We start from the raw sequence: 114,759 nt of genomic DNA, 5'->3' as shown, positions 1-114,759 counted from the left end.
CCTCCAACAAACACAAAGCCCCGTTTGGCATTTTCGATATGGTGCGCAACGGCCAGTACGATATGGGGCACACCGCCTCGTATTACTACAAGGGCACCATCCCGAACGCCATGTATTTCACCACCACACCGTTCGGCATGATCGCACCGGAAATGTACGCCTGGTTTTACCATGATGACGGTATGGAACTGATGCAGAAGGTGTACGAACCGTTTGGTTTGTTGTCGTTCCCGGGTGGCAACACCAGCAACCAGATGGGCGGCTGGTTCCGTAAAGAGATTAACTCACTGGAAGACCTGAAAGGTCTGAAAATCCGCACGCCCGGGTTTGCCGGCGAGGTTATGTCCGAGCTGGGTGTGGCCGTGACTAATTTGCCGCCGGGCGAACTGTATACCTCCCTTGAACGCGGCACCATCGATGCGGTGGAATGGGTTGGTCCGGCGCTCGACCTGAAAATGGGCTTCCACCAGATTGCCGACTACTATTATTCCGGCTGGCAGGAGCCAAATGCCGAAGTACAGTTCCTGATCAACAAGAAAACCTGGAACAAACTGCCGGAAGACCTGCAAGAAGTGCTGCGTGTGGCGATGCGCACAGCGGCCTACGACATGTACATTCAAAGCACCCATGAAAGCGGAGCTGCGTGGGCTAGCATGAAGGAAGAATACCCGAATGTGACCCACAAAGTGTTCCCGCCGGAGGTGATTGAGGCGCTTCGCGAGACCACCAACCGGTTGTTGAACGAGTTTGCCGAAAACGACGAACTGGCGAACGAAATTATTACGTCTCAGCGCGAATACCTGAAGCAGGTTCGCCCCTGGACAAACATTTCGGACAAGGCGTATTTGAACAGCGTAGCTGACCAGTAAAACCGTCCTGAAAGGCGCAAGGGGCGCGGGGTTGTGGAATACCCTGACGCCCCTTTTTGTTGGCCGGGGTTTCTGGAAAAATACGCCGCTAACTTTTTAGGCGGCGGCCGATGAAACAGACACTGCTTTCTTTGAGTAAGCTCTCCAAGCAATTCGATGACCGCAAGGTATTGGATTCGCTGGATCTTGAGATCTTTGATGGTGAGTTCATTACCTTGTTGGGCCCTTCTGGCTGCGGCAAAACCACGCTTCTGCGCATGATGGCCGGGTTTGAACACCCGGATGAAGGGTCAATTACCCTTGGTAGCCAAGACCTGACTCATACCCCGCCAGAAGCCCGTCCTCTGAATACCGTGTTTCAGAATTACGCGTTGTTTCCGCATATGTCGGTTTTCGACAATGTGGCCTATGGCCTGAAGATGGAAAATCGCCCGAAGCCGGAAATTCAGCAACGGGTAGAAGAAGCGCTGGCCATGGTGCAGCTGGAAGACTTTGCCAAGCGCAAACCGCACCAGCTGTCCGGTGGCCAGCAACAGCGGGTCGCGATTGCCCGGGCGGTGGTCAAACGCCCGAAAATGCTGTTACTGGACGAGCCTCTGTCCGCGCTGGATTACAAACTGCGCCGCACCATGCAGGTGGAGCTGAAACGTTTGCAGCGAGAGCTGGGCATTACCTTTGTGTTCGTGACCCACGATCAGGAAGAAGCCTTGTCTATGTCAGATCGCATTGTGGTGCTCAAAGATGGCCTGATTCAGCAGTTGGGCACCCCCCGGGAAGTCTATGAGCGCCCTGCTAACCTGTTTACGGCCCGGTTTGTGGGTGAAACTAATTTCTTCCCGGGCCGCGTGGATGCCCTGAACGATGACGGCACCATTATTGTGGATGTCTTTGGCCTGAAGCGCCGGTTCCGTAAACCAGACTTTTCCGTGGTGGAAGGGCAGCCTTTGCACGTATTGCTGCGGCCGGAAGACATCCGGGTACTGGCACCGGGTGACGATGACGGCGTAGCCGGTAAAGTCGTAGAGCGGAACTACAAAGGCAGTACCTTGGATTCGGTCATTCATTTAACCGACGGCACCGAAGTGCTGGCCTCGGAATTCTTCGATGAAGATGACCCAACATTCGACTACCGCTTGGGCGAGCCGGTCCGGGTCAGCTGGGTTGATGGCTGGGAATGGTTGCTGCCGGAAGAGCCGGCGGTGGTGGCCGAGGAAGAAACTGTTGATGGGTAATACATTGCAGCAACCGTTCAGAACCGCCGTGCTGGTGTTGGTATGGGGTTGGTTGCTGCTTTTGGTGTTTACCCCCAACTTGTTGGTGGTTGGGGCCAGTGTGATGACGCGGGACCCGAGCACATTCATCTCGCTCCCGATGAACCTGGATGCCTACCGCCAGCTGCTGAACCCGCTTTATCTGGATGTGTTTTTGCACTCCCTGTATATGGCGGCCATGACCACCTTGATTTGTTTGGTGATTGGCTACCCGTTCGCGTGGTCTTTGTCGAAAGTGGCCAGAAAGAACCGGTTATTGCTGATCTTCCTGTTGATCGTGCCTTTTTGGACCAACTCTTTGGTGCGTACCTACGCCCTGAAGTTGATTCTGGCGACCAATGGGTTGCTGAACAATGCATTGATGGCGATGGGCATCATCGATGAACCCATGCAGATGTTGTACACCGAGGGCGCCGTGATCATTGGCTTGGTGTACCTGTTGTTGCCGTTCATGATTTTGCCGTTATACACGGTGTTTGAGGACTTGCGTGAAGACTTCCTTCGGGCCTCCCACGATCTGGGCGCGGGCCGCTGGTCCACGTTCATTCACGTTATCGTGCCGTTGACCCTGCCTGGCGTGCTGGCCGGCGTGATGCTGGTGTTGCTGCCGGCTATGGGCTTGTTCTTCGTGCCCGATGTCCTCGGTGGTTCGCGCAACTTGTTGGTGGGTAACGTGATCAAAAACCAGTTTTTGGATGCCCGAAACTGGCCCTTCGGTGCCGCGGCCAGCATCATGCTGACCTTGGCCATGGCATTTTTGATGTTTGCCCACCGGTTAAGTAAACGGCGCATCGGGGAGGATGGTGTATGAGCCGCTGGTTGCCCCGGACCTACCTGACCCTCGTGTATCTGCTGCTGTACGTGCCCATTGCCGTGCTGGTGGTGTTTTCGTTCAACGATTCCCGTACCGGCTACGAATGGGGCGGGCTCAGTCTGCGTTGGTATGAAGCGCTGTTCAACAACCGGGCCATGGTTCAGGCCATGTGGAACTCGCTCTGGCTGGCGCTTTCAGCGGCGACAGTATCAACACTTATTGGCGCGCTGACAGCACTGGCTTTGCACCGATACCGTTTTCGCGGCAAACAAGTGCTGAACGGCATGCTGTTCATCGTGATGATGTCGCCGGAAATTGTACTGGCGATCTCGCTGCTGGGGTTGTTCCTGATGGTCGGGCTGCAGCTGGGTTACGTGTCCTTGCTGCTGGCGCACGTGACCTTCTGCCTGCCCTTTGTGGTCATTACCGTGATGGCTCGCCTGAGTGGGTTCGACGAGCGCCTGCCCGAGGCGGCGCGGGACCTAGGCGCCAGTGACTTCACCATGACCCGCACCGTGTTGATTCCGGTGATCATGCCGGCGCTGCTGGCGGGGTGGCTGCTTGGTTTTACGCTCTCGCTGGACGATGTGGTGGTCAGCACCTTTGTCAGTGGCCCCAGTTATGAAATTTTGCCGTTGCGCATCTACTCTATGGTGCGAGTGGGTCTGAAACCGGAAGTAAATGCCCTAGGTACCCTGTTGCTGGTGTTTTCACTGGTGATGCTGATGTTATCCCAATGGATCCTGTTAAGGAGTAAACGATGAAGAAACTGGCACTGGCCACGATGCTGGCGGTTGGTTTGACCGGCTGCAGCAGCTCTGAAGAAACTCAAGTGTTGAACCTGTACAACTGGTCGGAGTACATGCCGCAGGAGGTGCTGGATCGTTTCACCGACGAAACCGGCATCCAGGTGGTTTACACCACCTACGACAGCAACGAAGCCATGTATGCGCGGTTGAAACTGCTCGACGACAGCGCTGCCTATGACCTGGCTGTGCCTTCGACTTACTACGTCAGCAAAATGCGCCAGGAAGACCTTCTGATGCCCATCGATCGCAGCAAGATCGAGGGTTTTGATAATCTCTCCCCTGAATTGGTCAATCTGGATATCGATCCGGACAACGAATACAGCGTGCCGTTCCTGTGGGGCACCACCGGCCTTGGCGTAGATACCGCAGACGTTGAAGGCGAAGTGACCGCCTGGGCTGACCTGTGGGACGAGCGCTTCGAAGGTCGCATCGTGCTGACCAACGATATGCGTGAAGTTTTCCACGTTGCTTTGCGCGTGCTGGGCTATCCCGGCAATAGCACGGATCCTGAGCAAATTGAAGAAGCGTATGAAAAGCTGGCCGAGCTGATGCCGTCGGTTCGTACGTTTAATTCGGATGCCCCGCGCATGCCGTTCCTGGAAGGCGAAACCGACATTGGCATGATCTGGAACGGCGAAGCCGTCATGGGCCGTGACGCTCTGCCGACGCTGGAGTACGTGTACCCGCAAGAGGGCATTATCGCCTGGTTGGACAGTTTTGTGATTCCCAAGAACGCCAAGAACCCGGAAGCCGCGCACAAATTCATCAGCTTTGTGCTGACGCCGGAAATCTCCGCTCTGATCAGCGAAGACATTGGTTATGCTACGCCCAACCTTGCCGCCCGTGAGTTGCTGGATGAATCGGTCGCCAATGATCGCGCGAGCTATCCGACCGCTGAAGACATGATCAACGCTGAATTCCAGACCGATATCGGCGACGAAGCGTTGCAGGTTTATGCAAAGTACTGGGAAAAGCTGAAGTCTGGCCTTTAAGGCGTTTTAGCGCATTGAATTGAAGAAGGGAGGCTGCGGCCTCCCTTTTTCGTGGGCGGTTTTCACATAACGGCAATATATGGTCTATAACTTCCTGATAACAAGAAGTTAGCGACGTGCTTCGCTACCTAACTCAGAGGAAGGGATGATCATGAACGCAAGCAACACACGGAACGCGGCACTGCTGTGTACCTCTCTGTTGGCCGCATCGGCATCCAGCCCATTGTTGGCGGAAGAGCTCCGGCTCATCACGTGGGGTGGCTACGCGCCGGACGAGGTGGTGGCGCAGTTTGAAGAAGAAACCGGCATCGATGTAAAGATTACCTTGTCGAATAACGAAGACATGATTTCCAAACTTCGAGCCACCGGCGGGGCCGGTTTTGATCTGGCTCAGCCTAGCCAGGACCGGATTGTTGGTGTCCAGCGTCAGTTCAATGTATACAAACCCATCGATTACAGCCGGATCAACACCGATCAGCTGCAGCCGTCTATGGTCAAGGCCACTCAGGAAGCCACTGCGTTAAATGGCAAATCTTACGGCGTACCTTCTGTCTGGGGGACCAGTGGCTTGATCGTACACCGCTCTGTGGCCGGCACCGTCAAGGATTACACCGACCTGTGTGATCCGGCGGTTGCCGGCAAAGTGAGTTACCGCCTGAAGCGCCCAACCCTGATGGGCTTTGCCTTTGCCATGGGAATGGACCCGTTTTCGGCGTACAACGACCGTGACGAATACGCGTCGATTATGGCAAAGGTTGAAGACAAGCTGATCGATTGCAAAGCCAACGTGAAGACTTACTGGACCGGCGGTGATCAGTTGTTGTCGTTGCTGCGCACGGAAGAAGTTATTGCTGCTATGGCCTGGGATGCCGGGGGCTGGAAACTGAATGCCGAGAACCCGGAGATTCAGTTTATTGCGCCGGAGTCGGGTGCTTTGGGCTGGATTGATACCTTTGCGATCCCGCGCCGCAGCGAAAATGAAGACGCCGCCTATAAGTGGATCAATTTCGTGATGCAGCCAGAAATCGCGGCGAAAATTACCAATGCGTCCGGCAACTTCACCGCATCTAAAGGCGCAGACGAGTTCGTGAAAGCGGATCTGCGTGATGCCTATCGTGCGAGTTTTGACGAAAAAGCCATCACCAACATCAAGTGGTACCCGCCTGTGCCGCCAGGGCTGGAAGCTACCGAAGGGCAGGTACTGGATCGTGTGCAAGCGGCGAACTGATGTCCATGGCGACACAATCTGACCTTTCCTGTAACGGGCTGGTGCGGCGCTTTGGCGACCATGCTGCCGTCAATGATATTTCACTGGACGTGCCTGCGGGCACGTTCTTCTCCATTCTTGGCCCTTCTGGTTGCGGCAAGACCACGTTGCTGCGCCTGCTGGCTGGCTTTGATAAGCCCAACAAGGGAGATATCTATATCCGTGGCGAACGGATGAACGATGTGCCGCCCAATCACCGGCCGGTTAACATGGTGTTTCAGCATCTGGCTTTGTTCCCCACTATGTCGGTGGGCGACAACATCGGTTATGGCCTGAAACGCCGGAAAGTACCTGCGGCGGAGCGTCGGAAGCTGACCACAGAGGTGCTGGAACAGGTCGGGCTGCCCGGGCTTGAAAACCGAAATCCGATGGAATTATCCGGTGGCCAGCGCCAACGGGTGGCTCTTGCCCGTTGCTTGGTGCTGAAGCCTACCCTGTTGTTGCTGGACGAACCGCTCGGTGCGCTTGACCTTAAGCTGCGAGAGCAGATGAAGGTAGAGCTTAAGCACCTGCAGAAACAGTTCGGCACAACTTTTGTGTACATCACTCACGATCAGTCAGAAGCCATGGTGATGTCTGACCAGGTGGCGGTGATGAAAGACGGCCGTTTTGATCAGGTCGCGCCACCGGAGGAGTTGTACCGGGAACCGGCGACCCCGTTTGTTGCCGGTTTTGTGGGGGACAACAACCGTTTGGGCGGAGAAATCGTCTCTCTGACAGACCATTTGGCACAAATTCGACTGGATAGCGGCGAGTTAGTGCGTGGCCGAATGGCTTCGACTGAATTGCGACCGGGTGCACGAGCGGAGTTGTATATTCGTCCTGAATCTCTGGTGTTTGCTGATTCCGGGTCCCATAACGATTATTCGGTGATGCAGGCCAGCGTAAAAACAACGCTGTTCGACGGTGCGAACAGTCGGGTTGAGGTCGAAAGCAACGGTAGCCCGATATACGCCCGTTTGCCTCAAGACGGCACCGCGCCAGAGTTGGCCGCAGACAGCACAATCAAGCTTGCGTGGGATCCTGAGCTCGCTCGGGTGTTCGAGGCTGATCGGTCATGAAATCGTCAGCGAGTCGGCTCTCCCTTTGGTTGCTGCTCACCCCGTTCCTGTTGTGGATTGTGCTGTTGGTATTGGTGCCGCACATACAGATGCTTCGCGTGTCGTTTCAGGTGCGCGAAAGCTGGGATACGCTGGCGTGGGGGTTGGAGCAGTACCAGAATTTTTTCACGGAATCCTATTACTGGCGTACCTTCGTTCGCACTGGCGTGATGTCACTGTTTACCACGTTTCTAACGCTGCTGGTGGCATTTCCCATCGCTTGGTACATCGCCAAAATGGCCCGCGGGCGCAGCAAGGGCGTTCTGTTTCTGGCTTGCCTGATCCCGTTTTGGGCCAGTGAGTTAGTACGTACTTACGGCTGGATGATTCTGCTGCGTGAAAGCGGGTTGTTCAGCTCTTGGCTGCAGGCATTGGGTTGGGCTGATGGCCCGGTAGAAATGCTCTATAACGATGTCGCGGTCATTATCGGGCTCGTCTACAACGGCTTGCTGTTCATGGTGGTACCTCTGGTGACCACCTTGGATGGTATGGACGAGAATCTGGTGGAAGCTGGCTATGATCTAGGCGGTGGCCACGCCACGGTGCTTCGGGAAGTTGTGGTGCCCTGGGCTATGCCCGGAATAGTTTCCGGATGCATTGTGGTATTCATGTTAACTCTCGGCAGCTACCTGACCCCGGTTTTGATGGGTGGTAAAGACAGTGCCTGGTTCACCGAACAGATTTTTACCCAGTTCATTACCCGTTTCAATTGGGAGCAAGGAGCCGCGTTGGGCGTTCTGCTGCTGGTGTTGTCATCGGTGATGGTGTGGCTGGGGCTGAGACTGTCAGGCCAATCTCTGCGCAAGGTTATGGGGTAACGGTATGATTCGATCAGTACCCCGTTCCCGACTGTTTGATGGCCTGTATCTGGCCTATCTGGTGGCTTTTTTCGTGTATTTGGCGTTGCCTTTGCTCGTCACGGCTGCTTTTGCGTTCAACGATTCCTCGTTTCCTTCATTGCCTTGGCAAGGGTTTACACTGGATTGGTATTTGGCTGATGGCAGCGAAAGGCGAACGGGCCTGTTCCACGATGATGGCCTGCTGGGCGCGCTTTGGGTCAGTACAAAAATCGCTTTCTGGGTCACAGTGGGCAGTGTGGCATTAGGTTGTGTGAATGCTGTGTTGTTTGAGCGACTGCAGTTTCGAGGCAAGGAAATCCTGTATTTGTTGATGCTGTTGCCACTGGTGATTCCCGGCGTGATATTGGGGGTTTCGATTCTGGTGTTCTACAGCGGCACCGCAAACGAAGTGTCCCGGCTATGGGGAATCGAACTGGATATCTTTCGGCCGGGCATGACGCTGGTGGTGATGGGGCAAGTAACCTTTATCACGACCTTGGCCACACTGGTGATCGGTGCAAGGCTGAGAAAATTTGATCCGCAACTGGAAGAAGCCGCGTTGAACTTGGGTGCAACACCTTTGGTTGCCTGGTTCACCGTCACCTTACCTTGGTTGTTGCCCTCGATATTCGGAGCGGCTGCCATGGCGTTTCTGATGTCGTTCGAGAATTTCAATACCACGGTCATGCTGACAGGCAGTGATACACCGTTGACGGTAGCCTTGTTCAATCGGTTACGAGAGGGGTCTACGCCGGTGCTGAATGCGGTGGCGTTGTTTCTTATGGTTGTATCTGGCTTGTTAGCAATGCTGACTTTGCGGCAAAACCGGGAGAAGCAATAGTTCGAGGAATGAAAAGAATTGCCCCGCAGCCATCACCGGATAGCTGCAGGGCTTTCCACATTAACGCCAGATGCTGCTGTCGATCTTCTCGTCCAGCTCCGGGTAATCTGCGGATTTGAACTGCGGTACTACACCTTCCTTGCGCTGCGCCAGATAGTCTTTGGTCAGCTTAATCACAGTACCCGACAAGAGCACAATGGCAATCAGGTTGATCACTGCCATCAGCCCCATGGACGCATCCGCGGCATTGAATACCGTGACGACGGCCTCGTAGCCGCCCCAAATCACCATGCCCAAGGCAGCCAGACGCAGAATAGTCAGGCCCAGGGTGTTGCCGCCTTTCAGGTACACCAGCGCGTTTTCTGCGTAGGTGTAGTTGGCAACGATGGAAGTAAAGGCAAAGAACAGAATGGCCACGGCAATGAAGTAGCTGCCGAACTCGCCAAGGTGAACTTCCATAGCCTGCTGGGTTAGCTGGGTGCCGGTTACGCCGGAACCTGGCTCCAGAACGCCCGCTAACAAAATCATGATTGCCGTGGCGGTACACACAACGATGGTGTCAACGAATACGCCGAAAGCCTGTACCAAACCCTGAGAAGACGGGTGGTGCGGCGCAGGCGTTGCCGTTGCAGCAATGTTCGGCGCCGAGCCCATGCCCGCTTCGTTGGAGAACAGGCCGCGCTTGATGCCGTTCAGCATGGCCGCGGTGACGGAGCCAACCGCACCACCGGCTGCTTCTTCCAGGCCAAACGCACTTTTTACGATCAGCGCCAGAATGCCCGGCACCTCCGTGATGTTCATCACCATGACCCCCAGTGCCAACAGCACATAGGCACCGGCCATAAACGGCACCACGAATTCAGCGAAACGTACGATTTTGCGAAGGCCACCAAAAATCACCACACCCGCACAGGCGGCAATCACTACGCCCACGCCGAGTTTGGGCGCGCCGAAGGCACCTTGCATGGCATCTGCAATGGAGTTTGCTTGTACGGCGTTGAAGACCAAGCCGAAGGAAATGATCAGGCAAACGGCGAAAATGGCCGCCGCCCAAGGCGCTTTCAGGCCCTTCGCAATGTAGACCGCCGGGCCGCCGCGATATTGCCCCTTGCCGTCACGAACTTTGTAAAGCTGGGCCAATGTGCTTTCGGCATAGCCGGTGGCCATGCCCACCAAAGCCACCATCCACATCCAGAAGATGGCGCCTGCGCCGCCCAGATAAAGAGCGACCGCCACACCAGCCAGGTTACCGGTACCTACGCGGGAAGCAAGGCTGGTGCATAAAGCCTGAAAGGGGGAGATCCCGTGAACGTCGCTCTCACGGGAGCCGCGGATAGCGCGTATCATTTCTCCGAAATGGCGGAACTGAAGAAAGCCGAGGCGAATGGTGAAGAAAATGCCTACGGCTAGCAAACCGTAAACGAGGACGTAGCCCCAAATAATAGAGTTGAGAAAATCGACAATTGCGGTCATCGACAAGCGCCTTGTGATTTGTGAATGAAAGTTAACCTAGAGGCGCGGCAGTTTAGCACGGTGAAATTTCACGCAGCTTGCGGATATCCGTGATATCCCGGCAGCGAAAAATCTGCTGCCGGGGGTGTTCAGAGCGGCGAGAAAACCGTCACACAACCAGCACAGGGCATTTGGCCTGGGAAGCCACCCGATGAGAAACACTGCCCAAGAACATGCCGTCTTTGTCGCTGTTCGTGCCTTTGGTGCCGACTACAATGAGATCGGCCTCTTTTTCCTTGGCGAACTTCACGATCACCTTGGAAGGTCTGCCCGCTTTCACGAAACCGCGCACTTTCGTGGCGCCGTGCTCTTTCGCAAACTCCTTCGCATGGTTAACCACTTCTTTCGCGTACTCCGACAATACCTTATCCGGGATGTCCATATCGTCGGGCCGCCCGATGGATAAGGAAGCCTCAAACAAGCTGTGGTGCTTGTAAACACAGATGATGAAAATCTCAACCTCTGGCAACAGCCGTTGCAGCTCGATCGCCTTGTCCAATGCCCGAAGCGATGTCTTGGAACCATCCACGGCCGCCAGAATTCGATTAAACATAGCAGTCTCCTGTCATTGGCCGGGTATCCGGCTTACTGCGGGTAAGCCAGATCCCTCAGGAACAACGCAATTTGCGGGAAGGCGATGATCAGGCCGGCGGCTGCCACCAGCATGAAAATAAACGGTGGCGTGCCACGGATAACTTCCAGATACGGCCGTTTGAAGATCGCAATGGCGGTGAATATGTCGCAACCGAATGGCGGAGTGGCAGAGCCAATAGCCACCTGCAAGGTGATCAGAACACCCACCAATACCGGGTCAAGGCCGGTAGACTGGATTGCGGGCGCAAAAATCGGGGTAAGCACAAGGATCACCACGATGGGGTCCACAAACATACAGGCGATGAAGAACGCGATACAGATAGCGATCAGAACCCCAACCGGGCCAGCCTCATTAACACCAACGGATTCGAGAATGGCTTGTGGAATCTGGGCAAAGGAGATGATCCAGGAGAAACCGTTACCCACAGCCACCAGAATGAAGACCACGGCAGTGATCAGTCCGGTAGACTTGGCAATTCGGTAGACATCGGTCAGCTTGAGTGAGCGGAAAATCACGAATTCCAGCAGGAACGCATAAAGCACGCACACGGCCGCCGCTTCGGTGGGGCTGAAAATACCGCCGTAAATACCGCCGACAATGATGACCGGGAACATCAGCGGCCAAGACGCATCCCGAACGGACACAGCACGCTGTTTCCAGCTGGCCTTTTCTTCCGTGGGTACGTTGTTTTTATAGGCGTAAATCAGGCAGTACAGCGAAAACATCAACAGGATCAGCAAGCCCGGGCCAATACCGGCAATGAACAATTCGGCAATCGAGGTTTCTGAGATAACCCCGTAGATAATCATCCCGATGCTGGGCGGAATCAGAAACGCGATGTCACTGGCGTTAACAATCAGAGCCAGAGTGAAGGAGTCGGAGTAGCCGGCCTTCAGCATCTTGGGGCGAAGGGGCGAGCCCACCGCTACCACGGTTGCCTGAGTGGAACCGGAAACCGCGCCGAACAGGGTGCAGGAGGTGGCGGTACTGATCGCCAAGCCGCCTTTTACGTGGCCGATAAACGCCATGACCATGTTGATCAGCCTATCGGCGGACTGGCCGCGAGTCATGATGTCGGCGGCCAGAATAAACATAGGTACTGCAATCAACGACGCCGGCCGGATGCCGCCCATCATCTGCTGGATGAAGGTGCCCATCTGGCCGAAGCCGTCAAACATCATTACAAAACCAACCACCGCAGCGGTGATCAGTGGAATCATCATCGGGAAGCCCAGAAGCAGCAGCCCGATCATGATGAGCATCATAATAGTTGCCATAGTATGCGTATCCTCAACCTTCCAGGTTTATGCTGCTTTTAAACTTCCGATTCTGTGTCGGCATAACCGTCAACCACCCCTGTTGAAAGGTAAACATCCTTGCTGGTGAAGTTTTTAATGGCAGTGAGGAGATACTGGATGCCGGTAATTGCGAAACCGATCGGTGCCCAGATATAGATCCACCAAATCGGTAAACCCAGAGCAGGCAGAATGCGCCCCCGGCTATACAGGGTTTCGATGTATCCGTAGGAGTAGTAGCACAGGAAAAACATCACCACGGAGGTGAACAGCGCGATGATGATCATCAGTACTTTCCGGCCGCTGGCGGGAAACGCGTCGTAAACCGCAGACATGCGAATGTGGCGACCGTGCCGGGCGGCATAACCGATGCCGGCAAAAGTGATCAGAATAATGAGGATTCGGTTGATCTCGCCGGAGAAAAACAAGCCTTCTCCGAACACAAAACGGCCAATCACGTTAATGCAGGTGTTAATGGCCATCAGGATAACGCCAGCAGCCAGCATGACTGCTTCGGTTTTGGCAATCCATTCGTCGATGGTGCCAAGAATGCCGGGTAAACCGGATTCGTAGGTGCCGGTATCGTCTTCAACAGCCTCTTGAGGATGCTCAGACATGGGTGGTGCTCCACAACTGATTGCTCCCGGCGGGCAAAGACTCCGGCGGGGCGGGTTTAAACCTTAGCCGGACAGCAAAGGGTGGCCAGAGCCACCCTTTGAATCCTGCCGTTTATTCGCCTTGTACGGCTTCGAGATCGGCTTTGAATTGTTCCAGAAGTTGCTTGCCACGCTCACCGGTCATTTCGATAAACTTCTCTTCCACCTGCGGCGCACGGGCACGGAAGGCGTCGATCTGTTCGTCATTCAGACGGGTAACGGTGACTTCGTCACTCTTCGAGGTAATCTTTTCCAGAGCTTCGTCGGCCAGCCCATCGATGTGTTCGATGATTTCTTCGAAGGCATAATCGGCAGCATCCTGAACCAGTTTCTTATCGGCATCAGACAGGCCATTGTAGAAGTTCTGGTTCGCCATCATGGCTGTGGTGAACCAGCCGTGGCCAGTGAATACCAGGTTGGGGGACACTTCATACAAACCGCCAGACTCGATCCAGAAAATCGGGTTTTCCTGACCCTGGATCATGTTGGTTTGCAGTGCGCCGTATACTTCACCCCAAGGCAGCGGGGTCGGCGTGGCGCCGAACGCAGAGTAGGTTTCTGACAACAGCGGGTTGGTCATGACCCGAATTTTTTTGTTGTTTAGCTCTTCCGGAGAGGTGACAGGCTCGTCAACGGTAACGACCATTTCACCTTCAGGATACATTTGCAGCAGTTCCAGGCCCTGCTCGGAATACAGCTCGGGGAAATCTTCGTTGATTGCCTTGGACTCACGGAAGAATTCGATCACCGTGTCCATGTCGGTTGGCATCAGGTAGGGGATGAAGAAAATCTGGGCTTCGGGAATCAGCGAACCGGTAAAACCCGGAGACTGGTTCACAAAGTTCAGGATGCCCGCCTGAGTCTGTTCCATGATGTCATCAGACTCACCCAACTCGCCAAAGCGGAAGATTTGCAATGTGTGGTCTGAGTTCTCTTCGATGTATTCTTTGAATTTGTAGGCGTAGACGTCTTGAACATCACCCTCGTATTCTTCGTGGGCGTAACGCCAATTGGCCGCATTTACCGCGTTTGCAGCAGTCAGCCCGGCAAAGGCCAATGCTGAAATACCGACCAATTTCCGGAAATTGTTTGTGCTGTTCATTGCGTGATCTCCGCTCGCTTTTTTTAGTTAGTTCCTTGTTAACTTTATAAAGACTGGCAAAACAAAGCGGTTTTCGCAAGGAAATGGCCGAAATTAGAAAACATGCGAAAGCGAACGAGCGGGATCTGCAAGGTTATGATTTTAGTCTGGATTCTGCTCGGCTAAGCAGGTTTCCATGAAATGGCGGAACTCGCGGGAGACCCGTTCCACGCTGTTCTCAAGTCGATGGCCATCGGGCAGAACCAGCGTTTCCAGTTGCTGCTGGCGAGCCAGTTCGAGAACGGGGACAACCGGCACCACATCGTCGTTCCAGCCATGAATGATTTGTACGTGCTTTGCCTGAATTGTCGGTCTGGATTGTGGGTATTTTTCCAAAGCGAGAGCCGGAGCCAACAGGAAGCAGCCTAAAACAGGGGTGTTGGCGCTGGTTTGTGCACACACCCAACCGCCCATACTGGAACCGGCCAGAATGGTGCGTTCGGGGGTGGCTCCGGCAGCGGCCATCGCATCGCGCATCTGCTGCAAACGAGTTTCCGGATCTTTGCTACTGGTGTGGTCAATCGCCTCTGCGACAACGCCGGGAAACTCTTCAGCAACGGCTTTCATGGCCTGAACTTTGGTGCCCTTCGGGCCACTTTCCAGCCCGTGTGACAGGAAGACGAAAAGACGGTTATCAGTCATTGGCTAAACTCTCGGTCAAAATGTTCAAGGCATGGCGCCGCTTTTCGGGCTCGTAAATATCGACGGTAAACATCAGTTCCTCAACCTGAATATCCGACAGCAATTCATCGAGCTGTAGTTTGATGTCGGTGGCGTTTCCGAGCACTTGCAAGCCCAGGAAATCTTTCACACCGGCTTCCTCGGCGGCGTTCCACAGGCCATCCATTGAATCCACCGGCGGTTTCATCCACAAGGGTTGCCCGCGGAACAGTGCCAGAATGCGTTGGTAACTGGTGGTGGTCAGATGTTTGGCTTCGATCATGGAATCCGCCGGTACCGCCGGAATCGCCAGCATGGCGTAGGGCTGTTGCAGCTGCTCTGAAGGCTGGAAGTTGTCCCGGTACACCCGCAGCGCTTCCCGGTACAAACGCGGGGCAAAATGCCCAGCGAAGGCATAAGGCAGCCCTCGCATGGCCGCAAGCTGAGCGCTGTAGAGGCTGGAGCCCAATAACCAGATCGGCACGTTGGTGCCAGCGCCCGGGATGGCTTTGACTTGTTGCCCCGGTTGTAAGGGGCCAAGTAAGTGTTGCAGTTGCGCAACGTCTTCCGGGAACTGCTCGGCGCCAATGCTGTCCCGGCGCAAGGCGCGGGCGGTTATCTGGTCTGTGCCCGGTGCCCGGCCAAGCCCCAGGTCAATACGGCCCGGGTACAGGCATTCCAGCGTGCCAAACTGTTCGGCAATGACCAATGGCGGGTGATTTGGCAGCATAACACCGCCAGAGCCGACCCGAATGCTGTTGGTCTGGCCGGCAATGTGACCCACCAGCACCGACGTGGCAGAACTGGTGATGCCTTCCATATTGTGATGTTCGGCCAACCAAAAGCGTTTAAAACCGAGCTTCTCCGCGTGCTGGGCGTAAGCAACGCTGTTCGCCAATGTGGCGGAAATGGAATCACCTTCGCGCACGGAGGCCAGCTCAAGCAGCGAATAGTCGAGTTTTTTAGACATGTAGCTCCCGGATCATGAAAAAGGTGTGGCGTTGCTGGTTATACATGGCGTCGGTGGGGGAGCTCTTCAAGGGCAACACGGGAAATGGCTGGGCGAGAATCCGCTACTATATATGTATTGCGCAAGCACTTGCCCCAACGATAGTTTGAAGGTCTCTCGCGCTCATTGGTTAGAGGAAAGAATGGATGGTCGAATTCACGGCAGTCGTGGTTGAGCAGTTAAAGAAAAACCTTGGCGATACGCTGAGCGCTTTTGGCGGCCACGGGTATGAATGGCGAGAGGTGGGCGCGTACGTTCTCAGTCAGATGCTGATTTCGATTCTGTATTTGGCTTTGTTTGTCGGGGCTTACCTGCTGTTGATTGGGCTTATTCGGTTAGTGATCGGTAAGCGCAACGTTGAGCGTTCCGCCTTCAGGCATGGACGAAGCGCGCTGCGGTATTTAACCGGGCTGGGTGCGTTGCTGGTTATCCTGGCACAATTCGGAGCGGGCGTTGAGTTTTTAAAAGGGGTCGCGAGGGCGGGTTTGCTGGCGCTGGGCTTCTACGTGGCCTGGCTGGTTATCCGCCGTCTGACGGCCGAAACGCTGCGCCGTAACCGGTTGGATGCCTCGATTCAGCAGTTGGCCGGCAATGTGTTGTCGGTGGTGATGGCGACCTTTGCGGTGGTCACGATCCTCGCGCAGTTCGGATTTGACCTGCTGTCGATTGTGGCGGGTCTGGGGATTGTCGGTATTGCCGTAGGGTTTGCAGCCCAGTCGACACTTTCGAATTTCATCGCCGGTATCACCTTGCTGATTGAGCGGCCATTTCGCATTGGCGACTGGGTTACCATTAACGGTCAGGATGGCAAGGTGATGAAGATTGCGCTGCGCACCACGTGGCTGCGGACTCGGGACAACATTTTTACCATGATCCCCAATGACAGCGTCGCCTCTTCAGAGATCGTTAATTACAGCGCAGAAGGTGCTACAAGATTGAATATCTCCGTGGGTATTGCCTACAAAGAGTCCGCCAAGGCCGCCCGGGATGTCATTATGCCGGTACTATTGGCGCACCCGGAAGTGCTGCAGGGACCGGGCATGGAACCACGGGTGGTGCTTAAAAATCTGGGCGACTCGTCGGTGGATCTGGAAGTCAAAATCTGGATTACACCAGATAACCTGGATGTGCAGCCCACTATCATGGCGGACGTGTTGGAGCAGATTAAAGAGACACTGGATGAAGCCGGTATCGAAATACCCTTCCCGCATCTTCAGCTCTTTGTTGATGAGGCTAAAGGCCTGAAGCCGATCCTTGAGCCACTTTACCCAAAAAACCGGGTAGATCGTGCCGCAGAGACTGGGGGCGATAGCGCGTGAGTGAACTTTTCTACGATGCCGCACCCAATGCCACGCGGGTCGCTCCAGCACGGCCTGCACCAAGAGCATATCCAGCGAAGCCCACCGAGGTGACGCTGTTTGGAACCTGCGTGCTGGACCTGTTTTTTCCGGAAGCCGGGTTGGATGCCATTCGTTTGTTGGAGCGCGAAGGTATTCGGGTGCATTTTCCGCAGCAACAATCCTGTTGTGGTCAGCCGGCTTGGACATCCGGTTATGCAGATGAGGCGAGGGACGTAGCCCGCTCTCAATTGAACGTGCTGGATAACGGCCTGCCGGTGGTGGTGCCGTCCGGGTCCTGCGCCGGTATGTTTCGCCAGCATTACCGGGAAGTCTTCGCCGAGGAGCCGGCAACGCTGAAACGGGTCGAGAATTTAGCTAGCCGAACGTTTGAGTTGACTGAATTTTTGCTTCATGTGTGCAAGGTTGAGTGGCAGGACTTGGGCCAGCCCACTCAGGTTGCGCTGCACACGTCTTGCTCGGCCCGCCGGGAAATGAACACCCATCTGCACGCCCGGGAGCTGCTGGGCAAGCTGGATAAGGTGGAACGGTTGGACCACGACCACGAAAGCGAATGCTGTGGTTTTGGTGGCACCTTCTCTGTGCGCATGCCGGAAGTGTCCGGCGCCATGGTGCTCGATAAAACACGAGCCTTGCGGAACAGCGGAGCGGTCGAAATGGTGACCGCCGATGGCGGATGTTTGCTGAATATCAATGGCGCGCTGGATAAGCAAAAGCAGGCCTTCCGGGGCCGGCATCTGGCCAGCTTTCTGTGGGAGCGAATCAGTGGCGAGGGCGCGTCATGAGCCAGCGTATTCCGGTGACAGAACTCACCAGCAGCTTCCGTGGCCGCGCCACAGACGCTTTGGCGGACAGCCAACTGCGGACAAACTTCCGGGTGGCCATGGATTCGCTGATGCAAAAGCGCGCCGATGCCTTTCCCGATGAGGATGAGCGTGAAGGGCTAAGAGAGTTAGGGAATCAGATCAAAGCCCGGGCCCTGTCCCGGTTGCCGGATTTGCTGGAACAGCTGGAAGCGAAACTGACCGAAAACGGCGTTCACGTCCATTGGGCTGAAACCACGGAAGAGGCCAATCGCATTGTGCACACCATCATCGAGTCGAAACAGGGCTCGCAGGTGGTGAAGGGCAAGTCCATGGTCAGCGAAGAAATGGAGATGAATGATTACCTGGCCGAACGGGATATCGAGTGCCTGGAGTCCGACATGGGCGAGTACATCGTCCAGCTGGATGGCGAAAAACCGTCCCACATCATCATGCCGGCGATTCACAAAAACCGCCGGCAGGTTTCGAAACTTTTCCACAACAAGCTGGGTGTGGACGAAACCGACGATGTGAACGAGTTGATTCAGATTGGCCGGCGCACCCTGCGCAAGAAGTTTCTGGAAGCGGACGTCGGGGTGTCGGGTGTGAACTTTGCGATCGCGGAAACCGGCACCCTGCTGCTGGTGGAAAACGAAGGCAACGGCCGCATGAGTACCACGGTTCCACCGGTGCATGTGGCGGTTACCGGTATCGAAAAAGTAGTGGCAAACCTTCGGGATGTGGTGCCTTTGTTGTCGCTCTTAACGCGCTCGGCACTGGGTCAGCCCATTACCACTTACGTGAATATGATCTCCGGCCCTCGCAAAGCGGATGAACTTGACGGCCCGGAAGAAGTGCATTTGGTGCTGCTGGATAACGGCCGAAGCGGAGCTTTCGCGGACGCACAACTGCGCCAAACCCTGAACTGCATTCGCTGCGGTGCGTGTATGAATCACTGCCCGGTGTATACCCGAGTGGGTGGCCACACCTACGGCGAAGTGTATCCCGGACCAATTGGCAAGATTGTCACCCCGCACATGGTGGGCTTGGATCACGTGCCCGATCACCCCAGCGCTTCGTCATTGTGCGGTGCTTGTGGTGAGGTATGCCCGGTGAAAATTCCCATTCCGGAATTGCTGCAACGGCTGCGGCAGGAGAACGTGAAAAGCCCGGAGGAACCACCGGTTGTCAAAGGAAGCGGTGCGAAATACTCCCGCAAAGAGCGCGCCCTTTGGCGCATATGGGCAACGTTGAATAGCCGGCCAGCGTTGTATAAAGGTTTGCTATGGGCCGCAACCCGCTTTGGCAAGCTGACGCCCGGAAAACTTGGCCCATGGACCGATAATCACACTGCGCCGATACCGGCTCGCCGTTCTCTGCACGATTTGGCGAAAGCCCATCTGAACGCCCAGACAAAATCGGGAGGCCAGCCATGAGCGCCCGCGACAATATTCTGAACAAACTCCGGGCCGGCTTAGCGGGAACAACGCCAAGGCCCGATCAGTTTGACGAAGCGCTGGTAACCGAGCCTTGGCAGTACGCGCCAGAAGACCGAGTCCAGCGCCTTCGCAGCCTGATGGAAGCCGTTCATACCGAGGTGTATACACTGGCTGCAGCCAACTGGCCTGCGAAAGTGCAGGAGTTATTGGATAGCCGCAAACTCAGCAACCTGCTGTACGCACCGGGTACAGAGTATGGGCAGCAACTGACGGTGCATTGGGCGGAAGCCGGCGCCAAGCAGGACTTGCTGGCTTATGACCGCCCGATCGAAGACTGGAAAGAAGAGCTGTTCTGGCAAGTGGATGCCAGTATCACCAGCACCGCCGGTGCCATTGCTGCAACCGGGTCGCTGGTGTTGTGGCCAGACCGGCATGAACCGCGTTTGATGAGTCTGTTACCACCGTTGCATATCGCCTTGCTGAAGGCCAGCGAGATCGAAGACAACCTGTATGGCATGATGCAAAAGCAGAACTGGTCGGCCGGTTTGCCCACCAATCTCTTGCTGGTATCCGGGCCCTCGAAAACGGCTGATATCGAGCAGGTGCTCGCGTACGGCGCTCATGGCCCGAAAGAACTGGTTGTCCTCATCCTTGAGGATGCCTGATCTTCAAACGCGCACAGTTAGTGCTTACTTAATGCCGAAACCGCGTTTATTCAGGAATTCTTTCATATGAGCGCGCAGCTTGCTGGTGAACAAGGGCTTCAACTGCTCGGACCAGTTGGTGTTTTTATTGCCGCCCGTGCGCTCCCGGTAATAGCGGGCCATGGTGTCGTCAAACTCGGCAACCAGCGTTTCATCATCAGAATCGTCGTAGACGTCTTGTTTCAAAATGCTGGCCAGTGGCAGGCGGGGCTTCACCTCCGGATCTTGATCCGGGTAGCCTAGGCACAGGCCGAACACGGGGTAAACATGCTCAGGCAGCTTCAGAATCTCGCTGACTTCCTGCGGGTTATTGCGAATGCCGCCAATGTAACAAATGCCCAGACCTTCCGACTCCGCTGCAACCACCACATTCTGGGCCATTAAAGCCACATCGACACTGGCAACCAGCAGTTGCTCGGTCATCCCGCGGGTGACTTCCGCACCCGATCGTTCGGCGGCTTCTGTTGAGCGTTTCATATCGGCGCAGAACACCAGAAAATCGGAGGCGCTTTCGACATAGGGCTGGCCGCCCGCCAATTCCGCCAAGCGCGCGCGGCTTTCCGGGTTCACCACATGAATCACGGTGTAAGCCTGCACGTGGCTGGAAGTGGCCGCGCTTTGACCTGCCCGAATCAGCTCCTCAAAAAGCTCTCTGGGGATCTGCTGATCTTTGAACTTGCGGATGGAGCGGTGTGACTTCAGAAGTTCGATTGTTGGATTCATAGCCCCTCATTGGTTGTGAATAAAATCCTAAGCAAGGCTCCTATCCTCGGTTAATTGCGTGTACTATGCTACTGTATAAATATACATGCATTTAACGACTGCGAGGACGCCTCATGGCAGTGCAATCATTATACTTTTCGGATCGGGACGGACTGGAAATGGCGCTAAGCAACCCGGACACCATGCTCTTTCAAAGCAAGGCCGAAGCCGATGCACGGGATAAGGTGCTTGAGCTGGCGGAGAACGTAGCGCTCTGGTTGGAGAAAAACGTAGAAGGGCTTTCGGAAGAGTTGGCAGAGCAGTGTGCGATGAGCATTGCCGAAAACAAAGACCTGTTCGCGAAAGCCATGAAGAAGCCGGAATTGCTGGCCGAGGCGGTTGAACCCGCGCCCGCAGAAAGCTGAGAGGCTGGTTTGGCTCCAGCCGGGTCAAACTAATCGCGGTTCAGTTCGTAAGCCGCCATATTCACGGCTGAGGCCAGATTCAGGGATTCAATCGCCGCCGCGCCAGGGATGGTGTAGCGATGGGCGTTGAGCTTGGTTAAAGCCGCGGCAGGAACGCCCCGGGCTTCGTTGCCGAACAGATAACAATCGTGGTCTTGAAAGCCCGGCTGAGTGAGGCTGTCGCCGCCGATGTCCAGGCAGGCAATGCTCGGGTAACGTTGGGCCAAGGTCTCCAAATCGATGTCGGTTTCAAGGGGCACATGAAAAATGGCCCCCATGCTGGAACGGACGACCTTCGGGTTGAAAGGGTCCACACTGCCGGGGCTGAGCAGGCAGCGCATGCCCCCAAACCATGCCAGGGTGCGCAAAATGGTGCCAAGGTTACCGGGGTCTTGCACTTCGTGCAGGTAAACGGCTTTGCCCTCGTTGGCTGAATCGGTGCTGGCGGGGGTAGGCAAAGGAACCACCGCGAGAATGCCCTGCGGCGTTTTGGTGTCTGCCAGCTGAGCCATTTGCCGATCAGTGATCACTTGCTTGGGCCACGGGCTGCGCCAGTCTTCGTAAGTGCTGGTGACAAACAGCTGCGCCTGCTTCCAATGTGGATTGCTGGCCGCGGCCTTCTCCAGTTCGAGCACCAGGTGCTCGCCTTCCACTAAGAAATGCCCCAAGGATTGGCGATACTTCTTTTGATGCAGTTTCTTGATGTCGTCCAGCTTCACGGTAGGTTTCCAGTGTTAAGCAGTGCGTGGCGGTGTTGCGCCATTGTACTGGTGCGCCTGTTGGTTGTCAGGCGCTTGGCGGCTTTTGCGGTCGTGTAGGCAGCGGCGTACAATGGCGTTTTCCCGCAGTAAACAGAAGACTATTCCGATGGCCCGTTCAAAAAGCAGTAACCGCTGGCTCGAAGAGCACGTCAACGACCCCTTTGTGAAACAGGCTCAGTTGGACGGCTATCGCTCCCGCGCCAGTTATAAGTTGCTGGAAATCAACGACAAAGATCGCCTGATTCAGCCAAATGGGCTGGTGGTAGATCTGGGTTCTGCACCGGGCGGATGGTCGCAGGTGGCGGCGAAGCTGGTGGGTCATAAAGGCCGAGTGCTGGCATCGGACATTCTGCCGATGGATAACATCGCCGGCGTTGAGTTTATTCAGGGCGATTTCACCGAAGAGTCGGTGTTTGACGAACTGATGGCGGCGTTAGACGGTGCCAAAGCCGATGTGGTGATCTCTGACATGGCACCCAACATCAGCGGTGTGAATGCGGCAGACCAGGCGGCGTCTATGTACTTGGTGGAGCTGGCTTTGGATATGGCGTGTCAGGTGCTGAAACCGAAAGGCAGTTTTGTCGCCAAAGTGTTCCACGGCGAGGGTTACGATGAGTACGTCAAAGCGGTGCGCGCTGCCTTTGACAAGGTGTCCGTGCGCAAGCCGGATTCCTCAAGAGCCCGGTCCCGGGAAGTTTACTTGGTGGCCAAGGGATTCAAGGGCGCCTGATTCATTAAGGGGCCCTCCGTCCCCTTGAAACCTATTGTTTTATAGGGTTCTCCTTCCTGAAAGTGCTCCTCCTTGGGGCGACTTCTTGTCTTGTGCCGTCCCTGAGTAGCGCCTTTTTCCTTCTATTATAAACAAATTCCGTGGATTTGCTTCTGATTTTGCCAATCGAGGATCGGCTAAATCCCTCTAACTGAATGATTTAAAAGATAATCTGATCCGTGGTTTTGTTCCTCTCTTGAGTTTCCAAATAAACTCACTCGAAAAACCAAGTAAAAACCATTGATTGTATGGGTGTTAATGCCTAGTATTCTGTTGGGGAGTAAATCCTAAGCAGTAGCATTTCCAAATTCCGATGGATGGAGAACAATAACAATGTCCGTGCAGAAGAGACCAACAGGTGGCGAGCAGCCATCAGCGTTAGGGGCGTTAAAATTGCGCGTGCCCTTCGTGCACTACAAACTAGAAATTCCGGATATTTTGCAGGGTGCGATACTTTGTGTTGTTCCATTGAGTATCACGGCTCTTATGACTTCAGTGTTGGGTATTCCGTTTGAAATCGCGGTTGCCTTTGTACTCTTCAACAACATTCTTTATTTGCTGCATACGCATTTTGGTGACCCAACCGTTGCTGGCTGGATCACCGCGGGAATCCCTCTGTACGTGGCATTTTTGATGGGCTATCCAGAGGGGGAGGCGAGGATACTGGCGCTCATTGCACTGCAGTTAACGGTCGCCTTGGTTTTCTTGGGGCTAGGGGTTTTTAAAGGGGCTGACTCGCTAGTACGAAAAATGCCCATGTCTCTAAAGGCAGGCATCCTTATCGGTGCCGGGGTTTCTGCGGTGATGGGTGAATTTGCGGCTGATGGTCGTGTTTGGACGATGCCAATCACCATTTTGACGGGCGCCGTGCTTGGCTTCTTCATGCTCTTTTCCGAAACCGCAGGACCACTCCGCGCTCGTTACGGTTTTTTCCGCTTTGTTGCTCAGTACGGTATCGCGATACCTTTCCTAATCGCTTACGTGTTCGGCTTGATTATCGGAGAGGTCGAAATGCCCGTAATCGAGTGGGGTTTCACGACGATTCCGGTAGGTACAATCCTTCAGGAATACAGCATCATTGGTCTTGGAATTCCGCCGTTTCAGTACTTTATTGATGCTATCCCGCTGGCTTTGGCTGCTTACATCATTGCCTTTGGCGATATCCTGGTGATGGACTCGCTATTCAAAAATGCCGATAGCGCACGCAAGGACGAGAAACTTGTCTTTAGCCCCCGCCGTAACAGCATCATCGTAGGGATTCGGAATACTCTTCATGGCATTTTTGCGCCTTTCATCAGTCTGTCGGGTCCGGCTTGGACCGGTGGGCAGGCGCTGGTTATTAACCGCTATATGAACAATCCACGTTCGGTCATGGACAGTTATTGGGGGGGCGCAACCAGTCTGTACTGGGGGATGACTATCGCTATCGTCTTGGTTCCCGTTGTGACTTTGTTTAAACCCGGCCTCAATATTGGTATGGCACTGACCTTGCTGATTCAGGGTTACTTGTGTGGGTATTTAGCGATCGAAATGCTGGAGCGAGAGAGCAACCTTGAACGAGGCGTTGCAATAATCGTTGGATCAGTCCTGGCAGTCAAAGGTGCTGCATGGGGCTTGGGTATTGGTCTCGTGCTGTGGCTAGCATTGGAGAAAAACTGGTTCGCAAGTGCCCAGGCAGGGACACACCCAAGTAATGATCAGCCTGCTGGCGATGCTGATTTTGCTACGGAACGAAACTAACGACAGCAGTGGCTTTTTGAGAGAACAACAAGAGGTTAAACGGAATGGAAAATATGTATGAGGTAGGGCTTGAGAAAGCAGAGGCGAATTATACCCCTCTGACCCCGATTACCTTTATCCAAAGAACGGCTCTGGCGCATCCGTCACGCACAGCGGTTATTCACGGAAGTATCCGCCGGAATTGGGCAGAAACCTATGAGCGCTGCCTGAAAATGGCCTCCGCTCTGCGCAAACTCGGGGTGCGTAAAGGCGATACGGTCGCTGCTTTGTTACCGAACATTCCTGAAATGCTGGAATTGCATTTCGCGGTGCCGATGATCGGTGCGGTGTTGAATGCCCAAAACACCCGGCTTGATTCAAAGACTATGACCTTCATGCTTAATCATAGCCGTGCCAAAGTATTCTTTACCGATAAAGAATACAGCGGCCGAGCCAGGGAAGCACTTCAGGGTTGTGATGCCAAACCCACAGTCATCGATGTCGACGATCCGAACTTCGACGGCGGCGAGCTAATTGGCACCTTGACCTATGACGCTTTGCTGGCGACCGGTGACGATGATTTCCAATGGGATATGCCTGACGATGAATGGCAGGCCATTGCGCTGAATTACACCTCAGGCACCACCGGCAACCCCAAAGGCGTGGTTTATCACCACCGGGGCGCAAATTTGAATGCCATGAGCAACGTCATTGGGTTCGGGCTTCCTGCAGGTGCAGTTTACTTGTGGACCCTGCCGATGTTCCATTGCAACGGTTGGTGCTACCCCTGGGCAGTGACCGCGGTAGCGGGCACACATGTTTGCCTTCGGTCACCGCAACCTAAGGCCATTTATGAGGCGCTTTCAACACACGGTGTGACGCACTTTTGTGCGGCCCCGGTTGTCTTGAACATGCTCATTAATGCCCCTGAGGAAGATAAGCAGCCGTTTAGTCAGCACGTCACAGCCGCAACGGGCGGCGCGGCGCCTCCTGCTGCAACTATTGAAGCAATGGAAGCCATGGGCATCCAGGTGGTGCATTTGTATGGGTTGACGGAGACCTACGGTCCCAGCCTGATTTGCGAATTCCAGGATGAATGGAATTCCATGGATGCCAAGAACAAAGCCAGTAAGATGGCGCGCCAAGGGATTATTTCTCTGTCTATGACAGACATGATGGTGGCAGACCCTGCCACACTTGAACCCGTTGCAAAAGACGGGATGAGTATTGGTGAGTTGTTTGTCCGAGGCAACTCCGTGATGAAGGGGTACCTGAATAACCCGGAGGAAACTGCCAAGGCGTTTCATAATGGTTGGTTCCACACGGGGGATCTGGGCGTATGGCACAGCGATGGATATGTGGAAATTAAAGATCGCTCCAAAGACATAATTATCTCCGGCGGTGAGAATATTTCGACGTTAGAAGTCGAAAGCACTCTTTATGAGCACCCGGCGGTACTGGAAGCGGCGGTGGTCGCAGCCCCGGATGACCATTGGGGTGAAATTCCTTGTGCCTTTATAACTCTGAAATCCGGGAATGAAGGATTGACAGAAGAGGACGTAGTCACTTTTTGTCGAAACAAACTGGCCGGTTTTAAAGTGCCTAAGAAAATCGTATTCGCAGATAACCTGCCGAAAACATCAACCGGTAAACTGCAGAAGCATGTGTTGAGGAGTCAGCTGACAGCATAGTGGTAGACTTGTTGAAATGCTGTAGCTATGTTCCCCCGGCCTCGGCCGGGGGCTTTTTTTGGCCCCAAAAAACCCGGCTAAAAGCCGGGAATAAACGATGAGGTGCCAAGTTAAAGGGCGAAGCCCCCCAGTTTGGTTTCCAGATATTCTTCAATGCCTTCCTGCGCACCTTCCCGTCCGAGACCGCTGTTCTTCATGCCGCCAAACGGCGCTGCAGCGCTGGTGGGGTTGATGTCGTTGATGCCAATAATGCCGAACTCCAGAGCTTCGAACACCCGCATGGCGGTGGTCATATTGTTGCTGTAGATATAGGCAGCTAGGCCATACTCGGTGTCGTTGGCCATAGTGATGACATCATCTTCTGAACGATAGGTGATGACCGGAGCAACCGGGCCAAAGGTTTCCTCCCGATAGATTTTCATCTCAGGGGTTACACCGGAGAGCACGGTTGGGGCGTAGAAGTAACCGTCTGACAGGCCGTTATCCACCAAACGCAGGCCACCGGTCTCTACCTTTGCGCCTTTGGCAACGGCGTCTTTAACCTGGCTATCAACCTTTTGGATGGCCTGGTCGTTGATCAACGGGCCAATACCCACTCCTTCGGTCATACCGTTACCGGCCACCAGACGGTTGGCGCGGCTGGTGAGCTCCTTAATGAACGGCTCCAGCTGATCTTCGTGCACGAAAATACGGTTAGGGCTGATGCAAGCCTGGCCAGTGTTCAAGAATTTGACCAGCGACAGGCCTTTGGCCGCATGCACCGGATCGGCATCTGGGAAGACAATGGCCGGTGCATGGCCACCGAGCTCCATAGAGACACGCTTCATGTTAGCGGCGGCCAAACCATTTAGTTTTTTGCCGACAGGCGTCGAGCCGGTGAAGGTCAGTTTGCGCACGCGCGAGTCGGTACAGAACGCATCGCCCACCCGGGAGGGATCCTGTACGGTCAACATGTTAACCACGCCAGCTGGGAAGCCTGCTTCGGCGAAAATTTCCATCATGGCCTTTGCACACAAGGGTGTGCTTTCAGCCGGTTTCAGGATGACGGTACAGCCAGCGGCCAGTGCGGGAGCAAGCTTGCGGGTAATCATGGAGATCGGGTAGTTCCAGGGCGTAATCGCGCCGACCACGCCAACCGGTGATTTCTGCACCATAAAACGCTGGTTTTCACGGGCAGAAGGAATACTTTGTCCGTATACGCGTTTGGCCTCTTCGGCAAACCACAGTAGAAAATCGGCACCGTACTGAACTTCGTTGAGCGACGCCTTCAGGGGTTTGCCCTGTTCGCGGGTCATCAGCTCAGCCAGTTCGCGCTTTTGCCGGATCATCAGTTCCCAAGCCCGGTAGAGCAATTGGGAGCGGTGGTAAGCAGTGGTCTTTCGCCATTCTTTAAAAGCACAATCGGCGGCCGTAATGGCCGCCTCAATATCCTGATCTGTGCAATCGGGCACCTGCCCGATGACTTCACCCGTTGCGGGGTTGGTGACCGGGAGCTCAGAGCGCCCGGTTAACCATTCTCCGTTAATGTACATGAGGCGATACCTCTCGGTTGTTATTAAAAGTCTGTTTCCGATAGTGCCATGATGGCCTCGTCCCCGGATCGAATCGAGCTCAGGTGCGCAGAGCAACGTGGCAGAATGTGATCGATGAAAAAGTTCGTGGTGGCCAGTTTGTTTGCTGCGAAAGCACTCTGGTAAGCCTGATCATTTGCGGCTGCAGTAGCGGCTTTTAGCATCAGCCAGCCTGCGGTCACGATTGAACTCAGCATCAGGTAGTCGAACGCAACGGCACCAGTGAACTGGTCGTCATCGCCGCGTTCCAGAACTATTCTGGTGGCATCTTCGAGGAACGCCACTGCTTGGTCAAATGTAGCCTGGCGCTCAGCGGTGAGCACTGAGCTACTTTGCAGCGGGCCGGTGAGTGGGCGAATATCATCAATCAGCTCGGCCATGGCCTGGCCTTTGTCACGAATCGTTTTGCGGCCGATCAGGTCAAGGGCCTGAATGCCGTTGGTGCCTTCGTATATGGGTAGAATGCGGGCGTCCCGATAGTGCTGTGCAGCGCCGGTCTCTTCGATAAAACCCATGCCGCCGTAACATTGAATGCCCAGAGACGTAACTTCCTGCGCGATTTCTGTGCACCAACCTTTAACCAGTGGCGTCAGCAGGTTAGCCCGTCGCGTATAGCGACTTTTGATGTCGTCAGGCAGACTCTCTGCGTTGGCATAATCCACGGCCACACAGCCTGTGTAGGCGAGCCCCCGAGCGGCTTCAGTCAGGGTTTTCATGGTCATCAGCATCCGGCGGACGTCCGGGTGTTTGATGATCGGTGAAACACCTTTTTCGCCGGGCGCGGTGCCTTGCGTTCGCTCGAAGGTATAGTCCCGCGCCTGTTGGTAAGCGCGTTCGGAAATGGAAACGCCCTGCAGGCCAACGGTTAGCCGTGCGTTGTTCATCATGGTGAACATACAGGCTAGGCCACGATTCTCTTCGCCCACCAGATAACCGATGGCGCCTTCGTTGTCGCCATAACTCATGACGCAGGTGGGGCTGGCGTGGATGCCAAGCTTGTGCTCCAGTGAGACCGCGTGACAGTCGTTTCTTTCCCCGGGTTCCCCGGACGCATCCGGCAGATACTTGGGTACGGCGAATAATGATATACCTTTGACGCCGGGAGGGGCGTCAGGCAGCCGAGCAAGTACAAGGTGGATGATGTTCTCCGCCATGTCGTGCTCACCCCAGGTGATGAAAATCTTTTGACCTTTGATTCGGTAGACGTCACCGTCTGGACGGGCTTGGGTACGAATGGTTGATAAATCCGAGCCGGACTGTGGTTCGGTCAGGTTCATCGTCCCGGTCCATTGCCCGGAAATCATTTTGGGCAGTAACTGCTCTTTCAGTGCGTTGCTGGCATTCTCGGAAAGCGCCTCTACGGCGCCTTGAGATAACAAAGGACAGAGCCCCCACGCCATGTTGGCAGCATGCCACATTTCCTGAACAGGAATGGCCAAAGAAAAAGGCAAGCCTTGACCACCGAACTCCGGGTCAAACTGCAGGCTGGCCCAGCCGCTCTCTGCGTATTGCTGGTAAGCCTCTTTAAAGCCTGCCGGGGTAGCCACTTTGTAGTCGCCATCCAGGCGTACACCGGTTTGATCACCGGTGACGTTGGTTGGAGCGATGACGGAACCGGCAAAGCGAGCGGCTTCTTCAAGAATGGCTGCAACGACATCTTCGGAAGCATCTTCGTAGCCGCAGGCTTTTGCCATTTCTGAAAACCCGGCGACTTGCTGCAGGGTAAACGCCATCTCACGGGTGGGTGCTCTGAACTCTGTCATGGTGTACTCCCTTAGGCCATGTATTGGCCGCCGTTAACCGACATGTTGGTGCCGGTCACGAAGCTGGCTTCATCAGCTGTCAGGTAGGCTACGGCTCTGGCGATGTCTTCGGGCTTGCCAAGGTGGCCAACCGGGATGCCTGCAACAATGTTGTTCAGGACTTTTTCGGGTACCTGGCGAACCATCGGGGTATCGATATAGCCCGGAGAAACCGAGTTGGCGGTTACGCCTTTGCGAGCGCCTTCTTGAGCAATGGATTTGGTGAAGCCATAGATGCCGGCTTTTGTTGCGGCATAGTTAGACTGGCCGAACTGGCCCTTCTCGCCATTCAACGACGAAATGTTCACGATTCGGCCAAACCCGCGTTCACACATGCTTTCAAATACCTGTTGGCACATATTGAACATGGACGTCAGGTTTACGTTGATGACCTGGTTCCACTGTTCAGGTTGCATCCGTTTCAGTGGAGCATCATTGGTGATGCCTGCGTTGTTCACAAGAATGTCGATGGGGCCAAGATCTTGTTCAACGGCAGCAACAAACGCTTTGCAGCCGTCAAAGTCGGTAACGTCGAGTGCGTAAATAGCTACATCGATGCCTTCCTCGCGGAGGTTTGCCTGCCAGTCATTGGCTTGTGCCTCTTCGCCGGGCAAATGAGTGCCTACTACTTTGCGACCCTGGGCGGCCAGCGCTTTAGTCATGGCGGTACCCAGACCACCGTTTGCTCCGGTAATAACTGCAATGCGATTCGTCATGGTGTTCTCCTTTCGTTTTACGGATTGTCTATTTCAAGAGTTTCTTGATGTGTGATGATTGGGAAATGATTCCCTCGGAGGTGTACCGATTGCTGCGGTCAACGATCTTCGGAAGTTCGTACAGGTAATTCACCATTAGGCCGGCGGATTGCTTCAGGCCTTTATCTGAGGTGTCAGCCATCCAATTCAGTCTCGCAACCTGAGCGCCGTTGCTTAAATGGAAGTGGGCTACCGGGTCGTTGGCACGTGGCTTACCGGGTTTCAGGGAGCATAGGTAGGACGCCGCCAATTTCATGATGGCTTCTTGCTGGGCGCCGGTGGCATCAGCTTGGCTTGCTCGCACTGGATCTCGGGGTGGAGGAGTGCTTAGCCATTCTTCTCCGCCCGGTAGTTGGATTAGCTGATCCGCCGGTGTGCTCTCCAGCCAGCGCCGGAACCCCGGAATCGGTGAGAGCGTGGCAAACTGTTTTAGCTGAGGGAACTCCACCTGAAGTCTGCTGACCACTTGCTTTATAAGGAAGTTGCCGAAGCTGATGCCTGCCAATCCCTGTTGAGCGTTGGAGATTGAATAGAAAATCGCGGTATCGGCTTTATCGATATCTTGAGTGGGGGCGTGTTCGTCCAGAAGCTTTTGAACGTTATCAGCGAGGCCATTCACCAAAGCCACTTCAACGAAAATCAGTGGTTCATCCGGCATATTTGGATGGATAAAGGCAAAGCAGCGGCGGTCGAAATCAAGGCGGTTCTTGAGGTCGCTCCAGCTCTTGATGGCGTGGACGGCCTCATAGGCGATCAGTTTTTCCAGAATGGCCCCGCTAGAGTTCCAGCTGATCTCTTCCAGTTGCAACAAGCCGATGTCGAACCAGGTCGCCAGCAGGTCACGGAGGTCGGTTTCCAGCGGTTTCAGTTCCGGATAGTCCTTGCAAAGCTGTAACAGTTCTTCGCGCATATCCACCAGAAACTTGACTCCGGACGGTACGCCGTTGAACTGTTTTAGCAGCGCCGTACGGCTAGGAATCAATGCCTTGCGCAAGGCCTGTGCGGCTTTTGTTTTTTCATTAGCTTTGGCGTTATGCCATTGATCGATAGCGCCCTCTACGCTGGTTTCGTTCACGCCATAGTGTTCTGCAAGCAGGCCCAAAAAACGGGTTCTTCCTGTTAGAGACAGTTTTAGGTAGGCCCGGCCGAGCAAGGCTGCTCGCTTGCGAGCTTCTACCTGGCCACCGTTTTCGGCAAGGCAGTCATCAATCCATTCCTTAACAGTGGCAAGATCCGACTCCGGCAAGTCTTCGGCGATGTTCATGATGTCTGAGCCGCGACGGCCCATTGATTCCAATCCGCTCGGAACCAGCTTTTTAAAGGCTCTTTCAAAAATGCTAACGGGTTGCCTCTGCATAACCGCGACTCCCTATGTACAAAGCGGTGTTGTCTTTGTGGATAACAGAAGGCTACCAGAGCATTTTTTAAAAACCAAGTAAAAATACTTGGTTTGGCGGATATAAACCAGTAATGTAGTAGGTGTATGTATTAACGAGAGGGCAAATCAATGCAAGAATTACATGGCTATTACCTAGAAGACCTTGAAGTTGGGATGGAGGCGTTCTACGCCAAAACGATTACCGAAGCGGATGTAGTGTTGTTCGCCGGTATCAGTGGTGATGATAACCCGGTGCATATTAATGCCGAGTATGCGAAGACCACGCCGTTCAAAGAACGCATTGTGCACGGGATGTTCAGCGCTGCGCTGATTTCTGCCGTGTTGGGAACACGTATGCCGGGCCCTGGCGCCATTTATATCGACCAGCAGATTAAGTTCAAGGCGCCGGTTCATATTGGGGACACCGTTATCGCCTCCGCCAAGATTATTGAGATCAATGAGGAGCGACGTCGGGTAAAGCTGGAGACCGTCTGTAAAGTGGGCGACACCGTAGTCGCTGAGGGCGTTGCTACAAACATGGTTGATCGCCGCCCGGCGTAAGTCTGGAGAGTATTATGTTAATGGATCAAGAGAAGTGCATCGTTGCCGTGATTGATGTGCAGGCCCGTCTGTTGGGTGGGGTGCATGAAAACGAGAAGTTGGTGAACAACTGCAGTTGGTTGGTGCGTCTTGCCAGATTGATGAACGTACCGGTAATTGGGTCTGAGCAGTACCCAGATGGCCTCGGCCATACAGAAGAAGGTTTGCGCGAGTTGGTTGGGCCTGAGAACATTTACGGTAAAACTCTCTTTGCATGTATTGACGACGCGGGTTTCGAAAAAGCGTTCCAAGCATATGATCGCAAACAAGTCGTTCTGTGTGGCATGGAGTCTCAAGCTTGTGTGATGCAATCGGCGATAAGGCTTTTGGAGAAGGGGATGGATGTGTTTGTGGTGGCGGATGCGATTTCCGCACGCAACGCCTACGACACGGAAGTAGCGCTACGTCGAATGGAACAGGCCGGAGCCAGAATCGTTACCAAAGAAATGGTCGGGTTCGAATGGCTTCGACGCTCGGATGCAGGCCAATTCAAAGCCTTCAGCAAGGAGTTTTTGCGCTAGTCAATCGCGGGGCCCTGGGCTCATATTAGCCAAGGGTCCCGGAGACCTTCAGAATAGGATTGATAGACGTAATCCGAGTTTCAGAGAATTACATAGAGATGAAAAATCGCACCCCGGAAGAAGGTCGAACTGCTCTGACCGACGATGCCGAACGAAACCGCCTGCTGGCGGAAATGGCGGAACAATCGACTGATATGATCTCACGGCATACACCGGAAGATTGGCGGTTCATCTATGCCTCTCCGGCTGTAACGCATCTACTGGGGTATTCGGTCGAAGAAATCGTTGGCACCTCAGCGTATGATCTGTACCACCCCGATGATGTGGAGGATTTCCGGTTACGGGCGCCTACCGTTAATTATGATCGAGGGTTGTATACCCACACATATCGTTTTCGATGTAAAGATGGCCATTACACTTGGCTGGAAAGTACGAGCCGAACCATCCGGGATCCTGAAACTAATGAAATCCGGGAAATTCTGGTGGTGTCACGGGATGCGAGCCACCGGGTCAAGGCGGATAAAGCAAGTCGTCGATTAGCGCGAGTTCTGGAGAGTACTCAGGATCTGGTTATTTTTGCGAATCTAGATTTCACGGTTTCACACTTGAACGAAACTGCTCGAAATGCGTTGGCGTTGGAACATACCGACTATAGTGCGTTCCCCCTATCCTGCTTTGTAACCGAAAAGGGACTCGCCACCTTAATGGACGAGGGTTTCCCTACAGCAGAGAAAACGGGTAACTGGCGTGGTGAACTGACCATGCAGAGCCTGAAATCCGCCCGCATACCGGTCATGCTGGAATTGCTTGCCCACCGTTCGTTGCATGGGGATATCGAATATTTTTCGCTGGTGGCCCACGACCTGACAGAGAAGAAAGCGGCGGAAGAGCAGCTCAAACAGTACCAGGCTGATATCAATCACGCGAGCCGACTGGTAACCATGGGCGAACTGGCGTCGAGCTTGGCCCACGAGTTGAATCAGCCGCTCTCGGCAATGGTGAACTATCTTCGTGGTATTGAAAGGCGGTTTGCGGATAAGCCCACTCTGTCTTGGAAAGATGTAGAAGTACCCATTACCAGAAGTATCAAGACAGCGTTGAGAGCGGGAGAAATCATCCATCGAATGATGGACTTTACCCGCAAACAGGAGCCGGTTGTTACGCGCCTTAATTTGCCGGAGTTGATCGGTGAAATGATCGATTTTTGCGAGAACATGGCGGAACGGCATAACGTGCGGATCGTGTTTGAGCAACCTCCAGAATTGCCGTTTGTTAAAGGTGATAAGATTCAGCTGGAACAGGTGTTATTGAACCTGGTCGTGAACGCGATAGAAGCAAGCATCTCATCAGACGATGAAGAGGCGACCACCGTGACAATTAGTGTTAAACCCCACGAGAATGACCAGTTGCGGGTTGAAGTGGATGATCAGGGGCGGGGAATTTCAGAATCGGACAGGTCCCGGCTTTTTGATCGTTTTTATTCAACTAAGGAATCCGGTCTTGGAATGGGGCTGGCTATCAGCCGTTCATTGGTAGAGAATCTCGAGGGTGAACTCTGGGCAGAAAACAATCCTGCCGGAGGTGCTCGCTTTTCATTTACTCTTAATATTGCTGACTGATCACTCATGAACCCGAATACAGATGCACAAACAGTTTTCGTTATTGATGACGATACGGACGTAAGAGACTCTTTAAAGTGGCTGCTTGAGTCTGTCGGCCTCAACGTGCAGTCCTACGAAAATGCGTTGGCGTTTTTCGAGGGGTTCGATGCGAGTGCGAGCGGTTGTATTGTGATGGATGTGCGAATGCCCGGCCTCAGTGGTATCAACGCTCAAAAGAAGTTGCCTGAATACAATATCGAACTGCCTGTGATCATGATTTCCGCCCACGGAAATGTGGATATGGCGGTGACAGCGTTGACGCAAGGCGCGATTACGTTTATTGAAAAGCCATTTGATGACCAAGTGCTTATCGATCATGTTCATAATGCTCTGGAAAAAGATCGGGCTCGATTTGCTCAGCGCCGCTCCCAGTCGCGTATCCGGGAGCGCTACGACAGCTTGACCCGCCGAGAACGCCAGGTTTTGGAACTGATTGTGAAGGGCCTATCGAACCAGGATGCGGCCGATGAGCTCGGTATCAACAGGAAAACCGTTGAAGGGCACCGGGCGAACATGACAGCAAAAATGAAGGTAGATTCGTTTGCCGAGCTGGTGCAAGTGGCCATAGCCTTAGGGCTTGTGCAGGGTATAGCACAGTAATATCTAGCTTAACCGCTGCCTGCTTCTCCCTCTGTTGGGCACCGTATTTCCTCTCTTTTGCAGCGTGCCTTCTCGGTGCGCTTTTAAATTATTTTCCATGACCGACGGCGTGCACGAAATCTGAGTGTTTGCGCCTGTCTGCTCTTGTCTCTGTAGCATCTATCCCTCTTTATACTTCGCCTTAATTTATCCAAGTAAAAATAACTGGTTTAAATCGGCTGTTTCGAGTACATATACTTGGTTTTGGTCTATGCTGTCATGAGAAAATAACAACAGTAAGAGGGCTTGATCGATGAAACCTGAGCATGAAATCGAAGGAACGCTGACCAGCAGCCATTGGGGAACCTACCGTGTTTGTACCAAGGATGGGAGTGTTGTTGCGCTCAAGGGATTCGAGAGGGACGAAGACCCTTCCCCCATCGGTCAAGGCATAGTCGATGTCTTAGATGGCCCGACACGTATTAAAGCGCCGATGGTTCGACGAGGATGGCTGGAAAACGGACCGGGCCCCGCCAAAGGTGAGCGCGGAGCTGATGACTTTATTGAAGTTTCATGGCCTAGGGCGATCAAGCTGGTCGTGGAAGAATTAAACCGCGTGCGAAGTCGTTATGGTAACCAAGCTATTTATGGTGGCTCTTATGGGTGGTCCAGTGCAGGGCGTTTCCATCACGCGCAAAGTCAGCTCAAGAGGTTCCTCAATTCGATTGGCGGCTATACCTATTCTCTGAATACCTACAGCTATGCGGCAGCGGAAGTCACTTTGCCTCACGTACTTGGCGACTTTTACTCCATGGTGAATGGTGCAACCAGCTGGGAGGTTATCAAGGAACACACTGACCTGTTTGTGGCGTTTGGTGGGGCGCCGACTAAAAATGGCCAGGTCACCAATGGCGGTGTTGGTCGTCATGTGCAGAAGCGCGGCATGCTGGAGGCAACGGCCAACGGAACGAAGGTGGTGAATGTCAGCCCCTTGCGCTCAGACGTTCTGGAGGAAATGAACGCTGACTGGCTAGCGATCTACCCTGGCAGCGATGTCGCATTGCTGTTGGGTATTGCTTACACCCTCCAAGAGGAAGGGTTAGCCGATACAGAGTTTCTATCCACCTACACGGTAGGCTATGAGAAGTTTCTAGAATACCTAGTGGGAAAGGTTGACGGTATAAAGAAAGACAGCGCGTGGGCAGAGGTTAAAACAGGTCTATCTGCAGCATGCGTTCGCGATCTTGCGCGGGATATGGCTCGCCAGCGGACGATGATTTCTGTGAGTTGGTCTCTGACGCGCCAAGACAATGGCGAGCAGCCATACTGGGCTGCTATAGCGGTTGCTTCAATGTTGGGGCAACTTGGGCTTCCAGGCGGTGGCATTGGTTTTGGTTACAGCGCTATGAATGCGATCGGAGCTAATTACCAAGGCATCCCCGGGGCGGCTCTGCCGCAAGGGAACAACCCAGTACAGAGCTTTATCCCCGTTGCACGAATTACAGACCTATTGATGAACCCTGGTGAGAAATTCGAGTACAACGGAAGAACCGGGACCTATCCTGAAATCAAGCTGATCTACTGGGCGGGCGGAAACCCATTTCACCACCATCAGGACCTCGTTCGTATGAGGGCGGCCTGGCAGAAACCGGATACGGTGATTGTCCATGAATGGTGTTGGAACGCTCAGGCGAAACACGCCGATATTGTGTTACCTGCAGCGACGTTTTTGGAACGTAATGATATTGCGTCGTCCAGTCGCGATCCTTTCCTTATCTATATGCAGAAAGCAGCGGAGCCAGCGGGACAAAGTCTGTCGGACTACGAGATCTTTAGTAAGCTGGCCGAAGAGCTTGGTGCCCGAGAAGACTTCACGGAAGGACGTGACGAAGAGCAGTGGTTAAACGTGATCTACAACGAAACCCGGGAAAAGGCGGGTGCCAACGGCATAGAGCTGCCAGATTTCGAGGCGTTCAAGAACAAAGGCTGGTTTGAAAATGCGATGCCACAAGAGCCGCAGGTTCTCCTGAAAGCCTTTCGCGATGATCCGAAGGCAAATGCACTACGAACACCCAGCGGAAAAATAGAGATCTTCTCAGAGACGGTGGCAAGCTTTGGCTATGAAGAATGCCCGGGATACCCGTTCTGGAATGATCCTAAAGAGTGGTTAGGGCAGGCAAACCCTGAATACCCTATGCATCTGATTTCTAACCAACCAAGAACCAAACTGCATTCTCAGCTGGACCATGGTTCCCACAGCCGGAACTCGAAGATCAATGGGCGTGAACCGATTGTCATTCACCCGGTTGACGCAAAGATCCGGAACATTAACGACGGCATCTTGGTACGCATCTTTAATGGCCGGGGCGCTTGTTTGTGCTCAGCGGTGGTGAGTGACGAAGTGCGCCAGGGTGTTTTGCAGTTAAGTACCGGGGCTTGGTTTGACCCACCAGAAGCGGGCAACTCGGATGTGTCATGCCGGCATGGTAACCCGAATGTTCTGACACGAGATGAAGGAACTTCACGTCTGTCGCAGGGCCCAAGTGCTATGACCTGCATGGTGGATATTGAGGTCTACTGTGGTGAGGTGCCGCCAATGAAGGCGCACACTCCACCTGTGATTCGGCGCGAAACGTAAAGGCCCCATAGCCCTCGGTGCCTTGTGTGGCCGAGGGTTTTAGGAGGTTTTCTTAAGCTTCACCATCATCTTGGTATAGCCACGCACAAAGTTTGATTGCACATACTCCGGCTCGCCCAGCACTTCGATATCATCGAAGCGCTTCAGAATCTCTTCCCATAGAATACGCAGCTGCATTTCCGCTAAACGGTTACCCATGCAGCGGTGTACCCCAAAACCGAAGGACAAGTGTTTTCGCACGTTCTTGCGATCAATGATGAATTGGTTCGGGTCTTGCTCGAACGCCTGTTCATCGCGGTTCCCGGAGGCGTACCACATCACCACCTTGTCGCCTTTCTTGATCGTTTGACCATTCAGTTCAACATCCTGCTTTGCAACGCGGCGCATATAAGCCAGCGGCGTTTGCCAGCGAATGATTTCTGACACCATGCTGGGGATTAGGCTAGGGTTCTGTTTGAGCTTGGCGAACTCTTCGGGGAATTGATTCAGCGCCAATACGCCGCCGGTCATGGAGTTGCGGGTGGTGTCGTTGCCGCCCACGATCAGCAGCACCATGTTGCCCAGAAACTCCATGGGGCGGTTGATCATGGTGCGGGTGTTTTCGTTGGCAAGCAGCAAGCTGATCAGATCGAATCCGGGTTCCTCCCCGGCGGCTTTTCGGGCTTCTTTCTCACGCCACAGCAGCGACATCTGCCTTGCCATGTCGGCCGAAGCCGCGAAGGATTCATCGATGTCTGCGGTACCGCCGGTCGATTCAGGTGGTGCAGCCGCCATGTCGGACCAGTAGGCCAGTTTATGGCGTTGTTCATAGGGGAAATCGAACAGGGTGGCCAGCATACGGGAGGTCAGGTCGATGGACACCCTCGGCACCCAGTCGAAGGGTTCATCGATCGGTAAATGATCCAACACGTCTTGTGTGCGACTGCGAATCAGGCTTTCCATTTGCGCCAGATTTTTAGGCGCCACCACGCCTTGAACTGCTTGGCGCTGCACATCGTGCTTGGGTGGGTCCATGGCGATGAAGGTTTCGATTTCAAGACCCGGTGGTGGCGGGCCGAGGGAAATAATGGGCTCGGCTGAAAACAAATCGTGGTGGGTATCCACAAACATGATGTCTTCATAGCGAGTCACCGACCAGAAGGGCCCGAAGGGGCTGTTCTTCTGATAGTGCACCGGACACTCGTCCCTCAGCCGCTTGAAATAGGAGTGCCACAAGCCTTGCCGGTACAGGAACGGGTTGCTGACATCGATGTCTTCCAGTGCCAGCGAATGAACGTCGGGCAGGGGAACCTCTTTGAAAACGGGTGGCTGTTCACGTTTGCCGATTCGTTGCTTCAGGTTCTGAAACGCGTGCATCCCTTTAATCTGCCAAGCAATAGGCACAGTAGCAGCGGCTTTGTTGGCTAAGGGGTTAAAGATGGGGCCGAGTAGGCTCATGCAAACCTCCGGGGTCAGTTTTATTATTGGGTAGTTGTCAACGATCCAAACCGGGTTCTTGAGCGCGTCGAGTCACATCTGAAACTCTGGCAACCGCACCACTAAGCCGTCCAGCGATTCCGTAAGGGTTACCTGGCAGGACAAGCGTGAGGTGTCAGATCGCTCGGGCGTGAGTTGCAGCATTCCCTGTTCATCGGCGTTGATGCTGCCGGTCGCTGCAATCCAGTTGCCGTCCACAATCACATGGCAAGTGCCGCAGGCACAGGCTCCGCCGCAATCCGCGTCGATTCCGGGGATGCCGTTATCCACCGCTGCCTGCATCAGTGACTGGCCTTCTTCGATGTTCACAACATGTTCAGTGCCTGTGTGCTCAACGAACGTAATCTGTCCCATAAAAACCTCATTGGTGTTTTATCAAGGCGTTGTTGTTCTCAGTTCAGAGTACGTTTTGTGGTGTATCTCAGGCAGGTCATTACTTGACAGGTGGGGGTCATTAAAAGACTCTTGATTAAAATGTGTTCGGCAAGCTGAACCTACAGTAAGTTAATAAACGGATAAAACAACAATGATAAGCACCGTGGATGTTGATGAACCCAGCATTCCGTCGAGTTACAGCCGCTTGGCAGCCCGAGAGCTGGGCTTGCTGGCCCGCGATGTATCAGAGGTGTTAACTGGCACACGCCTGTCTGTGGAGCAGTTTTTACAGGACAGCACGCTGCTGACACCAAACCAGCAACTTCAGATTTTGCGCAATTGTTTGCGACTCGCGAAAGACGAGGCCTTTGGTCTGCGATTCGGGCAACGATTAACGTCACCGACTCACGGCGCATTGGGGTTTTTGGTGAACAGTAGCCCGGATCTGCTCACGGCATTGCGGGCGTTTCATGCTTATTTGCCAACGCGCATGAACCTGGCCCGGCTGGATCTGGTGATGAACGAAGATTGGTTGGAACTCAGCTGCAACTTCGCTGTGGCGCTGGAAGAGAACCTATTGCGGCTGCTCAGTGAAACCTTCACCGTGATTTTTTTCGATACCGCCGAGTTCATTGTCGGCCGGCCATTGCGCGAGGCCCATATTGATTTCATGCACCAGCAGCCTTCCTACGCGGTACGTTATGACGACCATATTCCCGCAACTATTGGATTCGGTGCCGACTCCTATGTTCTGAGAGTGCCGCTTGATATCTGCAAGCTCCCGAATGCGTCCGCCAACCACGAAAGTTATGTTATGGCGCTCCGGCATTGCGAGGCCATGCTGGCGCAGCTGAATCCGAATAAAAGCACCTGCAAGTATCAGGTGCAGAAGATGATGCTGTCGCATCCGCCCGGCGTGCTGAGCGAGGAGGATGTTGCCGCGGCGCTGTTCATCTGCAAGCGCACGCTCGCTCGCCGTTTAAAGCAGGAAAACACCAGTTTCCGAAAGGTAAGAGATGAAATACTGTCGCAACAGGCCATCGGGTATATGCTGGATAGCCAGTTACCGGTAGAAACCATCGCAGAGCTGCTGAACTACCATGACAGCGCAAATTTCCGGCGGGCGTTTAAGCGTTGGTTCAACCTGACACCGGATCAGTATCGGCGGGAACATCTGGCCGATTTTGCGAGAGCAGGGCACGCCGATAGTCGGGATATTCAACAGAAAGCCAATCGAGAAATCGGGGGCTGAATCGCCCCCGATAGAAAGTCCAACGGTTATGCGTTGGTTTTCTTGAGTCTGCGGGACAGGCCCAGCCCAAGCATGCCTAGAGCAATCAGGCCGATACTGCTTGGTTCGGGCACCGAGGCACTCGGGTCGCTGGGGTTAGAGGCGGAATCGGGGCCGTCGAGCCAAACACTCCAGTTCGGTCCCATGCCGCGACCGTTTGCGGGTTGATCCCAATCGGCCAGTGCAATGGGTGCTTCGCTGTCAAACGCGAAACCATCGCTGATGTTGTCGCCCAACGCAAAGTTATTGTAGGTGGCTACGGAGAAAATGTAGTCGCCCGCGACCAGGCTGGCCAGCGAGAACCCTGAGTCATAGCTGGTTTGAGTTGCCGGGTTGATGCTGTCGTCGTCATATCTCCAGGTGATCAATAGGCCGTTGCTTCGGTCGTAGTCGAGGCACTTACCGTTCGCCTTGTTACGCAGTTGCAGCAATTCTTCTTATTGGCCCAGCGCTGGTCGGCCCTGTCATCGCGACAAATAGACAACCCGACGCGATTGCCCGTTGGCGTTAAGCACTGCCAAGGAGCCGGGCATCGTCTGGTTGGACGGTACACGTCACCCCGCAGGGAATTTCTCGGGTAATGATGGAAATGAGAGTGGTAACTGGCTAAATTCGGTTGAGTAGTTAGCGTTTTTAATAAGAGCCAAGACATCATTTGAGAGTATCAATGGCCGATAACGTTTTTTGCACCGCCAAGCTGACTGACGACGAGCCCCGTCGTCTTCGTGAACTGAACAAGCTCAGGGTGCTCGACTCCCCACCGGAACGTCATTTTGATGACCTGGTTGAGCTGGCTTCTCAGATCTGTGCAAAGCCAATTGCGCTGGTGTCTTTGGTCGATCGGGAGCGGCAGTGGTTCAAGGCGGCCAAGGGCCTTACGTTTCAGCAGACAGGGCGGGATGAGTCGTTTTGTGCTCATGCCATTCAAGAGACCGGCATCCTGGAAGTGCTCGATACCCTGGTTGATGAGCGTTTCGCCGAGAATCCGTTGGTGATTGGTGAACCGCATATTCGGTACTATGCCGGAGCGCCGCTGGTTGGTCGCGCCGGTTTGGCCTACGGCACCTTGTGTGTGCTCGATACTTCGCCGAATTGCCCTCTTACGGAAGAGCAGCGGGCTGGCCTGGAACGGCTTGCATTACTAACGGTTGACCGCCTGGAGGATTGGAACGAGCAGCAACAGGCGGATGTTAGCTCGAGAATATTATCGACTTTGCTCGATTCAATGCCAGACGCCGTGGTTTCCTGTGACAGCGACGGTAATCTCGCCGAATTTAACCTGGCCGCCAGGCAGTGGCATGGCGTAGATCCGAGGTCGTTGCCGCCAGAGCAATGGGCGGAGCACTTTGACCTGTATGAGGCCCATGGCAAGGCGTTATTGGCCACTGAAAAGATACCGCTTCTGCGAGCTTGGCGGGGCGAACAGGTTCGCAACGCGGAGCTGATGATCCGGGCAAAGGGACAACCTCCACGAGTGGTTCTTTGCAACGGCCAGCGCCTCGAGGATGCGTTTGGCCGGCCACTCGGTGCGGTTGTGACTATGAGCGATATCACCGAACTCCGGCATGCCTATAGCGATCTACAACAAACCCGCGCCTATCTGGAGTCGGTCATCGACGCGTCTGTGAGCGTCGCCACCATTGCGACCGATACCCGTGGTTGTATCTCGCTGTTTAACTCAGGGGCAGAGAAACTGCTGGGCTACAGTGCCGAAGAAGTGGTCGGTGTCCATACGCCGGCGTTATTTCATCTGGAATCGGAAGTGGCGGCACGGGGCGCAGAGCTTTCCAAAAAGTTCGGAGAACGCATCGAGGGCTTTGATGTTTTCGTCGCGTCGGCCCGGGAAGGTATTCCGGAAACCTCAATATGGACGTACGCCCGCAAAGATGGCGAGCACCGTACTGTGCAGTTGTCGGTAAGCGCTTTGAAAGATGATGAGAATGTGACGTCGGGCTATCTGGGCATGGCAGTTGATGTGACCGAGCAACGGCGGGCGGAACAAGAAGCCCGGCTGGCTAACGAAAGTTTCGCTGAAGCGTTCAACTCGGCGGCCCAAGGCATGGCCCTGGTGTCGCTGGAGGGGCGCTGGCTGGACGTAAATGCAGCGTTGATCAAGCTGTTCGGTTATTTGCGCGAGGAGTTATTGGCGACCGACTTTCAGACTCTGACCCACCCGGAGGATCTGGAGTCAGACTTGTCGTTGCTGCACGACTTACTGGCCGGTCGAATTGATCAATATCAGATGAAAAAGCGTTACTACCGGCGCGATGGTTCGGTTATGTACGCCTTGCTCTCGGTAGGATTGATACGCGATGAACATCGGCTACCACTGCATTTCGTGGCTCAGATTCAAGACATCTCTGTTGAGCATCAGGCCCTGCAGGAGCTGGAGGAAAGCGGTGCGTTTCTGTTGCAGTTATTCGACTCCCTGGCCGATGCGGTAATGGTGATTGACAGCGATACCCGCATTGTTGGACACAATCTGGCGGCCGTGAACCTATTCGAGCTGCCGGCCGATGCTACCGGTTCGCCGTTGAGCGCTCGTTTGCCTGAGTTGATAGGACGATTGGACGGTTCTGCCGATCAAGGCTCAGAGGGTTTGCTTGCCCGGTGGAGCACAACGCTGACCATTGTGGGCAAGCAGCCCTTGCCCTTGGAACTCAGCCTTACGCAGGTGCTGCGCCCCAGCGAGCTGGATCAACGGTGGGTATTGGTGGCCCGGGATTTGTCCGAAAGTCAGCGGAATGAACTGCTTAAAAATCAGTTTGTTTCGACCGTTAGTCATGAGTTGCGCACACCGCTGACGTCCATCTCCGGATCATTGGGTCTGATCGCTGGAGGGGCGTTGGGGGCCGTTCCTGAGCGGATTGGTGGCATGCTGCGTATTGCCGAGCAGAATACGCAGCGATTGATCCAGCTGGTTAACGACTTGCTGGATCTGAATAAATTATCGGCCAACGAGATGAAGCTGAATATCCAGCGTATCGAGGTTTCGGACATTCTGGATCAGGCCATGGAGCAGATGGAGGGGTACGCCATACCATACGGCGTGCAGCTCAAAATCACCGGTGATACCTCGGGGCATCTCAAAGCCGACCCAGATCGCCTTCTACAGGTGTTGTTCAATCTTGTCTCCAACGCCTGCAAGTTTTCACCGCGTGGCGCAACCGTGGAGATTCATTGCGAGCCCAACGCGGAGGACGGTGCCTTGATCAGCGTAGTGGATCGAGGGCCGGGGATTCCACAGGCATTCCGGGGTCGCATATTCGAACGCTTTGCACAGGCAGATTCCTCAGAAAATCGAGTCAAAGGCGGAACCGGTCTCGGGCTTGCTGTCACCAGAGAGCTGGTTGAGCGAATGGGCGGCGTGATCGGATTCGAATCTCAGGAAGGCGAGGGCGCGCGCTTTTGGTTCCGGTTCCCTCGGGCTGAAGTGCGTATTCCGGAAGAGCCGGGAGCTGCCCGTGTTCTCCATGTGGAAGACGATGCCGATCTGGCTGCGGTGGTCAGGGGCCAGCTGGCTACAGTTGCCCGGGTCGATCGGGCGGAAACATTGCGCGAAGCCCACGAACGGCTCCGCCAGGTTTCTTATGACCTGATTCTTCTGGACCTGAAGCTGGAAGATGGCGATGGGGTGTCGCTCTGGGAATCGGTGCATCGGTCCCAGCCGGATGTGCCTGTTGTGATTCTGTCAGGGTACGAGGTGCCCCGGGCAATTGCCACGAAAGTGGCGGCGGTGGTTCAGAAAGCGTCGGTGACACCGGGTGAGCTTGAAAGCCGGGTGTTTGCTTTGCTGAAAAATAAAACCGGACCGGAGGCCTGAAAGAGGAAGGCAGGCCATTAAAATGGCGCGCCCGAGAGGATTCGAACCTCTGACCTCTGCCTCCGGAGTGCACTCTTCTATGGTGTTCTAAGGAGGGGGTAATCGACTTAATTCGAGACGGTTCAAACGGTTACGCTTCAAGTTGCACCTTCTGGAAATCCCTTTTAATACCGATATTTACACGATTTACGCCAAATCTGGGCACAGAGTTGTCCGGTTATGATTGTCGCAAAACTACCAAAATGACCGCTGCCCTTTGCCCTTGATTTAATACCCTACTTGCCCAGATAGCCCTATACAACCTGCTGAATTTTGTCCGGTTTAGAGTGGTAGATTTTGGACATTGAATGCGTTCCTTTCGGGTGTGTATGCCTGCGCGAATGTTAGTTTTGGCTCCAACTACATGTTCGGATAATTCGGGCCACCGCCCCCTTCCGGAGTCACCCAGTTGATGTTCTGGGCAGGATCCTTGATGTCGCAGGTCTTGCAGTGAACACAGTTCTGGGCGTTGATCTGGAAGCGCTTGCCGTTGCCATCGTCTTTCTCTACTACCTCATACACACCAGCCGGGCAGTAGCGCTGCGCAGGCTCGTCGTATTTCGGCAGGTTATCGCGGATCGGCAGCTCCGGATCGGTCAGTTTAAGGTGAACCGGCTGATCTTCCTCGTGGTTGGTGTTTGAAATGAACACCGAGGACAGACGATCGAAGGTCAGGGTGTTATCCGGCTTGGGATAGGCCACCTTCTTGCACTCGGCTGCCGGCTTCATGGTGGCATAATCCGGAGTGGTATCGTGGAAGGTAATCGGCAGGCTGCCGCGCAGGATGTTCTGCTCGAAGTAGGCGATGGCGCCACCGACTATATTGCCGAACTTGTGCATCGCCGGGCCGAAGTTACGCTCTGCGTATAGCTCCTTGAACAGCCAGCTGTCTTCAAATTTCTTCTGGAAGCTGCTGATCTCTTCGCCGCTCTTGCCGTCCTTCAGCGCTTCGAAAACTGCCTCGGCGCCCAACATGCCGGACTTCATGGCGGTGTGGGAGCCTTTGATCTTGGAACCGTTCAGCGTGCCCGCGTCACAGCCCAGCAGGAGACCACCCGGGAAGCTCATCTTGGGCAGGGCGTTGTAACCACCCTTGGTGATTGCACGGGCGCCGTAGGAAACGCGCTTGCCGCCTTCCAGGTGCTTCTTGATTTCCGGGTGCAGCTTAAGACGCTGGAATTCCTCGAACGGGCTGAGGTGCGGGTTGCTGTAGGACAGATCGGTGATCAGACCCACGTAGACCTGGCCATTCTCCAGGTGATACAGGAAGAAACCGCCGGTGGAGCCGGTTTCTTTCAGGGGCCAGCCAGTGGTATGAACAACCAGACCTAGCTCGTGTTTGGCCGGATCGATATCCCACAGTTCTTTGATACCGATACCGTAGTGCTGTGGGTCTTTGCCTTCATCAAGCTTGAACTCGTTGATCAGGCGCTTGCCCAGATGACCGCGGCAGCCCTCGGTGAACAGGGTGTATTTCGCGCGCAGTTCCATGCCCGGCATATAGCCGTCTTTCTCAGAACCGTCACGGGCAGCGCCCATGTCGCCGGTAATGATGCCTTTCACCTGACCATCTTCAACAATGGTCTCGGCCGCAGCGAAGCCAGGATACACTTCAACGCCAAGCTGTTCGGCCTGTTCGGCAAGCCAGCGGCACAGGTTGCCCAGACTGATGATGTAGTTGCCATGGTTGTGCATGTTCTTGGGCACAAACGCATTCGGGATCTTGGTGGCGCTTTCCTGGTTTTTCAGCAGGAAAATGTCGTCACGGGTAACTGGCGTGTTGAGCGGGGCGCCTTTCTCTTTCCAGTCCGGGAAGAGCTCGTTGAGGGCAGTGGGCTCGAATACGGTACCGGCCAGAATGTGGGCGCCGATCTCAGAACCTTTCTCTACAACGCATACGGTGAGTTCCTCGCCAGCTTCCTGTGCCAGTTGCATGACACGGCACGCTGCCGACAGGCCCGCCGGGCCGCCGCCGACGATCAGAACATCAAATTCCATCGATTCGCGTTCCACGTTTTTCTCCGCTTGTCCAAGGTCTATAACTTTGATGCTTCGTACATTTTGTTCTGGAGGTGTTCAGCTTTTTCTAGCTGAGATTTTTCGACGTGACCAAAAAGTTTTCGATAAGTCGAATCGTAAATACCTTCGATTTGAACGAGCAGTTTTCGGCCTTTTGGTGTTAAAATAATCGCACTTTTACGACGATCTCCCGGAAAAATTTCCTTTTTAACAATCTCCATTTCCTCTAACCTTGCAATGAGGTTTACAAGGGTAGGTTGCTCAATTTCCATACTCTCGGCAACTTGGCTTTGAGAGGAACCTTCACCAACAAAATTAAGGTGCAGTAAGGCTGCGGCCAAACCATGTGTCATGCCAATATGAGATAGCCTTTTACCAAATTCTTTGGTTGCCAATCTGTGTAGCTTGGCGACTGTGAAGAAAAAATCTCTTTTACTACACATAGTTGTTTCACCTGGCGTGGACGAGAATCGAAGATTGGCAAAAAAAGCCCCAAGACAAGAGGGCGTAAAGGCGTACAACAACGCAGAAATACTGAGATACCTACCCGGTTTTACAGTTTTGGCGCAACAGTTTGGCCCTTCTGGCCCACTTCTATGTCGTTCGGCGCAGAGTCGGGCCAACTAAGTCCGGTTACAATAAGAAGACTTAGGGAGACTCTGAACAAGTCTCAAAATCGGCGATAATACAGTCATCGCCAACTGCATAGGATTCGTCGCCTCCATGGATCAGATCACCTTCTCCGAAGCCGAGTACCAGAACAAGAAGCGTAAGACCCGCCGCGAGATCTTTCTGGAACGGATGGACAAGCTGATTCCCTGGAAGCAGTTGGAAAAGAAGGTAGCCCGTTATTACCCGAAGGGCCAGAATGGCCGGCCTCCCTATCCGCTGCCTGCCATGCTGCGAGTTCACTGCATGCAGTTGTTCTATAACCTCAGCGACCCGGCCATGGAAGACGCTTTGTACGAGATCGAATCCATGCGGCACTTCGCTGGCCTGAAGCTGGACCGCTTGCCGGACGAGACCACCATTCTTAACTTCCGGCATTTCCTGGAGCAACACGGTCTTGGCAAGGCGCTGTTTAAAGAGGTGAACAAACACCTGGAGAAGAACGGCCTGATGCTGCGCGAAGGTAGCATCGTAGATGCCACCATTATCTCTGCTCCCAGCTCGACAAAGAACCAAGCTGGCAAACGTGACCGAATCGTCGGACCGCCTGAAATGCATCAGACTAGATAAGGCAACGAGTGGCACTTCGGCATGAAGATGCACATTGGTGTCGACGACGCTCTGGGCCTGATTCATAGCATTGATACCACCGCTGCCAACGTGCACGACATCGTGCCCACCGACAAGCTGCTGCACGGTGAAGAGCAACGAGTCTTCGGCGATGCCGGTTACCTTGGCATTCAGAAGCGAGATGAGCATAAGCACCGTGAACACGTCTCCTGGTTCATTGCCAAACGACCTGGCACCCGGAAGAAGCTGGATGCCGACAAGCTGAAAGCCGAGAAAATCAAAGCCAGCATCCGCTCAAAAGTGGAACATCCGTTCCGGTACATCAAACAGGTGTTCGGCTACAGCAAGGTCCGCTATCGCAGCCTGTCTAAAAACACCAACCGGCTGCACTTGTTGGCCGCGTTCAGCAACCTGCTGATTGGTGAAAAATACCTGCTGGCGTAGGGTAAGTGCGCCTGTTTTCCGCCAAAATGGCGGGAAACGGGCAAGATACACACAAATAACGGGAAGATAGTGTCTGAATTTTCGTTTTTTTGCCGGCTAAAACCAAGATCAGCAAAAATCAGAGGTTATTCAGACCTTCCTTAGTCACTTTCAGATTGCGATGCTTGTAGAGAGAACGAAAATAGCAGTGGTGGACGGCGCTAACAATTATCTATGTTGTATGTGCTGTATACCGCATAGGAATATCTTGACGAATGGGAGGCTATCATAGGCTAGGAGTGTCTAGTCCACCGGGGGTAAGTCCACGCCAGTTTTATTGGTATTCAAGTATTATTGGTGACGTTATAAGCACCTGCCATGACAGGTTTGATTCTATTAGGACCCACAACCACAGCCACTTCCGGCACTGATCTTCTTCAGACGTTCAAACTCCTCGGCCGGGCTTACTCCGTCCTCGAAGGCTTTACGGTGATACTCAGGATCGGACGAGATCATCCATGGGCAGCCCTCGTTTTCTGCAAGGGATTCGAGCTCGGAGAGCCATTTTTCAAAGGTGTGGATCTGGTGTTGAGTGCGCATGGTTAGGTTGACCTGCTATGACTATGACGCTCAGATGATATTACTATGGAAAACTAAAAAAGCCCCCAGAAGGGGGCGCAAAGGGGTACAACAACGCAAAGACCCCGAGAAAACTCACGACACTATCGTCAGCTCACTTTCTTCAGTTCACTCTCTAATTCAGGTACTGCTTCAAACAGATCCGCGACAAGGCCGTAATCGGCAACCTGGAAGATGGGGGCTTCTTCATCCTTGTTGATCGCCACGATCACCTTGGAATCGGACATACCCGCCAGGTGCTGGATGGCACCGGAGATACCCACGGCGATGTACAGCTGCGGCGCAACGATCTTGCCAGTCTGGCCGACCTGCATGTCGTTCGGCACAAAGCCGGCGTCAACTGCGGCACGAGAGGCGCCAATGCCAGCGCCCAACAGGTCAGCAACCTGCTCCAGCATCTTGAAGTTGTCGCCATTCTGCATGCCGCGACCACCGGAAATAACGATGCCGGCACTGGCCAGGTCCGGGCGGTCAGACTCGGCTTTCTGCTCGCCAACAAAGGACGACACGCCAGCATCTTTCACCAGGTCGAGCGGCTCGATAGATGCAGAACCACCTTCCGCGGCGACCGGGTCAAAGCCTGTCGGGCGCAAGGTGATCACCTTGATGCTGTCGGTGGCTTTCACCGTCGCAATGGCGTTACCGGCGTAAATCGGGCGCACGAAAGTGTCTTCCGACTCAACGCGGATGATGTCAGACACCTGAGCCACGTCCAGCAGCGCCGCAACCCGCGGCATGAAGTCTTTACCGGTGGTACCGGCAGAGGTCAGGATGTGGCTGTAACCCTTGCCCACTTCCGCCACCAGCTCACCCAGGTTCTCACCCAGGAAGTGGCCATAAGCGGCGTTATCGGCCAGCAGTACCTTGGCCACGCCTTCCGCTTGGGCGGCGGCTTCGGCCACGGCGCCACAGTTTTCGCCCGCAACCAGTACATCAATATCGCCGCCAATGGCCTTGGCAGCCGCTACAACGCTCAGGGTCGCCTGCTTCAGGCTGCTGTTGTCGTGTTCAGCAATAACAAGGATGCTCATTTAGATCACCTTCGCTTCGTTCTTCAGTTTATCGACCAGCTCGGCAACGTCAGCCACTTTCACGCCGGCGGAACGGGCAGCCGGTGCTTCCACTTTCAAGGTGGTCAGGCGCGATGCAATCTCAACACCCAGATCCGCGGGGCTCAGGGTGTCGATGGGCTTCTTCTTGGCCTTCATGATGTTTGGCAGGGACGCGTAACGCGGCTCGTTCAAACGCAGGTCGGTGGTGACTACCGCAGGCAGGTTCAGGGAAACGGTCATCAGACCACCGTCCACCTCACGGGTAACGTTCACTTTTTCGCCATCAACAACCACTTCGGAAGCAAAGGTACCCTGAGCCATGCCGGTCAGAGCGGCAAGCATCTGGCCCGTCTGGTTGTTGTCAGAATCGATGGACTGTTTGCCGAGAATCACCAGCTTCGGCTCTTCTTTCTCAACCACCGCCTTCAGCAGCTTGGCCGCTTCCAGAGACTGTACTTCCTCATCGGCTTCAATGTGGATACCACGGTCGGCACCCAGCGCCAACGCAGTACGAATCTGCTCCTGGCAAGCCTTGGGACCAATGGACACCACGACAATTTCGCTGGCAATGCCCTTTTCCTTCAGACGAACCGCTTCTTCAACAGCGATTTCGCAGAATGGGTTCATTGCCATTTTGACGTTGGCGAGATCAACACCCGTGTTATCCGGCTTGACACGTACCTTTACGTTGTAGTCGATGACTCGTTTTACCGCGACCAGTATCCGCATCACTTCTGGCTCCTGAGTTTGATCAGTGAATTCATTTTAGAGCCCTGCCTCCCCGCACACTGGGTAGGTTTTCTCGTGCGAGGAAGCAGGGTTTCCTTAGCTATCCGTTTCGGGTGGTGCCCGGATCAGAAGCTATAGGTTGCTGCAAACAGCAGGCGGCTGGCATCGCCATCATCGCCGTTCTCCAGCTCAGCTTTCAGGTAGGTGTATTGCACACCAAGCTTGACCGCCTTCACAGGGCTCCACTGGTAGTTAACCAGTGCCATGGTGTTGCGTCGGTTTTGGGTAGCTGCGCCACCTACGCCATCTTTTTTTGCATCATCCCAATCCACTTGGGTCAGGGCGTAGGCCGTATTCACTGTGCCCGGGCCCACCTTCAGGCTGGCGCCGATGGTACCACCAAAGCCTGAGAGGGTTTCAAGGCTGCCATCAGCTTTCATGTAGGCATCGGCAGCGCCGTAGTTGGTGCCGGAACGCCAGAGGTACTGGTTGGCACCGTCTGAGTAGTTAACCGCGCCTTGAATGTTGAGCGAATCGGTCACTGCCAGTTTAGCGGTACCGAACACGCCAAAACCAAACGCAGAATCGTCATTGGTGCCATCATCGACCGAGAGTTGGCGAACAATAGTTGCAGCTGCGTAGGTCAGGTTGTCAGCTTTGGAGGAATAGCGTGCGGTCAGAGCTGGCGAGCTATTTTTTTTCGCGGCGGTAGCAGCACCGGTGTTGTCCAGAATGCTGGTTTTAGGGTCTTCAACTGCGAAGGAGAAAGGTCCTGTGGTGTAGCGCACCTGTGATGTGCGACCTACGTAACCGGCAGATCCTGGGATTTGGTCAAACTCAAGCTGCGAGGTTGTGCCAATCAGACTGCTATAGTTCGACCAGGTCTGGCCCATCAAAACGCCATTATACTCGCCATAAGCGTGACGCAGGCGGAGTGTGCTGGTGGTGGTGCGGAAGTCACCCTCAACGTTGATTTTTACGCCTTCAGGTGTGGTGGTTCGCACACCAATGCGCGATTGCACTGCGTCTGCGCCAAAATGCCCTGTGGCCCCTTCACCGCCGCCCTTGGTGATCTTTCTGTAGTCGCCAGCGCGCGTTCCGGAAGCAATGGAAATGTCTTCATTGATATCGTAAGAGGCATTCAGCCGCGCATAGCCATAGATTTGAGCGCTGTAGTCGCCGGCTCGAACTTCAAATGCATTGGCCTGGCAAGCCAGCCCCAGTACCAGCGCTGAGCTGGTTACCTTGATAGCTGTGGATAATTTATTGCGTAGCATAGTTCGCGTTCCCCGTTATTTTGTTGTTTAAACGTCTGCCGCTAGAGATCTTTTGGTCTGGTGGAGGCAAATACTGATAACTGCAAAGTCGCAACAATTGACGACAAAATGAGCCTATCAGCGAGCGGAGGGGTCAACAATTATCTGTATTTTATATTATCTATGCCGGCAGAGAATACCTTGGGCGAGTCGCATGGTGAAAACTGAGCTGGCATCATCCGGGATTGCGGTGTTGGCCAATTCGGCTAGGGGCATTATCAAGTTGCAGCAAGGCATGGCAAATCGGGACAGATTCAGGGGGCGGATTTGGCTCGGCGATGTTCATGGCGCCGATATACAGCGCCGTGATCACCCTTCTATTAATAGTCGCTTCTGCACTGGTCGCGCTGCTGCTTTGACGGCCGCTGGATTCATCAAACGCCGGACATCGGCTTTCTACTCCGGCTTTTCCAGGCCTGGGTCGTTTGCATCGAACAGCAGTCGCCCTTTCCAGAGCCTTTGGTGAACATGCTTCGCGAGCTGGTCCATAATCAGTTCTGCCAGTTTCCTGGTGGCTACAGAGGACGGCAGGTCGACAGGGGTCACCAGCGCGAGCGTCCGGGTCAGCTCGGGCGAGGTGATGGGAGTGGCTGCGACTTCTTTCCTGGCTACCATTTCATGCACCGCCGCTGAGGGGAGAATGGTGTAACCGAGGCCGCGGCGAGCGGTGTCGGTCAACAGTGGCCAGGCGCTCACCTCCAGCGTGAGGTCGAGCGCGACACCGCGCTCGGCGGCCGTACGTTCCATTTTTATACGCAAACCGTGCTTTTCTTCGGGCAGTATCAAGGGCAGTGTCAGCACCTCGTCCACGGTTATGTCGCTGCGCTCAGCAAAAGGGCTGTTGCTGGGGCCGATCAGGCAAAGCGGCTCTTCAAGCAACGGCAGGCAGCGCAGGTTTCTCTGGCTGGAAGGATTGTAAGTGATGGCAACATGCAAACGATGTTGGGCAACCATCTGCTGCAAGGTGCCGCTCATCGCTGACTTAACCGCCAGATCAACCTGAGGATACTGTTGGCAATATTTTTCGACGATGGTGCCGGAAAACAAGTGGGCCACCGTGGGAAGAATCCCCAGTATCACCTGGCCGGTCACTTTCCCCCCGACGGCGGTCACATCCGCCTGGGTTCGTTCAAGATCCTGCATGAGCTTGCGAGCCCGATCGTAAAGCAGCTCTCCTGCCGCTGTAAGCACCACCCCCCGGCCGTGGCGCACAAACACTTCCACGTCCAAGGCACTTTCCAGCATCCGGATTTGTCGGCTTAAAGCCGGCTGGGCAACAAACAGCTTTTCCGAGGCCCGACTGAAGCTGCCGGTATCTGCAACGGTGAGAAAGGTGTTCAGCTGGCGAACATCGACATTAATGTTAGTGGCCATGTATGCGCTCCAGGGTATGCCCAAAAGTAATGGTGTCAGACTACTGCATAACATAATTATTTCAAAGCGCTTGGTTGCGCAAGCGGGAGGTATGCAAAAAAATGATGAGGGATATAAAAACTATATAATTGTTGGGTGTCTGCCATGCTGGTAGTGTGAATTTCATGATGGTCGGAGTGAGGTATTACGCCGGCGCATCGATCCACTAGCCAGGAGATGGACATGAATTCGCCGTTATCGTATCCAGAAATCAGGGAAGCCGTCGTGCGCTTGTGCGCTGAGTTCCCGGGCGAATATTGGAGAGCCCTGGATCAACAGGGTGCCTACCCGACTGAGTTCGTCAATGCCCTGGCCGAGGCCGGGTACCTGTCGGTGATGATTCCGGAAGCCTTTGGAGGCTCTGGCTTGCCCCTGGGCGCAGCCTGTGCGGTGCTGGAAGAGGTTCAGCGGGCCGGTTGTAATGGCGGTGCCTGTCACGCACAGATGTACACCATGGGCACGCTGTTACGCCATGGTAGCGAGGAGCAGAAACAGCAATATTTGCCGCGAATTGCCGCCGGCGAGCTGCGGCTTCAGGCCTTTGGGGTAACCGAGCCGTCCAGTGGTACCGACACCACCCGCATCACCACCCGTGCCGTGCGAGACGGCGACCACTATGTGGTGAACGGGCAAAAGGTGTTTATCTCCCGCACCGAACATTCCGATTTGATGGTCCTCCTGGTTCGCACCACGCCGCGAGATGCCTGTGCCAAACGCACTGACGGTATGTCGGTGCTGTTGGTGGATATGAAGGATGCCTTGGCCGGTGGCCTCAGCATTCGACCCATCAAGACCATGATGAATCATGCCACTACTGAGCTGTTCTTCGACAATGTGCGCGTGCCTGCTGCCAACCTGATTGGCGAGGAAGGTGCCGGGTTCCGCTACATCCTGGATGGCATGAATGCAGAGCGGATTCTGATCGCCGCGGAGTGTATCGGTGATGCCCGTTACTTTATTGAAAAGGCAGCGGCTTACGCCACCAGCCGTGAAGTGTTTGGCCGCCCAATTGGCCAAAACCAGGGTGTGCAGTTCCCCATTGCCAGAGCCTATGCCCAAACGGAAGCCGCCGCCGCGGTTGTTGACCGTGCCATTGCCGCATTTGAAGCCGGGCAACCCTGTGGCTCCTTGGCCAACATGGCCAAGTTGCTGGCCTCGGAAGCTTCGTGGCAGGCGGGTGATACCTGCATTCAGACCCACGGTGGCTATGGCTTTGCCGAAGAATACGACATTGAACGCAAGTTCCGGGAAACCCGTTTGTACCAGGTTGCGCCCATCTCCACCAACCTGATTTTGTCTCACCTGGCCACCCACGATCTTGGCCTGCCGAGGTCTTTTTAATGAACGCGCCGTCGCTTGAAGGGCTGTTGGTGGTGTCGCTGGAGCAGGCGGTGGCCGCGCCCTATTGCACCTCCCGGCTCGCCGATGCGGGCGCACGAGTTATCAAGGTGGAGCGTGGTGAGGGCGACTTTGCCAGGTACTACGATCAGGCCGCCGCCGGCGAAAGCTCCTATTTTGTCTGGCTCAACCGTGGCAAGGAGTCCATCTGCCTGGACATCAAAGACAGCGAAGATCAGCGATTGCTGCTGCAGATGCTGAAAGAGGCGGATGTGTTTGTGCAGAACCTGGCGCCTGGCGCTGCCGAGCGCGCCGGGTTTGGTTCGGCCGCGCTCCGTGCGGCCAACCCTCGGCTGATTACGGTGGATATCACCGGTTACGGTGGCCACGGCCCTTACCAGAATATGAAGGGCTATGACCTGCTGGTTCAGTGCGAGTCCGGTCTGGCTTCGATTACGGGTGCGGCAGACGAGCCCGCCCGGGTTGGGGTTTCCGTGTGTGATATCGCCTGTGGCATGTACGCCCATGCAGAAGTGTTGCGAGCCCTGATTGGCCGTGAACGCACGGGTCAGGGCGAAAGCATCGAGGTGTCCTTGTTCGATTCGATTGCGGACTGGATGACCGTGCCGCTGTTGCAGTGTGAGTCGCAGCAGGTGCCGATGGAGCGCGTCGGGCTTAGGCATCCGGCCATTACGCCCTACGAGGTTTATACCTGCGCGGATCAGCAGCAGGTGGTGTTGGCCATACAGAATCAGCGGGAATGGGAGCGCTTTTGCGACCAGGTGTTGGCGTTCCCGGGGCTGAAAACCGACCCCCGTTACCAAAGCAACATCGCACGTTGCATTCACCGGGACACCCTCAATGAGGTGGTGCGTCCGATTATCGCCACTATGAGCCGGCAGGCGTTGGTTGACCGATTAAGTGAGGCCCGTATTGCCTACGGGGAAGTCAAAACCGTTGAGCAGCTCAGCCAGCATCCGCAATTGCGGCGCACCCAGGTTGAGACGGCGTCCGGTCCGGTCAGTGTGGTTGCACCACCGGCCATTTCCCGTCGGTCATCGCACAGATTGGGCCCGGTGCCTGCGCTGGGAGAGCAGAGTGCGCAACTAAGGCGTGAATTTGGTGCCAGAAAGTCAGACGTTATGGAGACGCAGCCATGAGCTCAAAGCCGACGGCAGAACAATCGAAGTTTGATGAATTGCAGAAGTGGGTGGGCCAAACCCAGCAGGCGTCGGATCTGATTGGTGCCGGTGTAGCCGCCAAGATGGCTGCGGCGCTGGATCACCAGAATCCGCAACTGACAGAGGGCAGCACTTTGCCTCTGCCCTGGCATTGGCTGTTTTTCACGCCAACCCCTCAGGCGTCAGCCACCGGCCAGGACGGGCACCCGAAAACCGGTGGTTTTTTACCACCGGTGCCGCTGCCACGGCGGATGTGGGCGGGTAGCAAGATTGAATGTCATCAACCGATTCATATCGGTGATCAACTTACTTGCAAATCAACTGTCGAATCAGTTGTACCCAAAACCGGGCGACAGGGGGAGTTGGTGTTTGTAAGCGTCGCTCACCGCTTGTTCAAGGGCAATCAGGAGCCTGTGCTCACCGAGATTCAGGACATCGTATACCGCGCAATGCCAACCGGCCCGGCGCCGGTTGCCCCGGAATATACGCCGGAGCTGGCGCCCCAGTGGAGCAAAACCATCACGCCGGACCCGGTCATGCTGTTTCGCTATTCCGCGCTGACCTTTAACGGCCACCGTATTCATTACGACCGCAACTGGGCAGTGGAGGCCGAGGGTTACCCTGGCCTGGTGGTGCACGGGCCGCTGATCGCAACCCTGTTGCTTGATTTGATGTACAGCAATTTGGGGCAGGTCGAAATTGCCCAGTTCAAGTTCCGGGGCATCCAGCCACTGTTTGATCTGGATCCGTTTACGGTGAATGGCGCTCAGGATGGCAACAGCGTGAAGCTGTGGGCTTTGACCCCCGGTAATCAGCTGGCCATGTCTCTGGAAGTGGAGCTAAAAGGCGAAACCAATAGCACTCTGATGGGAGCAAGAGGATGAACGCACCTACTTTGCCAACGTGGCGTTCTTTGTTGTTCGTGCCTGCGAACAACCGCCGGTTCCTGGAGAAAGCCCACACCCGTGGGGCGGATGCCGTCATTGTTGATCTTGAAGACAGTGTGCCCTTCGGCGAGAAAAAAACAGCACGTGATCATTTGCCCGTGGTGGTTCACCAGGTGACCCAATCCGGTGCGGACATGCTGGTGCGCATCAATCATCCGTTGCGGATGGCGGTGCGCGATCTGGAAGCAGCGGTCATCGCCGGTGTGCGTGGCTTGGTTGTCCCCAAGGTCGAAAGTGCCGCTGCCTTGCAGGCCTTGGCAGATGTAGTCACCGAACTGGAGATTGAGCGTAGCCTGGTGCCTGGCAGCGTGGTGATGCTGGTACAGATTGAGTCCCCGGAGGCACTGCCGAAACTGGATGACATTGCCTCTGTGTCACGAGTAGTCGGGCTGACCCTTGGCCCCGAAGACTTTTGTGCCGAGGTGGGGATGGAGCCTAACGCAGACACCTTGCTGGTTCCCAGCCAGGCCATTGTCTTCGCGGCTAATCGCAGTGGGGTAACGCCCTATGGGTTTGTCGACTCGATTGCCGATTACAGCGACCAGGAACGGTTTGCTGAAACCATCAAGCGGGCACGGCAGTTGGGCTTTCGCGGCGCCCTGGCAGTGCACCCATCGCAGGTCACCATTATGAATGAGGGTTTTATGCCCTCCGCAGAAGAAATTCAAAAAGCCCGGGAGATTGTTGAAAACTCACGGGCGCATGAACAGAAGGGTGAAGCGGTATTTTCACTCGATGGAAAAATGATCGATAAGCCGGTTGTAGAGCGGGCGGCCCGATTGCTCAACCAGGTAAAGGAGAGAGTGTAATGTCTATTGAAAACAGAGCTATCTATTCAAGCGAACACGAGCTGTTCCGTACCAATGCCCGACGCTTCTTCCGGGAGGAGCTGGAGCCCAATATCGAACAGTGGGAAAAAGACGAAATCATTCCCCGCTCGTTTTGGGAAAAGGCCGGCGCTAACGGGTTTTTGTGTTGCGGCGTGCCGGAAGAGTACGGCGGTCCAGGTGCCGATTTCCTCTACAACATGGTGCTTTCGGAAGAAACCGGTTACGCCATTGGTGGTGCCAGTGTCGGGTTTTCCGTGCAGGCGGACATCGTCGCTTACTACCTGCTGCACGCAGGGACTGAGGAGCAGAAAAAATACTGGCTGCCCCGCATGGTGACGGCAGAAAGCATCGCCTCGATTGGTTTGACTGAACCTGGCTGCGGCAGTGACCTCAAGGCGATCCGCACAACAGCCGTGCGTGACGGTGATGAATACGTCATCAACGGCCAGAAAACGTTCATTACCAATGGCCAAAACTGTGATTTCTGCCTGGTGGCCTGCTCCACGGATCCCAGGAAAGGGGCCAAAGGTATCAGCCTGATTATTGTTGAGACTGATCGCCCCGGTTTTGAGAAGGGCCGTAACCTGGACAAGATCGGGCAGAAAGCGGCGGACACCTCTGAGCTTTTCTTCCAGGATGTACGGGTTCCGGTGACCAACCTGGTGGGTAAAGAAGGTGAAGGCTTCGCCATCATGATGCGTGAACTGCCCCGTGAGCGGATCACCATCGCCTGCAGAGCGCAAGCTGAAGCCCAGCGTGCTTTTGACCTTACCAATGCCTATGTGAAAGAGCGGAAAGCATTTGGCCAGACACTGGCAGACTTCCAGAACACCCAGTTCACCCTGGCGGATCTGAAAACCGATCTGGCCGTTGGTTGGGCCTTTTTGGATCAGTGCCTGGCGAAAGCCAACGAAGGCACATTGACCCCTGAAGAAGGTGCGATGGCAAAGCTGTGGACCACAGAAAATGAAGGCAAGGTGGTTGATAAATGCCTGCAGTTCTTTGGTGGCTACGGCTACATGAAGGAATACCCCATTTCGCGGGCGTTTGTGGACGCACGGGTTCGTCGGATCTACGGCGGTGCGAGTGAAATCATGAAACTGGTTATTAGTCGTACGCTTTAACCACTGGCCTAGCAACAGAGGAAGACAATCTTATGTTCGGAATTACTGCTTACGGCGCCTACGTTCCTCGCAGCCGCCTTCAAAAAAGTGCCATTGCCGATGCCAACGACTGGTTTGACGCCAGCCTTCGCGGCCTCGCCAAGGGCGAGCGCAGCATGTGCAACTGGGATGAAGACACCATCACCATGGCCGTAGAAGCGGCCCAGGACTGCCTGACGGTTCTCGATCGCGACAGCGTCAAATCCCTATGCCTGGCTTCAACCACCGTGCCGTTTCTCGATCGCCAGAACTCGGTGGTGGTCAGTGAAGCCCTGAACCTGGGCAACCGCCTGCGCACCATGGATGTAACAGCCTCTCAGCGGGCAGCAACCACCGCCTTGATCAGCTTGCTGGAAGCCGGTGGCAAGGACAACAGTTCGGCGCTGCTGGTGGCGTCTGAGCACCGTCGCACTAAATGTGGTTCGCGTCATGAAATGCTCTGGGGAGACGGCGCTGCCGCCGTGGGCGTGGGGAACGAAGGCGTGATCGCTGAGTACCTCGGCAGCGCCAGCTTTGCGGATGATTTCGTTGATCATTATCGCGGTGAAGATGCGACCTTCAATTACGACTGGGAAGAGCGCTGGATTCGAGACGAAGGCTACCTGCACAGCGTACCGGCTGCGGTAAACGAATTGTTCGAAAACACCGGCACCAAAGCGGCCGACATTGCCCACTTTGTGTTGCCCTCCGATCAGGCTCGCACCCCGGGCGCTGTTGCCAAGGCTCTGGGTATTGCTGCTGACGCAGTAATCGACAGCCACATCAACAATCTGGGTGTGACGGGTGCCGCTCACCCGATCCTGTTGCTGACCGCGGTTCTTGATAAAGCCAAAGCCGGCGACCTGGTATTGCTGGCCGGGTTCGGTCAGGGCACCGATGCTGTTCTGTTCCGGGTCACCGATGCGATTGCCGCAAGACGCCCTAAAACTGGCTTTAACGGTGCCTTGGCAAACCGTCGTCCGGAAACCAACTACAACCGGTTCCTCAGCTTTAACAACCTGGTTGAGCGTGACATCGGCAAGCGTGGTGAACTGGACAAGCAGAGTTATCTGGCGGCCATGTACCGCAAGAAAGATCTGCTCAACGGTTTTATTGGTGGCAAGTGCCGCGAGTGCAACACCATCCAGATCCCGAAAGAAAACTACTGCGTTAACTCTGAGTGCGGAGCACTGAACAGCCAGGACGACTATCCCTTGTCGCAGGTACCGGGCCGCATCAAGACCTGGACCGCAGACCGGCTGACGTTTGACTGGAATCCACCGGCCTATTTCGGGCTGGTTGAGTTCGAAGGTGGTGGTCGCCTGATGATGGACTTCACCGAAGTTGAGGAAGGCACGGTTGAATCCGGCGTGACGGTAACGTCGCACTTCCGGATCAAACAGTTCGATAACCAACGCGGTTTCCGGAAGTACTTCTGGAAAGCTATTCCATCGCAGCAGTAATGCACGCGCAAAGACAAGGTGAATGAAAATGGCTAGTGGAATCAAAGATAAAGTTGTCATTCTTGGTATGGGCTGCAGCAAGTTCGGCGAGCGCTGGGATGCCAGCCCGGCAGACCTGATGACAGAAGCATTTGAAGAGTGCATCGCGGACGCGGGCATCGACAAGAGCGAGATTCAGGCCGCCTGGTTTGGTGCCGGTCTTGATGCGCATAACGTAGGCCCGAGCGGTTTGCCGTTGTCCATCGCCTTGCGCCTGCCAAACATTGCGGTGACCAAAGTTGAAAACATGTGCGCGACGGGCACCGAAGCGTTTCGGGGAGCGGTCTACGCAGTAGCCTCCGGTGCCTGCGACATTGCTCTGGCGCTGGGTGTCGAGAAGCTGAAAGACGTAGGTTACGGCGGTTTGCCGCAGCGCACTCGCGGTGTGGAAAACGACATGTTCTGGCCGAACGTGTCGGCTCCGGGCGCCTTTGCCCAGCTGGCGTCGGGCTACCGCGCCAAGTACGGCATCGACCAGCACGACCTGAAGCGCGCCATGGCGCACATTTCGGTTAAGAGCCACGCCAACGGCGCGAAAAACCCGAAGGCGCATTTGCAGCGTGAGATTACCGAAGAGCAGGCAATGAATGCACCCTACATTGCGGAGCCGATCGGGTTGTTCGATTGCTGCGGCGTCAGTGACGGTGCTGCCTGTGCGATTGTCACCACCCCCGAAATCGCCGCACGCCTGAAGAATTCTGATCTGGTGTCTGTCAAGGCACTGCAGCTGGCCGCCTCCAACGGCTACGAGGCTGGATACGGCGACTGGGACGGTTCCTACCTGAAAACCACCCGTGTGGCAGCCCAGCGTGCCTACGACGAAGCCGGCATCAAGAACCCTCGTGAAGAAATCAGCATGACCGAAGTGCACGACTGCTTCTCAATTACTGAGCTGGTGACCATGGAAGACCTGCAGCTGTCGGAAGAAGGGCAGGCGGTTCGCGATGTACTCAACGGCGATTTCGATGCCGACGGCCGTATTCCCTGCCAGATCGATGGTGGCCTGAAATGTTTCGGGCACCCGATAGGCGCTTCCGGGCTGCGGATGATCTACGAGAACTACCTGCAGTTCAGTGGTCGGGCCGGCGATCGTCAGTTGGCGAATCCGCGCCTCGGCCTGAACCACAACCTGGGTGGTTTCCCACACCAGAATATTTGCAGTATTTCCATCATCGGCCGGTACGAGAAGTAAGGCTGCACCGGCCAGGAGCAATAGGTTAAACCATGAACGCCAGTAGCAAACGGGTGAGTGAGGGCACTATGAACGCGATAGATTCGCTAGTGATAGCCGACAGGTATCTGGGGAAAACCCGAGCCATAGTAGACCAGGCTCTAGGGCGGCTGAAAACGCTTTGCAGCGTTGATGGCCGGCTAGATTCCGGGCGCCTCGATGACCATCAATTGTCGTGCTACGAGCTCGCATTCTGCGTTGCAGAACTGAGTGCTGCCGATGCTGTGAATCGCTACGCGGACAAAGCACAGCAGCAGGATTCACTGGCGCTGACGGTTGCGCTGGCGTTCAGTGCCGAAGCCCTGCAGAAAGTCATGCAGCGGTTATTGTCCCTGGCCGAGGATGCCGGCGTTGACCGAAGCACCATATTGGCGCTGTACAGCGATGCTGAACTGAGCGCCTTTGTCAGCAGCCATGCCGGAGCCCAGAATCTGGCCGCGCTCGGAGCGCAGCTGTCATCCCGCGGCAGCCTGTACCTGCCGGCCCTGCTGGACGACGACAAGGAAATGGTGCGGGAAACCTTCGCCCGCTTTGCCTCCGATGTGGTGATGCCGCTGGCGGAGAAAATACATCGTCACGACCTCGATATTCCCGATGAAATCCTGAAACCTGCTGCTGAGCTGGGCAGCTTTGGCATCAGCATTCCCGAGCGCTTTGGCGGCCTGCAGCCGGACGACTATGACGACAGTCTGAGCATGATCGTGGTGACCGAAGAGCTGTCCCGGGCATCGCTGGGTGCAGCAGGCAGTCTGATCACCCGTCCGGAAATTGCCGCCAAGGCGCTGCTCAGCGGTGGCACCGAGGCGCAGCAGCAAAAGTGGCTACCGCGACTGGCATCGGGTGATACCCTGTGCGCGATTGCCATCACCGAACCCAACCATGGCTCCGATGTGGCGTCGCTGGGGCTGCGCGCAACCCCGACCGAAGGTGGCTGGGTGCTCAATGGCAGCAAGACCTGGTGCACCTTCGCCGGTAAAGCCGAGTTGTTGGTGGTGATTGCTCGGACAGAACCGGATCCCAGTCTTGGGCATAAGGGCCTGAGCCTGTTTTTGGTGGAAAAACCGTCGGCTGCCGGCCACGAGTTCAGCCACCAACAGCCGGGCGGCGGCAAGATTTCCGGTAAGGCGATTGCCACTCTGGGTTACCGCGGTATGCACTCTTACGACGTCTTCTTTGAAGACTACTTTGTTGCGGCGGATCACCTCATTGGTGAAGAGAAAGGCCAGGGCAAGGGCTTTTATTTCACCATGTCCGGCTTTGCCGGTGGTCGTATCCAGACCGCAGCCCGGGCCAGCGGTGTGATGCAGGCGGCCTGTGAAAAAGGCCTCCAATACGCCGGGGAGCGCAAGGTGTTTGGCAAGCCCGTTGGCGAGTACCAGTTGACCCAGGTCAAGCTGGGCCGGATGTTTTCAACCCTGATTGCGGCTCGCCAGTTTACCTACGCCGTTGCCAGGCTGATGGATGAAGGCAAGGGGCAGATGGAAGCAAGTCTGGTCAAGCTTTTTGCCTGTCGTGCCGCCGAGTGGGTGAGCCGAGAAGCCATGCAGATTCATGGTGGCATGGGCTACGCAGAGGAAAGCGATGTCAGTCGCTACTTTGTGGATGCCCGAGTGCTGTCGATCTTTGAAGGCGCTGAAGAAACCCTGGCGCTGAAAGTGATCGCCCGCGATCTGATTACCAGAGCGCAGGCGCAGTAAACACGCTGGTGAAGTGTGATTGATAAACGCGGTGCCGAATGCCGCAACAACCTTGAACGAAAACAAGTTGAACTAAGCGGAGCCTATTATGAGCGATTCAAAGTTATTGGAAGGTAAAGTCATCGTTGTGACCGGTGGCGGTCGCGGAATTGGTCGTGCCACCTCGATCATGCTGGCTGAACACGGTGCCAAAGTGGTGGTTAACGACCTCGGTGGTGCCGGAGACGGCACCGGTGGTGATCAGACCCCGGCGGACGAAGTGGTAAGCGAGATCAAGAAGGCCGGCGGCGAAGCTGTCAGCAACTACGACAGCGTTACAGACTGGGATGCTGCCCAGAACATCATCCAGACAGCCATCGACAACTTTGGTCGCATCGACGGTGTTATCAACAACGCCGGTAACCTGCGCGACGGTATCTTCCACAAGATGACCGAAGCCGACTGGGATTCCGTGATCGCGGTTCACCTGAAAGGCAGCTTCAACGTCAGCCGTGCCGCCGCTACGCACTTCCGCGAGCAAGGCAGTGGTACCTTTGTGAACATGACGTCCACATCTGGCTTGATTGGCAACTTTGGTCAGGCTAACTACGCTGCGGCCAAGTCCGGCATTGTTGGTCTTTCCAAGTCGATGGCCCTGGATATGAGCCGTTTCGGGGTAACCTCCAACTGCATCGCGCCGTTTGCCTGGAGCCGGTTGATCGGCACCATCCCAACGGAAACCGAAGAAGAGAAAGCCCGCGTTGCCAAGATTCAGCAGATGACGCCAGACAAGATCGCCACCCTGGCAGTGACTCTGTGCAGCGATGCAGCCAAGCATGTGACTGGCCAGATTTTTGGTGTGCGCAACAATGAAATCTTCCTGTTCAGCCAGCCACGGCCTATCCGTTCAGCCCACACCTTGGAAGGCTGGACTCCGGAAACGGTGCTGAGCCGGGTGCTGCCAGCGTTTGAAGGTGATTTCTACAAGCTGGACCGCTCTGCAGACATCTTCAGCTGGGATCCGTTCTAACACCAGACTCAAGACCCCTTGTTTGAGCAGTGCGCAGTTTTCCGGAGCACGGAAACTGCGCCGGTACCGGCCATTAACAGGAAATGAATCATGGCAATTGACTACGACAAGCTTTTGAACCGCAAGTTTGAAACGCTCACCCACGACTACACTGAAAAAGATACCATGCTGTATGCCTTGGGTGTGGGTCTGGGCAACGACCCCTTGAATGAAGACTGCCTGCAGTTTGTCTATGAGGACGGTCTCAAGGCGCTGCCAAGCATGAGTGTGGTACTGGCCTACCCGGGATTCTGGGTGCGCGAGCCAGACACAGGCATTGACTGGGTTAAGGTGCTGCACGCCGGCCAGGAAGTCATTATCCACAAACCCCTGCCCGCTTCCGGTGTGGTGGAAGCCACCACCAGGATCACTGAGATCATTGATAAAGGCGAAGGCAGGGGAGCGCTGATCGTGTCCGAGCGTGTTGTCCGTGACAAGGCGACCGGTGAAGACCTGTGCACACTGCGTAGCACCACTATGGCACGGGGTGATGGCGGCTTTGGTGGCCCGTCTACGTCGCGTTCTGCTCCGGATCGTATTCCCGAGCGTGAGCCGGATCTGGTGTGTGACCTGCCAACCCTCGACCAGGCTGCCTTGATCTATCGCTTGTCCGGTGACTTCAACCCCCTGCACGCCTCCCCCAGCGTTGCCCGCAAAGCCGGGTTTGAAAAGCCGATACTGCATGGCCTGTGCACCTTCGGTGTGGCGACGCACGCCCTGCTGAAAACCTTGTGCGACTATGATCCGGCGCGCTTCCACCGCATGCGCCTGCGCTTCTCGGCGCCTGTGTACCCGGGTGAAACCATTCGCACGGAAATGTGGCGTGACGGCAACAAGATCGCTTTCCGCTGCCGGTCGGTTGAGCGTGATCTGGTGGTGATTAACAACGGCTACGCCGAAGTTAGCTGAGCATTCGCAACAACCTGATAACACGGAGCATGGCTATGCAGAACATCTTGTCGGGACTCAGAGTGGTGGAGGGCAGTGCCTTTGTGGCCGCGCCTTCCGGGGGCATGACGCTGGCTCAGCTTGGTGCCGACGTGATTCGTTTTGATCCGATCGGTGGTGGCATTGACTACAACCGGTGGCCGGTGACCGCGGATCAGCGCAGCCTGTATTGGCACAGCCTGAATAAGGGCAAGCGCTCGATTGCGGTGGACTTTCGCAAGCCGGAAGGCCAGGAGCTGCTAACGCGCCTGGTGGCCGCTCCGGGTGATCAGGCGGGCATGTTCCTGACCAACTTCCCGGCGAAAGGCTGGATGGCCTATGAACGCCTGCGCCAGCACCGGGAAGACCTGATATATCTCAACCTGACTGGCGATCGCCACGGCGGCAGTGCGCTGGATTATACGGTGAACTGCAAGGTTGGGTTTCCCTCGCTGACCGGCAGCGGCGGGACCGCGGCCGGCCCCTTGAACAACCCTATGCCGGCGTGGGACGTCATTACCGGCCAGCAAATTGCGCTGGGGCTGCTGGCCGCTGAGAGGCACCGCTCGCGCACCGGGGAAGGGCAGCTGGTGAAAATCGCCCTGGCCGATGTCGCTTGGGCCACCCTGGGCAATCTGGGTTATATCGCCGAGGCCATGATCAATAACGCCGATCGCGATGCCATTGGCAATCACATCTACGGCACCTATGGCCACGATTTCCAATGCAAAGATGGCGAGCGGGTGATGATCGTTGGCGTTAGCCCCAACCAATGGCGTGCCATCGTGAGTGTAACCGGGACGGAAGCCCAGATCAGCGAGCTGGAGACCCGGTCCGGCCTCAACTTCAGGCAGGAAGGCGATCGTTACAAAGGCCGCATCCAGATTACCGAAATACTCGAGCCCTGGTTCCGCGCCCGGAACTTTTCCGAGGTACAAAGCGCGCTGGATAACGGCGGTGTCTGCTGGGGCAAATACCAGACCGTGAAAGAAGCGGTGGAAAACGACCGCGACTGCTCGATAGATAACCCACTGTTTGACATGGTGGAGCAGCCGGGCATCGGCACCTACCTGATGCCGGATAACCCGCTGCGATTCACCTCAGTTGAAAAGCAGCCGGTACGAAGGGCGCCTCATCTGGGAGAGCATACCGAAGAAATTCTTGCGGACACGCTTGGGATGAGCAGCACCGAAATCGCCCGTTTGTTTGATCAGAAGATTGTCGCCGGCCATACCCCGAATTAAACAGGCCGGTGCCCAGGATTAATAGGAGAGAGTCAATGGGCCCATTACACGGGTTTCGTATTGTTGAATTGGCGGGCATAGGTCCGGGTCCTTTTTGCGGCATGATGCTCGCGGACATGGGCGCTGAAGTCATCAGTGTCGAGCGGGTTGGGGTTACAGCCGAGCAGCCAGAGCTGGATTGCAGTCGCCGTGGCAAACGCTCGATTGCCCTGAACCTGAAGACCCCAGAAGGCGTTTCGGCCCTGTTGAAACTGGTAGAAACCGCCGACGCCTTGCTGGAGGGTTTCCGCCCCGGGGTGACTGAAAAGCTTGGCGTAGGGCCAGATGATTGCCTGGCAGTCAATCCGAGGCTGGTCTATGGCCGCATGACCGGCTGGGGTCAGTACGGCCCCATGTCGCAGGCGGCCGGTCACGATATTAACTACATCGCCCTGACCGGTGCGCTGCACGCAGTCGGCAGGAAGGGTGAAAAGCCCGTACCACCGTTAAACCTGGTGGGCGATTTTGGTGGCGGTGGCATGATGCTGGCGTTTGGCATTGTATGCGCCTTGCTGGAAACCCAGAAGTCCGGTAAAGGCCAGGTGATTGATGCCGCCATGACCGATGGCTCGGCGGTGCTGATGTCCATGTTCAACTCGGCCCACGAACGCGGAACTCACAGCCTTGAGCGCGGTGTAAACCGGCTCGACTCCGGTGCCCATTTTTACGACACCTATGAAACAGCGGACGGCAAGTACATTTCACTGGGTTCCATTGAGCCCCAGTTCTACGCCCAGTTGATCGAGGTTGCCGGCTTGCCGGCGGACAAGTTCGCCGACCAGATGGACAAGAGCAAGTGGCCTGAACTGTCAGACATAGTGGCCGATACCATCAAGCAGAAAACCCGCGATGAATGGTGTGAGCTGATGGAAGGCAGCGACATCTGCTTTGCACCGGTGCTGGATCTGATCGAGGCGCAATCCCACCCCCATAACCTTGAGCGAAACACCTACGTGGACATAGGTGGCATGAAGCAACCGGCGCCTGCGCCAAGGTTCAGTCGTACCGAGGCTCGAGTTGAGTTTGCAGCTCGCCCCTACGGCCAGGACACGGACGCGCTAATGCGGGAAATCGGTTACAGCAAAGCTCAAATTGATCAGCTGCGGAGTCAAAAAGCCTGCAGCTAAATGACTTCAACCCGTTATCGCGAGGTAATAAAAACAATGAGCGTATTACTGTATCAAGTTGAAAACGGCGTGGCTTACCTGACGATGAACCGTCCTGAGGCCCGCAATGCATTGTCAACGGAAATGCGTGGCCAGTTGCGTGAGCGCCTTGAGCAGGTCAGCAGTGACGATGAGGTTCGCTGCGTCGTTTTACAGGGTGCAGGGGAACACTTTATGGCCGGCGGTGATGTGAAGTCATTCATGGAGTTCACGGAGATGCCGAAGGAAGCGCGCCGTGTCCGATTTACCAACCGTATCCATGACCTTCATCCCATCATGTACCTGATGCGTAATCTGAAAAAGCCCATCCTTGCCAGTGTGCAGGGTGCGGCGGCGGGAGCCGGGGTCAGTATCGCATTGTGCTGTGACCTGGTTATGGCCAGTGAGAAAGCCTTTTTCACGCTGGCGTATACCGGTATTGGTGGCAGTCCGGACGGCTCGGGTACCTACCAGCTCCCAAGGATTGTGGGTGTGAAGAAAGCCATGGAAATTGCACTGCTGGGGGATCGCTTTTCCGCCCAGGAAGCGGCTGACATGGGCATGATCAATTGGGTGGTTCCCGAGGGCACCCTGGAGGAGCGCACCCGCGCCATGGCTGAGCGTCTGGCCAAGGGGCCAACACGGGCTTACGGCAATACCAAACGGCTGATCCTGCAATCGCTGAACACCTCACTGGAAGCCCAGCTGCAAGCGGAAGCCGAATTCTTTGGTGACTGTGCGGCATCGGATGACTGGGTTGAGGGAGTGCGCGCATTTAATGAAAAGCGCAAGCCCCGGTTTACCGGCAAGTAGCCGCACCCTGCTCACATCCAGTTTGCACAGATACAGGAGGTACCCGATTGATGATTACCCAGAAGCAGAATAAGCGCACCCTGACCGGGATCGTTTGTGGTGACCAGCATCTCAGTCACGAGGAGTTCCAGAGCGATATCAAACGCGCCGCAAGCGGCCTGAAACAGGCTGGAATTGAGCCGGGCGATTGCGTTGCCATTTTCATGCGAAACGATATTCCTTTTCTGACGGTGTCCAGAGCCACCGCCTACATTGGTGGTTATGCCGTGCCAGTCAATTGGCATCTGGTGGGCGAGGAACTGACCTATATCCTCGACGACTGCGCGGCAAAAATTCTGGTGATCCATGCGGATCTTTGGCGCAAGGTCAGAAATGAAATTCCCGAGGATGTGAAATGCATTCTGGTGGAGACACCCAAGGCGCTGAGCGACGCCTTTGGCATTGCGCCTGAAAACTGCACGGTACCAAGCGATCAAATTGCCTTCGCCGAGTGGCTGGCGGCATCGGATCCGATTGCCGATCCTCCCCGGGAAGGGCCTTCCTCGATGATTTATACCTCTGGCACCACCGGGCATCCGAAAGGCGTAAGGCGGACGCCACTGGACCCGGAAAATGCCAGAGTGATGCAAGAGTTCCGGTCACGGGTGTACGGGTGTAAAGAAGGGGCGCGCGCTATAGTCCCCGGCCCGCTGTATCACAGCGCCCCCAACAGCTTTGGCATGCAGGCGTCTAAAATTTCTGATGTGTTGGTCATCGTTCCGCGCTTCGATGCGGAGTCGTTCCTTGCCACAGTCGAGGACTACGCCATTACGGCTGCGATTATGGTGCCGATCATGTTTATCCGGCTGCTGAAGTTGCCAGACGACGTGCGTAACAAGTACTACGTATCCAGCATAGAGTTTGTTGTGCATGCTGCAGCGCCTTGCCCGGCCGACGTGAAAACCCGGATGATCAAGTGGTTTGGCCCGGTGATCAATGAGTTTTACGGGTCGACAGAGTCCGGCGCGGTGACCGCGTGTACCTCTGAGCAGGCGCTGTTAAAGCCCGGCACTGTGGGGAAAACCGTGCCCGAAGCGGATGTTCGCATCCTTGATCCCGAGGGGAACATACTGCCCGCGGGGCAGGTGGGTGAAATCTATTCGCGCTTCCCGAATATGGACTTCACCTATAACCGTAAACCCGAAGAGCGTGCTGCCATTGATCGGGATGGCTACATTACCTCTGGTGACATGGGCTATTTTGACGAAGACGGCTTTTTGTTTATTGCCGATCGGGTCAAAGACATGATCATCTCCGGGGGGGTGAACATCTACCCGGCGGAAATTGAAGAAGTGTTGCACAACTGCCCGGGTATTAAAGACTGTGCCGTCTTTGGTATTCCCGATGAGGAGTTCGGTGAATCGGTGATGGCGGTGATTGAAACGGATGACGGTAACAAGATAGACGTCCAGAACGTGGAGGTTTATCTGCGCGAGCATCTGGCGGGATATAAAGTACCTCGCCGCATTGAGGTTGGGCGCGACCTGCCACGGGAGGATTCCGGCAAGATCTTCAAGCGCCGCCTGAGGGATAAATACTGGCAGTCGGCCGGGCGCAGTATCTGATGATCCGAGCAGTCCGGCCTTGGCGATGGCTCAGCGACCGTTGAGCCATCGCCAAGGCCGGCGGAGCCTTGTGCTCCGAACCTGCAGGATTTTGGGTGGCCTATCTTCCCTTGAACTCAGCCGGGCGCCTGTGCTGGAACGCTGTGATCCCTTCTTCAAAATCCTCCGTTTTGAAGGCCTTGCCCTGACAGCGGGCCTCAAATGTGAGCACCTCGTCCAGCGCCGCTGTCTGAGCCATCTCGACTTCGGCTTTAATCAAACCGAGGGCCACCGTGGGACCTTTGGCGAGTTGAAGCGCGAGCGCCAGGGCATCATCCTGCAGCCGGGAATCTTCGCTGACACCGTAAATCAGCCGCATTTCCAGTGCCTCTGCTGCAGATATACTTTTCCCCAGCATTGCCAGCGCTCTGGTACGTGCGGCGCCGATTGTTCTTGACAGAAAATAAGACGCACCCCCATCGAGAACCGCGCCAATTCGCGCAAATGCCAGGCCAAAGGTTGCAGATTCGTTTGCAATGGCAACATCGGCTGCCAGGGCAATACTGAAGCCGGCGCCTGCGGCAGGGCCGTTCACCGCCGCAACAATGGGTACAGGGACGCTACGCATCAAAGCAACAACCTGGTTTATGCCCGCTTCCATTTCCTGCTGAATGGTCTCGCGCCGAGACAGAATCTTGTCGGGTTGAAGGTCTGCGCCAACGCAAAAGCCGCGCCCGGCAGCGCGGATAAGGATCGCACGGGCTCGAGGCTCGTTTTTCTGTTCGGAAAGGGCGTGAATCAACCCTTCGCGCATTTCGTTGGTGAGCGCATTCAGTTTCTCTGCCCGGTTCAGGGTCAAAATGAGCAGGTCATCCTGCCATTCCACTAATAAATCACTCATCGCTATTTCGCCTTTTCTTAAAGTGTGGCCGGTTAATCCTCCAAGATTGGCACGGGGCTCCTCCGGCGACCAATAAATAAATGTTTGCCTGGGTATGCTTTTTTAACATAGTGCGCGGCCATCATCTTTTGGACTGTTTCTGAGAAGAGCTTTTATAGTTATTAGGCATGGTCAGTAGCTATAAGTTGTAGTGGTTGGAGGCGGCTGGCGGTGTTATGGTCAATTTAATCGAGCTCTGTTTTTTGGGGGAGAAATTTATGCTTAAAGGTATGGCCTCAGGGTTGGTCTTGACGCTGGCAATGGCCGGTACGGTATCTGCAGACACGGTGTTGCGCTTTGCAGAGGGGTCGCCCAACCGTGGAAGCCGCGCAGAGGCAGTCGAGCATTTTATGGAAGAAGTGAAGCAACTGTCGGACGGCACACTGACGTTCGATATACACTGGGGTGGGGCCTTGCTCGACTATAAAACCATGACCGATGGTGTGTCCCGGGGCACAGCAGACATGGGCACCATGCTCGCCGCCTATACTCCCCAGAAACTGAAAGCATTGACCATTGGCGATATACCTGTAGGTTCATCAGACCCCTGGGTGGGTACTCGGGCCATGTACGAGTTGATGACCACGAACAAGACATTGCAGGAGCTCCTGGCGCGGCAGGGGCTCGTCTATGTCACCGGCTATTCCAGCACAGGTGTTCAGTTTGAATGCGGTGGTGGCCACTCAATCCGTACCGTAGACGATATCAAGGGAAAACGGGTTCGCGCTATTGCTACCTATGCCAAAGTGCTGGACGAACTGGGCGCAAGCCTGGTCAACATAACGGCAGGCGATTTCTATCAGTCACTGGATACCGGACTTGTCGACTGCAGCGCGAGTTATCTTTACACCATACGTACGTTGAAGACCTATGAGGTAATCGATAACGTCACACTGGTGAACTGGGGGCAGATTAACGGGTTTGCCACATTAATGAACCTCTATGCCTGGGAAGATCTTTCGAAGGAAGAGCAGGCCATCATCCGCGAGGCGGGTTCTAACGCCATCGACTATTCTGCCAGATTACAGATTGAGGAAATGGAACTCGTTGTCGACGGTTTGAAAACGGGGTCTATTGGTAGAAAAGTAACGGTATATGAGATGGCTGAAGAAGAGCGGGCGAAGCTGGAAAAGGTTGCGGAAAGGTACGCCCGCGACTGGATTGATAGCATCACTCGCGACGGAGTGAATGGTCAGAAAATTTGGGATGAGTATCAAGCGCTGCTGATGAAATATGAGCGTGAGCTTGAAGCCAAGGGCTACCCTTGGGAAAGAATGTAAGCCACAGGTTGGTGTGAACGTGACCCGCTCTGGTACACAGGGCGGGGGGATTTAATCCCGCAATATGCCCCACCTTGTTACATCTGGCTGTTTACCTGTATTCCCTGGTCCCCCCGGAAACCCGGTAGAGCCTCGTCCTGAGTGTTTGACTGTTTCATGCCGTTAAGGCATGGAAGACATACAATGTTGGTAATGGCGAGGCCGTCTAATCAACGCTAGTTTCCTTACTAATAACAATATGCCGGGGGGCGCATGACAGATTCGATTCCCATCTTTAAATATGCACTGATTACCCACGATACTCGCGGGGTCTACACGCTACAAATCCAAAACGCGAAAAGCGTCAACATTCTTGGCTCTGCCGAAGTCTGCGAGTTGCTCGGGGTGTTTCGATGGCTGGGCACCCGCCAGGATGCGCGAGTTGTCGTTGTTCGAGGGACTGGTGAGAAAGCATTTGTTGCCGGAGCCAATATCTATGAAATGGCTGGGTTGGAATCTGAGGCAGCGCGCAGCTTCATCACAGGTCTTCGCAGGCTCTGCGACGCAATTATGGATATCCCTGTACCGACGGTTGCCCGAATTCCGGGCTTTTGTCTGGGTGCGGGCATGGAGATCGCGGCCGCTTGCGACATACGTCTTGGCTCAAAGGATGCAGTGTTCGGAATGCCGGAAGTTCGGGTGGGAATACCTTCGGTGATTCATGCAGCTTTGCTGCCAAAGATCATTGGCGCAGGGGCAACCAATTGGTTACTGCTAACCGGAGAGAATGTCAGTGCTACTCAGGCAGAAAAGTGGGGTTTTCTGGAATTTGTTTGCGAATCTGGGGCGGAAAATCTGGACTTGCTGATTGAGCAAACAGTAGAGCCAATTCTCAAGAACGGACCAGGGGCTGTACGTGCTCAAAAGGCCTTATTAAGGTATTGGTCTGAGGCGGACCTGGAGGCATCGCTCGACCGAAGTGTGACTGCTTTTGGCGATGCGTTCAAAACTGCAGAGCCTCGGACCTACATGTCACCATTTACTCAAGGCATGAAGTCCGGATCTTGAAGAAGTCGGATGATTGGTGTGCGTTTGGGATGGGGTAAAACCTGGGGGCATTGATGATGCCCCCAGGCTTTTAGTTTGTGCGCTACGAATCAGCGCTGCCAGGGATAACCTTTGCTGTTTTTTTTTGCTGATACTTGGCTAGCAGGCTCTTGTATTCGTTCCATATGGCCCTGCCATCTACGCCATCCTTGTCAGCTTGTTCAATCCATTCCTGTGCGTACTTCTCGCCGGCAGTATTAAGTATTGCACGCTCGCTTTCCGGCAATAGGTATACGTCTACTTTATTCCCGATTTCACCGGTACGAAGACCATCTATAACCAGATCCATTTCTTCAATCTGCAGCCTGGCGAAATAGTCGATGGCGCGGGAGCCTGCCTGCCGCAAAACCGACTGGTGTTCCCGGGAGAGGTCGTGCCACCTGTCAATATTCATCAGGGTCGCAAAACCCAGGAGCTGTCCCCAGTTGGCGACCGTGTAATTGCTGGCCACCTCAAAGGTCTTGAACGCTCTGGCCGTCTAGAAGTAAGAGGCACCGCAATCGACAAGACCCGTGTCGTAGGCCTGGTAGGCGTCGCCGATATTAAGGTTGACCAGATTGGCACCCAGGTCGTCCAGAATCTTGGCGAAGTTGCCTACAGCCCGCATGCCCACCCAGGGGTCGGAATAGGGCGTGGGTACGTCGCCAATGGTCAGCGACCGGAGTTTTTGCGGGTTGTAGGCGGCAAGCATGGTCCCCATGTCGGCGGTGCCGCCGGCGACGCCCTGCACCATGGATTTGTAGTTCAGCAGCGCGCCGGCCCAGTGAGTGTCAAAGCTCAGGTCGCCACCGGAAAGCTGTGTGACGTCCTCCATGAAGTGGTTAACCGCATCCGCGCGGGCGCCCCGGTTGGGTGATCCTTCGGCGAAGCGCAGCTGGGTTGCAGCTGAAACCGATGTCGTTAATGCCAGTGAAAGAATCGTGCTGGATATCAAGGTTTTTATCATTGTTATCTCCGTGAGCAAAGTTGTGCATAAATTACGCTATCACTCCGTATATTTATCAACCAATAGCAATCGTGTATGTGTTTGATGCTGTTTTTTTTATAGTGCGTGCCTATCATTGGGTGGGGCTTGGTCAGGAATATAAATATTGTAACCAGCGTATGCCGGAAATGTATTTCTGTCTTTTGAGGATTGCTGCGAGACTCATTTGTATATTTGTTAGGTTGATTATTAATTGCTGTTGTTAAGGGTTTAGGTATTTATGGCTTATGTGACAATCTCAAATATTGAGGTTGTAAGTTAGTTTCGATTGGTTTGATAGTTGTATAAAAATAAAATAATAAGGGCTTTGCTATGACTATGACTTTTGCGCGCTCTGAAGATATTGAGCGGCTTGGCCGGGATGTAATCTGTCATGCCCCGAAAGAAAGCTCCCCGCTATTGTTTATCGAGCCAGCCGGAGAGCCTGCAGGCTTTCCTTGTCTGGGCATCGTCGCACAGGAATGTGCTCGACAAACTCATTGTCACCCATGGCGGTGTGGTGCTCCGGGGGTTCCCTGTTCGGGAAACGGACGATTTCGGAGCCTTGGTGGAGCTGTTTCCGTCCTTCGCTGGTGATTATGTAGGTGGGCTTGCTCCGCGAACCCAGATTGCAGGAAAAGTAATGGAGGCAACCCGGCTCGACAAGAATGCAAAGATACGCCTGCATTCAGAAATGGCGTATATGCAGAACTACCCTCCTCGAATTGCCTTCTTCAGCAAATCAACGGCGCACACTGGCGGTGAAACCATTATTGCTGACACGCGGGAGTTGATTGGCTCCCTTTCTCCGGAGTTGCGCGAGAAGCTTGAAACCCTTGGTGTGATGACGGTACGTAACTTTGCGGCGCCTTCGGGGAGATTGGACGAATCGGTTCCGCATGTCGATCTGCGCGGGTGGGATCTTGCCTTTCAGACGGACGAGCGAGACGAGGTTACCGCACGGTGTAAAGAGCGAGGGTTGGAGCCCATCTGGAACAAGGACGGCAGCTTGACGGTGGTGAATCGCACAGCGGCTGTAGTGGTGCACCCTCAAACCGAGCAAAAGCTCTACCGATCCAATCTTCATATCTACCGGGTTGATAGCAACATGCAGGGACTGGATCCGGAAATCATTCGGCACTTACGCGAGAACCAGGAGCGCCCTTCAGGAACCTTCCTGGGTGACGGTCAACCGCTGGCGGAAGAGGAAGCGTTGCAGTTCACCGCGCATCTCGACCAGAAAGAACGGGCCTGGTCCTGGAAGGATGGCGACGTAATGATTCTGGATAACCTGCAGGTATGGCATGGCCGCAACCCGTTTGAGGGAAGTCGCGACGTGCAGGTAGCGATGCTCGGTTAACGAGAATAAGGACTGACAACAGAGGAGGCATTCCGTGCAGGTTCAGATAGAAAAGGTACGTGAAAGGGTGTCACCGGAGGAGTGGACAACCCGTGTGGAGCTGGCCGCCTGTTACCGGCTCGTCCATCACTACGGGATGACCGATTTGATTTATAACCATATATCGGCGCGAGTCCCCGGCACAGATCATTTGTTGATTAACGCTTATGGATACCTGTATTCCGAAATCACCGCATCCAACCTGGTTACCATTGATCTCAATGGCGACGAGGTGCTGGCACCTCAGACCCCCCATGGATATGGCGTTAACCAGGCCGGTGCTCTGATACACACAGCAGTGCACCAGGTACGCCACGATGCTATGTGTGTGATACATACCCACACCCGCGCTGGCATGGCGGTGTCGGCTATCGAGGAGGGGTTGTTGCCACTGACCCAGACCGCGATGCGATTCTACAACGCTGTGGCGTACCACGATTACGAAGGGCCAGCGCTTAATCCGGATGAGAAGGCCCGGTTACAGCGGGATTTGGGCGAGCATGATGTAATGATTCTGCGAAACCATGGCCTTTTGGCCGTTGGCCCCTCGGTGGCAGAGGCTTTCAACCGTATCTATTGGCTGGAGATGGCGTGCAAGGCGCAGGTTGATGCCCTGTCGATGGGGCGAAAGCTCAATATGCCAACGCAGCAAGCGAAAGAAGTGACGGCAGACGTACTTCACCCGAAAAAACGAGGGCTGCTGGGCAAACGGGCCTGGCCAGCGCTCATTCGGATGCTCGACAGTATTGACCCCTCTTATGCACGCTAAAAACAAGGATAAAAGATGCGATTCACTCACGAACATCAGGAGTTGCAACGCACCGCGCAGCAGATTATCGACAAGCACATTAATCCCTACGTAGATGAGTGGGAAGCTGCCGGCATGTACCCGGCCCATGAAGTGTTCAAAAGGTTAGGTGGCGCCAATGCAGTGATGTTGGAGATAATTGCCAAGGAACTGGGCACTCACCCCGCCAACCGGAACAAGTGCTGACCCCGTTTTACCGGGCGAGCCCCGATGAATGGCTCGCCTCCCTCCCGCCTCGGGCGGATTAGTTTTGTATTATCTCCCCATGCTTTTTCTGTATAGATTCTATCCAATATAGATAATGGTTAGGGGTGATTTGTGCTGTTATCGTGATACGTCCTAAAAAAACAATGCACATGTGGAGTCGGGTATGTCAACGCGACCGATGAATGAAAGTCGGCAGTCTGAAGAGGTTGTTGCGCCAGAGCTGGGGCCGATGGGCTACAGGGATCTCCTGGGGTTTGAGGTGATCGAGTGGCGGAAAGATTGGGCGGCGGTCGAGCTTGAACTCAACGACAGCCACCTGAACCGCAATCGCTACGTTCACGGTGGTGTGGTTATGTCACTGCTGGATTCGGCCTGTGGCCTGAGTGGGGTCTATTGCGCAGTGCCGGGCAACGTCAGGCGCTGCATCACTGTCTCCATGAACACCCAGTTTATGAAGCCTGTCAACGAAGGGGTGTTGCGCGCGGAGGCGCAGGTCATCAGCCGGGGGCGCAAGATTTACTTTGTGGAGGCCCGGGTGTTTAACCAGGGAGAGTTGGTTGCAACCGGCTCAGGTACCTGTCGCTATATTGCGGGGGGTGGTGACGAGCAGGGGGTGCCTGAGCAGTAACTTTGTTGTGCTAAGCGATCCAATAAAAGTATGGGCAATATAAAATATATATAATTGTTGTTGGTATTGGCCGGTGATAATGTCGTTTTCAGTGGGTTGGAGAATGGAAAAGGATAGCGCTCCTGGCTGAGACCTATGGTCTGCGACGTTACATCCTTGATTCTGACAATTCAGGTGGCAATAAAAACAGTAAGCAACCTCATGAGGTCACGACAGTGAAACATCCTTTCAAGTTTTTCAGTATCGCAGTAGTTCTTCTCTTTGCCGTGGCGAGCCAGGCGTCGGCCCAGCTGGTCTTGCGTTACGCGGAGGGCAGTCCCAACCGTGGAACCCGAGCCGAGGCGCTGGAGTACTTCGCTGATGAGGTAAAGCGGCTTTCCAATGGTGAGATGGTTGTTGAGATTCATTGGGCCGGAGCCCTGCTGAAGTTCAGTGCCATCATGGACGGCGTTGTGTCCGGCACGGTTGATATGGGAACTGTGCTGTCTGCCTACAACCCGCGCAAGCTCAGCAGTCTCAGTATTGGGGATATTCCCATGGCCACATCTGACCCCTGGGTGGGTATGCGAGCCATGTATGAGCTGGAGACAACAGAAGATCAGTTGAAGGCGTCGTTGGCCAAGGAAGGGATGGTGTATGTGAGCAACTACACGTCCACGGGTGTTCAGTTCGAGTGCACCGAAGGCAATGAAATTCGGACGGTTGACGACATCAAAGGTAAGCGTATGCGTGCCTCCGCTGTCTACGGCAACGTTTTGAACGACCTGGGTGCCAGTATGGTCAACATGACCTACGGCGATGTTTACCAGGCACTGGATACCGGGCTGGTAGATTGCCTGGGCAGTTATTTCTATACCATGCGCGCCTACAAGACCTATGAGGTGATCAGTACAGTTACCCGCGCTGACTGGGGTCAGTTGATGGGGTTTGCGATCACCATGAACCAGTATACCTGGGAGGACATGACGCCAGAACAGCAGGAAGTTATCCGCCAGGCGGGTTCAAGCATGGTTGATCGCTTCGCACAGTTGCAGATTGAGGATATTGAAGTGGTGGCCAATAGCCTGGAGTCCGGAGACTGGGGGCGCACCATCCCGGTTACTGAAATGAGCCAGACAGAGCGCCAGAAAATCCTGGATGCGACCACCAAATATCGCGATATCTGGATCAAGGAAGCCACAGAGCGCGGGCTGGATGGTCAGAGAATCTGGGATCGCTACATGGCACTGGTGGAAAAATACGAGCAAGAGCGCGACCAGAAGGGATATCCCTGGAACCGCTGATTGGGGCAGATGGCTAATCATCATAGACACCAGAGGACAATAATAATGAAACTTGCCAAGGCTATGAAGACAGTTGTTTTTTCGCTAATGCTCGGATTGATCTGCGCAGGGCAGGCGGTGGCAGAGACCACCTTCCGCTACGCCGAGGGCACGCCCAACCGGGGGACTCGGGCAGAGGCCTTGCAGTTCTTTGCAGAAGAGGTCAAACGTGAGTCCGGTGGTGAGATGGCGCTCGACATCCATTGGGGAGGGGCGCTGTTGAAGTACAGCGCCATTATGGATGGCGTATCTGCAGGTGCCGCGGACCTTGGCACGGTTCTGGCGCCTTACCAGCCGCAAAAACTGCAAGCTCTGGCCATTGGTGATTTACCTCTGGCCAACTCCGACCCCTGGGTTGGCCTGCATGCTATGTACGACCTGATGACTGGCAATGAGCAAATGAAACAGGCGCTTGCAGAGCATGACCTAGTATACCTGGGCAACTTTACCACCACCAGCGTCCAGTTCGAGTGTACCGAAGGTAACGAAATCCGCACCATCGAAGATTTGAAAGGCAAACGGATGAGGGCCTCAGTTACCTATGCCAAGGTCCTGGATGACCTCGGTGCCAACATGGTCAATATGACCTATTCGGATATTTATCAGGCGCTGGATACCGGCTTGGCGGACTGTAATGCGGGTTACTTTTACGCCATGCGTGCCTTCAAAACCCCGGAAGTGACCCATTCGGTTACCCGGGTCGACTGGGGGCAGATCATGGGGTTTGCGATTGTGATCAATCGCTACCTCTGGGACGACCTGACACCAGAACAGCAGCAGGTTTTTCGTAGCGCCGGAAAAAGCATGACCGATTACTACGCGCGCCTGTTACTGCAAGAGATTGATGAAGTTGCGACGGCTTTGCCCACAGGCAAAATGGGGAACAAGGTTAAGGTGATCCAGATGGCGGAGGCGGATCGCCAGCAACTCTTCAGTGCCACTGAAAAGTATGTTCGCGAGTGGATCGATCAGGTAAGCCAGTCGGGCCTAGATGGTCAGGGCATTTGGGATCAATACACCGCCTTACTGGAGAAGTATGAGGCAGAGCGAGATGAGAGAGGTTACCCATGGGACCGATAGAAAGTTATCACGGGCGCAGTATGGGCATGTCCTACTCAAAGGGGCTGCAGAACGCCCGAGGGTTTTTAGCGGGCTGCGAAAACATCCTGCTGTATATAGCCGTATTCTGCATTCTTGTGCTAGGCGCCATCATTTTGGCCAGTGTGGTCTTGCGGGAGCTTGGCTACTCAGGCGTATCCGATGAGGTGGTTATCGTCGGGGAGTTGATGATCGGTGCACTAGTACTGCCATTGGCCTATGTGGCGGCCGACCGGGGGTTTATCGCGGTGGAAGTGTTTACCAACCGCTTTGGCCCCCGGGTTCAGGTAGCGCTGAATATTCTGAGTGCCGTGGTTGGTATCTGTGCAGTGGCACCCATTGCCTACGCCGCGTACATATCGATGGTCGACGCCTTGGAAAGTGGTTCCTACTTCTTTGGGTTACTGGAATTGCCGAAGTGGCCAGGACGTATCGCGTTTTTCATTGGCTACGGCATCTTTTTCATCAGACTCATTGATTTGGCAATTTTTGAAACATTGGTGCTGTGTGGGGTGATTCGCCCAGCCAGCGCTGAGCAGGCGGAGGAGTAAGCGCGATGGAACCTTCAGTAATCGGGATGTATGGGTTCAGTGCTGCACTGGTTTTGTTGGCTATGCGAGTGCCCATCGGGTACGTACTGGTCAGTGTTGCCTCTGTGTGCTCACTGGTGGCTTACGCCTGGCGTCCAGGTGGAGATTTCACCTTTATGCGCGGGCTGAGGCCGGCACTGGGATTGATTGAGTCCAACGCTTACGACTTTATCCACTCCTACCCGCTGAGCATGATTCCGCTGTTCATTGCCGCCGGGCACATTGCCTACCATTCGCGAATTACCACGGATATCTACGAGGCCATGCGAGTCTGGCTGGCGAAGCTGCCAGGCGGCCTGGCAATTGCCTCTTTGTTCGGTTGTGGCGGCTTTGCAGCCATCACCGGTTCGAGTCTTGCGTGCGCCTCGTCCATGGGCCGGATCTGCGTCCCGGAGATGCTGCGTTTCGGCTATAGCAAGCAGCTTGCGACCTCCACTGTCGCCATGGGCGGCACCCTCGGCGCACTGATCCCGCCAAGCGTGCTGTTTATTATTTATGGCATGTTTACCGAGCAGTCGGTTAACAAGCTGTTCCTTGCCGGTATCTTGCCGGGTCTGCTCAGCCTGGCTGGCTTCATCCTGGTTGTGGTTGTGTGGTCGGTGATGAGGCCGTCAGCGGCACCCGTGGCGGCAGACCTGAACTTTACCGGTAAAGATCGTATTAACGCCGCCATCAAGGCTTGGCCTGCGCTGATGCTGATGACCATCATCATTGGCGGCATCTATGGTGGACTGTTTACTGCAACGGAAGCGGCTGCGATTAGCCTGGCGTTTGCCCTGGGCTTCGGGGTTCTTTCCCGGCGCCTGACCTGGAGCGACTTCATGTCTTCCATGCGTGAGACGGCTTTTCAGTCGGCGGGTCTGTTCTTTATCGCAGTGGGTGCCAAGATTTTTGTTTCCTTTGTGTCACTGACCGGCGTTACCGGTGTGCTGGTGGAAGCCGTGGCTGCGGCGGGTTTCGAAAATTGGATGGTGTTGCTGTGCATCGTGCTGTTGTATGTCGGCCTGGGCATGTTCCTCGACCCACTAGGCACCATGTTGCTGACTCTGCCGTTCGTGATTCCGCTGGTGGAAAATATGGGCCTCGACCTGATCTGGTTCGGTGTCATTGTTATTAAGTTGCTGGAAGTTGGCTTGGTAACGCCGCCGGTAGGCTTGAACGTGTTTGTTATCAAGAGTGTGATCTCGCGAGAGATCCCGGTGCATACAATTTTCTTCGGTGTCATGAAATTCATGGTTGTTGATCTGATTGTGGTGGGCTTGTTGTTGGCCTTCCCGATTATTTCGCTGCTACTGCCAATGACCATGTCTTAGTGATTGAAAACAATCGCCACTGAATATTGCAAATCTATAAGTAAAAAGCAGGGTTATTTATATGTTGGCCAAGGCAAATACGCGAAACGATGAACCGTCCATGAGTTTTGGTGAGATTCTGGGGGATACGGCCTCCCGTTGGCCGGATTCGCCCTCAATCACCGATGACGGGCGTACCTTTACCTGGGGCGAAACCGCTGACCGATGCCGGCGCTTTGCCAATGCCCTGGCGCAGCGGGGTATTAGGGCAGGTGACCGGGTCGCGTACCTTGGTTTCAACTCACACTGGCTTTTTGAAATGTTCTTCGCGCCGTCCCTGATAGGGGCAATTTTGGTGCCGATCAACTTCCGCCTCTCTCACCGGGAGATGAAAGAGTGCCTGGAAGATTCGGAACCAAGAGTGCTCGTGGCGGATGCTGCGCATCTGCCGCAGGCGCAGGCCTTGGCGGCTGAGTGCCCTTGGATAGAAGTCGTGGTCAATGCCAGTAATCTGCCAACGCCGGCAGGCTTGCTTGGTTACGAAACCCTGGTTACTGAAACCTCTTCGGAGCCTATGGGCGAGCCGAGCAGTGGGGATGACACCCTGGTGCTGTTTTTCACTGGAGGCACCACCGGGCGCTCCAAGGGCGTCATGCTGACCCACGCCAGTTTACTGGCCAATACCCGCGGCACCATCCCGCTGTACGAGCTGGTAGAGCAAGAGTGCTACCTGCTGGTTGCCCCCATGTTCCATACCGCGGCTGGTTCCCGGGTATACACCGCCTCGACACTGGGAACCCATACGGTGCTGCTGCCGAAGTTTGATGTTGAAGAGGTGATGGCGACCATTCATCGATACAAAGTCAACGGCATGCAACTGGTGCCGACAATGTTTCAGATGATTCTGGACCATCCGAAGCTTGAAGAGTTTGACCTGTCTTCTCTGAAAATGGTGGGCTACGGCGCAGCTCCCATGCCGGTGGCTCTGCTGCAGCGTGCCATCGAAAAGCTCCCGGGCGTTCGTTTTTGCCAGGCCTATGGCATGACCGAGGCGTCGCCGGTGATAACCACGCTTGGCCCCGATGATCACGTGCTTTCGGGTGAGCGCGACACCAAGTTGCATACAGTAGGGCGGCCCACCCCCTACGTGGACATAAAAATAGTGGATGCTCTGGGGCGCAGCCTGCCCCAGGGTGAAACCGGTGAAATAGTCGCACGCGGTCCCAATATCATGAAGGGCTATTGGCAGGCACCAGAGCAAACCCGGGCGGTCTTGCGCGATGGTTGGTACCACACAGGTGACAGCGGGTATTTTGATGCTGATGGTTATCTGGTGCTGGCGGGGCGGATAAAAGACATGATTGTCAGTGGTGGCGAAAACGTTTACCCGATCGAGGTCGAGAACGTGTTGTCACATCACCCTGCGGTTGCTGAATGCGCGGTAATTGGGGTGCCGCATAAAACCTGGGGAGAGTCGGTTCATGCTGTGGTTCGCCTTCGTGACGGCAGTGATCTGGTGACCGAGGAAGAGCTCATCCAATATTGCCGCGATCGAATTGCACATTATAAGTGTCCCACGGGTATTACAGTTCGAGAAGAGCCCATGCCCATGTCTGGTGTTAACAAGATATTGAAAACTGAATTAAGAAAGGAGTATGAGAGTAAGTAGGCATAGTTTGGCTTTCATATGTATTTAATGTATCTGTGATATATAGTAAATGTATTTGTCGTGAGATTGTTGTTTGCTATTGTGAACGTTGTTGAATGTTATTTTGGGCTTTCAGGTTTGGGTTTTCTTGAGAAAGGAAACCCTTTTTTATTTCAACAACCGATTTTCCAATGGTTGGATTGAGGGCGGATCGCTATGCAGAACATCAACTTTAATTTTCCTGCGCCGGTTGTCGATTCGAGTGTTGAAGCGCTACGGCTGGAAGTACGCGGTTTTCTCGCAGATGAGCGGCGCAAAGGCACTTTCCAGCCAGGGCCTGATTGCTGGTGCGCGGGCATAGATACAGAGTTTACCCGCAAGCTGGGGCAAAAAGGCTGGATTGGAGTCACCTGGCCCAAAGAATACGGTGGTCGGGAATTGACCGCTTTGCATCGCTATGTCATCACCGAAGAGTTGCTGGTGGCCGGCGCACCGGTGCATGCGCACTGGATTGCCGATCGCCAGAGTGGTCCGCTGATCCTGCAGTCCGGCACCCAGGCGATGAAGGAAGGCATTCTGCCGCGTATCGCCGCCGGCACTTGTTACTTTGCCCTCGGGCTCAGTGAGCCAGGCGCGGGGTCCGATCTGGCGGCGGTCAAAACCCGGGCGGTACCCACCGAAGGTGGCTGGCGCATTACCGGGACCAAGCTGTGGTCCTCGGGGGCCCAGGTCTGTGAGTACATGACGGTACTGGCAAGAACCAGCAAAGTCGATGAGAAGCACCGCCATGCGGGATTGACCCAGTTTCTGGTCAGGCTCGACGCGCCAGGCGTCACAGTTCGTGGCATTCGGGACATGAGCGGTGTCGAACACTTTAATGAAACCAATTTTGACAATGTTTTTGTACCAGAGGATGCCGTTTTGGGTGCCGTTGGTGATGGCTGGAAGCAGATCACCGGCGAGTTGGCGATGGAACGCTCCGGCCCTGAGCGGTTTCTGAGTACCTTTGTGGCGTTGGAGCGGGCCTTCTCCCGAATGGCTGCAGCGCGGGAAAACACCCACCAACAAGCGGTCCTGGGTCGTTTGGCAGCACGCATCCGAGCGTTACGCAGTATGTCTCTGGGGGTTGCAACCCTGCTGCAGAACGGCGAGTCGCCGGATGTGGAAGCGGCAATCGTGAAGGACATTGGTACCCGGTTTGAGCAGGAAATCATCGAAAAGCTACGGGAGTTCTGGCCGATCATGATGGCGCAAGGCCAAGGTGATGAACTGCAGCATCTATTATCGGAGAGTCTGTTGCGGCAACCGTCGTTTACACTTCGTGGCGGTACCAATGAAATCCTGAAAGGCATCATTGCGCGAGGCCTCGGGCTGCGCTGAGGCGGCCCAGGAGAGCAGGAATCAGGCCGTGAATAAGTACCAGCTGATAATGAGAGAGGCATCCGATGGAGCAGTCTGATCAGTTAATTATTGATACCGCACAACGCATTTTTGCAGACCACTGCAGCGCCGATGTGGTGAATAGCGCCGAAAACGGCCACTACCCCGAGACGCTATGGCAGGCTCTCAAGGAAGCCGGGCTGTTGTTGGTCTGGGTGCCCGAAGAGTCTGGCGGTGTCGGCGGTTCTATGGGATTGGGGTTGTCACTGATACGCCAGTCCGCACGCTACGCGTTACCTGTGCCACTGGCTGAAGCTCTGGTGGCAAACTGGTTATTGGCCCAGGCAGGCCTGGCAAATGCTGACCAAACCAGGGGGTTTGCTCTGGCGCTGGAAACGCTGCCCCGTCTCGAAAACGGGCAATTGCACGGCGTGGTAGAGGGTGTTGCCTTTGCCGCCCAGGTATCACAGCTGGTGGTGCCGTGCATGCAGGCAGGGCAACTGACCATGGCGTTGGTCGCCGTCGATGCATGCGAGCTTAGCCTGCAGCAGAGTCTGGCGGGAGAACCCCGTCATATCGTCAATCTGAACGGTGTTCAGCCACTCACTTCTGCAGCTGTAGACAGCGGATTCTCAATTGAATTGGCGCGCGGTGTGGCCGCTCTGGTGCGGGCCCATCAAATCGCTGGTGCGATGGAGCGTATTGTGACACTGACCATCAACTACGTGCAGGAGCGGAATCAGTTTGGCCGAGCATTGTCACGGTTTCAGGCGATACAGCACAGTGTGGCGGACATTGCCGGTGAGAGTGCGCTGGCCAATGCGGCGGTTGAGCAAGCTGCCCGCACTGTGTCCCAGCCTCACTGTGCATTGAACGATGCGTTAATGGCCATAGCTACGGCCAAGTCTGTCGCTGGTGAAGCGGCCGGTAAAGTCACCCAGCTGGCGCATCAGGCCCACGGCGCTATGGGCTTTAGTCATGAATACACGTTGCAGCAATACAGCCGCCGGGTTTGGTGCTGGCGTGAGGAGTTTGGCTCAGAATTCTATTGGAATCAGTGGTTGGGGCAGCAGATTGCGGAACAGGTTGGAGCCTCCGACGGTGGTAGCGCCTGGGCGAGTATTGCGCGTGCGTTTTGATGAACTGCAGCCGTGCAACCCGACAGGGTGTTCAGGGCTTGTGAGCAGACAGTGATTTAATGGAGATCAATAATGACAACCTATAAAGACATTGGTGTCGAGTGGCATGGCCATGTTGCGGTGGTTGAGATACAGCGGCCTCCCCTTAACTTTTTTGACAATGCACTGATCCAGCAGATCGCTGATTGTTTTGAGGCCCTTGAACAGGATGACCGCTGCCGTGCCATAGTGCTGGCCGCGCAAGGCAAGGCCTTTTGTGCCGGAGCAGATTTTTCATCCTCAGGTAAGGCGCTGTTTGACCCAGACTCGCCGGAGAGCGCCATCAGGCTATACCAGAATGCCATACGCCTGTTCGACTGCAAAAAACCCATTGTTGGTGCTATTCACGGGGCTGCGGTAGGCGGTGGCCTTGGTCTTGCCCTGGTTCCGGATTTTCGTGTTGTCGCACCAGAAGCGCGTTTTGCGGCTAATTTTGTCCGGCTGGGAATTCACCCGGGGTTTGGCATCAGCTCTGTGCTGCCGCGAATTATCGGAGCACAGAAAGCCAATCTGATGCTATTGACCGGTCGGCGAATTAATGGAGAGCAGGCATACGAATGGGGTCTGGCTGACCAGTTGTCGAGTGCAAACTCTGTGCGGGACGACGCGATTGCCTTGGCAACAGAAATTGCTGAATGCGCCCCCCTGGCTGTGGAGTCGACTCGAGCAACCGCAAGGGTGGGTCTGATTGACGAACTCAGGGAGCGGGTAAAGCATGAGTTTTCCGAGCAGGTTTGGCTGGCAAAAACCAAAGATCATCAAGAGGGTGCGCGCGCGGTTAGTGAGCGCCGTTTGGGTGAATTTAAGCGGGCTTAGCCGAATTCAAGGCTATCAAGACTACAGTAAGAGGATTTAACAATGGCAGACGCAGTGATCGTTTCAACAGCCCGTACCGGCTTGGCCAAATCCTATCGTGGCTCCCTCAACAACACACACAGTGTTGATATGGCAGCTCACGTTATCAAACATGCTGTGCAGCGAGCTGGCATTGAGCCTGGCGTGGTTGAAGATGTCATCCTGGGCGCTGCGTACCACGAGGGGGCACAGGGCAAAAACATGGCCCGGCTGGCGGCTATTCGAGCCGGTTTGCCGGTGACAACGGCGGGTATGTCCATCAACCGCTTCTGCAGTTCTGGTCTGCAATCCATCGCTCTTGCCTCCCAGCGTATTATCTCTGAAAAAGTGCCGGCCATGGTGGCGGGTGGTGTTGAGTCAATCAGCCTGGTCATCAACGATAAACTTAACCAGCATCGCGCAACCAACGAATGGTTGATGAAAAACAAGCCGGATCTTTACATGGCGATGATCGAAACCGCCGATCTGGTGGCTCAGCGCTACGGTGTCAGCCGGGAATCACAGGATGAGTATTCTTTAATTAGCCAGCAGCGTGCTGCAGCCGCCCAGCAAAATGGCCTGTTTGATGACGAAATCGTGCCGATGGAAACCACCATGCTGGTGAAAGACAAGGCCACGGGAGAGGTGAGTGAAAAGCAGGTCACGGTCGACCGTGATGAGTGCAACCGCCCCAATACCACAGCCGAAGGTTTGGCGGGGCTGGAGCCTGTACGTGGCCCAGACCAGTTTATTACTGCGGGTAATGCCAGTCAGTTGTCTGATGGCGCATCCGTGTGTGTGATTATGGACAGTCAGTATGCCGAAAAGAACAACGTTGAGCCGATAGGCATCTTCCGTGGATTTGCTGTAGCCGGCTGCGAGCCGGATGAAATGGGTATTGGCCCGGTATTCGCGATTCCGCGGTTGCTGGAGCGCAATGGCCTGACCATGGACGATATTGATTTGTGGGAGCTCAACGAAGCCTTTGCCTCCCAGGTGGTGTACTGCCGCGACCGGCTGGGCATTCCCATGGAAAAACTCAACGTGAACGGTGGCGCGATTGCTATTGGACACCCATTCGGTGTTTCCGGCTCACGCCTCACTGGGCATGCGCTCATCGAGGGTAAGCGTCGTGGTGCCAAGCTGGTGGTGGTCACCATGTGTATTGGTGGCGGGCAGGGTGCGGCTGGCCTGTTTGAGGTGGTGTAGCCGTTTTCTTCAGGATTGCTAGCCGTGTTGCCAGGCTAGGTGGTTACAACACCAGAATCGGAGAAAGCTGTAATGGACTTTTCATTAACTGAAGAACAACAGGCCATTCAGGAGAGTGTCCGCAAAATTGTCGATTCCTTTGGCGACGATTTCTGGCTGGAGCGGGACAGAACCGGAGACTTTCCCGAAGACTTTTATCAGGCCATGGCAAGCAATGGCTGGCTGGGAGTCGCCATGCCCGAAGCATACGGGGGCGCAAACCTTGGCGTAACCGAAGCCGCGATCATGATGATGGAGGTTGCCAATTCCGGTGGCGGTATGACGGCCGCCTCGGCATTGCATATCAACATCTTTGGCCCGCACCCGATTGTGGTGTTTGGCTCCGAGGAGCAAAAGCAGCGCTGGCTGCCCCCCTTGATAGAGGGGAAAGAGAAAACCTGCTTCGGCATTACCGAGCCGGATGCGGGGTTGGACACCGGTAGTATTACCACCCGGGCAGAATTGGTGGGTGACCACTACATTGTTCATGGGAAAAAAGTCTGGACGTCGACGGCCCAGCATGCCGACAAGATCATGCTGCTGGCACGCACCACTCCCAGAGAGCAGTGCAAACGGTCAACGGATGGCTTGTCGCTGTTCTACACCGACCTCAATCGCGAGTATGTCGACGTCGTCGAGATTGAGAAGATGGGGCGCAAGGCGGTTGATTCCAATGAGACCTTTATTGATGGCCTGCCGGTGCCGAAAGCAGATCTGATCGGAGAAGAAGGCAAAGGCTTCCGCTACCTGTTGCACAGTCTCAATCCCGAGCGGATTCTCATTGCGGCCGAGGCCATTGGGATTGGTCGCAATGCCCTGGATCGGGCGGTGAAATATGCGCGGGACCGAGTGGTGTTTGGGCGGGCCATTGGCCAGAACCAGTCCATCCAACACCCGCTGGCGGTTAACTGGATGGAGCTGGAAGCCGCCTTTTATACCTGCATGAATGCCGCGGCCCGTTACGACAAAGGGTTGGACTGCGGTGCGCAGGCCAACTCCGCCAAATACCTGGCGGCTGAAGCGGCCTTTAAAACCTGCACCCAGGCGGTGATGACCCATGGCGGCATGGGCTACGCCAGGGAGTTTCACGTTGAACGACTGATGCGTGAAGTGATGATTCCCAGAATTGCGCCGGTGAGCCCACAGCTGATTCTCTGCTATATCGCCGAGCAGGTTCTGGGGTTGCCGAAATCCTACTGACCGGAGCTGGGCGCCGATCTCGATTAATAAGAATGATAGCAGGAACCAGCATCAGCAGCGCTGATCCCGGTTCCGTGTTGCATCAAACCAGCTTTAGCAAACCTTGCACAGTTTGTGGCGGGCTTCGGCGTATTCCTCCTGCAGTTGTCCCACCACATCTGCCGTGTAGGCAACGGCGGTAATATTTCCCACGCCTTGCCCGGCACCCCAAACGTCGCGCCAGGCTTTGCCCTTGGCACTTCCCTTGGAGCCAATCTTCATTTTGCTCTTATCGGATTCAACCAGATTGTCCGGATCCAGGCCCACGTTCTCAATACTGCCGCGCAGGTAGTTGCCATGAACGCCAGTGAATAGGTTTGAATAAACTATATCGGATGCGCTGGAATCAACGACCATCTGTTTGTACGCCTCATCGGCGTTGGCTTCGTGAGTCGCAATAAAGCGTGTGCCCATATAGGCCAGGTCTGCCCCCATAACTTCAGCGCTGAGAACATGATTGCCCTGGGTGATCGAGCCCCCGAGAATAATCGTGCCATCATAAAATTGCCGAATCTCAGACAGCAATGCAAAGGGGTTAATCGTTCCAGCATGCCCCCCGGCCCCGGCGGTCACCAGAATCAGGCCATCAACGCCTACGCTAAGGGCTTTTTTTGCGTGTTTTACGTTGGTGACGTCGTGGAAGACCAGGCCGCCGTAACTGTGTGCCGCCTTTACTACCTCAGTAGGAGAGTGAAGGCTGGTGATGATGATTGGCACTTTATGCTTTACGCAAACCGCCATGTCCTGCTCAAGGCGGTCGTTGGAAGGGTGAACTATCTGATTCACAGCAAAGGGGGCAACCTTGGCGCCGGGGTTCTGCTCTCTGTAGGCAGCAAGCTCCTGCTTGATCGTTGTCAGCCACTCGTCAAGCTTTTCGGCTGGCCGGGCATTCAAGGCAGGAAAGGCGCCAACAATACCGGCCTTACACTGTTCAACCACCAGTTTCGGATTGGAAATAATAAATAAAGGGGATCCTATAACCGGCAGGGTAGTATTGTCTTTAATTATCTCGGGTAGGCTCATCTGCTTTCCTCTCCTGTTGTGTTTTTTATACGCAACTTACAATCTACCAAATAATAAGTAGCTGGCTATTATCGTTATTGTCTATGTCGTAGGCTTTTTAGGTATGGGCGATTTTAAGGTGTTGTCCTGGCTTGATTACAAGAAAATCAGGAGTGCTGCGTAGAGCGCAAATAGTACTGTCAGGTTGAATACGCCGTTCCAGACAATGCCGAAAACCGCGGGTGAGACACTGGAGAAGCTTGCAATAAAACGCAGTGCAGCAGTGAAGGGAGATAAACCGGCAAACACCGCCCAAGTCAGAGAGATAACGATTATCTGGACTGTTGGGGGGATGGACATATCTGGGAGTTGCTGCAGTACGCCCAGAAATAGAGTGACGGTAATAATTGGATTGATGGCGAGTAAGGATGATATGAGTATGGTCATCGATACTAGGATCATCAGCCAGGCATTTCCAATGTTGGCCTGTTCAAGCCAGTGGTTTATCCATTGGGGATCGATTAACGGAATCAGGATAACGCCAATAAAACCGGAGGACGCAAAGAGCGCGACTTCATTTCGCTGGTTGGTGAAGGTTATCGGAAAGGACCGGCAGACGCGCCTTACAACCAGGGCGCCGGTCAGGTGGGCATTTGAGCGTTTGTATTGAAATGCAATCCAGGTAATGCCGATGAACGGCACGCACATCAACAGGGCTGAAAACATTTGCAGCCCTGTAAGCATCGAGACGACGATTGCAGATGAGGGGATTAGGGCGACCAGAAGGACCAAAGGGAGCAAATAAAGAAGCCGGTGATTGGCTCCCGGCGATATCGCGCGCTGAGGGTAGGAGATCCGGTCAAGTACGGCGCCCCACAGAATAAAGACAGCGGCCAAAAGCAGCCCAAAAGGAGCGTAGTGCTCCCACTGCAGGCTCGGGATAGCGGATAACACCAGCAGCATGGTAACGGACGTTGGCGACCATAGCGGAATGCCGCTAAAGCCTCTTAACACTGCGGTCAGCATGCGACGACTGCGGATGCCAGCTATGCGCCGCTGTTCCTCTGTATCACCATAATGGATGGCGCGCTTGACCATGGTTCCGAGGACGTTCAACGCGCCTACATTCAGCATGACACTGAACAAGTGGGATCCGAACGCCATGAGCAGGTAGCGCCGACCGGGGGGCTGATTGACCATAATGGCACCGCACCTGCGCACCAGCGGCGAGCTGCCGGCTGCTTCACGCAACACGGCGAGGGACGTCAGAAAGAATGTGAAAAAGGCGCTTCGATCTATTGCTGCCGCCAACTCGGGCCAGGTGACTTTATGGTTGAGCCAGAGCGTAATGGCTAAACCGATAGCGAGCAGCACGAAAAACTGGAACGTGCGGTAAATGTGCCGCCACTGCAGCGCCACAAACAACAACATGGAAATTCCCGCGAGTGGGGTGGCCCAGGGTGAAGCACCGAACTCGCGAACCGCGGCACTCAGGCAAACGGCCACCAGGCACAAAGCTGAGAGGTTAAGAGGCCATAGAGTGCCGCCCTGTTTCTCTATGGTGGCCGTGGTTGTACTCACTTGGTTAAGGATATTTGAGCAAGCCGCTGTTGGTGATGGTCTGCATCACCGAACAGGGTGTTGATCACCATCAGGCGTTTAACGTAATGACCAACGTCCAGCTCATCTGTGACGCCCATGCCGCCATGCAACTGGATGGCTTCGCTGCCGATCATTCGCCCATTGCGGCCAATCATGAGTTTTAATGCATGCAGGCTGCGATCGGCATCGCTGGTCTCCACCGAGCAAACCGCTCTGTACAGCAGCGAGCGTGTTTGTTCACAGGCCATGAACATATCGACCATGCGGTGTTGCAGAACCTGGAAGGATGAAATGGGAGCACCAAACTGCTTGCGGGCTTTGGTGTACTCCTGGGTTGCTTCTGAGAGTTTATTCATAATCCCCAGTGCCTCCGCAGACAGGGCAAGCACAGCGCTGTTTACGACCTTTTCGATCAGCTCGTAGCCCTTGCCTTCCTCGCCCAGCAGTTGGCTGGCTGCCACGGTCAGGTTGTCGAGCAGGATGTTGGCAACCAGCTGACCATCCATAAGCCGGTAAGAATTCGTGTAAACTCCGGCAGCGTTGGCATCGATAACAAACAAACTGATACCGGAGGTGTCGAACTGCCCACCGCTGGTCCGTGCGACTACAATCAACTGATCTGCACCGGCTCCGTTCATCACCAGTGTCTTTTCACCGCTCAGCACATAGTTTTCACCCTTGCGGGAGGCCGTTGTTTTTACATCGGAAAGGCTGTAACGGCTCTGGCGTTCCTGATAGGCGAAAGCGCCCTGTAGTTGGCCGGCAATCAGCGGCTCCAGATAACTCTTTTTCAGTGATTCCGGTGCACCAAGGTCGATCAATCTGCCGAATAGCATAACCGTAGCAAGATAAGGTGCGGCTACCAGACCTTTGCCCAGTTCCTCCATTAGCACCATGGTGTCCGCCGCGCTTCCGCCGAACCCCCCGCCTGCTTCTGAAATGGGTACAGACAGCCAGCCCAGCTCCGCAAAGGTTGCCCAGGTGGCGGGGTTAAAACCGTTCGCCCGTGCGACATCCTGCTGGCGGACTTCAAACGGATACTGCTGGGCAATAAAGCGAGCGCTACTGGCTTGCAGCATGGCCTGTTCTTCAGAAAGATTAAAGTGCACGGCTATGACTCCTGAGCGTTAAACCAGTTTCGATCACAGGCCAAGCACATGCTTGGCAGTAATGTTTTTCTGAATTTCATTGGAGCCCCCATAAATAGTGGCGGCACGGCCATACATATAGTCCTTACGTGCCTGGTCCCCAAACTCATGGCCGATATCGCCAGACGTGAGGCTGCCTTCTATGATGCCGCCGTAGGGGCCGGCCAGATCGATTGCCAGTTCGTGGATGGCCTGTTGCACCTGAGTGCCTTTGATTTTCAGCAAGGACGACTCGGCACCCGGCCCCTGTCCATTGGCTTGAGCAGCAAGCACGCGCAGCTCTGTGTATTCCAGGGCCATCAGTTCCGCTTCAATCTCGCTAAAGCGGGATCGGAACACCGGATCCTGTGCCATCACATGATTGCCTTGTGTTTCCTTGAGCGCGTGCTGTCGGATTTGCTCAAGGCGACGCTTGGAATCGGCAACCCTGGCAATCACTGTTCGTTCATGGGCCAGTAGCGACTTGGCGTAGGTCCAGCCTTTGTTCTCGTCACCGATACGGTTTTCTATCGGCACCCGAACGTTGTCGAAAAACACCTCGTTCAGTGAGTGGACACCGTTAAGGGTGGGGATGGGGCGAACCGTGATGCCCGGGCTGGTCATATTGATCAGTAAAAAAGATATGCCCTGTTGCGGGCGGCCTGCGTTGCTGGTGCGCACCAGGCAGAAGATCCAGTCAGCGTGATGTGCGCCGGTGGTCCAGGTTTTGGAGCCGTTTACAATGTAGTGGTCACCGTCTCGCTCAGCACGGGTTTTCAGGGACGCGAGGTCGGAACCGGCACCAGGCTCGGAATAGCCTTGGCACCACCAGTCATCGGACGCGAGAATGCGTGGCAGAAACCTGTGCTTTTGCTGCTCAGTGCCGAAGGTGTAGATTACCGGTCCAACCATTTTCAGGCCGAAGGGCAAGACATCCGGCGCACCTGCGGCTACCCGTTCGGTTTCAAAAATATACACCTGAGTGGGGGTCCAGCCGGCGCCGCCAAACTCAACTGGCCACGTGGGGGCAATCCAGCCCTGGGCGTACAGGTGTTTCTGCCAGCGAATGGTGCCTTCTTTGAAGGTGTCCGGCTGCGCTATGAGTGCGGTGACTTCCGACACCGGGGCCTGCTTGAAAAAGTTCCGTACCTGATCTCGAAACGCCAGTTCTTCCGCAGAAAACGAGATGTCCATTGTTTAGCCCCCTGGTTGCATGACTGCAGGTTAAATAAACGTGGAGAGCAGACTGTCAGTGATCTTTGAAAGTGACGGCGTCACTGACAGGAACCCGGCTGGTGCGCGTGTTGTTGGCCGGGACTTCGGGGTCCTCATAGCCGAAACAAATACCGAACAAGATGCCCATGTTTTCATCAAGGTCGAAGGCGTCGCGAACCAAGTCAGGGTGTGAGCGCAGGCTGCCCATGGCACAGGAGCTCACGCCATGGGCGGTCATGGACAGCATCAGGGTTTGCGCGTAAATGCCAACGTCCACAGCGATGGTGGCGCCAAAGCTGCGATCCATGCATAAAAAAGCCACGTGTGGCGCGTCAAAAAACTCGAAGTTGCGCAGGGCAGCACGATTACGGCCAACCGTGTCGTCCCGGGCAATCGCCATTTCGCCATACAGGGCAGCGGCACATTCAACCTGGCGGCCACGGTAAACACCTTCAAACCTGGAGACGTAGCTGAAGTCTGGCTTCGACGGTGTGCCTGATTTGGCACGCTCAACAAACTTGTCGCGCAGGGCAGTGCGCAAATTGCCCGAGGCGACAACCACATGCCAGGGTTGGGTGTTGCAGTTCGATGGCGCCATTTGAGCCTGCTCGAAGATGGCGTTCATTATTTCTGCCGGCACTGCCTTCGGCAGAAAGCCGCGCACAGAGCGTCTGTGGTTGATTGCATCCGCCAGAGACATGGGTGGCGTATTTGGTTTGTTCATTTGAAGCTCCGAAAAAGACCGAAGATGTGGTGCCGGTGCGCGCTGTCGAAACTCAGCTGGTGCTTATCAGTTTTTATGTTGTGGTGAAGACCATAGCAAGTTGGGGGCATGGTGAGAAAAGCATAATTTGGATAGAGGCTATATGTATATTGTATATCTCTGCTCGAAATATTTTTTCCGACGGCTGTAACCCATTGAAATAAATGGCACTGGCATTTCTGGCTCTATTTTTGGTCAGCACCCCGATCGGAGCAAGCGGTTGCTGCCGTGTTTTTCCGGTTGCTCCGCTAACAACTTATATGGCAGGTTTTAAAGGCCTTGATGAGAATCCCGATAAGGATTCGTGCAGTGCCGCTTTACGATAGGTGCGATCGAAAGTGACCGAAATGCTGGTTTTGCTGCTGACGGAAGGAATACAGAATAATGAACAACAAGATGTATTGGCCCCAAGGTCTTCCACGGACACTTGATGTGCCGAAAACGAGCCTTTTCAGCAACCTGGAAGTATCTGCAAGCCGTTACCCAGATAAGCCCGCGGTGGTGTTTTACGATTCCGTGCTCAGTTATGCCGAGCTGTTAAGGCAGGCCGAAACCCTGGCCGGCTATCTGCAGACAGAGTGTAATGTTCAGCCGGGTGACCGGGTGGTGCTTTACTCACAAAACTGCCCCCAGTTTATGATTGCGTACTACGGCATTTTGCGTGCTCAGGGAGTGGTGGTTCCGGTCAACCCGATGAACCTGGCGGGAGAGCTGGAGTTTTGCATTTCCGACAGTGGCGCCAGGACAGTTCTGGCAGCCCAGGAGCTTTGCCACAACGCCCTGCCAGCACTGGAGTCAGGCAGTTTGGACCGGGTCATTGTGCACACCTATTCGGACTACTTAAGCAGCGAGAAAGCGGCGCAACTTCCTGGCAGCCTGGGTGAACCCAGAAACCTGCCTGACCATCTTAATGTTGTGGGCTGGGCGCACGCGCTCAGCTCAGGCAGCCCGCCTTCGCGTTATACCGGCACTCATAAGGATATCTGTCTGATTGGCTATACGTCGGGAACAACCGGCAATCCAAAAGGCTGTGTTCATACCCACAATACAATCATGGCTGCCGTTGCCGGGACCTCGGCATGGCGCGGCAACGGGCCCGCGTCTACCGTGCTGGCGATAGCCCCCATGTTTCATGCCTTGGGCATGCAGGCATCGATGAATACGCCCATTTTCTGCGGTTCGACGGCGGTTGTCATGCAGCGCTGGGATCGGCAGATGGCGTTGGAGCTCATAGAGCGATACAGGGTGACCACCTGGTCTGGGACGCCTTCCATGTTTGTCGATTTCTTCTCCAACCCCGCCATCGCTGACCATGATATCTCAAGCCTCCATCGTTTGATGGGCGGGGGGGCTGCGATGCCGGAGGCCATATCGCGCAAGCTCAACGAGGAGTTTGGGCTGACTTACAACGAAGCCTACGGGCTCACCGAAACCGCGGCCTTCATTCTCGGGAATCCGGTAGAGCGGGGAAAGCGGCAGTGCCTGGGGATAGCGACGTTCAATGTGGACGCTCGGGTCGTCGACCCGGCCACCCTGGAAGACTTGCCTCAAGGGGAAACGGGCGAGATCCTGCTTCATGGCCCGCAGGTGATGCTCGAGTATTGGCGCAATCCTGAGGCCACCGCAGCTGCCTTTATCCACCGGGACGGCAAGCGCTATTTCCGCACCGGCGATTTGGGATACATGGATGAAGAAGGCTACTTTTTCATGGTGGACCGGCTCAAACGCATGATTAACGCCTCCGGGTTCAAGGTCTGGCCGGCAGAAGTCGAAAGCATCCTGTACGGCCACCCAGATATTCACGAGGCGTGCGTTATTGCGATAGGAGACGATAAACGCGGTGAGGCTGCCAAGGCCATGATCGTATTAAAGCCGGAGGCCAGCGCGGCGCTCACAGAAGGCGATGTGATTCGCTGGTGCCGGGAAAACATGGCGACCTACAAGGTGCCCACACAGGTTGAGTTCCTGGAGGCATTGCCCAAGTCAGGGACCGGGAAAATACTCTGGCGCAAGCTCCAGGAACAGGAGCGTGCAAAACACTGACACTTGGGCGTAACCAGCCCGTCGTCTCATTACAAAGTATCGTCATCGAGGATCCGGAATTGAACCTTAACGCTGCAAAAAGACTGGTATATCCACTTACACGCCCGCCCGGCTTTGGAGAGTTACAGGAAGTGGCCCCCAATGTGCTGTGGAGCCGTTTGCCCCTGCCGGGCGGCTTGGATCACATCAACGTCTGGCTGTTGCGAAACGATGACGGGTATGCGGTGATTGATACCGGCATGTACACCCCTGAAGCGGTGACTACCTGGCAGCAGCTGATGGCTGATCTGCCTGGCAATGCCCCGGTCCGTGCCGTGTATGCCACCCATTTTCATCCGGATCATGTGGGCATGGCGGGTTGGCTGATGAGCCAAGGCGCAGAGCAGTTCTGGATGACCCGGTTGGAGTATATGACCTGCCGCATCGTGTTTAGTCAGAACAACGATGACGGTGTGCCGCCTGAGTTTGATGCCTTCAATCGCAGCGCTGGCTGGCCGCAGGGCGCGATCGAAAATTACACCAGGCAGTATGGTTCCTACCGGAAGCGGGTTTCTCAGCCGCCATTTTCCTATCGCCGGTTGGTAGAAGGGCAAACCCACTCGCTAGGCGGTAGCGACTGGCGGGTGGTTGTGGGCAATGGCCACTCTCCCGAACATGCGTGCTTCTACTCAGAAGAATTGAAACTGCTGGTTTCCGGTGACCAGGTGTTGCCCCGGATTTCGTCCAATGTGTCGGTAACGCCGATGGATCCTTTTGCCAATCCCATGGCCGATTGGCTTGATTCACTGAAAAAGCTGAGAGCGGAGATACCCGACGATGTCATGGTTTTGCCTGCGCATCAGGAGTGCTTTTTCGGGCTGCACGCGCGCATAGACGAGCTTGTTAAGGAACAGGAAAGAGTGCTTGGGGTACTGCTGGAGTCGCTGCAGGGCTCGCCGAAACGTGCCTTGGATGTCTTCGACGTGCTGTTCTCAAGGCCGATACCCCAGGATAACCTGCTGATTTTCAACCTTGCGACCGGAGAGGCCATCGCCTGCCTGAACTATCTCTATGAGCTTGGTGAAATCACCTGGTCGGTCGATTCTGAGGGGGGGCGCTGGTATCAGGCAAGATGAATTTCCTCCGGGTATCTCAGGCCTTATGTCCCCCCCAAGCCCACATACTAAAAGAGTGAAGCAAACATGAGTCAGAAACCGAGCATCCTCATTGTCGGTGCCGGAGCGATTGGCAGCTTCTACGGAGCCATACTCAAAAAAGCCGGGTGCTCGGTGAGCCTGGTGCTGCGTTCCGATTATGAGGCCGTCCGAGCCCATGGCGTTCGCATTACCAGCCCCTTTGGAGACCTGTCGTTCAAGCCGGATCGGGTCTACCGGGACGGCGACTTGCCTGGTGCAGCGCCTGATTTTCTGATTCTCTGCGTAAAAGTGCTTCCCGGTGTGGATCGGGTTGCCATGATCGCACCCTGGATGGGCGAGAAAACCTGCCTGGTGCTGATTGAAAACGGCTTGGATATTGAGCGGGAATTGGCGGAAGCCTATCCGAGGCATCCCCTCATCAGCTGCTTGGCGTTTGCGGCCGTAAGCCGTGTGGCGCCGGGTGTTGTTGAGCATACCGCGTTCGGCAGGCTGGTGATGGGCCTTTACCTACAAGGCATTGATGAACACTGTGAGCTGTTGTCTCAGCAGTTCGAAGAGGGCGGCATCAATGTGGATCTGACCGAGCGGGTTGTCGGTGAACGCTGGCGAAAATGCCTCTGGAACACCTCGTTCAACCCCCTGTCGGTCATTGCCAATGGAGCGGACACCCGCACCATTATGGAAACCGAGGGTGGTGAGGAGCTGATGCGGGCCATAATCCGGGAGGTGATGGAGGTGGCGGCGGCGGATGGTTACCCCATGGACGCGGCGCTGATCGACAAGAACATTGAGAGCACGCGCAAGATGCCTGCTTACAAAAACAGCATGGCTCTGGATTACCTGAACAACCGGCCTATTGAGCGGGAAGCGGTTTTGGGGAATGTGGTGGCCATCGCCCGGCACCATGGCGTGCCGGTCCCCCACCTGAATATGATGCTGGTGACGCTTAAAATGCGCGCAGCGCTGGCGGGGCAGGATTAACAACACCGGCGCTGGGCACATTGGTCCTGAGGTCAGCTCGCCTGTAATAGCGAGGCGTAACGCTCCAGGTGGAAGTCGGCGTCTCCCAGCTGGTGGTTAATCATGATCAGACGCTTGGCGTAGTGGGCAAAATTGTATTCCCAGGTCATTCCTATGCCACCGTGGGATTGGATACCCTGTTCGGAAATGAACTGACCGCTGCGGCCAATAACATTTTTGGCCGCCGCCAGCACCCGGCGGCGTTCGTCGCTCTGCTCCTGGTCAGCCACGCTGGCGGCCAGAATGGCCATGGAGCGGGCCTGTTCCAGTGCTGACATCATATCCACCATGCGGTGCTGCAGCACCTGGAATTTCCCGATGGGTACACCAAACTGCTTGCGCTGCTTGAGATAGTCCAGGGTCAGCTCATTCGCCACCTCCATAACGCCCACGGCCTCAGCACAGAGTGCCGCTATGGCGCGGCCTGACTGATACTCAATGACCCCAGCAGCCTGGCCTTCTTCGCCCACCAAGGCCTCGGCACTCACCTGAACCTTGTTCAACACCAGATCGCAACCCTTAAAACCGTCAATAGTCGGGTAAATGCGCCGTTCGATGCCGGCGCTGTCGGCCTTGAGGGCGAACAGGCTGATGCCCTTGGCATCGCGGGCATCACCGGAGGTGCGGGCGGACACCAGAAGGACATCGGCACAGTGGCCGCCAATGACCACGGCTTTACGGCCATTGAGCAGGTAACCACCGTCAGTTTTATCGGCACGGGTTTCCACATCGGTCAGATTGTAAAAACTTTGAGGTTCCTGAAGCGCCACCGCGGCTTGCAGTTCACCGCTGGCAATGCCGCCCAGCCAGGCTTCCTTCTGGCTCACGTTACCCGCCTGACTGATAAGCCCGCCCCCGAGAATGACGGACTGCAGGTAGGGTTCCAGGCACAAACCCCGGCCCAGTTCGGTCATAACAGACTGAACTTCTACACCACCACCGTTGAAACCGCCCAGGTCTTCAGAGAAGGGCGCAGCGGTCAGCCCCAGCTCGCCGAGCTGTTTCCAGAAGTGCAGGCTGAACCCTGCCTCGGATTCACTGAACTCCAGGCGCTTTTCAGAGCTGTATTCACCGCGCACCAGGCGGGCCACGGTGTCCTGCAGCATTCGCTGCTCTTCGTTAAGTCGGAAATCCATGGTCGCCTCCTTAAAGCCCAAGAATCATTTTTGAAACAATGTTTTTCTGGATCTCGTTGGATCCACCAAAGATCGAGAGCTTGCGGTTGTTGAAATAGTGCGCCGACAAGGGTGCCGCATTTTCGTCAGACAGGAATTCGCCTTGGTAATCGAGATCCAGCTCCTCCTCCACAAACGGGATGGCGTAGGGGCCTATGGCCCGGCGGGCCAGGTCGTTGATGGCCTGACGAATTTCCGTGCCCTTAACCTTCAGCATCGAACTTTCTGCGCCCGGCATGCCGCCGCCTTCCACCGAAGCGACAATGCGCAAATTGCTGATGGCCGCGGCCGTCAGATCAATTTCGGCTTCCGCGATGCGCTGGCTGAACACGGTATCTTCAATCAACGGGCGACCGTTTTTGATGCGACGGGACGCCAGTGCTTTGAGATGTGCCAGTGCGGCTTTGGACAGGCCGATACCGGCCAGACCGGTGCGCTCGTAGGTGAGCAGGTACTTGGCGTAAGTCCAGCCTTTGTCTTCCTCGCCCACCAGGTTTTCCACCGGCACCTTTACGTCTTCAAAAAAGACTTCGTTGACCTCGTGTTCGCCGTCCAGGGTGATGATGGGGCGTACGCTGATGCCAGGCGTATTCATATCGATCAGCAAAAAGGAGATGCCTTCCTGAGCTTTCACCTGGGTGTTGGTGCGCACCAGGCAAAAGATCATGTTGGCGTATTGCCCCAGAGTGGTCCAGGTCTTCTGGCCATTCACTATGTAATGATCGCCCTGGCGCACCGCACGGGTTTTCAGTGACGCCAGATCGGAGCCGGCCCCCGGTTCGGAGTAACCCTGGCACCACCAGTCCTCACCGCTGAGAATGCGGGGCAGATAGGTTTGCTTCTGCTCTTCACTGCCAAAGCGGATGATGACCGGCGCCACCATGTTCACGCCGAAGGGGATAGAGCGGGGAACACCGTGCCGGGAGGACTCTTCATCCCAGATGTGCTTCTGCACTGGCGACCAGTCTACACCGCCATATTCCTTTGGCCAGTGGGTGGCGTACCAGCCCTGGGCACTAAGGATTTTTTGCCAACGCTGATGGTCTTCTTTCGACAGGTGGCGGAAGCCTTTAACTTTGGCCGCTATGTCGGCCGGAAGCTGTTCATCCAGAAAGGCCCGCACTTCGTCACGGAAGGCACGTTCCTCGGCAGTGTAGTTCATGTTCATAGAGTGGCCTCGTTGTGTTGCAATCTATGGATTCAGTTGCACACCGTTATGCCGATCTGGCCGGGCCAGTGGCTAAACGAGAGTTTCTGCTTGAGTAATCAACTGCGATCCTGTAGTTTCGCTAGGCGAAATGCAGTTTTGAAATTGGCTCCCGCAGAGTAGTCCGGGCTTGGCTGAAAAGCAAACAGAGCAGGCGGGTTTAGTGATCAGCTCAGGTAAGTAGGCGTAGCTGCTGGAGAACAAGAGGTTAGAGAGGGCAAGTATGTCAGAGATAACATCTTCCACGCCGGAGCTTGCAGCAGCTCCGAGCGGCGGTCAGCCAGTCAAGGATCGGAAATTTGTGGAAGCGCTCTCGCGAGGACTGGATGTGCTACGGGCTTTCAGCCAGGGCTCGGTGATTTTGGGCAACCAGCAGATTGCCGAATTGACCGGGCTTCCCAAACCGACCGTATCCAGAATGACCTACACCCTCACCAAGCTTGGCTACCTTAGTTTTAACGCCCAGCTGGGCAAATACCAGCTAAGCACCGGGGTCCTGGCGTTGGGATATGCCTATGTCTCCAGCCTGAAGGTGCGCCAACTCGCCCTGCCCTATATGGATGAGTTTGCCCGGCGCACGAACATGTCCATCGGCCTGACGTGCCGGGATCGATTGCACATGATTTACGTGGAGAATCGCCTGCCACCGGAAGCACCGCTGCTGCGCATGGACACGGGCATCAAATTGCCCATGGCCACGACGTCAGCAGGGCGAGCCTATTACTGTGCCATCACCGAAAAAGGGCGCAAGGTGATTGACGATGCCATGGCTTTGAAATACGGGCCTGAGGTGTGGCCGGAAAAACAGGAAGGGCTGTTAAAAGCAATGGAAAGTTACAAGCAGAATGGTTTCTGTCTTTCAATAGGTGATTGGGATCGCAATATAAATTCGGCAGGGGTACCGATTCACTTAAGCGATGGCACTGTTATGGCCTTGACCTGTGCTGGCCCTTCTTATCTTGTTTCTGAGGACCAGCTACTTGGGTCTACGGCGCATCAGTTGGCGATGCTGGCACGCGACATTGAGTCGCTTGGCGTTTAAGGTGGAACTAACGCCGTTGAGCCTGGCGACAGGAATTATTCGCGCAGGAGAAGTTGTTAGTTGTTAATGGCTGGGTGTCAGTTTGCCGGCTGCAGCATGAAATACAGAGCGGAGCGTTGTGTTGATTTTTGCAGTCAGTGCCGAAGTTTTTTCTGCCATGTACTCACTGCGCTCTTTTTTTGCCAGCTCAATAGCCTGGTTGATTTCGGCAATGCTTGGAACATTTGAGGTATGAATGTTCATATAGGATGGTCTCCTTGGCTTTCGCCATATAAGTGCTTTAGTGGATATGCTACTTAAGTCTGCATGCTGGGAAAAGCGATTGATTTTAATGGGACTGCTGAAAAAAAATCATGGTAAGTAGTAAGGCCTATGCGACAACTACCCCCTTTGAATGCGCTCAGAACGTTTGAGGCATCCGCGAGAAATGGCAGTTTTGCGGCTGCGGGCAAGGAATTGTTTGTCACCGCATCCGCAGTGAGCCATCAGATCAAGACACTTGAAGATTATTTGGGGGTAAAGTTATTTAGCCGGAGCAGGCGCACAGTTGAGCTAACGCCTGCCGGGCGGCAGTACCTGATTTCAGTGAAACACGCACTGAATGAAATTGAAGTGGCGACCCACAGGCTGACAGCAACCAAAGAAACCAATGTGGTTCAAATCAGCGTTGCGCCCAACTTCCTGACCCGTTGGTTAATGCCACGGATGTCACGCTTCCGGGAGATGTTTCCGGATATAGAGCTGAGGATAAACGCCTCTGTAGGCTTGCTCGATTTCAATCAGTCGAGCACAGATATGGCGGTCTACTACGGCAGTGGCGAGTGGGATGACATTGAAGTCTATTTCCTGCAGAAAGTCATGCTCGTACCTGTCTGCAGTCCCAAACTATTGGAAGGCAGTCACCCTTTGCAAGTTCCGGGCGATTTGCGGCACCACACCTTGATTTACGTCAGTACCCGCATGTGGGAGTGGGAGAACTGGTTTCAGGTTGCGGGCTCGGAATACATTACGCCGAAAGACAGTCTTCAGTTGTCGAGCAGCCAGTTGACGACGGCAGCAGCGCAAGAAAGCTTGGGGGTTGCCCTGGCTGACCCTGTGCTGACATCCAAGGAAATAGGCTCAGGGCACCTGGTGGTCCCCTTTAATATACCGCTAGATACCCGTAAAGCCTTTTATCTTGTTCACCAGAAGAATCGCCCTTTAACTGCCCCTATGAAGGCGTTCAAGGAATGGCTGATCACTGAGATCCAGGCGCCCCCGGTTTGAATGAGCAGGCCTGCAGGGACTGCACCTAGGTATCGCTGTGCCGGAAACCAAAAAGGCCCTACGCTTTCACGTAAGGCCTTGAAATCTATGGCGCGCCCGAGAGGATTCGAACCTCTGACCTCTGCCTCCGGAGGGCAGCGCTCTATCCAGCTGAGCTACGGGCGCATTCGAAACCGGTGAGAGCTCATCAATTTCGAGTGCGCAATCTTACGTGCGCGGGCGGTTTCTGTCTAGCCCTTGAGCGCAAGTCGCTGCGTCATTATTACGGCAGCCGCTGCTCGGGGGTGATACTGACCAGGCCTGAATCGTTGCTGAAGGTCACCTCGCCGTCCTGAATAGACACTTGAAGCGTCATCGAGCGCTCTGCCAACGCTGCCAGTTCGGTGACCGCTTCCGCCGGAAGATCTACAATGGTCAGATTAGCGAATCTGGCGAGCTTGTTATGGTGTTTTTCCCACCACACGGGCACCGCTCTCCCCCCGTAGGTGTAAAGTATGACCTTCTGAGATCGGTTGCAGGCTTTTCGAATGCGGTCTTCGTCGGGCAGGCCCAGTTCTATCCAGAGTTCGATTTCATCCGACAGGGATTTCTGCCACAGCTCTGGCTCGTCGTCACTGCTGAGCCCTTTGGTAAACTCCAGCGTGTCGTTGGCATTCAGGGCGAAGGCTAATAACCGTATCATCATGCGCTCATCGGTTTCAGACGGGTGGCGCGCGATGGTCAAATGGTGATCGCCATAATAATGGTTATCCATATCGGCAATATGGAGCGTGGCTTTGAATATGGTGGCTTTCAGTGCCATTGAGAATCCTGTTTGTTAAGTCGGGCAGGGGCGTAGTGTAAAGCAAATTAGATGAGGCAGTGCAAAGCGGTATGGTGATGTTGCGCGGTTTTCTGGTTTTGGTGGTGTTCTTTCTGCTCGGGGAAGCGCTGCGGTTATTCGCCGGGCTGCCGGTTAGTGGCGGCGTGTTAGGCATGATCATGGTGACCTTCACGCTCATGCTCAGGGGCAAGGTCAGTGATGAACTGGCCGAAGCCAGCCGGGGCTTGATCTCGGTGTTGGTGCTATTGATTACCCCGGGGGTAGTGGGGGTGTTTTTTATCGTGGATCAGTTTTCCGGTTACTGGACCACAGTCGTGGTGGCTCTGGTGGTGGGGACGCTGCTCAGTGTGTTCACCACCTTGTTGTTAATGAAAAAAGCCGCAGACCTGTCAAAAGAAGGTGGTGATCATGACTGATTCCTCCGCTGCCGCCGGTGCACTGGCGGTGTTGGCTTCGGGGCCAATGCTTGCCATTGCGTTGACGCTGGGTGCCTTCCTTGCTGCGCAATGGCTGTTTGCCCGGTTTCGGAAACCCTTGTGGATGCCGCCGGTACTGATTGCGGCGCTGTTGTTGGCGGTGGTAGTGGCCGCCTCCGGGCTGGGGTTTGAGCAATATTACACGGGGGCCGCCTGGCTGACCGCCTTGCTGGGGCCAACCACCGTGGCCTTGGGGGTGCCTTTGTATCAGCAGATGCACCACATTCGCGCGCTCTGGAAACCCATTGTGATGACCCTGCCTCTTGCCGCCACTTTGGCGGCAGTGTATGCGCTCGGCATTGCCTGGCTGATGGGTGCAACGCCGCTCGTGTTGGCGTCGTTGGCGCCCAAATCGGTAACCGCCCCGATCGCCATGGGGATTGCGGAACAGGTGGGCGGTTCCATTTCACTGACGCTGGGTGGATTGCTGATTACCGGTGTGCTGGCATCGTTGTTTGTTGATTGGATCGCGAAGTGGTTGCACATCGAGGACGACCGGATTATCGGTTTTGCCCTGGGCCTGAATGGCCACGCTATTGGCACTGCCAGGGCCTTTGAAATCAGCCCCATGGCCGGTGCGTTCGCGTCTTTGGGAATGGGGCTGACCGGGGTGTTTACGGCACTGATTTTGCCGTTGATATGGAGTTTGATTTAGCGCAGAAACTTCCAGCTGGCTGCCTCTTGGTTCATTGACTATTGTAAAGGTAGCGATCAATCGATCTCGCGTTCTTTGCTAGAGGTCAACGCCAACGAGGATAGCCATGGCTGATACCGGATCCCTCCTGCCGGAATGGCTGAATATGACGTTCATGGGCCATGGCCATTGTTACCTGTGGCGTTCCGACCTCCTGGCCCTCCATGCTATTTCCGACACGCTCATCGCCGCCGCCTACTTCACCATCCCTCTGGCGCTCTACGTGCTGCTCCACAAACGCAAAGACATCGAGTTTGAGTGGATGTTTTTGCTGTTCGCGCTATTTATATTTTGTTGTGGTGTGACGCACCTGATGGCGGTCTACAACATCTGGAACGGAGCCTATTACCTCTCCGGATTTATCAAGGCGCTGACGGCGGTGGTTTCCCTGATCACCGCCGCTCTTGTTTGGCCGCTGATTCCGAGGGCGATGGCGTTACCTCGGCCGACCCAGCTGCAAGCGGCCAACGCCGAGCTGCAGTCGGAAATTGTTAACCGCAACCAAATAGAACAGAACCTCGAAAAGGCGCGATTCGCTCTGGAGCGCCAGATTGAAGAGCTGACTCTTACCAAGCAGAGGCTGGAGCAAGAAATTGAGCAGCGCAGCCGTCTGGAAAAACAGCAGCTGCATCAAACGCGCGCCAGGAACTGTTGGCACCGGAGTGTGATGTGTTTCTGGTGGATTACTTTCTCGGACGGGAAACGGCTTGTGATTTTCTGAAGGAAGCCCAAAGAGCCCATTGCGAAGTCCCGATTGTGGTTTTGACCGGGGCCGATTCTCCGAAAATTGACGGCGAGGTGCTCGAGCTGGGTGCCGCCGACTTTTTGCCCAAGGATGAAATCAGTTTGTCGTTGCTCGAGCGCACGATTCGTCATGCGATTCGGCACAAAGAGTCTGAGTTGGAACATAAGAAACTGGTGAAGCGCGACCCATTAACTGGGTTGGGTAATCGTCTGCTGTTTGAGGAGATTCTGGAAAGCTCGCTTGCCCGATGTAAGCGCTCAGGCGGCAAGCTGGCCGTGCTGTTCCTTGATCTGGACCGCTTCAAGGAGATCAACGACTCGCTTGGCCATTCCACCGGCGATTTGTTGCTGTTATTGATATCGGATCGCCTGAAAGCGGTCGTTCGGGAGCCTGAATTCATTGCGCGGATGAACATCACCACCAGTGTGGGTGTCGCGTTGTATCCGGAAAACGGCGACACGCCGATCAAACTGATGCAAAAAGCGGACATCGCGCAACCGGGTTCGAAGCTTTATTGCGCTGGCACGCGGGTGCCGACGGGATGATATCTCCGCTCGAGTTCATTACGGTAGCCGAAAAGACGGGGCTGATAGTGCCTATCGGTGAGTGGGTGGTGGCAAAAGTCTGCGAATACCTGCGAGAGTGGCAGCAGCTGGCCTATCTGCGCGAAATCGGGTGTTCGCTGGGGCAGGGTTACCTCGTGTCCGAACCACTGAGTTTCAAAGACGCCAGTGACCGGGCCAGGCAGGGGCAAGCCGAGGGTAAGGCACAGTAACGATTCAGACTCAAAGTTAGGGAGAGACGACGGTGTATCCACGGAAAGTCGGTTTGAATGTGTGGTTGATTGCCGCGAGCAAAGAAGGCGACGACCTCGAAGAAGCATTGCGAATGAACGCTCTGGGCCACAATCTAACGGTGATGGCCAGCGAGAATGAGTTTGATCAACGCGTCGCCGATCTGGACACGGATTCGGGCGCATGGCCGCATTTGCTGATGTATCTGGTCAGGGGCGAGACGAGCGATGCCGATAAATTGCTTTGTAAAGTGAAAGCTTCGGAGCGCTTGAGCCACGTGCCCGTAATCGTTTTTTACACGGAGCAGGCGACCTTCGATCTCGCCGGGCTGTATTCATCCGGTGCAGCGTCGGTGATTCGGGTTCCCGTTCGCTTTCAGGGGTTGGTGGAGGTCATGCGGGTGATTGAGGCCTATTGGTTCAAAGTCGCGTTAACCGCTTAACCTGCGCCCGCTTAAAACCGGCCCCATTATTTCATTCTGCCAGAATCCTGACTAATAATTGCTATTGATGTAATGTATTTTGCCAGCTAGTTTTGAGCTTAGACGTCGAATGCATATAGAGCATCGATGCACCCAAAAATTCTTATAATGGCGATGGGATACGCAATGAAAAAATTATTAGCAGCTTTTGTTGGTTCGATGGCGCTGGCGACTGCGCCGGTGGCACTGTCGGCTGAAGCAACAAAAGAACTCAAAGTAGCCTACGACTCTGATCCGGTGACTCTGGATATTCATGAGCAGCTGTCCGGCGGTATTCTGCAGTTGTCCCACATGACGTTTGATCCGCTCGTGCGCTGGACGAAAGATCTGGGTTTTGAGCCGCGCCTGGCCGAAAGCTGGGAGCGTGTAGACGAAAACACCATGCGGTTTACCTTACGCAAAGGTGTGAAATTCCACTCCGGTAACGAGCTGACCACCGCCGACGTTCAGTTCACCTTTGATCGTTTGAAGCAAAGCCAGGACTTCAAAGCAATCTTCAAGCCTTTCAGTGGCATTAAGGTGATTGACGATTACACCTTCGAGTTGATGACCTCCGAGCCCTACCCACTGCTGCTGAATACTGCGACCTACATTTTCCCGCTGGACAGCCAGTTCTATAGTGGCGAAACCGAAGACGGCAAAGACAAAGGTGCCATTCTCAAGCACGGTAACTCGTTTGCTTCCGAAAACCTCTCGGGTACCGGGCCTTTCACCGTGGCGGATCGTCGTCAGGGCGTGCGCGTGGAGTTTGAGCGTTTCGAGGACTACTGGGACACCGAGTCTCCCGGCAACGTTGGCAAAATCGTGCTGACTCCGATCAAGGAGAACGCGACCCGGGTGTCGGCGCTGCTGTCCGGCGGCGTGGATTTTATCGCGCCGGTGCCACCGAACGATCTGGATCGCATCAAGCGTGATCGCAATAGCGAACTGGTGACCATGAGCGGTACCCGCATCATTTTGTTCCACATGAACCAGGAACGGGTTGAAGCGTTCAAGAATCCGAAGGTGCGCCAGGCCATCGCCTATGCCATCAACCAGGAAGGTATTGCCGCCAAGATCATGAAGGGCTTTGCCACGCCTGCGGCTCAAATGTCGCCAGCCGGTTATCAGGGCCACAACGAAAATCTGAAACCCCGGTTTGATGTGGCCAAGGCCAAGCAGCTGATGAAAGAGGCGGGTTACGAAGACGGGTTCACCATTACCATGATGGCGCCGAACAACCGCTACGTAAACGACGACAAAATCGCTCAGGCGGCCGCGGCGATGCTGGCGCGGATTAACATCAAGGTGGATCTGAAGACCTTGCCGAAAGCCCAGTACTGGCCGGAGTACGATAACCGCGCCGCCGACATGATGCTGATCGGCTGGCACGCCGACACGGAAGATTCTGCAAACTTCTTCGAGTTCCTGACCTTCTGCCCGGAAGCGGATTCTGGTGCGGGCCAGTACAACGCGGGCAACTACTGCAACCCGGAAATCGACGCGCTGGTGCAAAAAGCCAACGTCGAAACCGACCTCGACAAACGAGCCGCCATGTTGCAAGAAGTTGAACAGCGCTTGTACGATGACGCCGCTTTCGTGCCTTTACACTGGCAGGATCTGGCATGGGCCGCCAAGAAAGGCGTCAACATTGCCCCTGTACTCAACGTGATGAATTTCCCGTATCTGGGCGATCTGGTCGTTGAATAACAGGCACTAGTTCCTGCCCTCAAACCCCTCTCCCGCAACGGGGGAGGGGTAAACCAGTACTCACCAACGGTAATTCCTTCATGCTAGCGTTTTTGGTTCAGCGGATATCCCAGGCAATATTGGTCATGTTTGTGATCAGTGTGATTGCCTTTGCCATACAGGATGGCCTCGGGGACCCGCTTCAGGAAATGGTGGGCATGTCCGTTTCTGCAGAAGAGCGGGAAGCCATTCGAGAAGAGTTGGGGTTGAACGACCCGTTTCTGGTCCAGTATTTCCGGTTCGCCGGAGACGCCATTCAGGGCGACCTTGGCAACTCCTACTTTTACAGCAAGCCGGCACTTGAGGTGATTGCAGAGCACTTGCCTGCAACCCTTGAATTGGTGATTGGCGCCAGTCTGATCATCATCTTTTTATCGGTTCCGATCGGCGTTTATTCGGCCATCCGACCACAAGCCTGGCTGTCTAAATTCTTTATGGGCGTGAGCACCGTGGGGATTTCGATCCCGGTGTTTCTCACGGCCATTGTCTTGATCCAATTGTTCTCTATCGGTGTCACCGTGAACTGGTTTCCGGGCGACACCGGTTGGGGCCAGTGGCTGAATGATTTTCTGACTACCGAAGGCGGCTTGCCATCCTATGGCCGCGGAGATGATCTCGTTCACTTGTTTGGTACCTGGTATTCCGGATTATTTACCCGCGAAGGCTTGGCGCACCTGCTGTTGCCGTGCATCTCGTTGGCCTCGATCATGTTGCCTTTGTTTATCCGCCTGATCCGGGCGGAAATGATGGAAGTGTTACAGAGCGACTACATCCGGTTTGCCCGCGCCAAGGGCTTGAGTTCCGGCCGGATCAACTTCCTGCATGCGCTGAAGAACACCATGCTGCCGGTGATCACGGTGGGTGGCGTGCAGATTGGTATCATGGTGGCGTACACCATTCTGACCGAGACGGTGTTCCAGTGGCCCGGCTTGGGGCTGATGTTCCTGGAAGCCATCACCCGCAGTGACATTCCGCTGATTGTGGCTTACCTGATGGTGGTAGGCCTGATTTTCGTGATTACCAATACACTGGTGGATCTGATCTACGGATTGGTCAATCCCACCGTCAAACTTGCAGGTAAGAAAGCATGACAACGGCAACGGTTTCCCGCTGGGACCGCTTCCGCGAGTCCTTCTTCTGGTACAGCTTCAAACGCGACAAAGTGGCGATTCTCAGCTTTGTTGTCTTGCTGCTGATGGTGCTGGCGGCTGTGTTTGCGCCTTTGCTGGCACCCGCTGATCCTTACGATCTGGCTCAGATCGACATCATGAATTCCGAGCTACCACCGGCAGGGTTGGATGGTGCCGATCCCGCGTTTCCGCTGGGTACCGATGCCCAAGGGCGTGATTTGCTCTCCACTATTCTGTACGGCACCCGGGTGTCGTTGATGATCGGCTTCGGTGCAGTGTTGCTGCAATCCATTCTGGGTGTGTTGTTTGGCTTGCTGGCGGGCTACCTGGGCGGCAAAGTCGATGCGGTGCTCATGCGCATTGCCGATGTTCAGCTGTCGTTCTCGACTCTGATGGTTGCCATCATTGTCGGTGCCGTGTTTAAAGCCAGCTTCGGCAACCTGATGTTCGGTGAAATCGCCATTTACATGCTGATCTTTATTATCGGGGTGGCCGAGTGGCCGCAGATTGCCCGTACCGTGCGCGCTTCGGTGCTGGCCGAGAAGAAGAAAGAGTATGTGGATGCCGCCAAGGTCATGGGCTTTGGTACGCCTCGGATTATGTTCCGTCATATTTTGCCGAATACGCTGTCGCCGATTTTTGTGATTGGCACGGTGCAGATCGCCAACGCCATCATTTCCGAGGCGGCCCTGTCGTTTTTGGGCTTGGGTATGCCGGAAACCCAGCCGTCACTGGGCTCTTTGATCAAATCCGGTTTCGACTACATTCAGAGCGGCTCCTGGTGGATCACCTTGATCCCGGGGCTGGTGCTGGTGGTGCTCGTGCTGGTCATCAACCTGTTGGGTGACTGGTTGCGGGATGTAATGAACCCACGGCTGTATAAGGGGTAACGCCATGGCACTGTTGGAAGTAAAGAATCTGGATGTACGTTTTGCAGTGCGTGGTGGTGATTTAACGGCCTTGCGCGGCATCAGTTTCAGTCTGGATAAAGGTGAGCGCCTCGGCTTGGTCGGGGAGTCCGGTGCCGGCAAATCGGTGGCGGCATTCTCCATTCTGAACCTCATCGCCAAGCCGGGCTACATTGCTGGTGGCCAGATTTTGTTCGAAGGCAAAGATCTGGCCGCCATGAGTGAGCGGGAGTTGCGCAAGATTCGCGGTAATCGCATCGCGATGATTTTTCAGGATCCGATGATGACCCTGAACCCGGTGCTCACCATTGGCACGCAAATGGTTGAGGCCATTCTCGCGCACCGGAAAATCAGCAAGAAAGAAGCCCGGGCGATTGCTTTGGACCGGCTTCAAAAAGTGCAGATTCCGTCGCCGGAGAAACGGCTGGACCAGTACCCCCATGAGCTGTCTGGCGGCATGCGTCAGCGCGTGATTATTGCCATCGCGTTGTTGCTCGACCCAGAGGTGATCATCGCGGATGAGCCCACCACCGCGCTGGATGTCACCATTCAGGCCGAAATCATGGACTTGCTGCTCAATCTGTGTGAGCAGGAAAATGTTGCACTGATGCTGATCACCCACGATCTGGGTGTGGTGTCTCAGGTCACACAGCGGATGTTGGTGATGTACTCGGGCCGCATCATCGAACAGGGCCCAACTCGCGACATTATCAATAACGCCCAGCATCCCTATACCGGCGGCCTGATTAGCGCCTTGCCACAAATGGGCGAGCCCGGGGCGAGGCTGTTCCAGATTCCCGGTTCTATGCCGTCCCTGAAAAATGTGCCCACCGGTTGTCCGTTCCACCCCCGTTGCCAGTATGCAACCGACGAGTGCCGACAGGCGATGCCGGACTACGTTCACGCCGGACACGTGGATGTGGCATGTTACGAAGTCCGTAAGCGGCTTGAACAGGAGAAACACATGCAGGAGGAGCGCACATGACCTCCCCCTTGGTAGAGATCCGTGATCTGGAAAAGCAGTTCGATTTGTCCGGAAGTTTGCTGGAGCAAATCACCTTCAAAGACGGCCGCTTCCAGCGTAAGCAGGAAGCTGTGCACGCTATTAACGGCGTCGATCTGCAGGTGCACAAAGGCGAAGCTCTTTGCGTGGTAGGTGAGTCGGGTTGCGGAAAATCCACGGTCGCGCGTACGGTCATGGGGCTGCTATCGCCAACGGCCGGCGAAATCCATTACGACGGTCAGCGCATTGATAACCTGAAGGGGCGCGATGCGCTGCCGTACCGTCGTAAAATGCAGATGATCTTCCAGAATCCGTACGCGTCGCTGAACCCGCGCATGACCATTCAGCAAACGCTGGAAGAGCCGGTCCGTTTTCATCAGCCGGATCTGACCCAGAGCGAGGTCCGCGCCAAAGTTCAGGAAGTGATGCAGTCGGTTGGCATCGACCCGGACTGGGGTGGGCGATTCGGGCACGAGTTCTCCGGTGGCCAGCGCCAGCGCATTGCCATTGCCCGTGCGTTAGCGGTAGACCCTGAGTTTATCGTGGCCGATGAGCCGATCTCCGCGCTGGATGTTTCTATTCAGGCGCAGGTGCTGAACCTGATGATGGAAGCGCAGGAAACCCGCAACCTGACCTATCTGTTCATCACCCACGATTTGGCGGTGGTTGAGCACTTCGGTACCCGGGTGGCGGTGATGTACCTTGGCCGGGTGTGTGAGCTGGCAGATACCAAAACTTTGTTTGCCAACCCCCGTCACCCGTACACACAGGCGCTGTTGTCTGCCATTCCTAAGTTGGAAGATGAGCGGCCCAATTACATTCGTTTGCAAGGGGAAGTGCCAACGCCGGTGAACTTGCCTTCAGGGTGTGTGTTCCACGGCCGTTGCCCCCACGCCAATGAACGTTGCCGCACTGAAGTACCCCAGCTAATTGCCACCGATGCCAACGTACAGGTGGCTTGCCACGCCGAGGAAGAAGGGCGGCTGTAACAAGCCACGGTTGCTACGGAAGACAGCAGGGAGGCTTTCTTCAACACCACTAACAGAGCAGGACCCCACCATGCCGGATACCGATTTGCTGATGCTTCAGCGCGATCACATCAAAACGCTTCAAGCCCGATACCAGGCCGCAATGGCCGCACACGGGTATGACGGATTGCTGATCAGCTCCGGCGCGTCGCCCCTGCAGTACGGTGACGATCAGGGCTGGGCGTTTCAGGGCTATGGCCCGTTTCTGCATTGGACCGGCCTGGCCGGGTTTGAACATGCGTGGCTGTTGATCCGGCCCGGGCACAAACCGTTGTTGTCGTTGTATCAGCCGGTGGACTTCTGGCATGCAACACTGGAGCTGACTCCGGAGCCCTGGCACGAAGAAGTGGAATTGATTTACAGCGACCGCCGCGCTGCACCCCAAGCTGAGGGGGTGGAGGCTTTGGCGGTTATTGGCGATCCGGACCTGCTTGTCGATCTGCCCGGCAGCCATAACCCAGAGGGCCTGTGCGCAGCGCTGGATGAAACCCGAGTGCACAAAACGCCTTACGAAATCGAGTGCCTGGCCAAGGCCAACGTATTGGCGGTGGCTGGTCATCGTGCCGCCCGGGATGCCTTTTTGGCGGGTGCCAGCGAGTTTGATATCAGTTTGGCGTATCAGCAGGCCACCCGGCAGCGAGAAGCCGAAGCGCCATACAACAGTATTATTGGTATCAATGAACACGCCGGCATCTTGCATTACCAGTACTACGACACGGCAACGCCGAGCAAATCCCGCAGTCTGCTGATCGACGCCGGTGTGCGTTACCGGGGGTATTGCTCTGATATTACCCGCACCACGGCCGGTCTGGAGGAAGGGCGCTTTGCGGCTCTGGTGCACGGGCTGGAGCAGCTGCAGTTCCGCTTGTGCGACATGGTGGCCCCGGGTGTGGAGTATGTGGCTATCCATCGCCGAACCCATCAGGGCATTGCCGCGCTTTTGAGTGCTGCGGGTCTGGTCACCGGACTGAGCGACGAAGATATGGTGGCCGAAGGCATTACCCGAGCCTTCTTCCCCCACGGTATTGGGCACTTCCTCGGTGCTCAGGTGCACGACGTCGCCGGTAAACCCACGCCGCCACCCGCCGACGCACCGTTTTTACGCCTGACCCGAACGCTGGAGC

The 114,759-nt window shown here is 55.1% G+C and carries 106 protein-coding genes, 1 tRNA gene and 1 pseudogene (2 of these 108 running past the window's edge); 72 read left to right on the top strand and 36 right to left on the bottom strand.

What is annotated here, in order from left to right:
* The 9 genes from JAO79_RS01330 to JAO79_RS01290 form a co-directional block, all read left to right on the top strand.
* Window positions 1–869 carry the 3' portion of a TRAP transporter substrate-binding protein gene (locus JAO79_RS01330; protein WP_199005369.1) on the top strand. 202 nt of this gene lie to the left of the window's left edge, so the window shows 869 of its 1,071 coding nt (coding positions 203–1,071); the start codon falls outside the window, past its left edge; the stop codon is at window positions 867–869.
* 110 nt (window positions 870–979) lie between these two features.
* Window positions 980–2,101 (top strand): spermidine/putrescine ABC transporter ATP-binding protein PotA, encoded by a 1,122-nt coding sequence (gene potA / locus JAO79_RS01325; RefSeq protein WP_199005368.1) that lies wholly within the window; start codon window positions 980–982, stop codon window positions 2,099–2,101.
* Entirely contained in the window at window positions 2,094–2,951 is an 858-nt protein-coding gene (gene potB / locus JAO79_RS01320; RefSeq protein WP_199005367.1) for a spermidine/putrescine ABC transporter permease PotB, read from the top strand. The genes potA and potB overlap by 8 nt, the downstream gene beginning before the upstream one ends.
* The gene (gene potC / locus JAO79_RS01315) at window positions 2,948–3,718 is read left to right on the top strand and encodes a spermidine/putrescine ABC transporter permease PotC (RefSeq protein ID WP_199005366.1); all 771 of its coding nucleotides are present in this window, start codon (window positions 2,948–2,950) and stop codon (window positions 3,716–3,718) included. Before potB ends, potC begins: the two co-directional genes overlap by 4 nt.
* A complete protein-coding gene (locus tag JAO79_RS01310) occupies window positions 3,715–4,755 on the top strand; it encodes an extracellular solute-binding protein (protein ID WP_199005365.1) in 1,041 nt (346 codons plus the stop codon). Before potC ends, JAO79_RS01310 begins: the two co-directional genes overlap by 4 nt.
* A 145-nt stretch (window positions 4,756–4,900) precedes the next feature.
* Window positions 4,901–5,983 carry an extracellular solute-binding protein gene (locus JAO79_RS01305; protein ID WP_199005364.1) on the top strand — a complete coding sequence of 361 codons (1,083 nt, stop codon included), beginning with the start codon at window positions 4,901–4,903 and terminating at the stop codon, window positions 5,981–5,983.
* A 5-nt stretch (window positions 5,984–5,988) separates the two neighbouring features.
* Window positions 5,989–7,083 (top strand): ABC transporter ATP-binding protein, encoded by a 1,095-nt coding sequence (locus JAO79_RS01300; protein ID WP_199005363.1) that lies wholly within the window; start codon window positions 5,989–5,991, stop codon window positions 7,081–7,083.
* Window positions 7,080–7,940 carry an ABC transporter permease gene (locus JAO79_RS01295; RefSeq protein WP_199005362.1) on the top strand — a complete coding sequence of 287 codons (861 nt, stop codon included), beginning with the start codon at window positions 7,080–7,082 and terminating at the stop codon, window positions 7,938–7,940. The genes JAO79_RS01300 and JAO79_RS01295 overlap by 4 nt, the downstream gene beginning before the upstream one ends.
* Before the next feature lie 4 nt (window positions 7,941–7,944).
* Entirely contained in the window at window positions 7,945–8,802 is an 858-nt protein-coding gene (locus JAO79_RS01290) for an ABC transporter permease (protein WP_199005361.1), read from the top strand.
* Between the two features lie 60 nt (window positions 8,803–8,862).
* On the opposite strand, the gene JAO79_RS01285 is transcribed toward JAO79_RS01290, so the two are convergent.
* From JAO79_RS01285 to JAO79_RS01255, 7 genes are all read right to left on the bottom strand, one after another.
* Window positions 8,863–10,275: an alanine/glycine:cation symporter family protein gene (locus JAO79_RS01285; RefSeq protein ID WP_199005360.1), complete on the bottom strand. Its 1,413-nt coding sequence runs from the start codon at window positions 10,273–10,275 to the stop codon at window positions 8,863–8,865.
* A gap of 148 nt (window positions 10,276–10,423) precedes the next feature.
* Window positions 10,424–10,867: a universal stress protein gene (locus JAO79_RS01280; protein WP_199005359.1), complete on the bottom strand. Its 444-nt coding sequence runs from the start codon at window positions 10,865–10,867 to the stop codon at window positions 10,424–10,426.
* 32 nt (window positions 10,868–10,899) lie between these two features.
* Window positions 10,900–12,186 (bottom strand): TRAP transporter large permease, encoded by a 1,287-nt coding sequence (locus JAO79_RS01275; protein WP_199005358.1) that lies wholly within the window; start codon window positions 12,184–12,186, stop codon window positions 10,900–10,902.
* Between the two features lie 38 nt (window positions 12,187–12,224).
* Window positions 12,225–12,821: a TRAP transporter small permease gene (locus JAO79_RS01270; protein ID WP_199005357.1), complete on the bottom strand. Its 597-nt coding sequence runs from the start codon at window positions 12,819–12,821 to the stop codon at window positions 12,225–12,227.
* Between the two features lie 112 nt (window positions 12,822–12,933).
* Window positions 12,934–13,962 carry a TRAP transporter substrate-binding protein DctP gene (dctP, locus tag JAO79_RS01265; protein WP_199005356.1) on the bottom strand — a complete coding sequence of 343 codons (1,029 nt, stop codon included), beginning with the start codon at window positions 13,960–13,962 and terminating at the stop codon, window positions 12,934–12,936.
* Window positions 13,963–14,103: 141 nt separating this feature from the next.
* The gene (locus JAO79_RS01260; protein ID WP_199005355.1) at window positions 14,104–14,643 is read right to left on the bottom strand and encodes a YqiA/YcfP family alpha/beta fold hydrolase; all 540 of its coding nucleotides are present in this window, start codon (window positions 14,641–14,643) and stop codon (window positions 14,104–14,106) included.
* Window positions 14,636–15,631 carry an LLM class flavin-dependent oxidoreductase gene (locus tag JAO79_RS01255; protein WP_199005354.1) on the bottom strand — a complete coding sequence of 332 codons (996 nt, stop codon included), beginning with the start codon at window positions 15,629–15,631 and terminating at the stop codon, window positions 14,636–14,638. The genes JAO79_RS01260 and JAO79_RS01255 overlap by 8 nt, the downstream gene beginning before the upstream one ends.
* Window positions 15,632–15,816: 185 nt before the next feature.
* Between JAO79_RS01255 and JAO79_RS01250 the strand changes: the two genes are divergently transcribed.
* From JAO79_RS01250 to JAO79_RS01235, 4 genes are read left to right on the top strand one after another with little or no spacing between them, the layout of a single operon-like run.
* Entirely contained in the window at window positions 15,817–16,989 is a 1,173-nt protein-coding gene (locus JAO79_RS01250) for a mechanosensitive ion channel family protein (protein ID WP_199005353.1), read from the top strand.
* Entirely contained in the window at window positions 16,986–17,813 is an 828-nt protein-coding gene (locus JAO79_RS01245) for a (Fe-S)-binding protein (protein WP_199005352.1), read from the top strand. Before JAO79_RS01250 ends, JAO79_RS01245 begins: the two co-directional genes overlap by 4 nt.
* A complete protein-coding gene (locus JAO79_RS01240; protein ID WP_199005351.1) occupies window positions 17,810–19,267 on the top strand; it encodes a LutB/LldF family L-lactate oxidation iron-sulfur protein in 1,458 nt (485 codons plus the stop codon). The genes JAO79_RS01245 and JAO79_RS01240 overlap by 4 nt, the downstream gene beginning before the upstream one ends.
* Window positions 19,264–19,935, top strand: a complete 672-nt coding sequence (locus tag JAO79_RS01235) for a LutC/YkgG family protein (protein ID WP_199005350.1) — start codon at window positions 19,264–19,266, stop codon at window positions 19,933–19,935. The genes JAO79_RS01240 and JAO79_RS01235 overlap by 4 nt, the downstream gene beginning before the upstream one ends.
* A 24-nt stretch (window positions 19,936–19,959) precedes the next feature.
* On the opposite strand, the gene nfsA is transcribed toward JAO79_RS01235, so the two are convergent.
* The gene (gene nfsA / locus JAO79_RS01230; RefSeq protein WP_199005349.1) at window positions 19,960–20,697 is read right to left on the bottom strand and encodes an oxygen-insensitive NADPH nitroreductase; all 738 of its coding nucleotides are present in this window, start codon (window positions 20,695–20,697) and stop codon (window positions 19,960–19,962) included.
* Between the two features lie 113 nt (window positions 20,698–20,810).
* Here nfsA and JAO79_RS01225 point away from each other — a divergent pair, with 113 nt between their 5' ends.
* Window positions 20,811–21,101 (top strand): YebG family protein, encoded by a 291-nt coding sequence (locus JAO79_RS01225; protein WP_199005348.1) that lies wholly within the window; start codon window positions 20,811–20,813, stop codon window positions 21,099–21,101.
* A 29-nt stretch (window positions 21,102–21,130) separates the two neighbouring features.
* Here the strand turns inward: JAO79_RS01225 and JAO79_RS01220 are convergent, their stop codons facing one another.
* Window positions 21,131–21,859, bottom strand: coding sequence for a TrmH family RNA methyltransferase (locus tag JAO79_RS01220; protein ID WP_199005347.1), 729 nt, complete (start codon window positions 21,857–21,859; stop codon window positions 21,131–21,133).
* A 148-nt stretch (window positions 21,860–22,007) separates the two neighbouring features.
* Between JAO79_RS01220 and rlmE the strand changes: the two genes are divergently transcribed.
* The 3 genes from rlmE (at window position 22,008) to JAO79_RS01205 (ending at window position 26,080) form a co-directional block, all read left to right on the top strand.
* Entirely contained in the window at window positions 22,008–22,631 is a 624-nt protein-coding gene (rlmE, locus tag JAO79_RS01215) for a 23S rRNA (uridine(2552)-2'-O)-methyltransferase RlmE (protein ID WP_114334910.1), read from the top strand.
* A 372-nt stretch (window positions 22,632–23,003) separates the two neighbouring features.
* Window positions 23,004–24,410: a hypothetical protein gene (locus JAO79_RS01210; protein ID WP_199005346.1), complete on the top strand. Its 1,407-nt coding sequence runs from the start codon at window positions 23,004–23,006 to the stop codon at window positions 24,408–24,410.
* A gap of 44 nt (window positions 24,411–24,454) precedes the next feature.
* Window positions 24,455–26,080 (top strand): AMP-binding protein, encoded by a 1,626-nt coding sequence (locus JAO79_RS01205; RefSeq protein ID WP_199005345.1) that lies wholly within the window; start codon window positions 24,455–24,457, stop codon window positions 26,078–26,080.
* Between the two features lie 110 nt (window positions 26,081–26,190).
* Here JAO79_RS01205 and JAO79_RS01200 read toward each other — a convergent pair whose 3' ends face one another.
* Genes JAO79_RS01200 through JAO79_RS01185 form a run of 4 tightly spaced genes read right to left on the bottom strand, consistent with a single transcriptional unit; the run spans window position 26,191 to window position 31,565 of the window.
* Window positions 26,191–27,612: an NAD-dependent succinate-semialdehyde dehydrogenase gene (locus tag JAO79_RS01200; RefSeq protein ID WP_199005344.1), complete on the bottom strand. Its 1,422-nt coding sequence runs from the start codon at window positions 27,610–27,612 to the stop codon at window positions 26,191–26,193.
* A gap of 23 nt (window positions 27,613–27,635) precedes the next feature.
* Window positions 27,636–29,414, bottom strand: coding sequence for an acyl-CoA dehydrogenase (locus JAO79_RS01195; RefSeq protein WP_199005343.1), 1,779 nt, complete (start codon window positions 29,412–29,414; stop codon window positions 27,636–27,638).
* Between the two features lie 11 nt (window positions 29,415–29,425).
* A complete protein-coding gene (gene phbB / locus JAO79_RS01190) occupies window positions 29,426–30,169 on the bottom strand; it encodes an acetoacetyl-CoA reductase (protein ID WP_199005342.1) in 744 nt (247 codons plus the stop codon).
* A gap of 28 nt (window positions 30,170–30,197) precedes the next feature.
* Entirely contained in the window at window positions 30,198–31,565 is a 1,368-nt protein-coding gene (locus tag JAO79_RS01185; RefSeq protein ID WP_199005341.1) for a malonyl-CoA decarboxylase, read from the bottom strand.
* Window positions 31,566–31,715: 150 nt separating this feature from the next.
* Here JAO79_RS01185 and JAO79_RS01180 point away from each other — a divergent pair, with 150 nt between their 5' ends.
* From JAO79_RS01180 to JAO79_RS01160, 5 genes are all read left to right on the top strand, one after another.
* On the top strand, window positions 31,716–32,147 hold the full coding sequence (locus tag JAO79_RS01180) for a MaoC family dehydratase (RefSeq protein ID WP_199005340.1): 432 nt from the start codon (window positions 31,716–31,718) through the stop codon (window positions 32,145–32,147).
* Between the two features lie 14 nt (window positions 32,148–32,161).
* Window positions 32,162–32,707: a hydrolase gene (locus JAO79_RS01175; protein ID WP_199005339.1), complete on the top strand. Its 546-nt coding sequence runs from the start codon at window positions 32,162–32,164 to the stop codon at window positions 32,705–32,707.
* A 98-nt stretch (window positions 32,708–32,805) separates the two neighbouring features.
* On the top strand, window positions 32,806–34,326 hold the full coding sequence (locus tag JAO79_RS01170; protein ID WP_199005338.1) for an ATP-binding protein: 1,521 nt from the start codon (window positions 32,806–32,808) through the stop codon (window positions 34,324–34,326).
* Window positions 34,327–34,332: 6 nt separating this feature from the next.
* Window positions 34,333–34,968 carry a response regulator transcription factor gene (locus JAO79_RS01165; RefSeq protein ID WP_199005337.1) on the top strand — a complete coding sequence of 212 codons (636 nt, stop codon included), beginning with the start codon at window positions 34,333–34,335 and terminating at the stop codon, window positions 34,966–34,968.
* A gap of 292 nt (window positions 34,969–35,260) precedes the next feature.
* The gene (locus JAO79_RS01160) at window positions 35,261–37,585 is read left to right on the top strand and encodes a molybdopterin-dependent oxidoreductase (RefSeq protein WP_199005336.1); all 2,325 of its coding nucleotides are present in this window, start codon (window positions 35,261–35,263) and stop codon (window positions 37,583–37,585) included.
* Window positions 37,586–37,624: 39 nt separating this feature from the next.
* Here JAO79_RS01160 and JAO79_RS01155 read toward each other — a convergent pair whose 3' ends face one another.
* Window positions 37,625–39,022 carry a cytochrome P450 gene (locus JAO79_RS01155; protein ID WP_199005335.1) on the bottom strand — a complete coding sequence of 466 codons (1,398 nt, stop codon included), beginning with the start codon at window positions 39,020–39,022 and terminating at the stop codon, window positions 37,625–37,627.
* A gap of 72 nt (window positions 39,023–39,094) precedes the next feature.
* Complete coding sequence (locus JAO79_RS01150; RefSeq protein WP_199005334.1) at window positions 39,095–39,415, bottom strand: 2Fe-2S iron-sulfur cluster-binding protein; 321 nt, start codon at window positions 39,413–39,415, stop codon at window positions 39,095–39,097.
* 172 nt (window positions 39,416–39,587) lie between these two features.
* On the opposite strand from JAO79_RS01150, the gene JAO79_RS01145 reads away from it, so the two are divergent.
* On the top strand, window positions 39,588–40,688 hold the full coding sequence (locus tag JAO79_RS01145) for an AraC family transcriptional regulator (RefSeq protein WP_199005333.1): 1,101 nt from the start codon (window positions 39,588–39,590) through the stop codon (window positions 40,686–40,688).
* A gap of 26 nt (window positions 40,689–40,714) precedes the next feature.
* On the opposite strand, the gene JAO79_RS01140 is transcribed toward JAO79_RS01145, so the two are convergent.
* The gene (locus tag JAO79_RS01140; RefSeq protein ID WP_199005332.1) at window positions 40,715–41,158 is read right to left on the bottom strand and encodes a DVUA0089 family protein; all 444 of its coding nucleotides are present in this window, start codon (window positions 41,156–41,158) and stop codon (window positions 40,715–40,717) included.
* Between the two features lie 236 nt (window positions 41,159–41,394).
* On the opposite strand from JAO79_RS01140, the gene JAO79_RS01135 reads away from it, so the two are divergent.
* The gene (locus JAO79_RS01135; protein ID WP_199005331.1) at window positions 41,395–44,550 is read left to right on the top strand and encodes a PAS domain S-box protein; all 3,156 of its coding nucleotides are present in this window, start codon (window positions 41,395–41,397) and stop codon (window positions 44,548–44,550) included.
* 399 nt (window positions 44,551–44,949) lie between these two features.
* Here the strand turns inward: JAO79_RS01135 and JAO79_RS01130 are convergent, their stop codons facing one another.
* A complete protein-coding gene (locus JAO79_RS01130; protein WP_199005330.1) occupies window positions 44,950–46,602 on the bottom strand; it encodes an electron transfer flavoprotein-ubiquinone oxidoreductase in 1,653 nt (550 codons plus the stop codon).
* 23 nt (window positions 46,603–46,625) lie between these two features.
* Entirely contained in the window at window positions 46,626–47,051 is a 426-nt protein-coding gene (locus JAO79_RS01125; RefSeq protein ID WP_199005329.1) for a MarR family winged helix-turn-helix transcriptional regulator, read from the bottom strand.
* A gap of 280 nt (window positions 47,052–47,331) precedes the next feature.
* On the opposite strand from JAO79_RS01125, the pseudogene JAO79_RS01120 reads away from it, so the two are divergent.
* Window positions 47,332–48,291 (top strand): annotated as a pseudogene (locus JAO79_RS01120) (IS5 family transposase).
* Between the two features lie 375 nt (window positions 48,292–48,666).
* On the opposite strand, the gene JAO79_RS01115 reads toward JAO79_RS01120, so the two are convergent.
* The 5 genes from JAO79_RS01115 to JAO79_RS01095 all read right to left on the bottom strand — a co-directional run bounded on the left by JAO79_RS01115 (window position 48,667) and on the right by JAO79_RS01095 (window position 53,380).
* On the bottom strand, window positions 48,667–48,870 hold the full coding sequence (locus tag JAO79_RS01115; protein ID WP_199005328.1) for a hypothetical protein: 204 nt from the start codon (window positions 48,868–48,870) through the stop codon (window positions 48,667–48,669).
* Between the two features lie 128 nt (window positions 48,871–48,998).
* Window positions 48,999–49,940 carry an electron transfer flavoprotein subunit alpha/FixB family protein gene (locus JAO79_RS01110; protein ID WP_199005327.1) on the bottom strand — a complete coding sequence of 314 codons (942 nt, stop codon included), beginning with the start codon at window positions 49,938–49,940 and terminating at the stop codon, window positions 48,999–49,001.
* Window positions 49,941–50,690: an electron transfer flavoprotein subunit beta/FixA family protein gene (locus tag JAO79_RS01105; RefSeq protein ID WP_199006582.1), complete on the bottom strand. Its 750-nt coding sequence runs from the start codon at window positions 50,688–50,690 to the stop codon at window positions 49,941–49,943.
* Between the two features lie 125 nt (window positions 50,691–50,815).
* Window positions 50,816–51,967 carry a DcaP family trimeric outer membrane transporter gene (locus JAO79_RS01100; protein ID WP_199005326.1) on the bottom strand — a complete coding sequence of 384 codons (1,152 nt, stop codon included), beginning with the start codon at window positions 51,965–51,967 and terminating at the stop codon, window positions 50,816–50,818.
* 435 nt (window positions 51,968–52,402) lie between these two features.
* Complete coding sequence (locus JAO79_RS01095) at window positions 52,403–53,380, bottom strand: LysR family transcriptional regulator (RefSeq protein WP_199005325.1); 978 nt, start codon at window positions 53,378–53,380, stop codon at window positions 52,403–52,405.
* 216 nt (window positions 53,381–53,596) lie between these two features.
* Here JAO79_RS01095 and JAO79_RS01090 point away from each other — a divergent pair, with 216 nt between their 5' ends.
* The 14 genes from JAO79_RS01090 (at window position 53,597) to JAO79_RS01025 (ending at window position 70,107) form a co-directional block, all read left to right on the top strand.
* Complete coding sequence (locus tag JAO79_RS01090; RefSeq protein WP_413785043.1) at window positions 53,597–54,760, top strand: acyl-CoA dehydrogenase family protein; 1,164 nt, start codon at window positions 53,597–53,599, stop codon at window positions 54,758–54,760.
* Window positions 54,760–55,917: a CaiB/BaiF CoA transferase family protein gene (locus JAO79_RS01085; RefSeq protein WP_199005323.1), complete on the top strand. Its 1,158-nt coding sequence runs from the start codon at window positions 54,760–54,762 to the stop codon at window positions 55,915–55,917. Before JAO79_RS01090 ends, JAO79_RS01085 begins: the two co-directional genes overlap by 1 nt.
* Window positions 55,914–56,822 carry a MaoC family dehydratase N-terminal domain-containing protein gene (locus tag JAO79_RS01080; protein WP_199005322.1) on the top strand — a complete coding sequence of 303 codons (909 nt, stop codon included), beginning with the start codon at window positions 55,914–55,916 and terminating at the stop codon, window positions 56,820–56,822. Before JAO79_RS01085 ends, JAO79_RS01080 begins: the two co-directional genes overlap by 4 nt.
* Window positions 56,819–57,694: an HpcH/HpaI aldolase/citrate lyase family protein gene (locus tag JAO79_RS01075; protein WP_199005321.1), complete on the top strand. Its 876-nt coding sequence runs from the start codon at window positions 56,819–56,821 to the stop codon at window positions 57,692–57,694. Before JAO79_RS01080 ends, JAO79_RS01075 begins: the two co-directional genes overlap by 4 nt.
* Complete coding sequence (locus JAO79_RS01070) at window positions 57,694–58,839, top strand: acyl-CoA dehydrogenase family protein (RefSeq protein ID WP_227664282.1); 1,146 nt, start codon at window positions 57,694–57,696, stop codon at window positions 58,837–58,839. The genes JAO79_RS01075 and JAO79_RS01070 overlap by 1 nt, the downstream gene beginning before the upstream one ends.
* A 32-nt stretch (window positions 58,840–58,871) precedes the next feature.
* Complete coding sequence (locus JAO79_RS01065; RefSeq protein ID WP_199005320.1) at window positions 58,872–60,320, top strand: 3-oxoacyl-[acyl-carrier-protein] synthase III C-terminal domain-containing protein; 1,449 nt, start codon at window positions 58,872–58,874, stop codon at window positions 60,318–60,320.
* Between the two features lie 28 nt (window positions 60,321–60,348).
* The gene (locus JAO79_RS01060) at window positions 60,349–61,551 is read left to right on the top strand and encodes an acetyl-CoA acetyltransferase (protein WP_199005319.1); all 1,203 of its coding nucleotides are present in this window, start codon (window positions 60,349–60,351) and stop codon (window positions 61,549–61,551) included.
* 32 nt (window positions 61,552–61,583) lie between these two features.
* Window positions 61,584–63,287 carry an acyl-CoA dehydrogenase family protein gene (locus tag JAO79_RS01055; RefSeq protein WP_199005318.1) on the top strand — a complete coding sequence of 568 codons (1,704 nt, stop codon included), beginning with the start codon at window positions 61,584–61,586 and terminating at the stop codon, window positions 63,285–63,287.
* Between the two features lie 88 nt (window positions 63,288–63,375).
* Window positions 63,376–64,296, top strand: coding sequence for an SDR family NAD(P)-dependent oxidoreductase (locus JAO79_RS01050; protein WP_199005317.1), 921 nt, complete (start codon window positions 63,376–63,378; stop codon window positions 64,294–64,296).
* Between the two features lie 90 nt (window positions 64,297–64,386).
* Window positions 64,387–65,244 carry a MaoC/PaaZ C-terminal domain-containing protein gene (locus JAO79_RS01045; RefSeq protein ID WP_199005316.1) on the top strand — a complete coding sequence of 286 codons (858 nt, stop codon included), beginning with the start codon at window positions 64,387–64,389 and terminating at the stop codon, window positions 65,242–65,244.
* A 35-nt stretch (window positions 65,245–65,279) separates the two neighbouring features.
* A complete protein-coding gene (locus JAO79_RS01040) occupies window positions 65,280–66,506 on the top strand; it encodes a CoA transferase (RefSeq protein ID WP_199005315.1) in 1,227 nt (408 codons plus the stop codon).
* A 35-nt stretch (window positions 66,507–66,541) separates the two neighbouring features.
* Window positions 66,542–67,672 (top strand): CaiB/BaiF CoA transferase family protein, encoded by a 1,131-nt coding sequence (locus tag JAO79_RS01035; protein ID WP_199005314.1) that lies wholly within the window; start codon window positions 66,542–66,544, stop codon window positions 67,670–67,672.
* A gap of 36 nt (window positions 67,673–67,708) precedes the next feature.
* Window positions 67,709–68,503 (top strand): enoyl-CoA hydratase/isomerase family protein, encoded by a 795-nt coding sequence (locus JAO79_RS01030; protein ID WP_199005313.1) that lies wholly within the window; start codon window positions 67,709–67,711, stop codon window positions 68,501–68,503.
* A gap of 50 nt (window positions 68,504–68,553) precedes the next feature.
* Window positions 68,554–70,107 (top strand): acyl-CoA synthetase, encoded by a 1,554-nt coding sequence (locus JAO79_RS01025; RefSeq protein ID WP_199005312.1) that lies wholly within the window; start codon window positions 68,554–68,556, stop codon window positions 70,105–70,107.
* A gap of 100 nt (window positions 70,108–70,207) precedes the next feature.
* Here the strand turns inward: JAO79_RS01025 and JAO79_RS01020 are convergent, their stop codons facing one another.
* The gene (locus JAO79_RS01020) at window positions 70,208–70,987 is read right to left on the bottom strand and encodes an enoyl-CoA hydratase/isomerase family protein (protein ID WP_199005311.1); all 780 of its coding nucleotides are present in this window, start codon (window positions 70,985–70,987) and stop codon (window positions 70,208–70,210) included.
* Between the two features lie 257 nt (window positions 70,988–71,244).
* Between JAO79_RS01020 and JAO79_RS01015 the strand changes: the two genes are divergently transcribed.
* On the top strand, window positions 71,245–72,306 hold the full coding sequence (locus tag JAO79_RS01015) for a C4-dicarboxylate TRAP transporter substrate-binding protein (protein WP_199005310.1): 1,062 nt from the start codon (window positions 71,245–71,247) through the stop codon (window positions 72,304–72,306).
* Between the two features lie 252 nt (window positions 72,307–72,558).
* Window positions 72,559–73,353: an enoyl-CoA hydratase gene (locus JAO79_RS01010; protein WP_199005309.1), complete on the top strand. Its 795-nt coding sequence runs from the start codon at window positions 72,559–72,561 to the stop codon at window positions 73,351–73,353.
* An 82-nt stretch (window positions 73,354–73,435) separates the two neighbouring features.
* On the opposite strand, the gene JAO79_RS01005 is transcribed toward JAO79_RS01010, so the two are convergent.
* Together JAO79_RS01005 and JAO79_RS01000 are read right to left on the bottom strand one after the other, a co-directional pair.
* A complete protein-coding gene (locus JAO79_RS01005; RefSeq protein ID WP_227664281.1) occupies window positions 73,436–73,786 on the bottom strand; it encodes a hypothetical protein in 351 nt (116 codons plus the stop codon).
* A gap of 84 nt (window positions 73,787–73,870) precedes the next feature.
* A complete protein-coding gene (locus JAO79_RS01000; RefSeq protein ID WP_199005307.1) occupies window positions 73,871–74,338 on the bottom strand; it encodes a hypothetical protein in 468 nt (155 codons plus the stop codon).
* Window positions 74,339–74,750: 412 nt separating this feature from the next.
* Between JAO79_RS01000 and JAO79_RS00995 the strand changes: the two genes are divergently transcribed.
* The 14 genes from JAO79_RS00995 (at window position 74,751) to JAO79_RS00930 (ending at window position 89,188) form a co-directional block, all read left to right on the top strand.
* Window positions 74,751–75,716 (top strand): TauD/TfdA family dioxygenase, encoded by a 966-nt coding sequence (locus tag JAO79_RS00995; protein WP_199005306.1) that lies wholly within the window; start codon window positions 74,751–74,753, stop codon window positions 75,714–75,716.
* A gap of 34 nt (window positions 75,717–75,750) precedes the next feature.
* Window positions 75,751–76,524 (top strand): class II aldolase/adducin family protein, encoded by a 774-nt coding sequence (locus JAO79_RS00990; protein ID WP_320158917.1) that lies wholly within the window; start codon window positions 75,751–75,753, stop codon window positions 76,522–76,524.
* 15 nt (window positions 76,525–76,539) lie between these two features.
* The gene (locus JAO79_RS00985; RefSeq protein ID WP_199005305.1) at window positions 76,540–76,749 is read left to right on the top strand and encodes an acyl-CoA dehydrogenase family protein; all 210 of its coding nucleotides are present in this window, start codon (window positions 76,540–76,542) and stop codon (window positions 76,747–76,749) included.
* A gap of 184 nt (window positions 76,750–76,933) precedes the next feature.
* Complete coding sequence (locus JAO79_RS00980) at window positions 76,934–77,398, top strand: PaaI family thioesterase (protein WP_227664280.1); 465 nt, start codon at window positions 76,934–76,936, stop codon at window positions 77,396–77,398.
* Window positions 77,399–77,613: 215 nt separating this feature from the next.
* Window positions 77,614–78,681, top strand: a complete 1,068-nt coding sequence (locus JAO79_RS00975) for a C4-dicarboxylate TRAP transporter substrate-binding protein (protein WP_199005304.1) — start codon at window positions 77,614–77,616, stop codon at window positions 78,679–78,681.
* A gap of 45 nt (window positions 78,682–78,726) precedes the next feature.
* The gene (locus JAO79_RS00970) at window positions 78,727–79,800 is read left to right on the top strand and encodes a C4-dicarboxylate TRAP transporter substrate-binding protein (protein WP_199005303.1); all 1,074 of its coding nucleotides are present in this window, start codon (window positions 78,727–78,729) and stop codon (window positions 79,798–79,800) included.
* Complete coding sequence (locus tag JAO79_RS00965) at window positions 79,788–80,369, top strand: TRAP transporter small permease (protein ID WP_227664279.1); 582 nt, start codon at window positions 79,788–79,790, stop codon at window positions 80,367–80,369. Before JAO79_RS00970 ends, JAO79_RS00965 begins: the two co-directional genes overlap by 13 nt.
* A gap of 5 nt (window positions 80,370–80,374) precedes the next feature.
* Complete coding sequence (locus JAO79_RS00960) at window positions 80,375–81,721, top strand: TRAP transporter large permease (RefSeq protein ID WP_199005301.1); 1,347 nt, start codon at window positions 80,375–80,377, stop codon at window positions 81,719–81,721.
* A gap of 61 nt (window positions 81,722–81,782) precedes the next feature.
* Window positions 81,783–83,369 (top strand): class I adenylate-forming enzyme family protein, encoded by a 1,587-nt coding sequence (locus JAO79_RS00955; RefSeq protein WP_199005300.1) that lies wholly within the window; start codon window positions 81,783–81,785, stop codon window positions 83,367–83,369.
* Window positions 83,370–83,564: 195 nt separating this feature from the next.
* Window positions 83,565–84,728 carry an acyl-CoA dehydrogenase family protein gene (locus tag JAO79_RS00950; protein ID WP_199005299.1) on the top strand — a complete coding sequence of 388 codons (1,164 nt, stop codon included), beginning with the start codon at window positions 83,565–83,567 and terminating at the stop codon, window positions 84,726–84,728.
* Window positions 84,729–84,793: 65 nt separating this feature from the next.
* Complete coding sequence (locus JAO79_RS00945) at window positions 84,794–85,867, top strand: acyl-CoA dehydrogenase (protein ID WP_199005298.1); 1,074 nt, start codon at window positions 84,794–84,796, stop codon at window positions 85,865–85,867.
* Between the two features lie 72 nt (window positions 85,868–85,939).
* Window positions 85,940–86,722, top strand: a complete 783-nt coding sequence (locus JAO79_RS00940) for an enoyl-CoA hydratase/isomerase family protein (RefSeq protein WP_199005297.1) — start codon at window positions 85,940–85,942, stop codon at window positions 86,720–86,722.
* Between the two features lie 42 nt (window positions 86,723–86,764).
* Window positions 86,765–87,949, top strand: coding sequence for an acetyl-CoA C-acyltransferase (locus JAO79_RS00935; protein WP_199005296.1), 1,185 nt, complete (start codon window positions 86,765–86,767; stop codon window positions 87,947–87,949).
* A 72-nt stretch (window positions 87,950–88,021) separates the two neighbouring features.
* A complete protein-coding gene (locus tag JAO79_RS00930) occupies window positions 88,022–89,188 on the top strand; it encodes an acyl-CoA dehydrogenase family protein (RefSeq protein ID WP_199005295.1) in 1,167 nt (388 codons plus the stop codon).
* 93 nt (window positions 89,189–89,281) lie between these two features.
* On the opposite strand, the gene JAO79_RS00925 is transcribed toward JAO79_RS00930, so the two are convergent.
* The 5 genes from JAO79_RS00925 to JAO79_RS00905 form a co-directional block, all read right to left on the bottom strand.
* On the bottom strand, window positions 89,282–90,250 hold the full coding sequence (locus tag JAO79_RS00925) for an NAD(P)H-dependent flavin oxidoreductase (RefSeq protein WP_199005294.1): 969 nt from the start codon (window positions 90,248–90,250) through the stop codon (window positions 89,282–89,284).
* Between the two features lie 135 nt (window positions 90,251–90,385).
* Entirely contained in the window at window positions 90,386–91,660 is a 1,275-nt protein-coding gene (locus JAO79_RS00920; protein ID WP_199005293.1) for a hypothetical protein, read from the bottom strand.
* Window positions 91,661–91,806: 146 nt separating this feature from the next.
* Entirely contained in the window at window positions 91,807–92,940 is a 1,134-nt protein-coding gene (locus tag JAO79_RS16480) for an acyl-CoA dehydrogenase family protein (RefSeq protein WP_199005292.1), read from the bottom strand.
* 33 nt (window positions 92,941–92,973) lie between these two features.
* A complete protein-coding gene (locus tag JAO79_RS00910; protein WP_199005291.1) occupies window positions 92,974–94,152 on the bottom strand; it encodes an acyl-CoA dehydrogenase family protein in 1,179 nt (392 codons plus the stop codon).
* Between the two features lie 55 nt (window positions 94,153–94,207).
* Entirely contained in the window at window positions 94,208–94,897 is a 690-nt protein-coding gene (locus tag JAO79_RS00905) for a nitroreductase (protein WP_199005290.1), read from the bottom strand.
* Between the two features lie 423 nt (window positions 94,898–95,320).
* Between JAO79_RS00905 and JAO79_RS00900 the strand changes: the two genes are divergently transcribed.
* The 3 genes from JAO79_RS00900 to JAO79_RS00890 all read left to right on the top strand — a co-directional run bounded on the left by JAO79_RS00900 (window position 95,321) and on the right by JAO79_RS00890 (window position 99,096).
* Window positions 95,321–96,979, top strand: coding sequence for a long-chain fatty acid--CoA ligase (locus tag JAO79_RS00900; RefSeq protein ID WP_199005289.1), 1,659 nt, complete (start codon window positions 95,321–95,323; stop codon window positions 96,977–96,979).
* 131 nt (window positions 96,980–97,110) lie between these two features.
* A complete protein-coding gene (locus tag JAO79_RS00895; RefSeq protein WP_199005288.1) occupies window positions 97,111–98,094 on the top strand; it encodes an MBL fold metallo-hydrolase in 984 nt (327 codons plus the stop codon).
* A gap of 66 nt (window positions 98,095–98,160) precedes the next feature.
* Complete coding sequence (locus tag JAO79_RS00890) at window positions 98,161–99,096, top strand: ketopantoate reductase family protein (RefSeq protein WP_199005287.1); 936 nt, start codon at window positions 98,161–98,163, stop codon at window positions 99,094–99,096.
* Between the two features lie 32 nt (window positions 99,097–99,128).
* Here the strand turns inward: JAO79_RS00890 and JAO79_RS00885 are convergent, their stop codons facing one another.
* Window positions 99,129–100,271, bottom strand: a complete 1,143-nt coding sequence (locus tag JAO79_RS00885) for an acyl-CoA dehydrogenase family protein (protein WP_199005286.1) — start codon at window positions 100,269–100,271, stop codon at window positions 99,129–99,131.
* A 10-nt stretch (window positions 100,272–100,281) separates the two neighbouring features.
* On the bottom strand, window positions 100,282–101,478 hold the full coding sequence (locus tag JAO79_RS00880; RefSeq protein ID WP_199005285.1) for an acyl-CoA dehydrogenase family protein: 1,197 nt from the start codon (window positions 101,476–101,478) through the stop codon (window positions 100,282–100,284).
* A 262-nt stretch (window positions 101,479–101,740) separates the two neighbouring features.
* Here JAO79_RS00880 and JAO79_RS00875 point away from each other — a divergent pair, with 262 nt between their 5' ends.
* Window positions 101,741–102,559, top strand: a complete 819-nt coding sequence (locus JAO79_RS00875) for an IclR family transcriptional regulator (protein WP_199005284.1) — start codon at window positions 101,741–101,743, stop codon at window positions 102,557–102,559.
* A gap of 63 nt (window positions 102,560–102,622) precedes the next feature.
* Here the strand turns inward: JAO79_RS00875 and JAO79_RS00870 are convergent, their stop codons facing one another.
* Entirely contained in the window at window positions 102,623–102,802 is a 180-nt protein-coding gene (locus JAO79_RS00870) for a hypothetical protein (RefSeq protein ID WP_199005283.1), read from the bottom strand.
* Window positions 102,803–102,931: 129 nt separating this feature from the next.
* On the opposite strand from JAO79_RS00870, the gene gcvA reads away from it, so the two are divergent.
* Entirely contained in the window at window positions 102,932–103,825 is an 894-nt protein-coding gene (gene gcvA / locus JAO79_RS00865) for a transcriptional regulator GcvA (RefSeq protein ID WP_199005282.1), read from the top strand.
* 88 nt (window positions 103,826–103,913) lie between these two features.
* Here gcvA and JAO79_RS00860 read toward each other — a convergent pair.
* Together JAO79_RS00860 and JAO79_RS00855 are read right to left on the bottom strand one after the other, a co-directional pair.
* Window positions 103,914–103,990 (bottom strand) — tRNA-Arg (locus tag JAO79_RS00860).
* A 97-nt stretch (window positions 103,991–104,087) separates the two neighbouring features.
* Entirely contained in the window at window positions 104,088–104,627 is a 540-nt protein-coding gene (locus tag JAO79_RS00855) for a YaeQ family protein (protein ID WP_199005281.1), read from the bottom strand.
* Between the two features lie 71 nt (window positions 104,628–104,698).
* On the opposite strand from JAO79_RS00855, the gene JAO79_RS00850 reads away from it, so the two are divergent.
* The 12 genes from JAO79_RS00850 to pepQ all read left to right on the top strand — a co-directional run.
* Window positions 104,699–105,064, top strand: a complete 366-nt coding sequence (locus JAO79_RS00850) for a CidA/LrgA family protein (protein WP_199005280.1) — start codon at window positions 104,699–104,701, stop codon at window positions 105,062–105,064.
* Window positions 105,057–105,779 carry an LrgB family protein gene (locus JAO79_RS00845; RefSeq protein ID WP_199005279.1) on the top strand — a complete coding sequence of 241 codons (723 nt, stop codon included), beginning with the start codon at window positions 105,057–105,059 and terminating at the stop codon, window positions 105,777–105,779. Before JAO79_RS00850 ends, JAO79_RS00845 begins: the two co-directional genes overlap by 8 nt.
* Before the next feature lie 106 nt (window positions 105,780–105,885).
* Entirely contained in the window at window positions 105,886–106,539 is a 654-nt protein-coding gene (locus JAO79_RS00840; RefSeq protein ID WP_199005278.1) for a hypothetical protein, read from the top strand.
* The gene (locus JAO79_RS00835) at window positions 106,488–107,108 is read left to right on the top strand and encodes a diguanylate cyclase domain-containing protein (RefSeq protein WP_199005277.1); all 621 of its coding nucleotides are present in this window, start codon (window positions 106,488–106,490) and stop codon (window positions 107,106–107,108) included. The genes JAO79_RS00840 and JAO79_RS00835 overlap by 52 nt, the downstream gene beginning before the upstream one ends.
* Entirely contained in the window at window positions 107,105–107,338 is a 234-nt protein-coding gene (locus JAO79_RS00830) for a hypothetical protein (protein WP_265091604.1), read from the top strand. Before JAO79_RS00835 ends, JAO79_RS00830 begins: the two co-directional genes overlap by 4 nt.
* A 32-nt stretch (window positions 107,339–107,370) precedes the next feature.
* The gene (locus tag JAO79_RS00825; protein WP_199005275.1) at window positions 107,371–107,799 is read left to right on the top strand and encodes a hypothetical protein; all 429 of its coding nucleotides are present in this window, start codon (window positions 107,371–107,373) and stop codon (window positions 107,797–107,799) included.
* A 165-nt stretch (window positions 107,800–107,964) separates the two neighbouring features.
* Window positions 107,965–109,527: an ABC transporter substrate-binding protein gene (locus tag JAO79_RS00820; protein WP_199005274.1), complete on the top strand. Its 1,563-nt coding sequence runs from the start codon at window positions 107,965–107,967 to the stop codon at window positions 109,525–109,527.
* 80 nt (window positions 109,528–109,607) lie between these two features.
* On the top strand, window positions 109,608–110,657 hold the full coding sequence (locus JAO79_RS00815) for an ABC transporter permease (RefSeq protein WP_199005273.1): 1,050 nt from the start codon (window positions 109,608–109,610) through the stop codon (window positions 110,655–110,657).
* A complete protein-coding gene (locus JAO79_RS00810) occupies window positions 110,654–111,586 on the top strand; it encodes an ABC transporter permease (RefSeq protein ID WP_199005272.1) in 933 nt (310 codons plus the stop codon). Before JAO79_RS00815 ends, JAO79_RS00810 begins: the two co-directional genes overlap by 4 nt.
* A 4-nt stretch (window positions 111,587–111,590) precedes the next feature.
* Window positions 111,591–112,589 carry an ABC transporter ATP-binding protein gene (locus JAO79_RS00805; protein WP_199005271.1) on the top strand — a complete coding sequence of 333 codons (999 nt, stop codon included), beginning with the start codon at window positions 111,591–111,593 and terminating at the stop codon, window positions 112,587–112,589.
* Window positions 112,586–113,596 (top strand): ABC transporter ATP-binding protein, encoded by a 1,011-nt coding sequence (locus JAO79_RS00800; RefSeq protein ID WP_199005270.1) that lies wholly within the window; start codon window positions 112,586–112,588, stop codon window positions 113,594–113,596. The genes JAO79_RS00805 and JAO79_RS00800 overlap by 4 nt, the downstream gene beginning before the upstream one ends.
* Window positions 113,597–113,666: 70 nt before the next feature.
* On the top strand, window positions 113,667–114,759 hold the 5' portion of the coding sequence (pepQ, locus tag JAO79_RS00795; RefSeq protein ID WP_199005269.1) for a Xaa-Pro dipeptidase. 200 nt of this gene lie beyond the right edge of the window; 1,093 of the gene's 1,293 nt are visible here — the first part of the coding sequence; the start codon lies at window positions 113,667–113,669; its stop codon lies beyond the right edge, outside the window.

This window comes from Marinobacter litoralis, from assembly GCF_016427555.1.
Classification (GTDB): Bacteria; Pseudomonadota; Gammaproteobacteria; order Pseudomonadales; family Oleiphilaceae; genus Marinobacter; species Marinobacter litoralis_A.
The sequence above is the reverse complement of the archived record's forward strand: the minus strand, read 5'-3'. Positions and strand labels throughout refer to the sequence as shown.

Excerpts from the sequence above, each read along its gene's own strand:
- JAO79_RS01150 (WP_199005334.1), bottom strand. The coding sequence starts at position 39,415 with ATGGGACAGATTACGTTCGTTGAGCACACAGGCACTGAACATGTTGTG.
- JAO79_RS00850 (WP_199005280.1), top strand. The coding sequence starts at position 104,699 with ATGGTGATGTTGCGCGGTTTTCTGGTTTTGGTGGTGTTCTTTCTGCTC.
- JAO79_RS00880 (WP_199005285.1), bottom strand. The coding sequence starts at position 101,478 with ATGAACATGAACTACACTGCCGAGGAACGTGCCTTCCGTGACGAAGTG.
- JAO79_RS01300 (WP_199005363.1), top strand. The coding sequence starts at position 5,989 with ATGGCGACACAATCTGACCTTTCCTGTAACGGGCTGGTGCGGCGCTTT.
- JAO79_RS01045 (WP_199005316.1), top strand. The coding sequence starts at position 64,387 with ATGGCAATTGACTACGACAAGCTTTTGAACCGCAAGTTTGAAACGCTC.
- JAO79_RS00870 (WP_199005283.1), bottom strand. The coding sequence starts at position 102,802 with ATGAACATTCATACCTCAAATGTTCCAAGCATTGCCGAAATCAACCAG.
- JAO79_RS01250 (WP_199005353.1), top strand. The coding sequence starts at position 15,817 with ATGGTCGAATTCACGGCAGTCGTGGTTGAGCAGTTAAAGAAAAACCTT.
- JAO79_RS00910 (WP_199005291.1), bottom strand. The coding sequence starts at position 94,152 with ATGGACATCTCGTTTTCTGCGGAAGAACTGGCGTTTCGAGATCAGGTA.
- JAO79_RS00940 (WP_199005297.1), top strand. The coding sequence starts at position 85,940 with ATGACAACCTATAAAGACATTGGTGTCGAGTGGCATGGCCATGTTGCG.
- JAO79_RS00845 (WP_199005279.1), top strand. The coding sequence starts at position 105,057 with ATGACTGATTCCTCCGCTGCCGCCGGTGCACTGGCGGTGTTGGCTTCG.
- JAO79_RS01205 (WP_199005345.1), top strand. The coding sequence starts at position 24,455 with ATGGAAAATATGTATGAGGTAGGGCTTGAGAAAGCAGAGGCGAATTAT.
- JAO79_RS00800 (WP_199005270.1), top strand. The coding sequence starts at position 112,586 with ATGACCTCCCCCTTGGTAGAGATCCGTGATCTGGAAAAGCAGTTCGAT.
- nfsA (WP_199005349.1), bottom strand. The coding sequence starts at position 20,697 with ATGAATCCAACAATCGAACTTCTGAAGTCACACCGCTCCATCCGCAAG.
- JAO79_RS00965 (WP_227664279.1), top strand. The coding sequence starts at position 79,788 with ATGGGACCGATAGAAAGTTATCACGGGCGCAGTATGGGCATGTCCTAC.
- JAO79_RS01155 (WP_199005335.1), bottom strand. The coding sequence starts at position 39,022 with ATGAGCCTACTCGGCCCCATCTTTAACCCCTTAGCCAACAAAGCCGCT.
- JAO79_RS00930 (WP_199005295.1), top strand. The coding sequence starts at position 88,022 with ATGGACTTTTCATTAACTGAAGAACAACAGGCCATTCAGGAGAGTGTC.
- JAO79_RS01110 (WP_199005327.1), bottom strand. The coding sequence starts at position 49,940 with ATGAGCATCCTTGTTATTGCTGAACACGACAACAGCAGCCTGAAGCAG.
- JAO79_RS01030 (WP_199005313.1), top strand. The coding sequence starts at position 67,709 with ATGAGCGTATTACTGTATCAAGTTGAAAACGGCGTGGCTTACCTGACG.
- JAO79_RS00970 (WP_199005303.1), top strand. The coding sequence starts at position 78,727 with ATGAAACTTGCCAAGGCTATGAAGACAGTTGTTTTTTCGCTAATGCTC.
- JAO79_RS00980 (WP_227664280.1), top strand. The coding sequence starts at position 76,934 with ATGTCAACGCGACCGATGAATGAAAGTCGGCAGTCTGAAGAGGTTGTT.
- JAO79_RS00885 (WP_199005286.1), bottom strand. The coding sequence starts at position 100,271 with ATGGATTTCCGACTTAACGAAGAGCAGCGAATGCTGCAGGACACCGTG.
- JAO79_RS00820 (WP_199005274.1), top strand. The coding sequence starts at position 107,965 with ATGAAAAAATTATTAGCAGCTTTTGTTGGTTCGATGGCGCTGGCGACT.
- JAO79_RS00960 (WP_199005301.1), top strand. The coding sequence starts at position 80,375 with ATGGAACCTTCAGTAATCGGGATGTATGGGTTCAGTGCTGCACTGGTT.
- JAO79_RS01170 (WP_199005338.1), top strand. The coding sequence starts at position 32,806 with ATGAAAAATCGCACCCCGGAAGAAGGTCGAACTGCTCTGACCGACGAT.
- JAO79_RS00815 (WP_199005273.1), top strand. The coding sequence starts at position 109,608 with ATGCTAGCGTTTTTGGTTCAGCGGATATCCCAGGCAATATTGGTCATG.
- JAO79_RS01010 (WP_199005309.1), top strand. The coding sequence starts at position 72,559 with ATGACAGATTCGATTCCCATCTTTAAATATGCACTGATTACCCACGAT.
- JAO79_RS01145 (WP_199005333.1), top strand. The coding sequence starts at position 39,588 with ATGATAAGCACCGTGGATGTTGATGAACCCAGCATTCCGTCGAGTTAC.
- JAO79_RS01055 (WP_199005318.1), top strand. The coding sequence starts at position 61,584 with ATGAACGCCAGTAGCAAACGGGTGAGTGAGGGCACTATGAACGCGATA.
- JAO79_RS00925 (WP_199005294.1), bottom strand. The coding sequence starts at position 90,250 with ATGAGCCTACCCGAGATAATTAAAGACAATACTACCCTGCCGGTTATA.
- JAO79_RS01210 (WP_199005346.1), top strand. The coding sequence starts at position 23,004 with ATGTCCGTGCAGAAGAGACCAACAGGTGGCGAGCAGCCATCAGCGTTA.
- JAO79_RS01095 (WP_199005325.1), bottom strand. The coding sequence starts at position 53,380 with ATGGCCACTAACATTAATGTCGATGTTCGCCAGCTGAACACCTTTCTC.
- dctP (WP_199005356.1), bottom strand. The coding sequence starts at position 13,962 with ATGAACAGCACAAACAATTTCCGGAAATTGGTCGGTATTTCAGCATTG.
- JAO79_RS01200 (WP_199005344.1), bottom strand. The coding sequence starts at position 27,612 with ATGTACATTAACGGAGAATGGTTAACCGGGCGCTCTGAGCTCCCGGTC.
- JAO79_RS01180 (WP_199005340.1), top strand. The coding sequence starts at position 31,716 with ATGCAAGAATTACATGGCTATTACCTAGAAGACCTTGAAGTTGGGATG.
- JAO79_RS01310 (WP_199005365.1), top strand. The coding sequence starts at position 3,715 with ATGAAGAAACTGGCACTGGCCACGATGCTGGCGGTTGGTTTGACCGGC.
- JAO79_RS01240 (WP_199005351.1), top strand. The coding sequence starts at position 17,810 with ATGAGCCAGCGTATTCCGGTGACAGAACTCACCAGCAGCTTCCGTGGC.
- JAO79_RS01080 (WP_199005322.1), top strand. The coding sequence starts at position 55,914 with ATGAGCTCAAAGCCGACGGCAGAACAATCGAAGTTTGATGAATTGCAG.
- JAO79_RS01285 (WP_199005360.1), bottom strand. The coding sequence starts at position 10,275 with ATGACCGCAATTGTCGATTTTCTCAACTCTATTATTTGGGGCTACGTC.
- JAO79_RS01290 (WP_199005361.1), top strand. The coding sequence starts at position 7,945 with ATGATTCGATCAGTACCCCGTTCCCGACTGTTTGATGGCCTGTATCTG.
- JAO79_RS01305 (WP_199005364.1), top strand. The coding sequence starts at position 4,901 with ATGATCATGAACGCAAGCAACACACGGAACGCGGCACTGCTGTGTACC.
- JAO79_RS01090 (WP_413785043.1), top strand. The coding sequence starts at position 53,597 with ATGGACATGAATTCGCCGTTATCGTATCCAGAAATCAGGGAAGCCGTC.
- JAO79_RS01060 (WP_199005319.1), top strand. The coding sequence starts at position 60,349 with ATGGCTAGTGGAATCAAAGATAAAGTTGTCATTCTTGGTATGGGCTGC.
- JAO79_RS01280 (WP_199005359.1), bottom strand. The coding sequence starts at position 10,867 with ATGTTTAATCGAATTCTGGCGGCCGTGGATGGTTCCAAGACATCGCTT.
- JAO79_RS00890 (WP_199005287.1), top strand. The coding sequence starts at position 98,161 with ATGAGTCAGAAACCGAGCATCCTCATTGTCGGTGCCGGAGCGATTGGC.
- JAO79_RS00900 (WP_199005289.1), top strand. The coding sequence starts at position 95,321 with ATGAACAACAAGATGTATTGGCCCCAAGGTCTTCCACGGACACTTGAT.
- JAO79_RS00920 (WP_199005293.1), bottom strand. The coding sequence starts at position 91,660 with ATGTTGTTGTTTGTGGCGCTGCAGTGGCGGCACATTTACCGCACGTTC.
- JAO79_RS01255 (WP_199005354.1), bottom strand. The coding sequence starts at position 15,631 with ATGTCTAAAAAACTCGACTATTCGCTGCTTGAGCTGGCCTCCGTGCGC.
- JAO79_RS01135 (WP_199005331.1), top strand. The coding sequence starts at position 41,395 with ATGGCCGATAACGTTTTTTGCACCGCCAAGCTGACTGACGACGAGCCC.
- JAO79_RS01235 (WP_199005350.1), top strand. The coding sequence starts at position 19,264 with ATGAGCGCCCGCGACAATATTCTGAACAAACTCCGGGCCGGCTTAGCG.
- JAO79_RS00945 (WP_199005298.1), top strand. The coding sequence starts at position 84,794 with ATGGAGCAGTCTGATCAGTTAATTATTGATACCGCACAACGCATTTTT.
- JAO79_RS01070 (WP_227664282.1), top strand. The coding sequence starts at position 57,694 with ATGTCTATTGAAAACAGAGCTATCTATTCAAGCGAACACGAGCTGTTC.
- JAO79_RS01195 (WP_199005343.1), bottom strand. The coding sequence starts at position 29,414 with ATGACAGAGTTCAGAGCACCCACCCGTGAGATGGCGTTTACCCTGCAG.
- JAO79_RS01165 (WP_199005337.1), top strand. The coding sequence starts at position 34,333 with ATGAACCCGAATACAGATGCACAAACAGTTTTCGTTATTGATGACGAT.
- JAO79_RS01105 (WP_199006582.1), bottom strand. The coding sequence starts at position 50,690 with ATGCGGATACTGGTCGCGGTAAAACGAGTCATCGACTACAACGTAAAG.
- rlmE (WP_114334910.1), top strand. The coding sequence starts at position 22,008 with ATGGCCCGTTCAAAAAGCAGTAACCGCTGGCTCGAAGAGCACGTCAAC.
- JAO79_RS01175 (WP_199005339.1), top strand. The coding sequence starts at position 32,162 with ATGTTAATGGATCAAGAGAAGTGCATCGTTGCCGTGATTGATGTGCAG.
- JAO79_RS00805 (WP_199005271.1), top strand. The coding sequence starts at position 111,591 with ATGGCACTGTTGGAAGTAAAGAATCTGGATGTACGTTTTGCAGTGCGT.
- JAO79_RS01115 (WP_199005328.1), bottom strand. The coding sequence starts at position 48,870 with ATGCGCACTCAACACCAGATCCACACCTTTGAAAAATGGCTCTCCGAG.
- JAO79_RS01275 (WP_199005358.1), bottom strand. The coding sequence starts at position 12,186 with ATGGCAACTATTATGATGCTCATCATGATCGGGCTGCTGCTTCTGGGC.
- JAO79_RS00905 (WP_199005290.1), bottom strand. The coding sequence starts at position 94,897 with ATGAACAAACCAAATACGCCACCCATGTCTCTGGCGGATGCAATCAAC.
- JAO79_RS01160 (WP_199005336.1), top strand. The coding sequence starts at position 35,261 with ATGAAACCTGAGCATGAAATCGAAGGAACGCTGACCAGCAGCCATTGG.
- JAO79_RS01085 (WP_199005323.1), top strand. The coding sequence starts at position 54,760 with ATGAACGCGCCGTCGCTTGAAGGGCTGTTGGTGGTGTCGCTGGAGCAG.
- JAO79_RS00840 (WP_199005278.1), top strand. The coding sequence starts at position 105,886 with ATGGCTGATACCGGATCCCTCCTGCCGGAATGGCTGAATATGACGTTC.
- JAO79_RS01035 (WP_199005314.1), top strand. The coding sequence starts at position 66,542 with ATGGGCCCATTACACGGGTTTCGTATTGTTGAATTGGCGGGCATAGGT.
- potB (WP_199005367.1), top strand. The coding sequence starts at position 2,094 with ATGGGTAATACATTGCAGCAACCGTTCAGAACCGCCGTGCTGGTGTTG.
- JAO79_RS01050 (WP_199005317.1), top strand. The coding sequence starts at position 63,376 with ATGAGCGATTCAAAGTTATTGGAAGGTAAAGTCATCGTTGTGACCGGT.
- JAO79_RS00955 (WP_199005300.1), top strand. The coding sequence starts at position 81,783 with ATGTTGGCCAAGGCAAATACGCGAAACGATGAACCGTCCATGAGTTTT.
- JAO79_RS01100 (WP_199005326.1), bottom strand. The coding sequence starts at position 51,967 with ATGCTACGCAATAAATTATCCACAGCTATCAAGGTAACCAGCTCAGCG.
- potC (WP_199005366.1), top strand. The coding sequence starts at position 2,948 with ATGAGCCGCTGGTTGCCCCGGACCTACCTGACCCTCGTGTATCTGCTG.
- JAO79_RS01020 (WP_199005311.1), bottom strand. The coding sequence starts at position 70,987 with ATGAGTGATTTATTAGTGGAATGGCAGGATGACCTGCTCATTTTGACC.
- JAO79_RS01125 (WP_199005329.1), bottom strand. The coding sequence starts at position 47,051 with ATGTGTAGTAAAAGAGATTTTTTCTTCACAGTCGCCAAGCTACACAGA.
- JAO79_RS00810 (WP_199005272.1), top strand. The coding sequence starts at position 110,654 with ATGACAACGGCAACGGTTTCCCGCTGGGACCGCTTCCGCGAGTCCTTC.
- JAO79_RS00985 (WP_199005305.1), top strand. The coding sequence starts at position 76,540 with ATGCGATTCACTCACGAACATCAGGAGTTGCAACGCACCGCGCAGCAG.
- JAO79_RS00995 (WP_199005306.1), top strand. The coding sequence starts at position 74,751 with ATGCCCCGAAAGAAAGCTCCCCGCTATTGTTTATCGAGCCAGCCGGAG.
- JAO79_RS01005 (WP_227664281.1), bottom strand. The coding sequence starts at position 73,786 with ATGAATATTGACAGGTGGCACGACCTCTCCCGGGAACACCAGTCGGTT.
- JAO79_RS01075 (WP_199005321.1), top strand. The coding sequence starts at position 56,819 with ATGAACGCACCTACTTTGCCAACGTGGCGTTCTTTGTTGTTCGTGCCT.
- JAO79_RS00855 (WP_199005281.1), bottom strand. The coding sequence starts at position 104,627 with ATGGCACTGAAAGCCACCATATTCAAAGCCACGCTCCATATTGCCGAT.
- JAO79_RS00935 (WP_199005296.1), top strand. The coding sequence starts at position 86,765 with ATGGCAGACGCAGTGATCGTTTCAACAGCCCGTACCGGCTTGGCCAAA.
- JAO79_RS01040 (WP_199005315.1), top strand. The coding sequence starts at position 65,280 with ATGCAGAACATCTTGTCGGGACTCAGAGTGGTGGAGGGCAGTGCCTTT.
- JAO79_RS01025 (WP_199005312.1), top strand. The coding sequence starts at position 68,554 with ATGATTACCCAGAAGCAGAATAAGCGCACCCTGACCGGGATCGTTTGT.
- JAO79_RS00950 (WP_199005299.1), top strand. The coding sequence starts at position 83,565 with ATGCAGAACATCAACTTTAATTTTCCTGCGCCGGTTGTCGATTCGAGT.
- JAO79_RS01270 (WP_199005357.1), bottom strand. The coding sequence starts at position 12,821 with ATGTCTGAGCATCCTCAAGAGGCTGTTGAAGACGATACCGGCACCTAC.
- JAO79_RS01295 (WP_199005362.1), top strand. The coding sequence starts at position 7,080 with ATGAAATCGTCAGCGAGTCGGCTCTCCCTTTGGTTGCTGCTCACCCCG.
- JAO79_RS01065 (WP_199005320.1), top strand. The coding sequence starts at position 58,872 with ATGTTCGGAATTACTGCTTACGGCGCCTACGTTCCTCGCAGCCGCCTT.
- JAO79_RS01225 (WP_199005348.1), top strand. The coding sequence starts at position 20,811 with ATGGCAGTGCAATCATTATACTTTTCGGATCGGGACGGACTGGAAATG.
- gcvA (WP_199005282.1), top strand. The coding sequence starts at position 102,932 with ATGCGACAACTACCCCCTTTGAATGCGCTCAGAACGTTTGAGGCATCC.
- JAO79_RS01000 (WP_199005307.1), bottom strand. The coding sequence starts at position 74,338 with ATGATAAAAACCTTGATATCCAGCACGATTCTTTCACTGGCATTAACG.
- phbB (WP_199005342.1), bottom strand. The coding sequence starts at position 30,169 with ATGACGAATCGCATTGCAGTTATTACCGGAGCAAACGGTGGTCTGGGT.
- JAO79_RS01015 (WP_199005310.1), top strand. The coding sequence starts at position 71,245 with ATGCTTAAAGGTATGGCCTCAGGGTTGGTCTTGACGCTGGCAATGGCC.
- JAO79_RS01260 (WP_199005355.1), bottom strand. The coding sequence starts at position 14,643 with ATGACTGATAACCGTCTTTTCGTCTTCCTGTCACACGGGCTGGAAAGT.
- potA (WP_199005368.1), top strand. The coding sequence starts at position 980 with ATGAAACAGACACTGCTTTCTTTGAGTAAGCTCTCCAAGCAATTCGAT.
- JAO79_RS00875 (WP_199005284.1), top strand. The coding sequence starts at position 101,741 with ATGTCAGAGATAACATCTTCCACGCCGGAGCTTGCAGCAGCTCCGAGC.
- JAO79_RS00830 (WP_265091604.1), top strand. The coding sequence starts at position 107,105 with ATGATATCTCCGCTCGAGTTCATTACGGTAGCCGAAAAGACGGGGCTG.
- JAO79_RS01185 (WP_199005341.1), bottom strand. The coding sequence starts at position 31,565 with ATGCAGAGGCAACCCGTTAGCATTTTTGAAAGAGCCTTTAAAAAGCTG.